This window comes from Pseudacidovorax sp. DMC4 (assembly GCF_056314265.1).
The window spans coordinates 1-115,343 of record NZ_JBQUYR010000006.1 but is presented as its reverse complement, the minus strand read 5'-3'; the positions used below and the strand labels follow the sequence as shown (position 1 = coordinate 115,343).

Here is a 115,343-nt window from a genome sequence, read left to right as displayed (position 1 = left end):
GCCGTCGAGCAGGCGCGAGGCGCTGCGTTCGGGGGCGGGCTGCTGCGCGATCAGTTCGGGCGGCAGCGCGAAGTCGAAATCCGAGAGCGTGAAGTCGGTGCGGGACATGCTTGAGGGCCGGACGGGCCCGTTCCAAGAAAGAAGCGGAAGCCCTCCGTGCAGGCCATCGCGGGGCGGCAGCGTTCCGCACGGGGCGGAGGAGGGCGGGGAGGCAGAATTGTCCCATGTCCGCGCGCCCCCTCGCTTCGCCTGCCCCTGCGCCCAGCGCCCCCCGCGCGCCCGGCAGCGGCGAAAGCCAGGTGCAGCGCGCGCTGAAAAAACTGGGTCTGGTGCGCGACATCGACTTTGCGCTCTACCTGCCGCTGCGCTACGAGGACGAGACCCGCATCGTGCAACTGGCCCATGTGCGCGACGGCGAGCATGCGCAGGTCGAGGGCACGATCGTGGACAGCGAAATCGTGTTCCGCCCCCGCCGCCAGCTCATCGTCACGCTGGACGACGGCAGCGACACCTGCCAGCTGCGCTTCTTCAACTTCTACCCCTCGCAGCAGAAGCAACTCGCGCCCGGCAGCCGGGTGCGGGCGCGTGGCGAGGTGCGCGGCGGATTCGTGGGCCGCACCATGCTGCACCCGGTCATCAAGGCGGCCGGCACGGCGCTGCCGCTGGCGCTGACGCCCGTCTATGCCACGACTGCGGGCCTCGCTCAGCCCGTGCTCCGCCGCGCCGTGCAGGCCGGTCTGGCGCGGGCGCCGTTGGAGGAGTTGATCCCCCCCGAGTTGCTGCCCCACAACGCCTGGACGCTGCGCGCCGCGCTCGAATTCCTGCACCACCCGACGCCCGACGTGGCCCTGGCCGCGCTGGAGGACCGCAGCCATCCCGCCTGGCAGCGGCTGAAGGCGGACGAGTTGCTGGCCCAGCAGCTCTCTCAGCTGGAGGCCCGCCGCGCCCGCGAGGCCCAGCGCGCGCCCGTGCTGCGCGCGGGCACCGGCGAAGGCAGTCTGCATGCCCGCCTGCTGGCGGCGCTGCCCTTCTCGCCCACCGGCGCCCAGGCGCGCGCCGACCGCGAGATCGCCGCCGACCTGGCCCACCGCCAGCCCATGCACCGGCTGCTGCAGGGCGACGTGGGCTCGGGCAAGACGCTGGTCGCCGCATTGGCCGCGGCCCGCTGCATCGACGCCGGCTTCCAGTGCGCCCTGATGGCGCCCACCGAGATCCTGGCCTCGCAGCATTTCGGCAAGCTGGTCGGCTGGCTCGATCCGCTGCTGGCCGCCCAGGGCCGCCGCGTGGCCTGGCTGACCGGCAGCCAGAAGAAGCGCGAGCGCGACGCCATGGCGGCGGCGGTCGAAAGCGGCGAGGCCGCGCTGGTGGTGGGCACGCATGCGGTCATCTCGGAGAAGGTGCGCTTCCAGCGGCTGGCGCTGGCCATCGTGGACGAGCAGCACCGCTTCGGCGTGGCCCAGCGCCTGGCGCTGCGCGGCAAGGCTTCGGAAGGCAACGACGGCATGCAGGCGCTGGAGCCCCACCTGCTGATGATGAGCGCCACGCCCATCCCGCGCACCCTGGCCATGAGCTACTACGCCGACCTGGACGTCTCCACGCTCGACGAGCTGCCGCCGGGCCGCACGCCGGTCGTCACCAAGCTGCTGGCCGAGCACCGGCGCGACGAGGTCATCGCCCGCATCCACGGCCAGATCCAGCAGGGCCGGCAGGTCTACTGGGTCTGCCCGCTGATCGAGGAAAGCGAGGCGGTGGACCTGCGCAACGCCACCGCCACCCGCGACGAACTGGCCGACGCCCTGGGCGAGACGGTGCGCGTCGGCCTGCTGCATTCGCGCATGCCCACCGCCGAGAAGCAGGCCGTGATGGCCGACTTCAGCGCCGGCACGCTGCAGGTGCTGGTCAGCACCACGGTCATCGAGGTGGGCGTGGACGTGCCCAACGCCTCGCTGATGGTGATCGAGCATTCCGAGCGCTTCGGGCTGTCGCAGCTGCACCAGCTGCGCGGCCGCGTGGGGCGCGGCGCGGCGGCCTCGGCCTGCGTGCTGCTCTACGCGCCCGGCGACAGCGGCCGCGTGGGGCAGGCGGCCAAGGCCCGGCTCACCGCCATGGTCGAGACGGCGGACGGCTTCGAGATCGCTCGGCGCGACCTGGAGATCCGCGGCCCCGGCGAATTCCTGGGTGCGCGCCAGTCCGGCGCGCCGCTGCTGCGCTTCGCCGACCTGGGCACGGACCAGCGCCTGCTCGAATGGGCGCGCGACCTGGCGCCCCAACTGCTGGACCGCCATCCGGACCAGGCCCACCGGCATGTGGACCGGTGGCTGGGGACGAGGGCGGAGTTCCTGAAGGCCTGAAGGGCTGCCTGTCGGCAGGGCTTCGCCCGCCCGGGACCGGCGCGCATAATTGACGCAAGCTATGACCCTGACCGAACTCAAATACATCGTCGCGGTGGCGCGCGAGCGGCATTTCGGCAAGGCGGCCGAGGCCTGTTACGTCTCCCAGCCCACCCTGTCGGTGGCGATCAAGAAGCTGGAGGACGAACTCGAAGTCAAGCTCTTCGAGCGCAGCGCCGGCGAGGTGACGGTCACGCCGCTGGGCGAGCAGATCGTGCAGCAGGCCCAGTCGGTGCTCGACCAGGCCGCCACCATCAAGGAAATCGCCAAGCGCGGCAAGGATCCGCTGGCCGGCCCACTGAACCTGGGCGTCATCTACACCATCGGCCCCTACCTGCTGCCCGACCTGGTGCGCCAGAACATCGCGCGCACGCCGCAGATGCCGCTGATGCTGCAGGAAAACTTCACCGCCAAGCTGCTGGAGATGCTGCGCGCCGGCGAGATCGACTGCGCCATCATGGCCGAGCCCTTTCCCGACTCCGGCCTGGCCATGGCCCAGCTCTACGACGAGCCTTTCCTGGCCGCCGTGCCGGCCCAGCACCCGCTGGCCAGCCGCGAATGGGTCAGCTCCGACGAGCTCAAGAACGAGACCATGCTGCTGCTGGGCACTGGCCACTGCTTCCGCGACCATGTGCTGGAGGTCTGCCCGGAGTTCGCCCGCTTCTCCAGCAACGCCGAGGGCATTCGCAAGAGCTTCGAAGGCTCCTCGCTGGAGACCATCAAGCACATGGTGGCCGCAGGCATGGGCGTCACATTGGTGCCGCGCCTGTCGGTGCCGCCCGAGGCGCTCAAGCCCCGCAGCAAGGCGCGCAAGGATCTGGAGCCCATCGTTCGCTATGTGCCCGTGCGCGATGGCGAAGGCGGTGCGCCGCCCTCGCGCCGGGTGGTGCTGGCGTGGCGGCGCAGCTTCACCCGCTACGAAGCGATCGCGGCGCTGCGCAACGCGATCTATGCCTGCGAGTTGCCGGGCGTCAAACGTTTGTCCTGACGCGGTGCCGGCCTGCATCGCGGCCGGCTATGTCTTCGATAGAGTGCGGGGTGTTGCCTCCGGCAGGCCCCGGCGCCTAAGGTAGAGGCCTCGCCGCCTCGCTCTCCGAGGTTCACCTCGTTCCCGACCTCCCTCCAAAGGAAACCAGCATGGCCAAGATCCCCAAGTCGCCCAAGAAGGACAAGAACCCCATCGTGGCTGCTGCGCCCGCGGCATCTGCCGGTGCCGTGCCCGACAAGGGCGGTGACCGCGTGGCCCCCGAATCCGGTGGCCGCAACGCGCCCATCATCAACATCGGCATCGACCGCCAGGACCGCGCCGCCATCGCCGAAGGCCTTTCTCGCGTACTGGCCGACACGTACACGCTCTATCTCACGACCCACAACTTCCACTGGAACGTGACCGGGCCGCATTTCAACTCGCTGCATGCCATGTTCATGGCCCAGTACACCGAGTTGTGGAACGCCACCGACGTGATCGCCGAGCGCATCCGTGCCCTGGGCCACTATGCGCCGGGCTCGTATGCCGAGTTCAGCAAGATCGCCACCGTGCCGGATGTGCCGCTGCAGCCGCCGCGTGCCATGGAGATGGTGCGCATCCTGGTCAAGGGCCACGAGACGGTGTCGCGCATCGCGCGCGAGTTCATCCCTGTGGCCGAAGAGGCGGGCGACGATCCGACCGCCGACATGCTCACGGCGCGCTGCACCGTGCACGACCAGACCGCCTGGATGCTGCGTTCGCTCCTGGAAGAGTGAGCGCCAGGGCCACCCAGCCGCCCGCCCGCCGCGGGCGGCTTTCTCTTTATCTGGACCTGATCCGCTGGGACCGGCCCGCGGGCTGGCTGCTGCTTCTCTGGCCGACGCTGGGCGCGCTGTGGTTCGCCGCAGACGGTTTCCCGGGCTGGCACCTCCTGGCCGTCTTCGTGCTCGGCACGATCCTCATGCGCAGCGCCGGCTGCTGCGTCAATGACGTCGCCGACCGCGACTTCGACCGCCACGTCAAGCGCACCGCCCAACGGCCCGTCACCAGCGGCGCCGTGTCGGTCAAGGAGGCGCTGGCCCTTGGCGCTGCCCTGGCGCTGGTCGCCTTCGCCCTGGTGCTGACGACCAACGGGCCGACGGTCGCCTGGTCCTTTGGCGCGTTGGCCATCACGCTGGCCTATCCCTTCGCCAAGCGTTTCGTCTCGCTGCCGCAGGCGGTGCTCGGTGTGGCTTTCAGTGTCGGCATTCCGATGGCCTTCAGCGCGGTGCGCGACGGCGCCGTGTCGGCGACGGCCGCCTGGCTGCTCCTGGGCAACCTGGGCTGGGTCCTGGCCTACGACACCGAGTACGCAATGGTCGACCGTGACGACGATCTGCGCATCGGCATCAAGACTTCCGCGATCACCTTCGGCCGCTTCGATGTGGCGGCGGTGATGGCTTCGTATGCGCTGTTCCTGGCGATCTGGGGCGTGCTGGGCCTGCGTGCCGGGCTGGGCGGAGCATTCGCTCTGGGGATGGCAGCGGCGCTAGGCCAGGCGTTCTGGCATTGGCGACTGATCCGCGACCGCACCCGGGACGGATGCTTCCGGGCCTTCCGCCACAACCACTGGCTGGGCTTCGCCGTCTTCGCCGGCATCGTCGCCGGCTATGCCCTTCGTCCGTGATCCCGCAACACGGGCGTAAGGACGGCGTCAAACCAAGCGCTTGACAGCAATCCGCCTGCAACGCACAATAGCCGGCTTCGCCCTAAAAAGCGAACTCTTTCCGCCCAGACGGACGCGTGCAATCAGCAGAAGCGCCTTACGGCTTTTTTGTGTGCGCCGACGACGGGCCCAAGACTGACCGAACAGGTTTTTCGCGCCGGTGCATTGCCGGACGTCTGGCCTCAACGGTACAAGTTGGGAACTACTAGCAATGATCCAGACTGAATCCCGGCTCGAAGTGGCCGACAACACGGGTGCGAAGTCCGTCCTGTGCATCAAGGTGCTCGGCGGCTCCAAGCGTCGCTACGCCAGCGTCGGCGACGTCATCAAGGTGAGCGTCAAGGAAGCTGCGCCGCGTGGTCGCGTCAAGAAGGGCGAGATCTACAACGCCGTCGTGGTGCGCACCGCCAAGGGCATCCGTCGTGGCGACGGTTCGCTCGTCAAGTTCGACGGCAACGCCGCCGTCCTGCTTAATGCCAAGCTGGAGCCGATCGGCACCCGCATCTTCGGACCCGTGACGCGCGAGCTGCGTACCGAGAAGTTCATGAAGATCGTCTCGCTGGCCCCCGAAGTTCTGTAAGAAGGACAACGCCATGAACAAGATTCGCAAGGGCGACAAGATCATCGTGATCGCCGGCCGCGACAAGGGCAAGCAAGGCACTGTCAGCCTGCGCGCCGGTGAAGAACACGTGGTCGTCGAGGGCGTGAACCTCGTCAAGAAGCACGCCAAGCCGAACCCCATGAAGGGCACGACCGGCGGCATCGTCGAGAAGGCCATGCCCATCCATCAATCCAACGTGGCCATCTTCAATGCCGCGACCGGCAAGGCCGATCGCGTCGGCATCAAGCTGGTGGACGGCAAGCGCGTGCGCGTCTTCAAGTCCAGCGGCGAAGAAATCAAGGCTGCCTGAGGTACACCATGGCCCGTCTGCAACAACACTACCGCGAAAAGATCGCGAAAGAACTGACCGAGAAGTTCGGCTACAAGTCGCCGATGCAGGTCCCCCGCCTGACCAAGATCACGCTGAACATGGGCGTGAGCGAAGCCGTGGCGGACAAGAAGGTCATGGACCACGCCGTTGCCGATCTGACCAAGATCGCCGGCCAGAAGCCCGTCGTGACCAAGGCCAAGAAGGCCATCGCCGGCTTCAAGATCCGCGAAGGCCAGGCCATCGGCTGCATGGTCACCCTGCGCGGCGTGAAGATGTACGAGTTCCTGGACCGTTTCGTCACCGTGGCCCTGCCCCGCGTGCGTGACTTCCGCGGTATCTCCGGCCGGGCCTTCGACGGCCGCGGCAACTACAACATCGGCGTCAAGGAACAGATCATCTTCCCCGAGATCGAGTACGACAAGGTGGATGCGCTGCGTGGTCTGAACATCAGCATCACGACGACCGCCAAGACCGACGAAGAAGCCAAGGCGCTGCTGCAGGGCTTCCGCTTCCCCTTCAAGAACTAAAGGTGACCCTGTGGCAAAAGTTGCTTTGATCCAGCGCGAACTGAAGCGCGACAAGCTGGCCGCCAAGTACGCCAAGAAGTACGATGAACTGAAGGCGACCGCCAACGACGCGAAGAAGAGCGACGAAGAGCGTGCCGCCGCCCGCCTGGCGCTGCAGAAGCTGCCGCGCAACGCGAACCCCACCCGCCAGCGCAACCGTTGCGAAATCACTGGCCGCCCCCGTGGCACCTTCCGCCAGTTCGGTCTGGCCCGTGCCAAGGTCCGCGAACTCGCCTTCGACGGCGAGATCCCCGGCGTCACCAAGGCCAGCTGGTAAGCCAGGCAGGAGCAAGAAACATGAGCATGAGTGATCCCATCGCCGACCTGCTGACGCGCATCCGCAATGCGCAGATGGTCGCGAAGCCCACCGTGTCGGTCCCGTCTTCCAAGGTGAAGATCGCGATCGCACAGGTGCTGAAGGACGAGGGCTATATCGACGGCTTCCAGGTCAAGACGGAAGACGGCAAGACGAACCTCGAGATTTCGCTGAAGTACTACGCCGGTCGTCCGGTGATCGAGCGCATCGAGCGTGTGAGCCGCCCTGGCCTGCGCGTCTATAAGGGTGCCGGCGCGATCCCCAAGGTCCAGAATGGTCTGGGCGTGGCCATCGTCACTACCCCGCAAGGCGTGATGACCGACCGCAAGGCCCGTGCAAACGGCGTCGGCGGCGAAGTGCTGTGCTACGTGGCCTAAGACGGAGGAGCTGAACAATGTCCCGAGTCGGAAAAATGCCGATCACCGTCCCCGCAGGCGTGGACGTGCAGATCAAGGGCGACCAGATCAGCGTCAAGGGCGCTGGTGGCCAACTGTCCATCCCGGCCAACGCGCTGGTGAAGGTGTCGGCCAATGATGGCAAGCTGACCTTCGTGCCCGCCGACGAGTCGCGTGAATCGAACGCGATGAGCGGCACGGTGCGCCAGTTGGTCAACAACATGGTGCTGGGTGTGAGCAAGGGCTTCGAGAAGAAGCTGACGCTTGTGGGCGTGGGCTACAAGGCTGCTGCCCAAGGCACCAAGCTCAACTTGGCCGTGGGCTACTCGCACCCGGTCAACATCGAGATGCCTGCCGGCATCACCGTCGCCACCCCGACCCCCACGGAAATCGTGATCAAGGGTGCCGATCGCCAACGCGTCGGCCAGGTGGCTGCCGAGATCCGCGCGGTCCGCTCTCCCGAGCCCTACAAGGGCAAGGGCATCCGCTATGCGGACGAGAAGATCGTGATCAAGGAAACGAAGAAGAAGTAAGAGGCCGCATGATGTTGACCAAAAAGGAACAGCGCCTGCGCCGCGCCCGCCAGACCCGCATCCGCATTGCCACGCAGGGCGTCGCGCGTCTGATGGTGAACCGCACCAACCTGCACATCTACGCCACCGTCATCTCTGGCGACGGCGCCAAGGTGCTGGCCACGGCCTCCACGGCCGAAGCCGAAGTGCGCGCCTCGCTGGGTGGTGCTGGCAAGGGTGGCAATGCCGCCGCCGCCACCATCATTGGCAAGCGCATCGCCGAGAAGGCCAAGGCCGCCGGCGTCGAGAAGGTGGCCTTCGACCGTGCAGGCTTCGCCTACCACGGCCGTGTCAAGGCTCTCGCCGAAGCCGCCCGCGAGGCCGGCCTGCAGTTCTAAGCGCCCGCGCAGAACAGGAATTCAAGATGGCAAAGATTCAGGCAAGAACGCAGAACGAAGGTCCCGAGGACGGTCTGCGCGAGAAGATGATCGCGATCAACCGCGTCACCAAGGTGGTGAAGGGTGGTCGTATCCTGGGTTTCGCGGCACTCACCGTGGTGGGTGACGGCGACGGTCGCGTCGGCATGGGTAAGGGCAAGTCGAAGGAAGTGCCCGCCGCCGTGCAGAAGGCGATGGAAGAAGCCCGCCGCAACCTCATGAAGGTGTCGATCAAGAATGGCACCCTGCACCATGAAGTGACCGGCCACCATGGCGCCTCCACCGTGATGATGTCCCCGGCTCCCAAGGGTACCGGCATCATCGCCGGCGGCCCGATGCGTGCCGTGTTCGAAGTCATGGGCATCACCGACGTCGTGGCCAAGAGCCATGGCTCGTCGAACCCCTACAACATGGTTCGCGCCACGCTCGACGCGCTGAAGAACTCGACCACCGCCTCGGAAGTCGCTGCCAAGCGCGGCCTGACGGTCGAAGAGATCTTCGCCTGAGCAGGAGAGACGCAATGACGACGCAACAACAGACCGTGAAGGTCCAGCTGGTTCGCAGCCCCATCGGCACGAAGCAGTCGCACCGCGCCACCGTGCGCGGCCTGGGCCTGCGCAAGCTCAACAGCGTGAGCGAGCTGCAGGACACGCCCGCCGTGCGCGGCATGATCAACAAGATCGCCTACCTGGTGAAGGTGCTCTGACATGGAACTCAACAGCATCAAGCCCGCAGCGGGCGCGAAGCACGCCAAGCGCCGTGTGGGCCGTGGCATCGGCTCTGGCCTTGGCAAGACCGCAGGTCGTGGCCACAAGGGCCAGAAGTCGCGTGCCGGTGGCTTCCACAAGGTCGGTTTCGAAGGCGGCCAGATGCCGCTGCAGCGCCGCCTGCCCAAGCGTGGCTTCAAGTCGGCTTCGCTGAAGTTCAACGCCGAGGTCACCCTCGCCGCGCTGGAGCAGCTGGGCCTGGCCGAAGTCGATGTCCTGGCACTGAAGCAAGCCGGCCTGGTGGGTCAGCTGGCCAAGGTGGTGAAGGTCATCAAGGCTGGTGAACTGACGAAGGCCGTCAAGCTGACGGGTGTCGGTGCGACCGCGGGTGCCAAGGCCGCCATCGAGGCTGCCGGCGGCTCCGTCGCCTGATCCAGACGCGAAAGCAAGGCAGCACAGTGGCAACCAACGCGGCAACGCTCGCGAAGACCGGCAAGTTCGGCGACCTGCGTCGCCGGCTGGTCTTTCTGCTGCTCGCCCTCGTGGTGTACCGTATCGGCGCGCACATCCCCGTTCCCGGCATCAACCCGGACCAGCTGGCTCAGCTGTTCCAGGGTCAGCAGGGCGGCATCCTGAGCCTGTTCAACATGTTCTCGGGTGGTGCGCTGTCGCGCTTCACGGTCTTCGCGCTGGGGATCATGCCGTACATCTCGGCATCGATCATCATGCAGCTGATGACCTATGTCCTTCCCTCCTTCGAGCAATTGAAGAAGGAAGGCGAGGCCGGCCGCCGCAAGATCACGCAGTACACCCGTTATGGCGCGCTGGGTTTGGCTCTTTTCCAGTCTTTCAGCATCGCTGTGGCGCTGGAGGCGTCTCCCGGCCTGGTGGTGGCACCTGGTTTCGGCTTCCGGTTCACCGCGATGGTGAGCCTGACGGCCGGTTCCATGTTCCTCATGTGGCTGGGTGAGCAGATCACGGAGCGGGGCCTGGGCAACGGCATCTCGATCATCATCTTCGCCGGTATCGCTGCGGGCTTGCCCAATGCGATCGGCGGGTTGCTGGAGCTGGTGCGTACCGGCGCCATGAGCGTGATCGTGGCCCTGTTCATCGTGGCGTTGGTCGTGCTGGTCACCTACTTCGTGGTGTTCGTCGAACGCGGACAGCGCAAGATCCTGGTGAACTATGCGCGCCGTCAGGTGGGCAACAAGGTCTATGGTGGACAGGCTTCGCACCTGCCGCTGAAGCTGAATATGGCTGGCGTGATCCCCCCGATCTTCGCCTCGTCCATCATCCTGCTGCCCGCAACGGTGGTGGGTTGGTTCAGCACTGGCGACAGCATGCGCTGGCTCAAGGACATCGCTTCTGCGCTGGCCCCGGGACAGCCGATCTACACGCTGCTGTACGCAGCAGCGATCGTGTTCTTCTGCTTCTTCTACACGGCGCTCGTGTTCAACAGCCGCGAGACCGCCGACAACCTGAAGAAGAGCGGTGCGTTCATCCCCGGGATCCGTCCTGGTGACCAGACCGCCCGCTACATCGACAAGATCTTGCTGCGTCTGACGCTGGCTGGCGCGGTGTACATCACCTTCGTCTGCCTGCTGCCGGAGTTCCTGATCCTGAAGTACAACGTGCCGTTCTATTTCGGCGGTACCTCGTTGCTGATCCTGGTGGTCGTGACGATGGACTTCATGGCCCAGGTGCAGAACTACCTGATGTCGCAGCAGTACGAATCGCTGCTCAAGAAGGCCAACTTCAAGACGACGTTGGGTGGTTGAACGCAAGGTCGAGTGAACGCCCTGCCGCGACGAGCCGGGCACGCACATCGTGTTTCGGGCGTCCTAGGGTCGCCACAGTAAGAGTTAGGAGAAATGAAATGAGAGTTTCGGCATCGGTCAAGCCCATCTGCCGCAATTGCAAGGTCATCCGCCGCAAGGGTGTGGTGCGCGTGATCTGCACCGACCCGCGCCACAAGCAGCGCCAGGGTTGATTCGAGAGTTCTAGAGGACGCACATGGCACGTATTGCTGGCATCAACATCCCGCCGCACAAGCACGCCGAGATCGGCCTGACGGCAATCTTCGGCATCGGCCGTACCCGCGCTCGCAAGATCTGCGAAGCCTGCGGCATCGACTACGCCAAGAAGATCAAGGACCTGACGGACGCCGATCTCGAAAAGATCCGCGACCAGATCGCCCAATTCACGATCGAGGGTGACCTGCGTCGTGAAACCACGATGAACATCAAGCGCCTGATGGACATCGGCTGCTACCGCGGCTTCCGCCATCGTCGCGGTCTGCCGATGCGTGGTCAGCGCACGCGCACCAACGCCCGTACCCGCAAGGGTCCGCGCAAGGCTGCCCAGGCCCTGAAGAAGTAAAGAGAGAACAGCATGGCTAAAGCTCCTGCCAACAACGCCGCACAGCGTGTGCGCAAGAAGGTCCGCAAGAACGTTGCGGACGGCATTGCGCACGTGCATGCGTCGTTCAACAACACGATCATCACCATTACCGACCGCCAGGGCAACGCGCTGTCCTGGGCTTCCTCGGGTGGCCAAGGCTTCAAGGGTTCGCGCAAGTCGACGCCCTTCGCTGCCCAGGTGGCTTCCGAAGTGGCCGGCCGCGCCGCTGTCGAGCAAGGCATCAAGAACCTGGACGTCGAGATCAAGGGCCCCGGCCCGGGTCGCGAATCCTCGGTGCGCGCACTGGCTGCGTTGGGCATCCGCATCACGTCGATCTCCGACGTGACCCCGGTGCCCCACAACGGCTGCCGTCCCCAGAAGCGTCGTCGCATCTGAGGTGAGGCCGCCTGCGCAGTCCGCCTCCGGGCGGTCTGCGCGTTTTTGCGTTCTCGCTTTTCACAAGCCCACCGCCATCGACCGAAACGACTGATGGCTCCCGCGGCAGCAATGCTCGCGGCAGAAACCACAAGGAAAATACCGTGGCACGTTACCTCGGCCCCAAGGCCAAACTCTCCCGCCGTGAAGGCACCGACCTGTTCCTGAAGAGTGCCCGCCGCTCCATCGCGGACAAGGCCAAGTTCGACTCCAAGCCCGGCCAGCACGGCCGTACCTCGGGTCAGCGCACCTCCGACTTCGGTCTGCAACTGCGCGAGAAACAGAAGGTCAAGCGCATGTATGGCGTGCTGGAAAAGCAATTCCGCCGCTACTTCGCCGAAGCCGATCGCCGCAAGGGCAACACCGGCGCCAACTTGCTGTCGCTGCTCGAGTGCCGTCTGGACAACGTCGTCTATCGCATGGGCTTCGGTTCGACCCGTGCCGAAGCGCGCCAGTTGGTGTCGCACAAGGCGATCACGGTGAACGGCCAGTCGGTCAACATCCCGTCCTACCTGGTGAAGGCCGGTGACGTCGTGGCCGTTCGCGAGAAGTCCAAGAAGCAGGCCCGCATCATCGAGGCGCTGCAACTGGCCCAGCAGGTCGGCATTCCGGGCTGGGTCGAAGTGAGCATCGACAAGGCCGAAGGCACCTTCAAGAAGGCCCCGGACCGTGACGAATTCGGCGCTGACATCAACGAATCGCTGATCGTCGAACTCTACTCGCGTTAAAGCGAGACCCAGAGGCGACCGGTGGCGCTGCCGCGCAGCGCCACCCTTGAATGTTTTTGTACCCCCTCGAAGGCATTCGAGGCGGGCACTTCACCAGCCTTACCGGTGTAACGAGCCGGGGGTATTGAGAGGAAGTCCGCATGCAAACCACCCTGCTGAAACCCAAGACCATCCAGGTCGAGCAACTGGCTGCCAACAAGGCGAAGGTCACGCTCGAGCCTTTCGAGCGCGGCTATGGCCACACGCTCGGCAACGCGCTGCGCCGCGTTCTGCTGTCGTCGATGGTGGGGTATGCAGCCACGGAAGTGACGATCGCCGGCGTGCTGCACGAGTACTCGTCGATCGACGGCGTCCAGGAAGACGTCGTGAACATCCTGCTCAACCTCAAGGGCGTGGTGTTCAAGCTGCACAACCGCGACGAGGTCACGCTGAGCCTGCGTAAGGAAGGCGAAGGTCCGGTCACGGCCGCCGACATCCAGACGCCGCACGACGTCGAGATCATCAATCCCGAGCATGTCATCGCCCACCTGTCGCAAGGCGGCAAGCTGGACATGCAGATCAAGGTCGAGAAGGGCCGCGGCTACGTGCCCGGCACCATGCGCCGTTATGCGGACGAGCCGACCAAGTCGATCGGCCGCATCGTGCTCGACGCGTCGTTCTCGCCCGTCAAGCGGGTGAGCTACACCGTCGAGAGCGCCCGCGTCGAGCAGCGCACCGACCTGGACAAGCTGCTGGTCGAGATCGAGACCAACGGTGCGATCACCGCCGAAGATGCCGTGCGCGCCTCGGCCAAGATCCTGGTCGAGCAACTGGCCGTCTTCGCGCAGCTGGAAGGCGGCGAGCTGACCGGCATGTTCGAGCAGCCTGCCCAGCGCAGTGCTCAGCAGTTCGACCCGATCCTGCTGCGCCCTGTCGATGAGCTGGAACTGACCGTGCGCTCGGCCAACTGCCTGAAGGCCGAGAACATCTACTACATCGGCGATCTGATCCAGCGCACCGAGAACGAGCTGCTCAAGACCCCGAACCTGGGTCGAAAGTCGCTCAACGAAATCAAGGAAGTCCTCGCTTCGCGCGGTCTGACCCTTGGCATGAAGCTCGAAAGCTGGCCACCGGCCGGCCTCGACAAGCGCTGAGAAGTCCTCGGGCTTCTCGCTCCACGGGGCAGTACCTGATCCGGCTGCCCCGATCAACTAAAGTCAAAAGGAAATCACCATGCGTCACGGCCTCGGTCTTCGCAAACTCAACCGCACCAGCTCGCACCGCCTCGCGATGCTGCGCAACATGTCCAACTCGCTGATCGAGCACGAAGCCATCAAGACGACCGTGCCCAAGGCGAAGGAACTGCGCCGCGTCGTGGAGCCGCTGATCACGCTGGCCAAGAACCCCACCGTCGCCAACAAGCGCCTGGCGTTCGACCGCCTGCGCAACCGCGACAACGTCGTCAAGCTCTTCAACGAACTGGGCCCGCGCTACCAGGCTCGCCCGGGTGGCTACACGCGCATCCTGAAGATGGGCTTCCGTGTTGGCGACAACGCACCCATGGCGCTGGTCGAGCTCGTCGATCGTCCGGAAATTTCTGACGAACAAGACGTGCAAACTTCGCAAGACTGACATATAATCTATTCTTCGACGCGCGATGGAGCAGTCTGGTAGCTCGTTGGGCTCATAACCCAAAGGTCGGAGGTTCAAATCCTCCTCGCGCAACCAAATTCAAGGGCCTTCTTCGGAAGGCCCTTTTTTTGTCCGTTTGCAGCCGAGAGCGCGCGGGGCGCGTGCGCGTCTGCACAATTCGGAAACTTTCTGCACAATGGCTCGCCATGCAGAGCCTGGTTCAGAAGATCGAGTCTCAACTCGTTTCTCTCCCCATTCCTGTATCGCTGCGCTTGCCCGACGGCCACCGCATCGACACCCCTGGCGCCAAGGTGCGGCTGGGTTTCTCGAGCTGGACCGGATTGGCCAAGCTCGCTGCGCGGCAGATCGGCAGTGTGGGCGAGGACTATGTCGAAGGCCGCGTGGAGATCGAAGGCTCCATGCGCGATCTGATGGCCGCTGCCGCCGCGCTCATGCCCGACAACCCGGTGGAAAGCGACACCGGCTGGTGGACGCGCCTGCTGCGCAACGCCAAGTCCCGTGGCTCGCACACGCTGCGACGCGACGCCGAGCAGATCCAGTTTCACTACGACGTTTCCGACGACTTCTACGCCCTCTGGCTCGATCCGCGCCGCGTGTATTCGTGCGCGTACTTCCGCGACGAGGCGATGACGCTGGCCCAGGCGCAGGAGGCCAAGCTCGACCACATCTGCCGCAAGCTGCGCCTGAAGCCGGGCGAGCGCTACCTCGACATCGGCTCGGGCTGGGGCGGACTGCTGCTGTGGGCGGCGGAGCACTACGGCGTGGATGCCACCGGCATCACCCTGTCGAAGAACCAGCATGCGCATGTGGAGAAGCTGATTGCGCTGCGGGGCCTGGAGAGCCGGGTGCGCGTCCGCCTCATGGACTATCGTGAACTCTCAGCCGAGCAGCCTTTCGACAAGATCTCGTCCGTGGGAATGTTCGAGCATGTGGGCAGTGCCAACATGGGAACCTATTTCCAGGATGTGCGTAAGCTGCTCGCGCCTGGAGGCCTGACGCTGCAGCATGGCATCACCTCGGGCCAGCTCGACTACCGTCAACTGGGCGCGGGCATGGGGGACTTCATCGAAAAGTACATCTTCCCGGGCGGAGAGTTGTTGCACGTGACGACCGTGCTGCGCGAGACGGCGCACGCAGGTCTGGAGATGGTCGATACCGAGAATCTGCGGCCGCATTACGCCCGCACGCTTTGGGCCTGGTCCGACGCCCTTGAGGCTCAACTCGACAAGGCGCGCGAAGTGCTTGAAGTCACCGCAGGTGCCGAGCGTGGCGGGCGCATCCTGCGGGCCTATCGCCTCTACCTTGCGGGTTGCGCGATGAGCTTCGAACAGGGATGGATCGCCTTGCATCAAATGCTGTCGGCCCGACCCGACGGCAAGATTTCGTCCCACGCCATGCGCGGCGCCCAGTCGCTATACCCTTTCTCGCGCGATTACATGTACGCGCCGCGGTAGCAACGGCGTAAATGCGTGGCCCGGGAACCGCGGCCATGGGCGCAGGTCACAACAACAAACAAGTGCGAAAAGGAGTACCCGCATGCTGTACCGCTTCAAGTCCCAGGCTTCGGCCGACGTGGTGATGCTCGAACCGAGCGCCCGCCATCTTCTCGAGATCATCGGCAAGACGCCCGGCGCGCCCGGCGTCATCACGGTGGACCAGATGCCCGCCGCCATTTCGGCGCTGGAGGCCGCGGTTGCCAATGAAGCCAAGATGGCCAGTCATGGCAACCACGACGCCCATGCCGTCGAGGACCACGACGCACGTGCCGAGCAGGAACATGTGTCGCTGCATCAGCGGGTCACGCCGCTGCTGCACATGCTCAAGGAATCGCACGGCGAGGGCAAGGACATCGTCTGGGGCGCTTGAGCCCGTTCGATCCCTCACCCCGAAGAAATCAGGCCGCATGCATCGCATGCGGCCTTTTTCATGGCGGCGCGGTCAGTCGACCTTGGCGCCCGAGGCCTTCACCACCTGGGCCCACTTCACATGCTCGCGCTCGATGTGCTGCGCGAAGGCCGCAGGCGTGTTGCCGCCAGGGATGGCACCCTGGGCCAGCATCTTCTCCTTGACGGCAGCGGTGGCCAGCGACTTGGCCACTTCCTGCTGGATGCGCTGCACGATCTCAGGCGAAGTGCCGGCCGGCGCCAGCAGGCCGAACCAGGAGCTGGCTTCATAGCCCTTGAGCGAGGGTCCGCCAGCCTCCTCCACGGTCGGCACGTCGGGCAGGGCGGCCGAGCGCTGGCTGCTGGTCACGGCCAGCGCCTTGAGCTTGCCGGCCTTGATCTGCTGCATGGACGAAGGCAGGTTGTCGAACATCACGTCCGCATTGCCCGCCACCATGTCGAGCAGCGCGGGCCCGGAGCCCTTGTACGGGATGTGCGTTATGACGGCGCTTGACAGCTTTTCAAACTGCAAACTTAGTTCGCAATCGAATTGCAGCAAGCAAGTACGCCGCCCAACGCGCCAAAAAGGTCGTAAGGCACCTCAACCAGCGGACAACCTCGGGCAAAGCCGCACAGTTGACCCCACGTAGATCTCCTCTCGCCGATCCACCGATGACACTCTAGCCGCTGCAGCGAATGGGTGTCAAACGGTGCAGCGTACTACTGCCGGCCGTCGGCGTCCCAGAGGAGCATCGATGGTGCTTCCGACCCCCGCCATCCGCCGGGAGCGGCAGTCCCGGCATCACAAGCTTCCCCGGCGTACCGCGTGACGAACCTAACCCTAGCCAGCGACTTGAGGCGCCAGAGCGCATCCTGGGTTTGGCTTTCCCGAGCGAGGGGTCAGAAGGGCTTGAATGGATGCACGCGGATGCACGCGGATACGGGCGGGGCCTGAGCTCAGCTCGTCTGGGCGGGGTCACCGGTGATTGAATTCACATAACGCTGCAAGGTCCTGGGATGCACGCCCATGCGCTGCGCGACCTGCTCCAGGGGCTGGTGCTGCAGCTCGAGCAGCAGTTCGTCGAGCTGATCGTCGGAGAGGGCGCGAGGCCGGCCGACATGGCTGCCGCGGCTCTTGGCGGAGGCCATGCCGGCCTTGGTGCGTTCGCTGATGAGGGAGCGTTCGAACTCGGCGAGGGCGCCCATCATGTGAAAGACGAGCATGCCGCCCGGGGTGCCGGTGTCGATGCACTCGGACAGGGAGGCGAACTGCACGCGTCGGCGGCCGAGGGCGGCCACGATCTGCACGAGGGACTTGAGGGAGCGGCCGAGGCGGTCGAGCTTCCAGACGACGAGGGTGTCGCCGGGCTTGAGGCGGCGCAGGGCGCGGGAGAGGCCTGGGCGGTCGAAGACGGCGCCGGAGACGCCGTGGTCGGTATACAGAATGTCACAGCCTGCGCTGTGCAGGGCCCGGACCTGGGGGTCGAGGTTCTGCTCATCGGTGGAGACGCGGGCGTAGCCAACTTTCATGGTTTCCAGAGGGAGAAGGTGGCCGCGCGATGGAGTGTGCGGGGCGTCTTCTGTGCCAAGTAATTAACAAGGCTGGAGTCTAGGCATTGACAAAAGGGTTCCTTTTTGTCCGCGTCATTTACATCCATCACGTTTGTGTGCTCCACGAGTAACAACGGTCGCCCTGAGAAAGTTGGTAGCTATTAGGATTTAAAGGAACCTTTTTGTCCAAGGCAGGTTCCTGCGGGCGGCGCGCGTGGGGCCCGTGCAGGGGTGGACGGGGCGCAGGCTGGGGTCAGTCGGCCCGTAGGCGGGGTGACGGCGGACGGCCTGTACGGGGGTATGGGTGCTCCATTGGCGCGGCACCTGGAGCAACTGGAACGGGAGCTGCGGGCCGTGCTGGAGACGGTGCAGGCCTGCCGCGAGGTTCTGGGTGCGTCGCAAGAGGCTGAAGGGGCTGAGCGGGCTGTGTCTGCGGCCTCCAGCGCGTCGACGGCGGCCTGTGGGCGGGTCACGTCCTTTGCGGCGTCGGCGCCGCTTCCGTCCGCACCCTTTTCGTCCTCGGCCCTTTCGTCCCCGACTCTCTCCTCCCCGCTGTCGTGCCTGCTGGCTGCGCCGGCGGCTGCGAACGACCGCGGCGCGTGCGCTTCGAGCGCGTCCGACTACCTCTCCTCGGCGAGCGCCGCCTCCGGCAGCGGTGGTGCTGGCGCGGTGCTGCCGCGCATCGACGGGGCGCTGGGCGAGACCGGATGGTCGCTGCTGCGCGACGGGTGGGTGCTGGTGGCGCCGGACGGATTCCGGCTGAGGCTGAACCTGTGCGAGCGGGCGATCCTGAGCGCGATGGTGTGCGCGCCGCAGCATGCGCTGTCGCTGGGTGGGCTGATCGAGCTGCTGACGCAGACGCGCGCGAACTTCGGGCAGAAGCCGCTGGCCACCAGCAGCATGCGCATGATCCTGATGCGGCTGATGAAGAAGCTCGAGCGCTCGGGCGCGCCGTGTCCGATCCTGTCGGTGCATGGCTGGGGCTACCGGCTGAGGGTGGGTGACGAGCCGGCGGGCGGGCGTGGGCAGATGGTGCAGGTGGGCCGGATGGCCGGTACTGCTGCTGCTGACGCTGCTGGCATGCCCATGGCGGCGGCCCTTGCGCCGTCCGTGCTGGGCTCCATTGCACTGACGCCGGCCTCGTCCTTTGGCGAGCCCATCACCTCGTCCACCCCACCTTCCATCGCGCCGTCCTTTGCGGACGCCTTCGCTGTCCCGGCTGTCACCGCCGCCACTGCTGCTGCCGCTGCCTCGCGCACGCCGGTGCAGCGGACCTCCCCGATGCCTGTTCCCGCTGCCCGACACGGCACGTCGTCCGTGCGTGCGGGCGTTGCCGAGCGGGCTTCCGGAGCGCTTGGCGGATGACGCGCCGATGCGTGCCTGTGCCTGTGTGCCGCGTGCTGCGGCCGCCCCTGCCTTCGAGCGGCGCCCCTGTGAGGGCGCCCGCGTGTTTGACCCTGTCCTGTAGCAGCCCTGAAGACCTGAAAGAGGTGAAGACCATGAAACGCCGCCTGATGAATCCCTTGATGAACGTGCGCCTGATCGCGCCGGCCTTGCTGAGCGTGGTGCTGGCCGTGCCGGCGTTTGCGCAGCTCGCGCCGTCTGCGTCCGCCGCTGCCTCCGCGAAGGTCGAGCAGAAAGCCGAGCAGAAGCCCATCACGGTGGAGCTGACGCAGAAGAAGGTGGTCAAGGACGAGCGGGGCCGCGAGAAGCTGGAGGAGGTCGACGGGGTGCGCCCTGGGGACGTGCTCGAGTACCGGGCGGTCTACAGGAACGTAGGCAAGCAGGCGATGAAGGGGGTGGCGGCGAACCTGCCGTTGCCCGAGGGCCTGGAGTACGTGGCGCGCTCGGCGCAGCCGGCCCGTGGCGCGCAGTTCGCGCTCAAGGCCGACGGGGCCGACGGGGCCTACGAGGCGGAGCCGCTGATGCGCAAGGGGGCGGACGGGCGCATGCAGCCGGTGCCCTTGAACGAATACCGGCAGATCCGCTGGCGCCTGGATGAGCTCGCGCCCGGGGCCGAGGCCGTGGTGAGTGCGCGCGCCAAGGTGGAGACGACGCCGCCTCCGAGCGCGGCAGCGGCGCGCAGCGGCACCAGCACCGCGGCCGCGCCGGCCGCAGCGGCAGCCAAGCCGTGATGAAGCCGCCGCTGCAGCGGCGCATGAACCAACAGCACTTGAAACACAGCGCTTGAAACCGAGAGAGGGGGGCGTGCGCGCCGAGCGCGTGCGCGCCCCGCTCCGACCCTGTGTGGGTTGCTGCGAGATCCGAGGGCCGAGAGGCGGGAGGGGTCGTGGCGGCCGCACTGCCCTGCTGTGCGGGAGGCGGCGCATGAAGCCGTGTCGCAAGGCAGATCTTTGAAGTCCTTTTGTGAACGTCGGCATTCCTTTGAGAGGAGAAAACACGTGAAAAACCATATCCCCCTGACTCGCGACGGCGCCAAGCCGTTGGCGACGTGGGCGGGCACGGCGGCCTTGGCTGCGGTCTTCCTGGGTGGAAGTCCGTCGGCCATGGCGACTGCGCCTGCCGCCGGAGCCAAGATCGGCAACGTCGCTTCGGCGAGCTACTACGACAACGACAACAAGCAGCAGAGCTCCAGCTCCAACCCGGTGGAGACCATAGTGCTGCAGGTGGGCTCGTTCTCGCTGGACAGCAAGATCACCACAGCCAGCCCGTTGGACGTGATCAACACCAAGGCGGGCTCGGCCGGTGCCACGATCTATGCGTCGCACGTGCTGACCAACACGGGCAACGGCCAGGACGCGTTCACGATCAAGGTGGACCCGTCGGGCACGCCCAAGTTCAAGACCATCGCGATCTATGCGGACACCAATGGCGATGGCCTGCCCGATGGGGACCCGCTGTGCACGGACAGCACCAGTTCGGGCTCGATCGGGTGCACCGTGGCCGCGTCCACGTCGGTGGCGGGCAATGTCAGCGGTGCGAACAACAAGTACAACTTCGTGGTGGCCTACACGCTGCCGCCGACGGCCACGGGCACGGGGGCGTACGACTTCGGCAAGGTGACGGTGGCGCCGGTGGCCTCGAGCGTGACGGCCTACGGCTATGCGGCGAGCAACCAGAGCGTGCAGGTGCAGGACAGTGTGAACCTGACCACCTCGGCGGCGTTCTCTGTCAGCAAGAGCATCGGTGCGCCGAATGCGGGCATCTACCCGCCCGGGGCGCTGTCGGGGACATGGCCGAGTGCCATCGGCAACAACCCCAGCTCGGGCAACAAGAGTGTGGTGGGTGCAAGCTGCGCGACCACATGGTCGACGAGCCTGGCCTCGACGGCCTCGTGCACGTACATCACGTACACCATCACCTACACGAACAACGGCGCGGCAGCCGGCCGGTTCAACCTGCAGGACGTGATCGGAAGCGGCACCACGGCGGGCTTCACCTACGTGACGGGTTCGGCCAAGTGGAGTGGCAACGCGAACGTCTCCACGGCCCTGAGCGAGAGCAGCAACTCCGGGTTCACGGGTGCGGATTTCAACGTGACGACGAGTACCAATCCCAGCACCGGCACCAGCATCAGCACGCTGACCTTCGTGGACGGCGCGGTGTCTGCGGGCGGCAGCGGCAGCCTGAGCTTCGTGGTGCTGGTCAACAGCGGCGCGACCAAGGGCAATGGCAGCACCACCAACGTCGCGACGTTCAACGCGCTGGATGCCGTCGGCGCCACCGCGGGCGCGCCGGTGTTGGGCAGCAGCCCGTCGACGTCCAACTACTCGTCCTTCCTGGTGGCGGGCTCGTATGGTGTTGCGGTGGGTGCCGCCTCGTCGTCGGTCTCCAGCGACGCGAAGGACACGACGGCGGGCACGCCCAATGCCACGAGCACGGACTCGCAATCGAACCCCAAGGCGACGGCGGGGTCGTCCACGAGCTTCACGCACAAGGTCTACAACCTGGGCGATGACGACATCGTGAACGTGTCGGTGGCCTCCAACAACTTCCCCTCGGGCACGACGTTCCGCTTCTACAAGGCGGACGGCACGACGGAGCTGTCGGACCACAACAACGACGGCATCCCGGACACCGACACGATCAAGGGCGGCGACGTCGCCGTGATCGTCGTGAAGGCGTTCATTCCTGCGACGGCGACGCCCAATGCGAATGCCGACTACACGTTGACGCTGCTGGGCACCTCGGTGACCGACGCCACCAAGAAGGACGCGGCCAAGGACACCCTGGTGGCCGTGGTGGGTGCAGCGGTGGACCTGACCAACAGCCAGACGGGCATCAGCAACAGCGGCGCCAATGCGGACGTGGGCCAGGGCCCGAGCGCGCAGCCGACGTTGATCAACACCAATGTGCCGGCGGGTTCGTGGACCACCCTGGACCTGTGGATCACCAACAACGACACCCAGAACAACACCTACACCTTGGTGTCCAGCGGCAACTCCAGCCTCTCGGGCAGCCTGCCGGTGGGCTGGACGGTCAAGTACGTCTCGGGTGCGGTCACGAAGACGGCGTGCGCGACGGCGACCGGCATCGACCCCAGTTCGATCCCGGTCAACGCCGGCCAGCAGCAAGAGCTGACGGCCTGTATCTCGATCCCTGCCACGCAGGCGCTGACGAACCAGGCGGTGTACTTCCGGGTGCGTGCGACGGGCCCGGGCTCGGACGGCACCGTGCCGGTGGACACGCTGTATGACCAGATCAACGTGATCGCTGCGGCGCTGACGTACTCGGCGACCATCGATCCGGCCGGCAGCGAGAGCCAGGTGGTGCCCACCGGCTCGGTGACCTATGCCAAGACCATCTCGGCCGGCGGTACGGGCATCTGCCAGGCGGGCCAGGTCACGGTCGAGCTGGGCACGGGCAACGCCGATGCGGCGGCGGGCTGGTCGTATGCGTTGTACGCCAACACCACCGGCACGCTCAATGCGGCGACGGACCTGGTGACCAACGCCACGGTTCCCGGTCCCAAGCCGGGCCAACCGGTGTACGTCTGGCTGAAGGTGTTCGCACCGGGCAACGCGGCGGTCGGCGCCTATGACGACGCCACGGTGACGGTGACCTTCCCCGAAAGCACGGTCGGCGCGGGCGACAGCTGCGGCACGGTGGTGGGCACGGCCCGCTCCAAGGTGGTGCTCTCGCAGATCGTCGTGAGCAAGCTCCAGGCGCTGAACGCCACCTGCGACGCTACCGGGCTGAACGCAGCCTTGCTGAATCTGAGCAATGCCGCGATCACGGCCAAGCCGGGTCAATGCGTGGTGTACCAGGTGACGGCCAGCAACAACAGCACGGCCACGGTGACCAACCTGTCGGTGAGCGACACGGTGCCGACCTACACGACGTGGACGGCCTCGGTGCAGCCGTCGACGGGGTGCACCTCCACCAACATCGTTCCGACGCTGGGCAACAGCGGCGCTGCGACCTACGACTCGGCCACCAAGAAGGTCAGCTGCGACAGCGGCTCGACCAACAACACGGTCTCGCCCACGGCCACGGCCACGCTGACCTTCCAGGTCCAGCTGGACCAGTAAGCCTTCCGAGGCGCTGAGGCTGCGAGTGCCGTGACCTTCCTGCCCACCCCCACTGCGGGGGTGGGGAGCGAGGCGGCACCCGCACCCCCGAAGGCAAAGCCTGCCTGCCCTGTGTGGGCACGGCTTTGCCCTTTTCTGCGCGCTTTGCCGCGCTGCGCCAGAGCGCGCAGAAAAGACCCGAGAGAGATCACCGAGAGAGAAGACGACGACAGCGACGAAGGAGGGGCGGGCGCCCAAACAAGGAGCCTGCCGCCACGCTGCCGATCCTGCCCACAACAACGCACAAGCCAGCCCAGCCGTGACCGCCATCCAACTGCACCCGATCCCGATCCTGCTGCGACGCCTTAGCCGGTGGCTCGGCGCATGGCAGCCGATGCTGCTGCCAGTGATGCTTGCCTTGCTGCTGCTGCTGGGCCTGTGCGGCATGGCCTCGGCCAGGCCCGCGCCGGGCGGCACCGTGCTGCGGGTGGTGGCCACGGCCACCTACACGCCGGCGGGCTACACGCAAAGCGAGACCGTCTCCTCCAATGGCGTGACGCTGATGGTGCAGTCGGTGGAGTCGCTCACGCTCACGCAGGGCCAGACGCTCACCCGGCCGCCGGGCATACCGGTGGCCGTGAGCCACCTGCTGACCAACACGGGCAATGTGCGCACGAGCTACAAGCTCGGCTGGGCCAACGGGGGAGCGGGCTGCCCGAGCTCGGCGGCGCTCAGTTGGGGTGCGTTGCAGCTGGTGCGCGATACCAACAGCAACGGCGTGGCGGATGCGGGCGAGCTGCCGCTGTCGCTGAACACGCCCAATGCCTTGACGCTCGATCCGGGCGAGACGGCCACGCTGCTGGCGATGGGCACCATGCCCACGGCGGCTGCGGGCGCGGTATGCGCCACGCTCAGTGCCACGACGGCGCTGCAGGGCCAGTCGGCGAGCAACCGGGACGTGATCGAGATCGGCAACGTGGCGGTGCTGAGCCTGACCAAGTCCGCCAGCTACAGCGCGCCGCTGCAGCCCGGCATCTCGCGCATCGACTACACCGTCAACGGCACCAACGTGGGCAACCAGGCGGCCCAGACGGCGGGTGTGGCCATGCCGGGCAACACGCCCATCGTGGTCAACGGCAGCCCGGTCAATGCGCTGCTGCTGCGCGATGTGATCCCCACGGGCACGCAGTACGTCGCCGGCAGCCTGCAGACGCCCATTCCCGGCATGCTGAAGCTGTTCCGGCTGCCGGGCGACGCGCCCTTCAACTACCGCACGGGCGCCGCCGACGACGCCTCGGCCGTCGAAGTGGCGGTGGCGCTGCCCGCGCCGGCCACCATTGCGCCCAACGCGTCCTTCCAGATGCGCCTGTCGGTCACGGTCGGTGCCGGCGCTGCCTCGGGCAACCTGCTCAACACCGCGCAGGCGTTCTACAACGACGGCACGCAGGCCACCTCCAGCGCCTCCAACACCGTGCCCGTCTCGCTGAACCCGGCGCGCATCGGCGTGGCCGAAGCCGCAGGCCTGCCGCGGGCCAACGGCGACGGCACGGCCGACGTCACCGTCTCCGTGCGCGTCAAGAACTACGGCGCGTCCTGGCTGTACGACGCGCAGCTGCTCAATGTGCTCGAAGGCGCGGGCGCCACGCAGTTCGGCAGCTACAGCGCGGCGGCCTCGCCCGCGGCGGGCCAGTACACCATCGTGCCCGGCTCCCTCAAGACCGTGCAGACCGCCGGCAGCGTCGGCGGCCTGGTGGCCTCCGTCAACAGCGCCTTCGACGGCACGGCCGCGCACGCCTCGCTGCTCGCACCGGGCGCCGTGCTGCCCATCGGGGGCGACCTCACGGTGCAGTTCGTGGTGCGCTTCAACACCTCGGGCCGTGCGGCCACGCTCTACAACAGCACCCGCGCCCAGGCGGCCACCGTCGCGGGCAACACCGCCAGCATCACCGACGACTCCGTCAATGGCGCCGACCCCGACCCCGATGCCGACGGCAACCCGGGCAACAACACCTCGCCCACGCCCATCGGCACCCAGCCGCCACTGCTGACGCTCAGCAAGAGCGCCTCGGCCCCGCGCTACGTCTCGGCCGGCGTGTACGACGTGGACTTCAGCTTCAAGGTCAGCAACACCGGCAGCGGCATCGCGCCCAACCTGCGCGTGATCGACAACCTCAACTGCGCCTTCTCGATGGACCAGGCCGACGGCGCCGTGGCGCAGTGGGAGCTGCGCGGCCCGGTGCGCAGCGGCGCAGGCATCCTCGTGCCCTCGGCCAACTTCACCGGCGCGGCGCCGTGCGACCGCACATCCTGGAACGCCGCCGACGCGAGCAACTTCCCCACCGGCATCGCGCTGAGCCTGACCGACGGCAGCCGGGCGCTGGGCGCCGGCCAGAGCGAGCAGTTGGGCTTCACCGTGCGCGTCACCCTCAAGGCCAACCGCACCGGTGGGCGGGTGACCTACACCAACAAGGCCTGGGTGGCCGCGCTGTCCCAGAACACCATCAACTTCGATCCGTCGCTGGTGGCCGGCGCCAGTGCCGCCTCGGCCGTGGGCCTGCTGGTGGACCCGCAGGGCACCGTCTACGACGCCGTCAGCCGCAACCCCATCGCGGGGGCCGTGGTCACCATCCGGCGCCAGTCCTGCGACGGCGGCACCGCGGGCAGCATCACCGCCGACCAGGTGCTCGGCGGCAGCTCGGGCCTGTACACCTTCAATGCCGACGGCAGCATGTCCATGACCACGGGCGCCGACGGCAACTGGCAGTTCTACTGGCTCGCGCCACCGGTCTCGGGCAAGTGCAGCTACAGCCTCTCGGTCACCCCGCCGGCCAACAGCGGCTACCTGTACCCCTCGCAGCGCATCCCCGCGCAGGGCGGCACCTTTGCCAGCTGCGGCGCCGTCGCGCCCAACCCCCTGTCGCCCAAGGAAGGCGAGGCCACCACCTGGTACACCAGCCTGGCCTCCGGCTTCAACGCCGACGGCAGCGCCTGCGACGTGGTGCACAACCACATCCCGCTGGACCCGGGCCGCATCAATGGCCTGCTGCTGAGCAAGGCGGCCAGCAAACAGCAGGTGGACTTCGGCGACTTCCTGGACTACGCCCTGACGGTCACCAACAAGACCGGCTTCGCCTTGAAGGGCATCGCCTTCAGCGACACCCTGCCGGCGGGCTTCGCCTACGTGCCCAATAGCAGCAAGTTCAACGGCAACGTGATCGCCAACCCGAATGGCGGCGTGGGCCCGGTGCTCAGCTGGCAGATCCCCGATGCGGAACTGGCGGTCGACCAGAGCGTGATGGTGCGCTACCGGGTGCGCGTGGGCGTGGGCGCCCGCATCTCGGGCAACGCCACCAACCGGGCGCAGGCCAGCACCAAGGGCTACACGTCCAACACGGCCGAGAACACCGTGCGGGTCAACGGCGGGGTGTTCTCCGACGAGGCCTTTGCCTTCGGCAAGGTGTACATGGACTGCCGCGCAGACCGCCAGCAGGAAGGCGAGGACGAGCCGGGCGTGCCGGGCGTGCGCCTGTGGCTGGAGGACGGCACCAACGTGGTCACCGACGGCGAGGGCCGCTGGAGCCTGTATGGCCTGAAGCCCCTGACGCACGTGCTGCGCCTGGACGAGACCACGCTGCCGGTGGGTGCGACGGTGGCGATCCAGGGCAACCGCAATGCCGGCACGCCCGGCAGCCGCTTCGTGGACCTCAAGAAGGGCGAGTTCCACAAGGCCAACTTCCCGCTGCAGGGCTGCGACAACGAGGCCACCCAGAAGGACGTGCAGGCGCGCCGTGCGGCCGCCGCCAAGAACCTCGACGCGGAGCTGGCCGGGCAACTGCGCAACCGCCTGGACCCCAAGGGCCAGGTGGTGGTGGCCAGCGACACGCGCGGCATGCCGGCCGCGGGCCAGATCAACGGCAGCGGCGGCGGCGCGGGCGCCTCGCTCACGGCCACCACGGGCCCGCTGATCGCGCTGCCCGGTGCGCCGCAGCGCGTGGCTGGCGCGGGCGCGGCCGGTGGCGGTGTAGGCGGGGGTGGCAGCTTCCTGGACGGCACCGGCAGCGTGGGCGGCACCGGCACGCTGGCGGCCGCGCAGCAGGTCAAGGCGCTGCCGGCCACGGGCCAGGTGCCGAGCGCTGGCGTCGGCAGCCAGGCCGCCGGCCAGCCCGGCAGCGTCACCGCGGGCCTGGTGCCCCAGCCGGTGGTCCCGAGCAGCATCGAGCTGGAGAAACTCCTGCCCGAGCTGGACAACAAGCCCGGCTTCGTGGAGCTGCGCGACGGCGACACCCTGCCCGGGCAGGCCATCAACGTGCGCGTGAAGGGCCCCGCGGGCGCCGTGCTGCAGCTGAGCGTCAACGGCGAGGCAATCGACGGCCGCCGCGTCGGCAAGAAGGCCACCTTGCCCAAGACCGGGACCAGCGCCTGGGAGTACATCGGCGTGGCCTTCAAGCCCGGCCTGAACCGCCTGCGCCTGCAGGTGATGGACGAGATGGGCAACGCCCGCGGCGAGCCGGTGGAGATCGGCGTGACGGCCCCCGACAAGCTGGGCCTCGTGCGCATCGTGGTGCCCACCGACGCGCGTGCCGACGCGCGCACCCCCGTGCCCGTGCAGATCGTGCTGACCGACGCGGCCGGCGTGCCCGTCACCGCGCGCACCCAGATCACCCTGGAGAGCGACGCCGGCCGCTGGCAGGAGGAGGACCTCAACGACAAGGAGCCCGGCCTGCAGGCCTTCATCGAAGGCGGGCGTGCCACCTATCACCTGATCCCGCCGGGCACCCCGGGGGACGTGCGCGTGCGCGCCACCGTCAACGCCATCGTGCAGGAGGCGCGCCTGGCCCTGCTGCCGGACCTGCGCCCCATGATCGCCGTGGGCATCGTGGAGGGCACGCTGGACCTCACCAAGCGCGGCAAGCTGGGCATCGACCAGCTGCCCGCGGGCGCCGCCTTCGAGCAGGAGCTGTCCTCATTGGGCAGCAACGGCGATAGCGGCAACAGCCGCGCCGGGGGCCGCGCCGCGTTCTTCCTGAAGGGCGCCATCAAGGGCGAGTACCTGCTCACCGCTTCTCTGGATACCGCCAAGTCCAGCAAGGACCGGCTGTTCCGCGACATCCGCCCCGACGAGTTCTACCCCGTCTATGGCGACGCCTCCGAGCGCGGCTACGACGCGCAGAGCTCGCAGAAGCTCTACGTGCGCATCGACAAGAACCGCTCGTACCTGCTCTACGGCGACTTCCAGACCGCCAGCAGCACCGAGGTGCGCAAACTCAGCCAGACCAGCCGAACGTTGACCGGCATGAAGGGCGTGTACGAGGAGGGCGGCATGCGCGTGACCGCCTATGGCTCGCGCACCTCGCAGACCCAGCAGATCGAGGAATTCGCGGGCAAGGGCATCTCCGGCCCGTACTACCTCGCCGGCAACCTGGGCGACATGGTGGAGAACAGCGAAACGGTGGAGATCGTCTCGCGCGACCGCAACCAGGCCAACGTGATCCTGAAGGCGACCACGCTCACGCGCTTCGTGGACTACACGCTGGAGCCGAGCACGCGCCGGCTGATGTTCGTGAGCCCGGTCTCGGCGGTGGATGCGGACCTGAACCCGCAGTCCGTGCGCGTGACGTATGAAGTGGACGCGGGCGGGCCGAAGTACACCGTGGCAGGCGTGGATGCGCAGTTCAAGCTGGGCGAGCGCGTGCAGGCCGGCGTGGTGGCCCATGTGGACGACGACCCCAAGAACCCGCGCCGGCTGGCCGCGGTGACGGGCCTGGCCCGCCTGGGCGAGAACACCAGCATGGCCACCGAGGCCGTGCGCACGCACAGCGACGACAAGGGCTCCGGCTCGGCCGGCCGCGTCGAGCTGCGCCACCAGACGGAGAACCTGGGCGTCTCCGCGCAGGTCGCGCGCGCCTCCAGCAGCTTCGACAACCCCGCGGCCGGCTTCGGCGCGGGCAACACCGAGGCCAGCGTGCGCGCCGAGTACCGCATCGACTCCACGATGGCCGCGCGTGCCGAGGCGCTCTACAGCAAGAGCGAGGGCACCAGTGCCAGCCTGACCACCGGCGCCGACGGCACGAGCCTGACCACCGCCACCGCGGCCACGCCGGCCGCGCGCGGGCAGAGCGTGTCGCTGCTCAAGCGCTTCAACGACTACTTCAGCGCCGAGGTGGGCCTGCGCCACGGGGCCACGGCCAACAGCAGCTCGGCCTCGATGTTCAGCTACGACCAGGTCTCCAGCTACAGCGGCGCAGCAGGCTCCTCGGTGACGGCCCTGGGCAGCGCGGCCAACAGCAGCAGCTCCCTCGCGAGCGACCAGAACGGCCTGACCACCGTGCGTGCGCGCCTGACGGCCACGCTGCCCGGCGCCCCGCAGGCGCAGGTCTTTGTGGAGGGCGAGCAGGACACCAAGGACAGCGGCCGCCACATGGCCGCCGTCGGCGGCAACTACGCCATCACCAGCAAGACCCGCATCTACGGCCGCTACGAGCTCAGCTCCAGCCTCTACGAGGACGCGGACAGCACCACCGGCACCAGCACCAGCAGCACCAGCCGCAACGTGGGCATCCTGGGCGTGGAGAGCGCCTACATGGAAGGCGGGCGCGTCTACAACGAGTACCGCCTGGCCGATGCCGACAGCAGCCGCACCGCGCAGATTGCCAACGGCATCCGCAACACCGTCAAGCTCGGCGAGCACTGGCAACTGACCGGCGGCATCGAGCGCACCCGCGCCCTGGGCACCGTCTCCAGCACCAGCCTGGCCTCGGGCCTGGGCAGCTCCACCGCCGTGACCAGCGGTGTGGAGTACACCCACGGCGCCTTCCGCGCGAGCGGCATCCTGGAGAAGCGCACCGGCTCGGACGCCGACACGGTGCTCAATAGCCTGGGCGTGGGCTACCGGCTGAACGACGAGTGGACGCTGCTGGCACGCAGCATCTACAACAGCAGCAAGGGCGTGGGCGACCAGCAGGGCAACGAGCGCACCCAGTCGCGCCAGCAGATCGGCGCGGCCTACCGCCCGAAGGACGACGACCGCTTCAACGCCCTGGCCCGCTACGAGCACCGCAGCGAGACCATCCGCGGGGACACGGCCACGGCCGGCAGCATCAGCGGCAACGCCTTTGGCTCGGACGCGAGCCTGCCGGGCAGCTACCGCTCGGACATCGCCTCGGTGCACCTGAACTACAGCCCCGATGCGGACAACACGGTGAGCGGGCGCCTGGCGTTCAAGCGCTCCAGCTACGACGACGGCAGCCTGAAGAGCAGCTACACGGCGCAGCTGCTGTACGGCCGCTGGACGCGCGACCTCAACGCCAAGTGGGACCTGAGCGTGCAGGGCGGGCTGCTGCACGGCTCGGGCGGGGCGCTGCAGAAGTCGCTCGGCCTGGAGCTGGGCTACCAGGTGATGAAGGACCTGTGGTTCTCCGTGGGCTACAACGCCATCGGGCTGTCGGACCGGGACCTGACGGCCGGCGAATACACGAGCCGCGGCGCCTACATGCGGCTGCGCTTCAAGTTCGACGAGACGGGGCTGGGCTTCGAGCGCAGTGGCGCGGGCAAGGACGGCAGCCCTGTGGGGGCGGCGAGCCTCACCAGCAATGCGCCGGGCAAGCCCATCGAGGCGCCGCCTCGCATCGCGGCGCCCGATGCGCAGGAGCCGCAGCAGCAGCAATCGCAACCGGCGCAACAGCCGCAGCAACCGCAACCGCAACAGCAGACCGGCACCGCCGGGGGAGGGCAGTGACATGAGCGCACTCGTGATTGGCGCCTGGTTCGGTGGCGTCCTGGTGGGCGCCGCCTTTGGGGCCCTGGTGATGGGCCTGTGCGTGGCCGCGGGGCGCGCCGATGAGGCGCTGGACCGGGAAGCCGAAGCCCGCTCCATGCGGGGGCATGAGGCCTGAGCAAGCAGCGGGCGGCCGCTCGGCCGCCCCTTATGAATCTACTGACGACACAACAAGAATGAACTCGATCCTGATGACCTGGTGGATGGCTGCGCTTGGGGGCTGGCGGCGATGGGGGGTGGGCGCTTGGCGGCGCATGAGTGGCCAGTGCAGTGCCGTGGGCTGGCGGGCGCCGGTGGGCGCGGTGTTGGCGGCGGGGATGGCGCTGGGCGCGGCTGGGGCACGCGCACAAACGGTGCTCTTCAACACCAGCAATGTAGGCGGCTGGGCCTACCAAGTCCCGAGCAACGTTCACTGGGTCATCGTGGGCTTGGCAGGCGGTGGCGGCGGCGGCGGCGGTGCAGACAGCGCTCCTGGAGGCAAGGGGGGCGATGGTGCACTCGTCTATGCGAAGGTCAACGTAGGCCCTGGCACGACCATTGGCGGAGTGATCGGCGGTGGCGGCAGTGGCGGTGCCAGCGTTGCTTGCAGTGTTGCGTCCCCTGCTGGAGGTTCAGGTGCGGCCGCGGGTGGCTTGGGTGGAAAAACCGGCTGTACGGGCGCGAGCGGTTCGGGGGGCGGTGGCGGTGGGAGCAGCACCCTTGTCTACGGAGGTGTGACGCTTCTGCAGGCCGGCGGTGGCGGCGGCGGCGGCGGCGGCTCCTATGGGACCTCAAGCGGGACTGCGAGTGTTGGCGGCTCTGGCTCAGCGATCCCACTTGTCTCGGGTGCATGCGCAACGACCGTTCAGGGCGGTAGCGGCGCACAGCCAAGCGGTGATGGCGGCGGCGGCGGCGGCGGCGGTGGCGGTTACGGAGGCGGCGCCGGAGGAAGCGGTGGGAATGACACTGGTCAGCTAGGCATAGGCATAGCCGCTGCCGATGCCAAAGGTGGTGTCGCAGGAACCAGTTGCTATACCTCTACGGGATCTAACCTTGCAGCGGGCAGCGTAAGCGCCAGCACCAGCCCCAATAACGGTGGAGCTGCAGGTACTACGTCGAATGGTTGGGCGGGCTCTGCCGGCGGAGCTGGCTCAGTCACGATTTATGCCACTGGCAACTATTGGGATGGAACCCAGACCTCTGCGAACGGCGTAGTGGATGGTGGTGCTGGCACTTGGAACTCAACCGCCCTGAATTGGACGACTGACTCTGGCAATGCTAATGGTCCTTGGGCAGGCGGCTCCGTGTGGGCCAACTTTGGAGGTGCGACTGGGGGGGCGGTGACTGTGAGCGGATCACAGGATATTGGTGGATTGAACTTTATTACTGATGGGTACACGCTCAGCGGCAGTCCGCTCAATTTGACACAGAGTAGTGCCGGGATACAGGTTGCTTCGGGCATTACTGGCACCGTGAATTCTGTAATTACGGGTCCCTACGGTTTCTACAAAATAGGCGCCGGCACGTTGATGCTTTCGGGCACAAATACATATACGGGCTCAACTTCAGTCAATGAAGGGACATTGACTCTGCAAAACACAAACTCATCCCCTTCTTACAGCATCGCCGGTGGCGCAACACTGGAGTGGAACGTAGCGTCCGGTTCCACCACTCTTGATCCTGGCGTTAACGCCAGCTTCACGGGCTCGGGCACCATGAAGAAAACCGGCGCCGGGACGCTTCGATGGGGTACGGCTGCAGCCACTTTTAGTCTGCTCGATGGATCGCTGATTGATGTTCAGGCCGGAACATTTGTCGGCGGCAGTGATGCCAATGAGGTTTGGACCAACAACCACTCTGACTTGAATATAGCGTCGGGTGCGACTTTTCAAGGTGTAGAGGCAAACATACGTGTCAACAAACTTACAGGCTCCGGATCGCTAACTACGGGATACAGTGGCTATAGCCCAACCTTTACAGTGGGGGCCTATGGAAGCGCGTCGTATAGCGGTACAGCTTCATTTGCTGGGGTAATTGCCGATACTACGTCAACGGATATCGGCACCCTGACCAAAGTAGGGACAGGAACGCAAACCCTGACTGGTGCTAACACGTATACAGGTAGCACAACCATCAGCGGGGGAACATTGCAAATCGGCGGCAGCGGAACGCTTGGCGGCGGCAGCTACGCCGCAAATATCGTGGACAACGCCACGCTGCAGTATTCGAGCAGCGCCAACCAGACGCTCTCAGGCGTTATCAGTGGTACGGGCTCGCTGAAAAAGGACACCAGCAGCAGCTCGACTCTTACGCTGACGGCCGCCAACACGTACTCCGGCGGAACGGTCGTCAATGCTGGCACGCTGGCGGCCGTCGACAACGTACAGAACGCCTTTGGTACCGGCACCATCAATGTCGGCCCCAGCGGCACCCTGCTGCTGTCGACCACCGGCGCCAATCAGCCCCTGTGGACTAACACGGTGACTGGCTCCGGCCCCGTCAACTACTCGGGTAGCTCGGGCAACCAACTGCTTGCGCTCGGCGACTGGAGCGCCTACGCGGGCACGGTCACGATCACGGGTTCGGGGTCGGGATGGTGGTTCGCCAATGCGGGTAGCACCTCGATGACAGTCGTCAACAACGGCAATTTCATCGGCATCAACAATGGAGGGGACGTAAACACGCCGATCACCGTCAACATCGGCGCGCTGTCGGGCTCGGGCTACTTCTTCAGCAGCAACGGGACGGCCACCAACACGGTGTCGGTGGGCGCCCTGAACACCAGCACCACCTACAGCGGCGTCATCAAGGACAGCTACCAGGCCAACGGCAACAAGCTCGCCCTGACCAAGGTGGGTAGCGGCACGTTCACGCTGACCGGCGCCAACACCTACACGGGCGCGACGCTGGTCAGTGGCGGTACGGTGGCGGCGGGCGCCAATAACGCGCTCTCCAGCGCCAGCGCGGTCACCGTTAACAACGGCGGCACGCTCAGCCTGGGCACCTTCAGCCAGACGCTGTCGGCTGGCCTCACGGTCAACATGGGCGGCACGGTCAACCTGGGCAGCGGCGGGACGCTGGTACTTACCGGCGGCACCAGCAGCGTGTCGGCCATCAGCGGCACGGGGACCATCAAGGTGAGCAGCGGCGCCACGCTGACGCTCACGGCGGCCATCAGCAACAGCAACGTCGCCATACAGATGGACGGCGGCACGCTCAACCTGGGCGGCTTCACCCACAGCCTCGGCGTCCTGACCCAGACAGCGGCCAGCACCATCGACTTCAGCAGCGCCGGCCAGCTCACCGTGGCCAACATCGGCAGCACCTTCACGGGCACCCTCACGGCGGCGGGCTGGACGAGCAGCAACGGGCACTTCTATGCCACCGCCGTCAATGGCGGCCCGGCGCGCAACACGCTGGGCCTGGCGCCGCTGAACCAGATCAAGCTGGGCACCTCCGGTGACGCGACGCTGACCTACTGGGCGGCTGGTTCCCCCGGCGAACTGCTGGTCGGCGCAGCGGCTGGCAGCTATACCTTCTGGGACACCCGAGCGGACCTCGCCGGTATCAACGGCGGCGACGGCACCTGGGACGGCACGCTCACGAACTGGACGACCAGCAGTGCCACACCCAATGGCACATGGCTCGCCGGGGGTGTGGCAACGTTCCAGGGCACGGCGGGCACGGTCACGATCAAGGATGGCTACAACGCCAGCATCGGCGGGCTGACCTTCGGTACGGCGGGGTACACCATTGCACCGAATGGCACCAGCGGCACGGGCACGCTGGCCCTGGCCAGCAATGCCACCGTGACGCTGCCAGGCAGCGGCACCACGACGATCAACGCGCCGATCACTGGAGGGTACGGCGTCACCATGGCCGGCTCCGGAACGGTGACGCTGGGCAGCTCCAACACCTTCACTGGCGGCCTCACTGTTCCGAACGGCGTGACCGTCATCAGCGCCAAAGTCTTGATGGACGTGAATAGTCCGTTGACCGTGGACGCTGGTGGGGCTGTGACGATCAACAGCCTTACCGGCTTCAACAGCAGCAGCGTGGCGTGGTCCACACCGTGGTCCATTGCGGGAACTTTGAGCTATAGAGCGGTCACCGGGTCGGCCCTGTCGACTTGGGCTGCATACATCACCAAAGTCAATTTCAACAACGCCACGGTCAACGTCGATGGTGCGGGAGCGGCCCCGGCGGCAGGCTCCGCAAATTACGGCAACCGTCTGGTCTTGAAGGGCACGGTCTCGGGAACAGGCAATGCCTACGTCACCAATTACGGCACCCTCTGGCTGGAAAACAACACGACCGGGAACAAGCTTGCTGTCGATGTCGACAGCAATAGCCGCCTGTCCTTCTATGGAAGCGGCAACATGTACATGGGGAGCCTGTCCGGTTCGGGTTCCGTGGGGGTAGGGGATACGGGGGCCGGCACGCCCAACGTCTCCTTCGGCAACGACAACGGGACGACCACGTTCTCTGGCGTGCTGACCAATACCGCATGGCTCAGCAACAACACCAGCAATTGGGGCCTGACGAAGGCCGGGACGGGAACGTTCACGCTGACGGGCAGCAACACCTACACGGGTGCCACTGTCGTCAGCGCCGGCACGCTGCAGATCGGTGGCGCCGGCACCCTGGGCTGGAACGGCACCAACGGTGCTTATGCGGGCGCGATCACCAACAACGCCAGCTTCAAGTACTCCAGCACGGCCAACCAGACGCTGTCGGGCGCCATCACTGGCGCCGGCTCGCTGACCAAGGACACGGGCAGCAGCTCGACCCTGACGCTGTCCTCCACGGGCAACCTCTACAGCGGCGGCACCACGGTGAGCGCCGGCACCCTGGCCCTGGGGGCCAACGGCGCCCTGCCTGCGGCCGGGGCCGTCTCGGTCAGCGGCGGCGTGCTGGACCTGGGCACCTTCAGCCAGACGCTCAACGGCGTGCTGACGGTCAACGGCGGCACGCTGAAGCTGGGCACGGGCAGCAACCTCACCCTCACGAGCGGCAGCGGCAACGTGACCAGCAGCATCGGTGCCATCGACAGCAGCAGCACGGGCACCATCACGGTGGGCACGGGCGCGACGCTCAACCTCACGGCGGCGATCAGCGCGCCCAACCTGAGCATCGTGATGGCCGGCGGCACGCTCAAGCTCAACGGCTACGCGCACAGCCTCGGCACCCTCACGCAAACGGCGGCCAGCACCATCGACTTCGCAGGCGGCAGCAGCAAGCTGACGGTGGCCATGCTGGGCAGCCTCGGCAGCGCGAGTACCGTGCTGACTGCCAGCAACTGGACGGCAGGCACCACCAACTTCTATGCCACCAACGTGACCGGCTCGCCGGCGCCTGCGCGCAACACGCTGGGCCTGGCGCCGCTGAACCAGGTCAAGCTGGGCACCGCCGGCGACGCGACGCTGACCTACTGGGCGTCCGGCTCGCCCGGCGAACTGCTGGCCGGGGCGGCGACCGGCAGCTACACCTACTGGGACACACGGGCAGACCTGGCCGGCATCAACGGCGGCGACGGCACCTGGGACGGCACGACAGCCAACTGGACGACCAGCACCGGCGCGCCCAACGGCACCTGGGCGGCCGGCGGGGTGGCGATCTTCCAGGGCACGGCCGGCGCCGTCACCGTCTCCGGGACGCAAAGCATCGAGGGGCTGACCTTCAACGTGGACGGCTACGTCCTGAGCGGTGGCACGCTGAGCGGTGCTGCCAGTGCGGGCAACACCTTGACGGTCACCAATGGGAGTGACACCGCCACCGTGGGCAGCACGCTGGGGGGAAGCAACGGCTTCATCAAGGCCGGTGCCGGCACATTGATCCTCAAGAGCAGCGCGAACACCTATTCCGGCAACACCGACATCAACGCGGGCAAGCTGCGCCTGGACCGAACGGTCAATGGATGCGATGCACCGGGCTCGTCTTCCCTGGGCACGGGCATCGTCACCATCGCCGCGAATGCGATCCTGGACGTCGGCCCGTCCGGTACGACCTCCATCGGCGACAACGGCCTTGGCTGCTACAGCACGGCGCCGAGCAAGACGCCCTCGCTGATCAAGGTATTCGGTACGCTCCAGCAGAGTGCGGCGCAGACCTCGCACCTACCGCCATTGGAACTCGCGGGGGCAGTGCTGTCGTCTTACAACGCGGTGGGCGGTAACGCCATCAACCTGGGCGTGTTCATGTTCGATGGACCGGTGACGGTGTCCGCGAACAGCACGATCAGCGCCTTGGCCCTGACGAACTCCCAATCGGGGGGGACAAAGTACACCCTCGGCAGTGGCGTGCAACTGACCGTCTCGGGTTATTTCGGCGCCGCCAACACATCGGTCGACAAGGGCCTGGTCCTGCAGGGAAGCGGAACCATGGTTCTGCAAGGCAACAACACGTACACGAGCCCGACCACCATCAGCGGCGGCACGCTGCAGGTCGGCGGGGCCGGCACACTGGGCTGGAACGGCACCAACGGTGCCTATGCAGGCACGATCACCAACAACGCCAGCCTCAAATACTCCAGCACGGCCAACCAGACGCTGTCGGGCGCCATCACCGGCAACGGTTCGCTGACCAAGGACACGGGCAGCAGCTCGACGCTGACGCTGTCCTCCACGGGCAACCTCTACAGCGGCGGCACCACGGTGAGCGCCGGCACGCTGGCGGTCGGTGCCGTCAACGCCCTGCCGCAGGCGGGTGCCGTCACGGTCGACGCCGGCGGCAAGCTGAATGTGGGCACGTTCGCCCAGACGCTGAACGGAGCGTTGACGGTCAATACCAGCGGCTCGCTGGTTGTGGGCACGGGCGGCAACCTGACGCTGTCGAACAGCAGCAGCACGGTGACCAGCAACGTGGCGGCCATCGACAGCAGCAGCACCGGCACCATCACCGTGGGTGTGGGCGCCACGCTCAACCTCACGGGCGCGATCACCGCACCCAACCTCAAGATCGTGATGACCGGCGGCACGCTCAACCTGGGCAGCAACCTGTCGCACACCATCGGCTCGCTGACCCAGAACACGGCCAGCAGCACCATCACCTTCGGCACCAGCAGCAACCTCACGGTGGGCACGCTGGGTGACCTGGGCAGCAACCTGACCCTGACGGCCAGCGGCTGGACGGCCGGTAGCACCCACTTCTATGCCAGCGCCATCGCCAGCGGTGCGGCCCAGAACCAGGTCGGCCTGGCGCCCCTGAACCAGATCCAGCTGGGCAGCAATGCCGCCACGGCCACCTACTGGTCCAGCACCGGCAACGAGCTCCTGCCCATGACCACCGGCACCTACACCTACTGGGACACCAACGCCACCAACAGCACCGTCGACGGTGGCAGCGGCAACTGGGACGGCAGTACGCTCAACTGGACCACCAGCAGCGGCACTCCCCGCGGCACCTGGGCCGGCGGCACCGAGACGGCCTACTTCAATGGCTCGGCTGGCTCCGTCACCCTCGCCAACAGCTACGCGGCCAACATCGGCGGCCTGAACTTCGGCACCTACGGCTACACCATCAATGCGAATGCCGGGGGGCTGTTGATGCTGACCAAGGACGCCACGATCACCATCAACTCGTCAAGAGGCCAGGCCGTGGCGATCAACGCGCCCATCCAGGGCAACTTCGGCATCACGGTGAATGGCGGCGGCACCTTGCAGCTGTCCTCGCCGAACAACAGCTACACCGGAGGAACCACGCTCAGCAATGCAGGCATCGACCTCGTGGGTCCGGCGATCACCTGTTCGAGCAGCAGCACGAGCACGCCCCTGGGCAAAGGCACGCTCTCGATCGGATCGAATTCCGGCATCTGGCTCGGCACCGACAACCAGCTCGGCTGCCCTGCCTCCGCGGGCACGGGGGTCACGGGTGTTGTCATCCAGTCAGGTGGTGGCGTCAACACGACGGCTGCAGCTTCCACAGAAATGCCGGCCTTGACGTTGAACGGCGGCTCGCTCATGTCGCTGAATTCCGTTTCCGGCACGGGCATCACGAACGGCGTCTACCGGATGTCGGGCGACGTGCAGGTGACGGCCGACAGCGCGATCAGCGCCGCCAACGTCAACAACGTCAAGGCCGGCGGCACGACCTACAACGTTCTCTCGGGCACCAAGCTGACCATCGGCAGCACGGGCTACTTCGGATACGGCACCGGTCCCGGCCAGGCCGACACCGGCTTCATCCTGACCGGCGGCGGCACCATGGTGTTCTCCGGCGCGAGCAACACGGCCACCGGCCCCATCCAGGTGAGCAACGGCACGCTGCAGGTCGGCGACAGCGGCAGCACGGGCGACATCGCCTCGCACGCCAGCGTGAGCCTGGGCACCAGCGGCACCCTGAGCTTCAAGCGCAGCAACGCCTACGCCTTGGCCACCGCGATCGGCGGCAGCGGCAAGGTGAGCCAGGACGGGGGCGGCACCACCACCCTGAGCGGCGCCAACACCTACACCGGCACCACCAGCGTCAACAGCGGCACGCTGCTGGTGACCGGCAGCACGGCCAGCACCAGCGCCGTCACCGTGGCGGCCGGCGCCACCCTGGGTGGCAGCGCCAGCGCCGCGGCGGGCAGCGGCACGGTGGCGGGCCCCGTGAACGTGCTGGGCTTCCTCAGCCCCGGCCTCGGCGCGGGCACCGTGGGCACCCTGAACACGGGCGCCCTCACGCTGGGCAACACGGGCACACTGACCCTGGACCTGGGCACGTCGGGCACCACCGGCGGTACGGCCAACGACTACGTCAACGTGACAGGCAACGTCAACCTGGGCGGCAACCTGGTCATCAACAAGCTCACCGGCTTCAGCACCACGGGCACCTACACGCTGCTCAGCTACAGCGGCACGCGCACGGGCACCTTCGCGTCCACCAACCTGAGCACCATCGGCTACCAGGGCGTGATCCAGTACGACGACGCCAACAAGAAGGTGCTGCTGGTGGCGATGCCGCGGCTGAGGATCACCCAGGTGAGCAACGGCGGCACCGGCACCTTCAGCTTCGTCATGACGGGGCTGGACTCCGGCAGCGTCAGCCTGAGCACCCAGACGGCCGGCACGGGCGTGACCAGCGCCACCTTCAACGGCACCGTCGGCACCGCGGTCAAGATCGACCAGACCATCCCGAACGGCTGGCCCGCCACACCCGGCAGCATCAGCTGCGTGGACGCCAACGGTGCCAGCACCGGCAACGGCTCGGGCGCCCTGGGCACCGTCTCGGGCGTCGAGGTCAACCTGCCGGGCACGAAGCTGGTCGCCGGGGCGGACATCACCTGCACCTTCACCAACACCCGCAACGGCATCGCCGGGGTGGTGTTCAACGACGGCGGTGCACCCAGCAGCGGCGCCAACACCGGCACGCCCAACGACGGCGTGCAGAACGGCGCAGAAGCGGGCGTGGGCGGGCTCACCGTCAACCTGACCAACTGCGCCGGCACCACCTATGCCAGCACCACCACGGACGGCAACGGCGCCTACGGCCTGAGCATCCCGACGGCGCAGATCGGCCAGGCGGTGTGCGTGCAGCCGGTGCTGGCGGCCAACACGCTGGCCACCGGTGCCAACTCGGCGGGCACGGTCCTGCCGAATGGCAGCGCCACCACCGTGGGCGGCGTGGGCTACACCTACACCCGGGCCAGCCAGCAGGCGAGCTTCACCGCTCCGGCCTCGGGCACGGTGACGCTGAACTTTGGCCAGGTGCCGGCCAGCACGCTGAGCCCGACGACCAGCAGCCAGCAGACACAGCCGGGTGGGCGAGCCATCCATCCGCACACTTTCACGGCCGGCACCGGCGGGACGCTGAAGCTGCAACTGGGCACGGCCACGGCGACCCCCAGCACCGTCACGGGCTGGTCGGAGATGGTGTACCTGGACGCGAACTGCACGGGCAAGCTGGACCTGACCGCCCAGCAACTGGCACCGACGGCAGCGACGCTGACGGTGGTGCAGGGCCAGCAGGTGTGCGTGCTGGTGCATGAGCTGGTGCCGGCCACGGCTTCCGACGGCAACAGCAACACGGTGCCGGTGATCGCCGCGCTGACCTTCACCAACGCGGCGCCCAGCCTGAGCGCGAGCTATACGGCCACGGACACCACGAACGTGGGCAACTCGGCGCTGCAGCTGACCAAGGAAGTGCGCAACGTGACGCAGGGGGTGACGACCTTCGGCATCAACAACCAGGCGAAGTCGGGGGAGGTGCTGGAGTACCGGATCACGTACAAGAACACGGCCCCCTCGCCGATCACCAGCCTGGTGATCAACGACGCAACGCCGACGTACACGAGCTTCGTGAGCGCGAAGACGGACACGACCCCGTCGAGCCTGACGGCGTGCACGAAGGTGACACCGGCGAACGTGGCGCCGGCGCCGGTGGTGGGTTGCGACGTGGCGCAGACCGCGGGTGGCACGGGCCCACTCAGCTGGACCTTCACGGGCATGCTCAATGGCGGCGGCACGGGGGCTGTGTTGTTCCAGGTGAAGGTGGATTGAGGGCCGAAGAGGCCGGCTCGCATGCCGGCTTTGGCAATCAGCCGCCGAACGGTCTTGGGCCGGTCGGCGGCTTTTTTGTGGCCGTGACCCCGATGGCAATGTAGGTGTTACGCATTAAGCTCTGATGGCAACCTTTGACCAGCCGTGGGAGGCCGGTGCGCTGCGGCGCGAGGCTGATGCGAGAGAAAACAACCGAATCGATGAACAAGAACGTCAACGCCTGGCGATATGCGGCCAGGGTGGTGCCTGCACGCGTCATTGGGCACCTGATCCTTTGCATGATCGTGGGATGCATGGGCCTGCTGGGCGCCACGGACGCCAGCGCGACGTGGTGTTCGACCGTCGACGCCACCGTTTCCGATTCGACCAAGATCGTGTGGACGGGCTCCGTTGCGCCGGGGACGGAGATCGGCACCCGCACCATCACCTACAGCACTTCCTGCGACGGCAACAACACCCGGACGGGCTGGCCCCAGCTCTGGACGGAGATCGACTACAGCACCAACAACCAGACAGGCATCCCGGGCATCTATGTCCGTTCCACTGGCTCCGCGAGCACCAGTTATCAACGATCTGATAACACTTGCCAAGAAATCAACAGCACCTGGTTCGAGCAGTCCGACCCGGGCTACATCGGCTGGAACTTCAACAACCCGGGCACCGGCACCTGTCGCTACGCGATCCAGAAGCAGGTGAAGTTCTATCTGGCCGGCGGTGCGTTCAATACCGGCAACGTGTGGGCGTGGAACAACTCGCCCATCTACGGCGTCTCCAGTTGGCAGGGCAGCGACGGCGGCATCCGGATGGCGACCGGAAAGATGAACAGCCTGACGCTGATGGTGGAGTACAAGCCCTACACCTACTGGTCGGTGACGCCTGGTGTCATGGGTGGCACGGGCGCCTGGGACCTGGTCGCCAACAACTGGACCTACGCGGATGGCTCCAGCAATGGCATCTGGTCGGACGCGGGCACGAATGTCGCAATCTTCCAGGGCACGCCGGGCACCGTGTCGGTGTCGGGCACGCAGAGCATCGGCGGCCTGACTTTCAATGTGGGCGGCTACAGCCTGACGGGCGGGTCGCTCAAGGGTGCGGCCACCAGCAATGCGCTGACCGTGGCCAACACCGGCCAGACGGCGACGGTGGGCAGCGCGCTGACTGGCGGCAATGTCTTCACCAAGGAGGGCGGTGGCCGGCTCGTCCTCACCGGTGCCAACACCTACACCGGCAACACGACGCTGAGTGCAGGCACGCTGCAGATCGGCGGCGCCGGCAGCCTGGGCTGGAACGGCACGAGCGGTGCCTACGCAGGTGCCATCAACAACATCAACGGCACGCTGCAGTATTCGAGCAGCGTCAACCAGACGCTGTCGGGCACCATCAGCGGATCGGGCTCGCTGGTGAAGGACACGAGCAGCAGCGCCAGGCTGACGCTGACCGGTGCTGCCAGCTATGCCGGAAGCACCACCATCGACGCCGGCACGCTGCAGATCGGCGGCGCGGGCACCCTGGGCTCGGGCGGCAACTACAGCGCCGGCATCGTCAACAACGGCACCTTGCAGTATTCGAGCAGTGCGTCGCTGTCGCTGGCTGGGGTGATCAGCGGCACCGGCTCGCTGGTGAAGGACACGAGCAGCACGTCTACGCTCACGCTGCGCGGCCTGAACAGCTACGGTGGAACGACGACAGTGAACGCGGGCACGCTGGCCCTCGGCGTGAACAACACGCTGCCGGTGGGCACGGTGGTGAGCGTGGCTGCCAACGGCACGCTCAGCCTGGCCAACATGGCGCAGACGTTGTCGAAGGGCCTGACCATCGCTGCGGGTGGCAAGCTGGACCTCGGCAACAACGGCAGCCTGGAGTTGACGGGCGGCAGCAGCACCGTCGGCGCGATCACCGGCACCGGCACCATCACCATCGGCAAGGACGCGAGCCTCACGCTCACGAGTGCGATCAGCAATACCGGGCTTAACTTCGTGATGAATGGCGGCACGCTGTACCTGGGCGATCTGACGCACAGCTTCGGCACGCTCACGCAGTCGCAGGCGAGCACGATGGTCTTCACCAGCAAGACCAACGTCACCTTCAACACCATCGGCAGCAACTTCGCGGGGCGGCTGAGCGTGAGCGGCTGGACGAGCGGCAGCCACCTGTACGCGAGCAGTTTTGCCAACTCGCCCATCCGCAATGCCACGGGACTGGCGCCCTTGAACCTGATCGCGCTGGGTGGCTACGAGCCCCGCTACACCTATTGGGCCAGCGGCTCGCCCGGCGAACTGTTGCCGGCCACGGGCAGCTATATCTACTGGGACCTCATCCCGGCCAACGGCGCGGTCAACGGTGGCTCGGGCGACTGGGACGACGTCTCGGGCAACTGGACCACGAGCGGCGGCACTCTCAACGGGCCCTGGGCCGGGGGCAGCAACATCGCCGTCTTCGATGCCACTGCGGGCGGCGTTCGGGTGCTCGGCACGCAGAGCATCGGTGGGCTCACCTTCAAGGTCCAGAGCTATGCGATCAATGGCGGGGTGCTCAGCGGGGCGGCGGGCACCAACGTCATCAGCACGACGGCGGCGAGCGTCAATCCCACGATCTCCAGCGAACTGGCGGGCGCCAATGCCTTCCAGTTCTCAGGGCCGGGGACGGTGACGCTCACGGGCAACAGTTCGTACACGGGCAGCACGACGATCACCACGGGTGCCACGCTGCAGATAGGCAGTGCGGGCACGCTGGGCGGCGGCAGCTACGGCGGCGACATCACCGTGACCGGAACGCTGCGCTACGCCAGCAGCGCGGCGCAGACCCTCGGCGGCGTGATCGGCGGCGGCGGCGCGCTCATCAAGGAGGGGAGCTCAGGTGCCGTGCTCACGCTGACGGGCGCCAATCTCTTCAGCGGCTCCATCGCGGTCAATGCGGGCACGCTCCAGGTCGCCGGCACGGCGGGCAGCCTGGGCAGCAGCGCCGCGGTGTCGGTGAGCAGCGGAGCCACGCTCAGCTTTGCGCGCAGCAATGCCCACATGATCACCCAGCAGGTCAGCGGGCAGGGCGGCATCCTGCAGGAAGGCACGGGGAGCACCACCCTTGCCAATCCCAGCAGCTATACCGGACCGACACGCGTGACGCAGGGGGCGCTGGTGCTGGGCGGCAACAACGTGCTGCCCAGCGCCAGCGTGGTCACCGTGGCCGGCGGCCCGTCGGGCGGCACCCTGGACCTGAACGGCAAGCTCCAGACCCTGTCGGCCGGGCTGGCCTGCGACGGGACGCTCGTCCTGGGCAGCGGCGGCCAACTGACGCTGAACGGTGCCGGTACCGCCAGCAGCATTGCGGCCATCACGGGCAGCGGCCGCATCACGGTGGGCAACGGCGTGGTATTGACGCTGACCGGCCCGATCGACAACAGCGCCGTCGACATCGTGCTCGCCGGAGGCACGCTCAACCTGGGCAACTTCACGCACAGCCTGGGCACGCTCACGCAGTCGGCGGCCAGCACCATCGGCTTCACGGCGTCGAGCAGCCTGCGGGTGGCCAATATCGGCAGCCTCACCGGCCAACTCAAGGCCAGCGGCTGGACGGCTGGCAGCCACTTCTTCGCCACGGCCATCGCCGCCGGACCGAACCGCAATGCGACGGGCCAGCCGACGCTCAAGCAGATCGCCCTGGGCACCAATGCCGCGGCGCTGACCTACTGGGCGAGCAGCAGCGACGAACTGCTGGCTGGCACCGGCCCCTTCACCTATTGGGATGCGACGGCTGGCAACACCAGCATCGATGGTGGCGACGGCAACTGGACCGGCACCAGCAACACCTGGAGCCTGCCAGGCGGCGGGCTCAACGGCGTCTGGGCCGGGGGCACCAATACGGCCATCTTCGGCGCGGCACCGGGCCGCGTACAGGTGGCCGAAGGCTACCAGCCGAGCGTGGGCGGGCTGACCTTCAGCACGAGCGGCTACGTCATCTCCGGCCTGGGCACCGGCGCCTTGAGTCTGGCGCAGAACGCGACGATCAGCACGCCGTCGTCCGGTGTGATCACCATTTCTGCACCCCTTGCCGGGTCGGGAGTGGGCATCACCGTGACCGGGGGCGGCACGCTGGCATTGACCGGCACCAGCACCTACACCGGCACCACGGCCGTGGGTACAGGCACGGTGCTGGACATCGGTGCCGGGACGGCCTATGGCGACATCGGCACGAGCAGCGGAGCGAGCGTGGCCAGCGGTGCCACGCTGGCCTTGAGACGCAGCGACACCTACACCCTGGGTATTCCCATCGCTGGTGCGGGCGGTGTGCGGGCGGACGGCTCCGGGTCGTCGGTGATCCGGCTCAGCCATGCCAATGCCTACACCGGTCCGACGACCGTGAGCACGGGAAGGCTGGTGGCGGGGGTGGCGGATACCGCCTTTGGCGACAACTCCGCAATGACGGTCGCCAATGGTGCGGTGCTGGATCTGGGCGGCTTCAGCCAGACGCTCGGTTCGCTGGCCGGAGGCGGTGCGGTTGGCAGCAGCACATCGGGAAGTCCCATCCTCACGGTGGGCGGCGACGGTACCAGCACCAGCTATGGTGGCGTGATCGGCAACGGCAGCGCCACCGTGGCCCTGACCAAGACCGGGGGCGGCAGCTTCACGTTGACGGGCGCGAATACCTACACGGGCCCGACCACGATCGCGGCCGGCGCACTGCTGGTGACCGGCAGTACGGCCAACGGCAGCGCGGTGAGCGTGATGCCCGGTGCCACCCTGGGGGGCACCGGCATCGTGGCCGGTCCCGTCGCCCTCGGCGGCATCCTTCAGCCCGGTGCCACGGCGTCCGCCGGCAGCGTCGGTACCCTCACCACCGGTGCGCTGACGCTCAGCAGCAGCGCCCGCCTGAACCTGGATCTGGACGCGCCCGTCGGTGCGGGCAACGACCTCGTGAAGGTCAACGGCGACCTCGTCCTGGATGGCAGCCTCTTCATCGCCAGTGGCACGGCCTTCGACCCGACCGGCAAGTACACGCTCATCACTTACACAGGGACGCGCAGTGGCCGCTTCGCTGCCGACAACCTGGCGGCCATCGGCTACAAGGGCGTCGTTCAGTACGACGACGTCAACAGGCAGGTGAACCTCGTGGCGGTGCCGCGGATTTCGGGCGTGGTATTCAATGACGGCGGCGCGCCCGCTGGCAGCAGCAACACGGGCACGCCCAACGATGGGCGACAGAACGGGGCCGAAGCCGGACTCGCTGGCGTCACCGTCAACCTCGGCAATTGCACGGGGGTCACCTACGCCAGCACCACGACGGACGCGAGCGGTGCCTATGCGCTGAGCGTGCCGCCGGCGCAACTCGGGCAGGATATCTGCGTGCAGCCCGCGCTACCCACGGGCTTGTTGCCCACCGGCGCCAACGCCGCGGGTACGCCGCTCGTGGATGGCGCCACCGTGTCCGTCGGCGGCGTGGCCTATGGCTATGGGCGTGCGGACCAGCGCGTGAGATTCACGGCTGCCGCGTCAGGCGATAGCACGTTGAACTTCGGGCAGGTACCGGCGAGCACGCTCACGCCGACGGCGAGCGCCCAGCAGGCCCGGCCCGGCATGCGCGCGCTGCATCCGCACACGTTCACGGCCGGGACAGGCGGCACGCTGAAGTTGCAGCTCGGTGCTGCCACGGCTCTCCCGAACACCGTCACGGGCTGGAGCGAGGCGGCCTACCTGGACGCGAACTGCACGGGTGCGCTGGATCTGTCGGTGCCGCCATTGACTGCCGCGACGACGCTGACGGTGGTGCAGGGGCAGCAGCTGTGCTTTCTGGTGCACGAGCAGGTGCCGGCCACGGCGCCCGAGGGCAGCAGCAACGCGGTGCCGGTGACAGCGACGCTGGCGTTCACCAACGCGACGCCCAGCCTGAGCGCGAGCTATACGGCCACGGACACCACGAACGTGGGCAACTCGGCGCTGCAGCTGACCAAGGAGGTGCGCAACGTGACACAGGGCGGCAGCTTCGGCATCAACAACCAGGCGAAGTCGGGGGAGGTGTTGGAGTACCGGATCACGTATGCGAACACGGCCCCCTCGCCAATCACGAGCCTGGTGATCAACGACGCGACGCCGACGTACACGACGTTCGTGAGCGCGAAGACGGACACGACCCCGTCGGGCCTGACAGCGTGCACGAAGGTGACACCGGCGAACGTGGCGCCGGCACCGGTGGTGGGTTGCGACGTGGCACAGACCGCGGGCGGCACGGGCCCACTCAGCTGGACCTTCACGGGCACGCTCAATGGCGGCGGCACGGGGGCCGTGCTGTTCCAGGTGAAGGTGGATTGATGCGCGGCGCCAACCGTCTATGCGCTGGGAGCCGGCCGGAGGTTTCTCTTCGGTGCGCCTCCGCCTCAGAGGCGGGTAGGGCGGATCCGTGCCACGACCGTGATGCATTCGCGAGGCGGTCTGCACGAGTACGGCCTTCGCCCTCAGCGTTCCAGCCGGATCTGCTGACGGAGTTGGATGGGCGTCAATGCACGGTACTTGTTGATCACCTTTTGATAGATCGGCTCGCCCTTCTCACTTGCAATCGTCGCCACCAGTACATAGGGCAGCGCACGCGCATCGTTGTTGACCACTGAATGGCCGTGTTCGCGCACTCCATGGCTGACATCAAAGCAGGCGTCGAGCAACTCGTCGGCGCCAAAGCTGCGAGTGCGGTGTAGCACGGTTTCCCACTTGTGCGCGTCGCGCCGGAGTTCTTGCTCTGTACCGCCGCCTGATGAAGAAAAGAAGGCATCCGTGCTGCCGGCGCCACGAGGCCGGAACACCACAGTCAGCCCATGCCGGGTGTAATTCACGGGGTCGGCGGCATCAATGGAAGAGGCAAAGCAGAAGGTGGCGGTGATACGCAGTCTGACGCCTAGTGGGACGGCTGGAACGGGTAACCCAATCCGTAACGTCCCGCCCGCAGAGATATAGCCTTGATACAGGATTCGAACCTCGCTTTCCTCACATGTAAGGAGGTCCTCCGGCGCTTGCGGGAAACGGCCCCATCCCACGTCAACGAGCTCGTGCGCGTCAGTGCGCTCCGCGCGGTGGATCAGTAGAGCTCTCAGCGCGGTAGCACTCAGCGAGGTCTTGCAAAGAGCCCGCGCTGCTGCGGCGGTGCGCAGCACCAGAGGAGCAGCGAAACTAGTGCCTTGCACACCACTGAGCCCCCCGGAGAGCGGATTGAGCAGCACGAGGGGCCGCGAGTGCGTGCCGCCGAATGCAATCCCATCAGGTTTGACCAAGCCGGGCGAGCGTCCTGGGCCGAAACAGCTATAGGCTGCGCGTCCCCACATGAACTCATCTGAATCGGCCGCACCTACCGAAAGAGCGTTCACCGCGTCCGCTGGAGGCTGAATGCGTCCCATCGGCCCTTGCACATCTCCATCGTTGCCAACAGCCACGGTCATGAGTGTCTCGCCCGCGGCCAGATGTGCATCGAGCATGGCTGTCCACGCATGGGGGTGTCCGTCATCCATCGCCAATCGCGGACCCAGCGAAAGGTTTGCGAAGTCAATATTGCCAACGCGCAGCACTGCATCAATGCGTTTCATGCAGTCGTAGAGGTCTGGATCCGCTTCGTCATCGTGCCCCAGCACTCGGTGGTGCACGATATTGAAGTAGGGACGCGGCAATTCCGTCGCATCCTCGCGTACAGCGCCAAATAGAAGCGCTGAAGTCACTTCCGTGCCATGCGACAGGTAGTCGCCAAGCGTGTCTGCAAGCGCAGAGGGCACGATCTCGGTACTCCAGCGAGCAAAGTCCTTTATCCCGATACCGCCGTCGAATACAGCAACACGCAGGGTCGGATCGAGTGCATCGGCTGTTGGGATCTCAGGCGCCCGTATGGTGAGCTTTTGCCGCACAACTGGCCGGTTTAGCCGCAGCACCGGTAGCCGTCGAATCGCGCGCAACGCAGTGAATTGAGCAAAGCGTTCGAGTTGCGCGCGCGGAACATCGCCCGGCATGAAAACCAGGCCTGGCACTGCAAGATGCTTGGCCAGATGCACGTGCGCTCCGCAGCTCTTCGCGTACCGCTCAAAGGTGTCCAGAAGGACTTGGTCGGAGCCGTCAGCGTGGAGCACCACCTCAATGTCTACGGAGTCTTCCTGGCCTTCCAGCCGCAGCAATCGTTCCTGCGCCGTAAGCGACCTGAACGCCTCGAGCTTGCAGAACTCCCTTTGCACGCCTTTGCCAGTAAGGCCCGAAAGCAACAGGCTTTCCAATGATAAAAAATCGTCGACAGTGCCCGTGAGGTAAACCTCAACGGTAGGCTGCTCGCCCTTCGGCGCACTCTTGCGGTGGTCGTTGGTCGGCACCACTTTGGCTGGTTTGCTGCCCACCGCGCGTAGACCAGCGCGGTGGAACACCTCGGCTGGCATGCCAGTCTTGGCCTGGAAAGCAGGATGGATTGTCGCCACAGCGGTCGCTTGGCCTCGCGGTTTGGCACCTTCCGGGAGCGACTTCACGTTGGTGATGATCTGGCGCAAAGCTGGCCCCAGTCGCTCGCGCGCTTGTTGAATCGAGTACGGCAACGTCGTGGTACTGGTGGTGACGGCGCGCCTTGAGCCGTCTCCCGGCAACAACGCGCGCCGCGGCGCAGTGCGCCTCAGGCCATCGTTCCCTCCTCAGGTTTCGAGGCGCAGGGCGAGGTTTGGCGGCGGCACTGGCATCACGAAGCGTGCAGGGTCGACGAGCACCACGGCGGCGAGCCTGGCCACGGAAGCCCCGCCGCGCCCAACGACGGCGTACTGAACGATGTTCTTTCCCGCTGGGCCCATCAGGTGCCAGCCAGCTTTCGTGACCTCACGCTGCACCTGAATAGCATAGTCCCCGACTTCGTCATCTCGCCGCATGGTCGCGGCGAAGAGCTTGAAGATCAGCGGCGACACGAGGGCCATGCCCTCGGCCACGAAGTGCACTGCGGCACCAGTCTCATTGAAACGCATCTCGCCCGTGGCCAGGCCGCGCTGCAACCAGGTGAGGAAGGCGATCGCCTGCTCTGAGGGCTCTGGCGCAGGCTTGGCATGAGCCGATGAGATCTCGGGAAGCGTCGGCGTGAGCACGACCGGGCCGGGTTGTGCGACCGGCTGCTGCGCCGCGGCGCGACCCACAAAATCTGCCTCAGCCTCCTGCAACAACATCGGCCGCTCTCCGCTGATCGGCATCGCCAGCCGCTGCTTCACAGACAGCGTCGGCGCCGCCGGGGCCCCGCCCCGCAGCAACGGCGGCGGGCGGCGAGCTGCATCAATCGTCCCACTCGATCCGGCCGGCAGAAGCGGCCGCTTGCCACGGCCGCTTAGCCTCTTCGGAGCACCAGCGTTCGCTGGGCCGTTCGCATGGCCCTCCTCGGGTATGGCCGCTCCAGGGTGGACCGGCATCGCAGGCGCATCCGCCTCGGCACGCGCGACGACTGAGGTACGGGTCCCAGCTGCCGTGTGGACCAGATCCGCAATGTCCTCCGCATCATCAAGCAGGTACGCGGCCTCTGAAGACATGGGGCCGGCGGCGTTCCGGTCTGCCCTTGTGGCTGTTCGCTTCGGATCCGACTGCTGCGCAGCCGATGCGGCAGGAGCATCTGCAGGGGCCCGCTGCTTGGCGCTGCCATCCGCTTTCCCGCCACCCGCCTTGGCCGACTCCTTGGGCGGTCGATTGAACGATGGCGCACGGATCGTGGGCCCAGCAACTGGCGCACGACTCGGGCGCACCTTGCCCGCACCCTCTGGGCCGGTAGTACTGGCTGCACCATGCGCAGGCTGCGTTACCGCTGTCGCAGCGTCTCGCGCATCCTCGCCTGAAGGTGCAGCAGCAGACTTGCTGGTCGACGCAACGGATGGTTGCGGCAGGCTTGCCTCCTCGTTGGACAGCACTGGTTCGACGCCCTCGGGGATGGCTGCTTCCGCGTCGGCCTGCGCAGCTCCGTCGCCAGCTGCCTTGCGCTTGTCCAGCACCTCGATGCGCCCGTGCATTGCCGCAGGATATTCCGCGGGACTCTGGTACAGCTTTTCGAGCGGGAACCGCAGCATCGTGAGCGAATGCGAATACGTGCTTTCTGCTGGCTCAGCTTCGCCCTGCTGCCCGTCAGCATCCGCTGCAGCAGCACCATGCACCACCACGTACCAGATGGCCTGCCCAGTGCTTGGATTCGGGGTGATGCACGCGTAGTCCTGCCAGGTGTCGAACAAGCGGTCATTCTTCGTGTCGCCTGGCACAGCTTCATCCGGGGCGTGCTTCTTGATCCAGTCTCGGGTGGCATCCGCGACACGCTTGGCTACGAACCAAAGGCTGCCGTCGTACACCCAGCCCGCTGCGCCAGAGCGATTGATGGGCAGCACGGTGCCCGTGCGCAGCATGGCCTGCAGGCTGCGCATCATCAGGTCGATCAGCGGCGTGGCCTGCGCGGTGGCAAAGCGCGCACGGCTGCCGTTCGTCAGCGCATGACGGGCCGACGCCTGGTCTGCATTCATCACGATCTTGGCCACCAGGCTCTCCCGGTCTTCGCCGGCGAGATACCGGCTCAGTGCCTCATACGCCTGCGGCTGCCGGGCCAGCATGGCCAGGGCCTCTGGCGAAGCGATGCGCTGCAGCAGCATCACCGCGCTGCGGCTGTGCGCGCCATAGTTGCGCTCCACCTTCGGCGCAAACTGCACCAGGTACTCAGGCGACTTCCTCCCTCGGGTCAGCTCGGGCAACGATCCGGCCATCGGTGGCCACCGCACGCCATCGGCGGTGTCCTTGCACCGCCAGCTGATGCGCAGATCCGTCAACGGCTTGCCGATGTCGTGCAGCAATGCGGCGTAGAAGACCACCATGGTCCACTCGTCCCGCTGGGCGTCGATCGCCTCGATGGGGGCGCCTGCGGGCAGCATGCTCCCGTTGCGCCAGGTCATCGCGGCCAGCAGCATCTCGATCGTGTGGGTCAGCAGCCCCCCCACATGGGCATGATGGTGGGCCTCCGACGCCGGCATCAACTGCACGAACTCTGCGTACCTACGCAGCGGGGCCAGGCAATCTCGCTCGAACACGGCCTTGGCCAGGCGGGACTTGCGCTCGATCTCGTCCAGGGGCTTCTGCGCGCGGACGAGCTGCAGAAGCTGGTCACCCGAAAGCACCCTGAGCCAGTTCGGCTGGCTACCCGCGACCTCGATCACCTCCGGCGGGCTGGATGGCGTCGGCGATGCCGGCTGTACAGCCGCCGCCAAGCGGCCGCCCAGCAGTGAACGCACGCGGCCCAGGATGCCCTGCAGGGCCTTTTTGGGCTCAGGCACTGCCATTGGGCGCCGCAGCTGCGCCAGATTCCCCCATCGGGGCTTCCTCCAGCAGGATGTGCCGGATCATTGCCTCATGGCGTGGGTCGTCCAGGCTCTTGGTCCAGACCTGCAGCGCGTCGAGCTTGTCGCTCTCGCATGCGTTACGGAGCTGTCTGGAGTCAGGGCCCAGCGCCAGGAAGGCCAGGAAATCCATGGCGAGTGGGTCCCAGATCACCTTCTTCACGCCCCAGGGGCCCCAGTGGGCCCGGACCCGAAGAAAAGTCAGCTGCAGCAGCTGGTGGGTGATCGCCTCGATCAGCAACCGGCGCTCCTGGGCCGACAGCGGCTGGGTCGCCTCGCGGCGCGGCATGCCGACGCAAAGCTGCGTCAGGACGTCTCGCACGTTGCGCGCCGGATCGTATTCGCGGTGCAGGTGTTGCTCCAGGCCGTCGTACCGGCCCAGCCAGTGCATCAGGGTCGTCGCCCAGTCGGACAGCCCGAGGTGGGCCAGGCAACGCAGGATCACGAACGGCGCATTGCCATGGTCGCCGACCTCGCGGCCGAAGAAGGGGTAGTCGTCGTCTGGGTAGTCGTCGTCCATGTGTGCCTGCCCTTTTCCAGGGCAGCTGCAAGCCACCCACTGGAACGCGTTGTCTGGGCATCCTCTGTTCGTGTCGCGCGCCAATTTATTCCGGCTTTCATGAGATGTCCTGCCTAATCCGCGCTCACGTGAGCGCGATAAACACTGGCGCTCGACCTGGAAATCTGGTAGCGCGATGGCTCCCTTTTGGTTCACCCGCTCACGACGTCCGGCTGTCGCGCGAGTGGGCTGTGCCAGGCCGTTTTGCGCCGGGCGGCCCCGCCGCCAGCAAGGCGCGCCCGTCTCTCCCGTAGTTCGCCCGTCGGTCTTCCCACTACCTGTAAGCCCTTTGCGCCGGCTGCGTCGCGGAGCAGCAGTCGGCGCGCCCTTTGGATAGGCCCAGTAGCCCGTAGCTGGCCCTTTGCCCGTATGCCGGCCGCCCTGGCCGGCATTGCCCTGTCTCCCTCCAAACGGCTTGCCAAAGGGGCTCGGGGAGCGCTGCCACATCCACCTGTTGGCGTCAAGCCGATATCCGCTTTCACGTGAACGCGATTGTTTGTGGAGAGAAATCGGAGCGCTCGGAACACTTCATTGCGTCACTGGTGGCGCTCAGCGCCTTGAGCCTGGAGGCTGGTCCTCCGGGCGCTTTCTGGGCTTTGCCGCGCCGCGCACCACACCGCCATCTGGAGCATTCCTTGAGCCACAGACAGTCCTTTCACGCGTTCATCCTGGCCGCAGCGCTGGCGGTGCTCCACACCGTCGCCGGCGCCGCGGTGACCTGTTCGCCGAGCGCCGCCGCGCCTTCCCCCGACGCCAGCTCAGAGCCCGAGGCCATCGTCGCAGGCGTGCCGGGCACCATCCACTGTCCCAAGGGCACACGGCCCGTCCGAGCACAGCCCGCGGCCAGGAAGAAAGAGTCCGCTCCTGATGGTGCGCCCGAAGCCCCGTTGGAAGCCCTCCCAGTGGCTGCCGTCTCCGCGCCTGCGGCGGCGGCGCCGCAACGCACCGGCGCCGAACCCGTGGCAACCGCGCAGAGCCAACAGTGGACCGTGGATGTCCGCGACGTCTACCTGGCCAACACCTTCCAGCGCTGGGCCAAGCAGGCCGGCTGGCGGGTGCGCTGGGACGCTGCCAAGCACGTGATGGTCGAGGCGCCCGACACCTTCACCGGCAGCTTCGAAGAGGCGGTAGCGGCCCAGATCGAATCCCCCGGGATCGCCAATAGCAGCTACCCGCTGGAGGTCTGCATCTATCCGAACAACCCACCGCTGGTTCGCATCACCCGCAAGGGCGACCAAGACAAGGAGTGCCGCTGACATGAATCGCCGTCCTGCCAACTGGGGCGCCGCGCTGGGCGCCGCCGTGCTGCTTTCCGCCTGCGGCACACCTCGCATCAACGCCGACGGCGCCGCGGTGCGCGAACAGGCCGTCGACAACGTGACCAAGACGCGCCAGGGTCACCTGGAGGCCACGAGCACCACACCCGGAACCAACGCCTACGCGGATGCACGAGCGTCCGACGCGCGCAACAGCGTCGTCGTTCGCCGTGCGTCTCGTCCATGGATCGGCGCCAAGATGACCGCGGTGCAGTCCGACGAGGTGCTTCCGCCGATCTTCTCCGAAACCTTCAATCTGCAATTCGATGACCGGGCCACGGCCGGGCGGGTGAAGCTCGAGGTGGTGGGCGAGCGGCTCAGTCGGCTCACGAAGGTGCCGGTGCGGATCAAGCAGGACGTCTACGAGCCGCTGCGCAAGGGCACCGGCTCGAGCGGGTCGGGAAGCAGTGCAGCGGGCACCTCCGGCGGCCGAACGGCCACCAACCAGGTCGCCCGTCCTCTGCCTCTGCCGACGCCCGGCGCGCTGCAGAGCATTCCGGCGGGGTTCGTGCCGGACGCCGACAACGTGGCGGCCGCCGTCATGAGCACGCAGGCCGCGCAGGCGCCCGAGCCCTACAGCCAGCCGGTCACCGACCTGGCCAGCGTCGAGATGCGCTGGAGCGGCACCCTCTCGGGTTTCCTGGACAACCTGACGGCCCGGTTGAACCTGTCGTGGGCCTACCGTGACGGCTCGATCGTGATCGAGCGGTATCAGACCGAGAGCTTCGAGCTGGCGGCCTTCGTCGACGCGATGGACTACCGCATGACGCTGGGCGGCTCGAGTTCCGGCAGTTCCGGTGCGTCCGGTGGCTCCGGCGGCGCGAGCGGCTCGGCCAGCTCCAACATCAACGTGGCCGAGTCGGGCAAGGTCGCGGCGCTGGAGTCGCTGCGCAAGTCGATCGACGCCATGGTCGCACCGAGCGGCGGCACCGTCGTGCTGTCGGAAGGCACGGGCCGCCTGACGGTCACGGCGCCCCGCGACGTCATGAGCCGGGTGCGGGACGTCGTGCGCTACGAGGACGCGGTCATGTCGCGCCAGGCCCAGATCCAGTTCGACATCTACAGCGTCACGACGTCCGACAACGACGAGAAGGGCGTGGACTGGAGCCTGGTGATCCAGAACGCCGCCAAGACCTGGGGTGCGACCGTGACCGCGCCGACTTCCCTTGCCAGCGCACAGGCGGGTGGCGTGGCCTATTCGATCCTCTCGGCAGCGTCAGGCACCACCGCCACGAACACGCAGGCACGGTTCGGCGGCTCCAGCGTGATGCTCAAGCTCCTGACGGAGATCAGCGACTCGGCCACCTACCGGCCCGTGTCCCTCATCGCCATGAATCGCCAGTGGGCGCGGCAGACCAGCCTGCAGTCCACGGGCTACCTCTCCGAGACCACGCCTGCTTCATCCAGCCTGACGGGCACGAGCGTGCCCGGGCTGAAGACCTCCACGGTGGTGACGGGTGACCGCTTCATGGTGCAGCCTGCGATCCTGGACAACGGCGTCATCATGCTCAAGTTCGGCGTGTCCTTGACCGAACTGCTGGGCCTGTTCAACGTGACCTCGGGCAGCGGCAGCAGCCAGCAGACGGTCCAGACGCCGGAAACCGCCGGCAACGACAGCCAGTCCAACATCCGGCTGCGCCCGGGCGAGGTGATGGTGGTGTCGGGCCTGTCCCGTCGGGTCGCTTCATCGGACACGCGGACGCTTGGCAACGGCGTGCCGATCGCGGCCGGTGGCAGCGCGACCAAGGGCTACAAGCGCCAGGAGTTCCTGATCCTGGTGCGCGCGGTGCAGATCTGAGCGGCATGACCACCGTCGTCGTTCACAAAGGCCCCAAGCTCACGCTGTGGGGTGCGCTGCAGTGGCGCCTGGTGCCGCCGAACGAGAAGCCGGTCAAGGCGCTGCGGCGCTTTGCCAAGGAAGGCGCGCATTCCGCCGCCCTTCTGCTGAGAGGGCAGGCAGTCGAGGGCTCAGGCAGCAGGCCCCGGACCCTGGCAGGCCTGTTCGTCTCCTTCGACGGCTCGAAGCCGCCCAGGCATTCGCATTCGCTGGCCGCTGCCTTCTGCGCCTGGACGGCGCAGCATCCGGCGGCTCTGCTGTTCGTCTCGCTCCCGGGGAACAAGGTCGCCGTCGTGGCCGCGGTCGGGGGCTTGCCCGTGCTCGACATCGTGGACGAGGCGCCGGCCAATGCGTACAACCGTGCCCGCACCTGGCTGGGCGAGAACCCCGAGGCCAGCGTCTTCGCGGACGACGAGCGGCTGTTTCCGAATGCCCACCAGTACGAAGGGCTGCTGGAGAGCATTTCCGCGGCCGCGAATGCCACCTCCGCGATCCGCTCGATCCCGGTCAACTATGCCCAGCTGCTGTTGGTCCTCTCCCTGGGGGCTTCGGCGATCGGCGGCTATCTGTACGTCCACCAGCGGCATGCGGAGGCCCAGCGGCAGGAGGCATTGCGAAAGGCCCAGGCCGACGACCCATCACCGCGCTACCTCGAAGCCCTTGCGGCAGCGAAGCGCAACGTCGGCGTCGAGCGGCAGGCGCTGGTCGCTGCCCATGCCGCGGCCGACGCGCTGCGGCTCGACCTGCCCGGTTGGCAGATGCGCCGCATTGAGTGCGGCTTGGCCGATCCTGGTGCCGGTGCTGGAAAGAGCACCACCTCGGGCTGCCACGTCGAACTGAGCCGAGGCACCGGCACCTACGCGGATCTGGAGCGCGCGCTGCCGGGCCTGAAGCTGACGCGCCGGCCCACCATCGCCCTGAACGAGGCCCAGCTCTCCTGGACGCAGGCACTGCCCACGATCGGGCTCGCGCCGTCCGCGCTGCCGCGGCTGGCCGAGTTCGCCACCGGCCCGGAGGCTTCCCTGATGCAGGACTGGGCTGTCGCAGGCCTGGGTATCCAACTTTCCGCGCCCATGCTGTGGCCGCGCGTAGCGGGCCTGCCGCCGACGTTCAACCACCCCGCGGCGCTGCAGCAGGGAGACATCGTCGTCTCCTCCATTGCCTTGCCTCAGCTCGATGAGGTGATCCGCAATGCCCCATCCAACATTGCCTGGCGCAGCTGGTCGATCTCCGTGGGAGATGCCCGCCAACCTGCCCTGGAGCGCGCACGCGCGACCCTGAAAGGAGTCTTCTATGTCCGCCCGAACTAAGGCTGCATGGCAGCTTGCTCTGCTCATCCTGGCCGCCTCCGGTGCAGCGGGCGGCGTGCACGCTCAGACGCTTGCCGACCTGGCCGCGGCCCAGCGCACGAAGCAGGAGGCCGACATGGCCAAGGCGAAGGCGGACCTGGAGGCAGCACAGGTGGCCGCCACAGCCAAGACCGCGGCGCCCGCGCCGGCCCAGGCCGTCGCGGCCCCGCCCCGCCCGGCAAAGCCTCCCAAGCCGCCGGCAGTCGTGCATTCGCTCTACGCCCTGAACGGCGAATGGGTCGCGGAGGTGGTGGACGGCAACTTCCTGATGCGTGCCCGTCCTGGCGCGCAGATCAACGGCTTCGTGGTCGAGAGGGCGACCGGCGACGGCCTGGTGCTGCGCGTGCCTTGCAAGGGAGCACCCAAGACCTGCGGCACCAAGGTCGTCCACCTCGGCCAGACCATCTGAGGCACCAGGTGAGCTTGAGCAACCTCTTCGGACGCCGTGCGCCCGCGGCACCGCCGACTCGTCCGGCTGCACCTGCACAACGTGCCCTGTTCACGCCGACCCAACAACCCGCCGCCGCCCCAGCCCTGGCACCGTTGAAAAGAGGGGACGCTACTCCGGGGGTGGTGCAAGCGGCAGCACCTGCGATCGACCACTTCCGAACGTTCCAGGACGTCCCGCGCTTCAACCGTGTGATCTCCAACGGTGAAGGGCCGCTGAGCATTGCGCTCGCGGACGAGGAGAAGGCCACGCTCGTGGCCATCCTGCTCAGCGGCACGAACGCGCTGGTCGTGCATGCGGCGGCAGAGCCGATCGTCATTGCTGCGGTTCGCGGACGCCTGAGCGAACTCGGCTTCATGAGCAAGGTCGCCACAGCCGAGGCTGCAGTGATCGCAGCCATCTACTCGGCCGGCCAGACCTCCATGGCGAGTGTGAGCGGGCAGACGAGGGCGAAGAACACCTACATGGAGCAGTTCGACCGGTGGGTGCGGTATGCGCTGGAGCAGAACGCGACCGACATCCACATCGAGACGCACGGCACCTCGGGCCAGGTCCGCTTTCGGATCGACGGAACCATGGAGCGCATGCGCGCCGAGGATGGCGGACAGTACCCGGCGGCGTTCCTCATCAGCGCCATGCACGCCATCTACAACAACGAACAGCAGAGCGGGACGGGGAGCGACAGCCTTTTCATGGAGGGCCAGATCTATGCGCTGATCCCCTACGACCGCGTACCAGGCCGGCAGCTGAACCTGCGCTTCCAGAGCATGAAGGGCGCCGCTGGACCGAAGGTCGTGCTTCGGCTGCTGCACATCGGCGAGGACCGTCCCCCGATGACGTTTGAGCAGATGGGCTATGCGCAATCGCAGGTGCGGTTGATCGAGCGGGCCCAGGAGGCACCTTGCGGCGCTGTGGCAGTGGCCGGCGCCACGGGCTCCGGGAAGTCGACCTTCCTGCGCTCGTTCGTGGAGCTGAATCCGGATCTTCCCAGCCTGGCGGTCTATTCCGTGGAGGACCCCGTGGAGTACCCGATGAGCATCCATCAGTTCCCGCTCCAACGGGATCTGGCGGACCCGGAGGGATCGGCACGCAGCTACACCAAGGTGATCACCGCGCTGCTGCGCCTGGACCCCGATGTGGTCTACCTGGGCGAGGTGCGCGACCAGGTGTCTGCCAGCGCGATGCAGGAGTTCGCGTTGACTGGACACCCCACGCTCTTCACGGTCCACGCGAACTTTCTGTCGGGCATCGTGCCGCGGCTGGTGGACGAGAACATGCAGCTCAAGCGCACCGTGCTCACCGCGCCGAACGTGCTCAACGCCTTGATCTTCCAGGCCCTGGTGCCCGTCCTTTGCCCGCACTGCTGCGCCGACAGCGAGGAGGCTGCCCGCGAGTCGGTCACGGTCCACCGCATCCTGGAGCATGTGCGCGACCTCGGCCTGGACAGCCGTGCCATGCGCTGGAAGCGCGCCGAGGGTTGTCCCAAATGCCGGCACCGCGGAACGCAGGGCCTGACGGTGGTGGCGGAGATCTACCAGCCCGACGAGCACTGGCTCGACCTCGTCCGGGAAGGTAACGACGCCGAGGCGCTGGAGTGGTACCGGTCCCACTCGGATGGGGATCTGCACAGCCCGAACATGGACGGCAAGACGGTGTTCGAACACACGCTCTTCAAGGCCTTGAACGGCCAGGTCGACGCACGGCAGTGCGCCCGCTTCGAAGCCTGGCACACCTTCGCGCAGCGCACGCAGCGGCGCCGCCGCAACCAATCTGCTCACTAGAGGCCATGGCGATGTTCAGAAGCAGCCTTGCAAACGCCCTCATGCTCAAGCTGTCCAGGCTGATCTGGGCCACGCGTCGCGCGGATTTCTATCGGGACCTGGCCGATGCGTTGGAGCGCAAGGTGGCGATCCGCGACCACCTGCTGCGCATGCTGTCCAACGCGCGCATGCTCAAGGACCAGGCCACGGAGCACGTGGTCCGCGCCATCCTGCAGCGCCTGGCCGCCGGCGAGAGCGGATCGCTGAGTGACCTGTTCTCCGGCATCGCGCCGCGCTCGGACCACCTGCCGCTGGCGGCGGTCGATCGGGCGGAGGACAAGCCATTCGCGCTGCGCATGACGGCCGCGGCCGTGGAGTTCCAGATCAGGTCCCTGCGTACGCTGGCCAAGGAGCTGGCGGTGCCGATCGTGGCCGTGGTGCTGACGGTGCTGGTGGTGGCGATGACGTCCTCACTGATCCTGAAGATCGCCGCCGAAGCGCCGCCGGTGATCTGGACCGGCTTCAACGGATTCGTGCGGGATGTGGCCACCTTCGTCCTGGACTACGGGCTGTTCTTGCTCCTCGGGCTGGCCGTGGCCCTGAGCGTGCTCATCATGAGTCTTCCGCGGTGGATCGGCGTTGCCCGTCTCAAGGTCGAGGCCTGGCCCTTCTACTCGCTCTGGCGCTCCTACAACGCCGCCATCGTGCTGTCGAGCATCGCCATGATGGTGTCGGCGGGCCTGGCCTTGCGCGAGGCCCTGGAGACGATCCGGCAGACCAGCGGGCCGTGGCTGCGCTGGCATGTGAGCCGGATCATCCTGTCGCTGGAGGAGGAGCCCGAGGACTACCTAGCCGCCTTTGGCCGAGGGCTCATGCCGCCCACCGTGCGGGCCCGGCTCGCCAGCCTGATGGATTCCGCCCGCAGCTTCGGAGATGTACTCGTCACGCTGGGCGACAAGGAAGTCGCCGCCCTCGGTGCGCGCGTGACCTTCGCTGCCAGCGCGCTCAGCTGGGGCATCACCGTCAGCGCACTCAGCCTCGCCGTGCTCATGTCGGTGGGCCAGATGACCATCGCCAGCGCCATGGCCAACGCCACCACGGCGGACCGGATTCTCGAAGGCGGCTAGGCGCTGCAGCCTGCCGCCCGCTTCGCTCATCCGAGCTTTTCATCCAACCAGGGAGAAACCATGCAGCATCCGCAAGTCCGTCAGCGTCTCATCCGCCGCAACCTCCGCCGCCGCTCGGGGCGGCGACATGAAGGTGGCTTCATTGTCGGCCTGTTGCTGGGCGTGATGGTGGCCAGCGTCATCGCCATCGTGGCGTATGACCAGTACTCGATCTCCTCGCGCAAGACGCGCATCGAGACGGCCGTGAGCCAGATCACCACGATCACCTCCAGCGCACAGAAGGTGTTCGGCCCCGACAACCAGTTCGGCGATGTCACCACGGCGATCGCCGTGCAGGCCAACGTCGTGCCGGCCAGTCTGCGCACTGCCGGCGCCGACACGGCCCAGAACACCTACGACGGCGCGATCACGTTCACGCCCGACTCCATCACCGCCACCAACGACTCCCTGGCCATGGGCTACGCGCATGTCAGGAGGGCGGACTGCTACGAGGTGGTGGGCCAGGTGCAGCGCCTGTACCGCCGGATCGTGGTGGGCGCCACCACGGTCAAACCCAACGACGGCGTGCTCGATGTCACCGCCCTGGCCACGGCCTGCGATTCGAGCGCTACCTCCGACCTGACTTTCGTGTTCGGCCGGTCGCAGTGATTGCCCGGGGCCGGCGGGCGATCTGCCGGCCCTTCTGAGCCTCCGGAGCACACCCCATGAACATTTCATCGCGCCCCTGCCCGGGGGCAGCCCGCCGCGTGCGCAGCATCCGTTTGCAGCGCGGGTTCTCCATCCTGCAGGTGATGCTCGCGTTGGCGATCAGCTCGGTCATTGCCGTTACCCAGCTCGAAGGCGAGCGGACACGCAGCCAGCTCTCCAGCGGCAAGCTGCAGGGGGACGTTCTGCGCTTGATGGGCGACGCCGTGAACACCTACATCCAGGAGCAGGGCGCGGCTCTGCAGGCCGACAAGGCCGTGAGCAAGAACGGCGCGACCGTCCCGGCGGGCACGAGCCCTGGCACGACGATGGCGCCTACGGTGCAGCAGTTGGTTGCGATGGGCTACCTGGCCCCCGGCACCTCGTCCACGGCCACCATCAATTCCGGCACCTACCGCATCGTGCTGTCGAAGATTCCGGCCGGATGCTCGGGCTCCACCTGCAACATCACCGGCCAGGTGTATCTGGATAGCCCTGTGCGGCGGCCAGGCACCAGCGAGATGAACGGCGTGGCCGTCGGCGCGCTGCTGGACCGTCTTGGCGGCGACAGCTTGGTCGCGCTCAACAGCAGCCCGGGCGTGCTGCGCAGCCCGAGTGGCGCCACGGTGTCCAACCCGATTTCCGGCGCGCCCGCGGGCGTGGTGGGCGTGCGTGTGGGCTATGGCACCTCGGGCTATGGGAACTACCTGGTGGTGGGGGACAGCCGGGACCCGAACTTCCAGGGAAATTTCACGGTCGCTGGCAACAGCACTTTCAATGGGCCGGTCACCACCAACAGCACCTTCACGGCGGCTGGCGGGGTCACCACCAACAACATCTCCTCGGCGGATGGTGCCAACGTCTCCGTCAACAACTGCTTCAAGATCACCGCCGATGGCCGGGTTGCTACCCAGTGCTTCGATCCCAACGATGTGCCGCCCGGCTGGGGAGGAGGGGTCCGGACGTGGGACATCGCGGCTGGAGGGTCTGTTCTCATCGCGGAAAACCCAGGGAAAAGCACACCGTTCCCGTGGAATAGCAACGAGGCCTCAACTGTCATCACCAAAGATAACGCGGCCGAAGGCCTGGTAGCCACCAACGGCCGGGTCCTAACCAAGAAGCTCGCGTTTGAGTATGGGAGCTTCTCTATCGGTTCGCCGTGCACTGGCGTTACGCCTGGAACGATGGGGCGGTCAAACGATCGCGGCTCGGGCGAAACTCTTGTTTACTGCCGCCACGATACCCAGACCTGGGCACCGTTTATCACGTCAGCTCAGGATGGATACTGGTGCTCGAACAACGGCATGCTTGGCATCGACCCCAGTGGCGTTGCCATGAACTGTGTGGGGCAGCGGTGGATGCCACTCAACAGCAGGATGGGCAAATGGTCGCTCACGGCCACCTATATGGCTGGTAACGCCTGGACGATTCCGAAGCCGTCGTGCCGTAGTGGTGGCACGCCCAGAATCGTTGCAACCCCACAGTCCATCGATCAGCGAAATTCCGCGTCGAATTTCTCAGCGCGGGATTACGGCTGGGCGTGGGGCATCGTGATCGAGGATAACTCGGGCATGGGGGTGGCAACTCAAGCGCAGGTGGACACCGGCTGCTGGTATGAATAAAGACTTGGGACTCTGAAAAATGCGAATTAAAGAATTTCTTCTGACCATCTCGGTTGCAGCCGCATCGACTCAAGTGTTGGCCGTCACTTGCGGGATCGGTATGGACGACAGCACCTGTGCCACTCCATTAAGGTTTCCAGGGTGCCGGGTTTTCGATGCGAACGGCAAGTTCGCCTACTATCAGCCCGACCCGGCGCTCTGCGCCAGTAACGGCGGCGAAAGCAGCGATACCGGGCAGCCGCAACAAAACGGGACCGATGGGAATACCGATGGCATCGGCGGCGGTTCTGCTGCTGGTGCTCCTAGTGCGGACGGTCCGGGCGGCGTCGGTGGTGGCGTCGGCGGCACTGGCGCCGGGTCCGCCGGGGGGAACGACGGGGATGGCGATGGGGACGGGGACGGGGACGGCTAAATTCACCAGATTAGTTTGCGACGATGCGCATCTCTGGCCTCAGAATCGACGTAGTCCAACGTCCGTCCTGCCAGAGTTGCTCACGAGCGCCGGAACCATCGAGCTTCACACGCCACCTAAATTTTTGACATGTCTCCATTGTCGGCTGAGGTGTAATGATTAACTCCTTAGGTGTACGCTCTAAAACAACTCCTAGGATTCCCTTAACGCAGGCGCCGGTTTGGTTGTAGCCATAGCGAAGCCGTGGCGCCGACTTCACATCAGTTATTTTGAGATAGGTGCCCCATTGAGGATCTCCGATGGCGACGGTTAATTCATCGGCACCATCGATTTCGGCGATTGGTCGCGTGGGCAATTTCCCGGGGCTTGCGCACCCTGCTAGAGTAATTGCCAGAAGAACAGCGGCGAAAACAGCTCGCGTGCCAGATTTCATGTGGAAATTTATCATTGGATTCTTGGCGATTTAAACTCATTGTGAGCTTAATGGCTTAGCCACAAGAATAGGTATTGGAATCCGTGCAGCCGAAATGAGGCCAAGCTCAGCGTGCCTCGCTAAGCTACGAAGTCAGCGCACGGATCACAGCGCTTGTGAGAGAGGTTTTTGGAACGAGTAATTTTTTGCGCTCCCCGAGTTTAGGTGAGCACATGCTACTTCACCGTCCAGCATCTACGCCAGTCTTAAAAACACGCTGCTGGGGTGCTTTTAGCATTCTTATTATTTGTGCTTCAAATAAAAGAATCTTGATTCATTCTAGCAACTGCTAGCCGGAGCGGTCTGACAGGTTGTGTTGTTTGGCCGCATCAACTCCGCCCGCTGCCGTAACAGGTGGGTGAACTCGGCGATTTACTCCTGGAACAGTCCTTCGTCTCTCTGTCAAGCCGATATCGCGTTTCACGTAAAGCCGATTGATTGTGGCGCCCGGGCGTGCGCCTCGGAAAACTTGCCTCATCACCAGACGATGAGGCTCGACAGATGAACACCGCCACCCGAGGTCGCAGCGCACTTCGCGCAGGGACGCTGACCCAGGCCGCCTTACTGCTCACGTGCGGGTGCGCCGCGACGGCCGGATGGGCGCAGACGGGGGCGGCGCGCAGGACCCAGGCACCGTCGTGCTCAACCGGTACAGCACTGCATCGACCGAGCCGCCTGCCGAACTGCTGGAGCCGCTGGACGTGGTCGCAGCCCTCAGCTTTCCCCGTCAGAACGTCAGCACGATCGGTGAAGCGCTCGGGTATGCGCTGCTGCGCACCGGCTACCGGTTGATCGCGGCGGCTTCAATCCCCCAGGAGGCGCGGGACTACCTGGCGCTGCCGCTGCCCGAGTCGCAGCGGCAGATCGGTCCGTACAAGGTCCGGCTGATCCTTGGCGCACTCATGGGGACCGCCTGGCAGCTGAGGACCGACCCGCTGACGCGTGTCGTCTGGATCGAGCCGGCGGGTGCATATGCCCATCGCATCGCCGGCAGAGCGGGTAGCGCCCCAGGCGCTTCTGCACAGGATGGCGCCTCTGCTCCTCCCGTGCCGCCGACCCCGATTCCAGCTCCGGCATCGACTCCGCCTGTGGCAACCGCGGTGCCGGTGCCTGTTCCCGCGCCGGCTCCAAGCTCGGCGTCCCCCGCCGCACCGCCGGCCGCGGTCGCGTCGCTGCCACCGCTGCCGCCACCCGCCTCGATCGCCGCGCCCCCGCGGCCCACGCGGCCGGGGGCAGCGAGCCGCGAATGGCCCACCGCAGGACAGAAGACCCTGCAGGGCGTTCTGCGTCAGTGGAGCGACGCTGCTGGCCTGGCACTGGCATGGGACAGTGTGAACGACTACCCACTTCCTGCCCCGGCCGCCAAGTTCACCGCCACCGGCACGCTCAACCAGGCGCTCGCACAGCTGGCACAACGAATGGGCACGCTGTCGCGCCCCATGGCCATGGTGGTGTCGGACGGCACCCTCCGTGTCTTCGAAATCGAGTGAGGCGGACATGCAGGTAGATGGTCCGAAGCCGACGCACTCGCACGAGCCAGCCTTCGAGGCAGATCCTCGGCTGTTCGACGCCGCGTCAGAGATGGCGCCGCCTGCAGCTGCCGAGGCGGCTCAGGGCGAATTCCCAGCCGCTGCCCTCAGCGCAGCGCCAGGTGAGCAGCCGAGGACCTCGGCGCGTCGCAACCTGCTGAGGGTGATCTCCGCCTTCGCTGCTATGGGGATTGCAGTGCTTGGCTACCAACTTCTCACGCCCAAGCCCAAGCCGCTGGCGGGCATGGAGCCGGCCGGCGAGATTGCCGCAATGCCGATGGAGCCACTGCATACGGCCACCGCGGCTGTGGCACCGGGACAGGTGCCCGACGCGCTGCAGGAGCCAGCGCCTCCGCCGGCACGGGCGCCGGGGCAGGAAGTGCTCACGGAGCGGTCCTCGGGTGAAGGCATTCCTGCGGCCAGCCCGAATGCGATTGGATCGCCTGCTGCCTCGTCGTCGACGCCGGCCCTGGAGCAGCGCCTCGCAGCCCTGGAGGCCCAGGTCGCGGATCTAAGGAGCCGGGCTTCAACGCCGTCCACGCCTGCAGCACCAGGCAATGCGACCACGCCCGTCGCCGAGCGACGCGGAGCCGCTGCACCGACACATGCACAGCCGCATGACATTGGCCGAAAGCCCACGAGCCGTTCCGCTCGACCCGCCGCCCCTGAGCCAGTCGTAGTGCCGCCGGCGCCGACCATCGGTGGGCAACTTCTCTCGGTCGACCTATGGGGCGGCCAGGTGTCGGTGGTGGTGACCACCGGCTTGCCGGGCGACACGCGGACCCGCACCCTGAAGCCCGGCGACACCCTCAACGGCGTCACCCTGCAGAGCGCCGACCCATCCTCGCAAACGGCAACGTTCTCCGCCGGCGGCCGGAGCTTCACGCTATCGAGCCGCCAAGGGGGCTGACCCATGAAATCCCTCCCGACTGCCGCACTGTTGGCCCTTGCCCTCGGCGCGCCCATGGCTGTCCCTGCCCAGACCCAGACCGGCACCTCGACAACCCAGCTCGACCGCACCCAGGTCACTGGCACTCAAGCGAGGGACAGCGCCCGGCAATCGACAGGCCTGGACGCACACGACCGCCTTCTTGCCGAGATCTGGGGCCTCACGGACGAAGAGATGACCCGCGCCAAGGTGCTCCTGCAGGGGCCCCGCGCTGCCTTCTCGGTGCCGAACCTGTCGCCCATCGAAGCCCTGGGCATCCACGCGCGAACCGATGCCGAGCGGCGCCGCTACGCCGAGATGATGGCGAAGGCCGTCTACGCCGATGTGCAGCGCAGCCTGGCATGGGACGCTGCCTACCAGCAGGCGATCACCCGCCTTGTGGGCAGCAGCCCGATCGTGAGCTTCGACGGTCTTCCCAAGGTGTTTGCACCCACAGGGTCGGCGGACGCCGCGGGCGTCCCGCGAACCCTGGTCATGGAGCCGAGCACGCCGGCCGCTCGGGGACCTTCGTCGCGGGCAATGGGACTGCGATGACTCTGCTTGGCGCCGAGGAACCGCTGACGCGACGCGCGGCACTCGCCAGCGGCCTTGGCGCGGCCGCGTGCGGGCTCGTGCCCGCCTGGGCTTTGGCCTCCGATCCGCGGGACCTCATGCCCTACGACCGCTCCGAGGTCACCGTGATCCTGCCTGATGTGGGCTCCGATGCTCGGCGCCCAGCGGAGGAGTTCGGCCGTGCAGCGAGCCGTGAGGCGGAGCGGCCGCGGGCCGACGTCGCCGCTGGCGGAGCACAGGGACGAGCTGGAGGGCCAGGGGCTCGCAGCACGGTGCGCCTGACAGTGCCCCCGACCGCCTACATCCTGACAGCCCATTACACAGGGCTGCCGGCCTGGCTGCTCTACGGCATTGCACTGCAGGAGAGCAAGATGAGCTTCGGGCCGCTGGCGTTGCCGTTCCCATGGACGCTCTGCGTCGCGGGCAGGCCCGAGCGCTACGGCAGCTACATGGAGACCGTGGCAGCGATGCAGCGGCACCTGCGCGCCGGCATCACCAACATCGACAGCGGCGTCATGCAGGTGAACTGGGGCTATCACCAGGACAAGCTGCGCAGCCCGGAGCGCGCACTCGACCCGTATCCCAACCTGGCGGTGGGCGCGCTGATCCTTCGCCAGCAGTTCGCCGCGACGGGCGACTGGGCGCAGGCGGTCGCCCGGTACCACACCGGCGGCCTGGACACCTCCGAGCGTCGGGAGCGCGGTGCACGCTATGCCGCCTCGGTGGCCCGCCAGATCGCCGCACATGGTCTGACCTTCGCGCAGGCCGCCACCACCAGGTTCACCTGGAGCGCCAATGGATAGCCCAGAACGTGTGCACCGCCTATGGCACGCCGCTGGAAAAGGAGCGGGCCGGCGCGTCGCCGCGGCCCTGCTGTGCGCAGCGCTGGTGATGGCTGGTCCATCGAGCCGCGGCCAGGGCGTGGTGGCCACGCCCGCTGCGTCGTTGGAAGTGGTCCACGACAGTGGCCGCGGAGTGCCGCTCGCCCCTTACCTGTCTGCCATCACCAGCTCCGATCCAGCCGCCCGGGGCAGTGTGATGCCAGGCTTGCGGTTTCCCATCAGCACCGAGCTCTCGACCGGCGTGCTGCCCCATGAGCGAAGGGTGTTCGACGCCACCTGGCAGGTGCAGCCGATCTTCATCGTCGGCGCGGATGTGCGATCCATGCGGTGGCTCGCCTTCAACCGGGAGCGGCTGCTGCAGGAACAGGCCTGGGGCGTGGTGGTCCAGGCCCGCACCGAGGCAGAGTTCCGCGCCATTCAAGCAGTCGCCCCTCAACTGGCGTACGCGCCCTCGATGGGCTCATGGATGGACGATCAGCTGCTGGCCAGCGGGATTGTCTATCCCGTGTTCATCGATGCGGCGGGGCACGCTCGACAGATCCTGATCGGCTCAGGTGAGTCGAACGGCCTTGAAGGGCAAACGGAGCAGCCCCCGGAGGTGCGCCCATGAGCAGCGGCGTTGTCATGGAAGGGCAACTCCGCCCCCCGGTCGAGCTTTGGAGCACGGCGGTCTCTTGGAGCATTGCCGCGGTCGCCCTTGCAGCGCCCTGGGCACTCATGATGCCGCCGCTGCTTGGGCTCGTCGCCGCCGTGGGCGCGATCGCATTCGGGTGGCGGCGCTGCAGCCAGGCGTTGACGGTCGTTCAGTACCAGCGGGGGCTGAAGCTCAACAAGATCACCCGCGTCGCTCCCTCGAAGCTGCCCGTCGACCTGAGCAAGCAGCTCTACCTGGGGGAAGGCTTCGCCTGGGGGCAGCAGCACGCGCAAAGAAAGCTGGATGCGACACGGCGGGATGCAGAGCCCTACGTCAAGCTCACCCCGCTGGAGCAGCGCTTGGCAGCGTTCGGTGCATCGCTGACCGCCGGCGTAGCCGGGGAGCTGTCAGCGGCTGAGAACACGGGCGCACCGCTGTCGCGCCGAGCCCAGGCCGTGCGCGCCGCCACCAGCGTCGGCGGGCCGCTCAACCCGCTGTACCCCAACATGGACCTCGGCGGATCGTCGATCCTCCACGGCGTGGGCGCGCAGGAAGAATGCCCCGTCGCCCTGCGGCAGACCGCTCGCGCCGGCCATCTGCTGGTGATGGGGACCACGCGGGTGGGCAAGACGCGGTTGCTGGAACTGCTCGCTACCCAGGACATCCATGCGGGCCATGTCGTGGTGGTGATCGACCCGAAGGGCGATGCGGACCTCATGCTGCGCATGTACGCCGAAGCCCGGCGCGCCGGCCGGGACAAGCAGTTCTACCTGTTCCACCTGGGCTACCCGGAGATCTCGGCGCGCTACAACGGAATCGGCAACTTCAGCCGCATCACCGAGGTGGCCGCCCGTGCCACGAATGCCCTGCCGTCGAGCGGCAACTCCGCGGCGTTCAAGGAATTCTCCTGGCGGTTCACGAACATCGTGGCCCAGGCCCAGGTCGCGCTCGGGCGCATCCCGACCTACGACACGCTTCTGCGCGACGTCACCGGCATCGAGCCGCTGTTCATGGAGTACGCGCACTTCTTCTGGGCTCGCGAGGCACAGCAGGGCCGGCACGCCAAATACCAGGAGAAGCTCGATTCGCTGCAGGAGCGGATCGAAACCAAGAAGGTCGCGGTGGACCGCTCCCTCTCCACTCGCGCCCCGGATGTGATCGCCATGATCTTGTGGATCAAGGAAAGCCGCGTCACGGACAACGTGCTCCTCGGGCTGGTCGGCGCCGTGAGCTACGACCGCAGCTTCTACGAGAAGATCATCGCCAGCCTGGGCCCCTTCCTGGAGAAGCTCACGTCCGGTGCCGTGGGCAAGCTCATCAGCCCGGACTACTTCGACGCCGACGACACGCGGCCGATCTTCGACTGGATGAGCGTGATGCGCCAGGGCGGCATCGTGTACGTGGGCCTCGATGCGCTGTCCGATTCGGTGGTGTCCTCGGCCGTGGGCAACTCGATGCTGGCCGACCTGGTGAGCGTTGGCGGCAAGCTCTACAAGACCGGGCTCGATCCGCACCGGGAGGACGGCAAGCTCGTACTGCCGACCGTCTGCTGCCACTTCGACGAGGTGAACGAAATCGCTGGCCCGGAGTTCGTGCCCATGGTCAACAAGCTCGGTGGCTCCGGCTTCCGGATCACGGCCTACACGCAGTCAATGTTCGACATCGAGGCCAAGGTCGGCGACAAGGCCAAGGCTGGCCAGATCATGGACAACTTCAACCACCTGGTCATGCTGCGCGTGCGCTCGGTGGCCACCGCGGATCTGCTGGCCAAGCAGGTGCCTGAGGTGAATGTCGTGCACCTGACGCCCATGTCCGGTGTGACCGACACGGCGGCCCAGGGCACCGGGGTCGACTTCACCAGCCGTAACGACGACATCATCACCAGCACCAAGGTGCCCCTGATCCAGGCCAACGATCTTCTGAGCTTGCCGCAGGGTCAGGCATTCGCACTGCTGGAGGGCAATCGGCCCTTCAAGATCCGCATCCCGCTGGCGGACGCCGCGAACGATCCGTTCGTGCCGGAGAGCCTGAAGAAGGTCGCGGTCGACATGAAGCGTCGCTATCGCACAAGCGAGCGTTGGGCGAGCGAGACGGATTGGCTGGCGGGCCAACCGATTGGCGCCGCGGCTGCCGACCTGATCGCCACCAACCTTGCTGCCGAGCCCCAGGAAGCCCAGCACGCCGAGCCTGCCGATGTGGGCGACCTGGACCCGCAAGGCAACGTGCTGGATCAGCGGGCAGTACTTGGCACTGTCTGGAGGGATGCTGCATGAGCACGGCGACTCTGGCGGCGCCCACGCGCGGCCCGATCCTCTGGGTGTTCGAGATCTGCATGAGTCTGGTGTTCGTGTCACTGAGCGCCTGGCTATTGGGCGTCGCCATCGAGATCGTCGGCAGCTACTTGGTGTGGCCCGACGAGGCCGAGCTGCACGCGCGCCGGATGGTTGAACAGGACCTGGGATACATCGAGGCGGCGCCGCGCAGCGTCTTGGTGGGCGACACGGTCGCGCTGAGCAACGAGCTGCTGCGATGGGTGCAGAAGCCCTACGCGTCGCTGGGCATCGTGGCGCTCTACATGCGTCTGCATCACCCCGATGGCTCGGAGCCGGGGAGCGTGCCCGTCGTCAGTCCTGGCTCAGGCCTGAGCGGCTTCAGAGGCCTGGGCGACCTGCTTCAGATCGTCGTGCGCGAAGGGGCACGCTGTGCCGTCATCAGCATGTACGTGGCGATGGACGTGGTGCTGCGCCTGGCTATCGCGGTATTCGCCATTCCTGCGTTCGTGCTGGCGTGTCTGCTCGGGGCGGTGGATGGCCTCGTGCGCCGGGACCTTCGGCGTTGGCGAGGCGGCCGAGAAAGCTCCTTCATCTATCACCACGCCAAGCGCTACACGCGCTGGTCCTTGACCGGAGGCTTCGGCCTTTATCTCGCCTGGCCGTTCGGCGGCTTCAACCCCGCCTACATGGTCCTGGTCTTCACCGTCCTCGTCGCCATGAGCCTGTCCACCACGCTCGCCGCCTTCAAGAAGTACCTGTAGGAGCCTCTCATGCCTATCCATTCCTTCACCACCTGGCCGCGCCGGCTGCTGCGAGCCGCGCTCGCACTGGGCCTCGCAACGTGCGCCGGGCTTGCGCTTGCAGACGACGACCAGGAGCGGGAGCAGCTCGCCCGGATCTCCAGCGAACTCGCGCGTGTGCAGGCCATGGTGAGCGACGCCGCGCAGGCCGCCCCCACCGGCCAGCGCGTCAAGTTCCGCTATGACTGGCTGCAGCGCGACCTGGAAATGATGCGCCAGGCCATCGACCAGCACGTCGACGCGCCGCGGCAGCCGCGGCCTGTCGCACCGCTGCGCGGCGACTACCGCCAATAGTGCGAGCTGTCGATGAACCAAATGCTCGTCGACGCGTTCAAGGCGGCCTCCGGCGTCGACCCATCGGCGCTGCGGACCAACGTCGTCACGTTGGTGATCGTCGCCGCGCTACTGCTGGCCGCCTGGCTGGCCGGCCTGCTCATCCAAGCCTACTCGGACGACGCCGTCTCGAAGGCCGAGGTGGTGCGCGTGCTGGTGCTGCTGCTGATCGTGGTGCTTTCGCTCATCACGTTCCTTCTGCAATGGCGCTGACCCGATCCCTTCAACCCCCGATCACGAGGAATCCACATGTACATCCCCCCCACATCCGCCCGGCGCTCCTGCTTCTTCGGGCACATCGGTCAGAGATTCGCTCTGCAAGGCCTCGTCGCCCTCGCGCTCATCTGGCTGTCGCTGCACTGCGTGCCGGCCATGGCGGAGCTTCCACAGATGACCGTTCCCACCGAGGGCCTCAACGGGCAATCGGTCAAGGACGGGGACTACCTGAGCCAGATGGGCGCCTACTTCAAGTTGGGCCTGACCATCCTCGGGACCATCGTTGCGGCGGTCGCTGGCATCTACGTCGCCAGCGGTGGTTTGACCAAATGGAAGGAGTACACGTCCGGGCGCGCGCCCTTCGGTGACCTGAAGGAGTACTTCATCATGGGTGGCCTGCTGATGATCTTCGTCCTCATGATGATCACCCTCGTGGTCAAGGTGCTCGGATGACCTTGCCTTCCCATCCGGCAGCGCCGGGCCAGACGATCGCCCGCAGCCACGCACCGGTAACGGCGAGGGTCAACGTCGAGCCTCCCGTGCTCAATGGGATGGCGGCGACGGAGGCAACCTGGATCGCCGTGCTCTCGGTCGCCGGCTACGGGTTCGTGGGCCTCCTCGTGATCCTGACGACCGGTGTCTGGCAGATCGGGCTGGCACTGCCGACCTTCGGCACAGCATTCACCCTCTGGAGTGCCTCCTTACGGTTGGCCAAGCTCAAGCGAGGTCGGCCCGATTACTACTACGAGCACGCGATTCAGCGGTGGATGGCCACGCGCGGGCTGTCCCGTGAGCGCTTCCTGACGCGAACCGGCTTCTGGAGCGTGGGGTGCGTGCTGCCCTTCGGGTTCGCAAGCCCGTTCAGGTACCGGGACCCGGGAGCCACAGCCGACATGCCACAGCCCACCGATGAGTCCACCAGCACGCCACCCATGATGGCGCGGCTGGCGGCTCTTGGTGCGCACCTGGCCCGTTCGCATGCAGGGGCGGCACGATGAGTTCCTCGCAGTACCTGGACGCACTGGCGTCGGAGCGGCGGACGAATCGGTTGCTGCGTCGTGTCCTCTATGGGGCCATGGCGTTCGGCGCCTTCACGACGTGGATGGCCTGGCTCACCCCCAAGAACCTGAACGTCCACCTGGCGCCCAACATCGCCGCCGGCGCCTCGGTCGCGCTGCGCAGCGGTGAGTCCGACGTGCCGCCCGCGAACGTCTATGCCTTCGGCTACTACATCTGGCAGCAGATCAACCGGTGGTCGGAAGACGGGGCCCGCGACTACGGCATGCAGATCTACCGGATGCAGAACTTCGTCACGCCGCAATGCGTGGCCCAGCTCACCGCAGACATGGAGCGCCGCGGCCGGGAAGGCGAGCTTCGCAACCGCACGCGGCAAGTCACCGAGATCGCCGGCTTCGGTTACGCGAGCAACCGGGTGGTCGCGGACGCCAGCAAGAGCAGTTGGACGGTCTTCCTGGACACCCAGGTCCAGGAGACCTTCCGTGGCCAGCCGGTCAAGGACATCTACATCCGCTTCCCAATCCGGGTGGTGCGCTTCGACGTCGACCGGGAGCGCAACCCCTGGCAGCTCGCCATCGACTGCTACGGCACCAACGTGCCAGCGCGGCTGAACGAGGCGGACTTGAAGCTGGAGCGTCCCGCTGCCAACCCGCCGTCGCAGCTCAAGGTGCCGGCGCTGCCGGGCCAGGTCGCGCCTTCGACGCTTCCGGAAGCGTCGCCTCTGGAGTCCAACCGATGAATTCGCCTATCACCCGAATCCGACGGCGCCTGCTCGTGCGTCGCCCCGGCTTGGCAGCGGTGCCGGCCTGCGCCGTCTTCGCTGCGCTGCTCGCCGCGGCCTGCCCGATGCATGCCCAGGAGGTGAAGGACCTCACGCTCAAGGGCGTGCCCCCAGACCTGATCCAAGCCAACACCGCACCTTCGGCACCGTTCACGGCGTCGGGCGCGGCACCGGCGACCGTGGACCTGGGCCAGAACATGGGCACACCCGGCGCAGCAGGCGCGCCTGGCGTGGCGGGCTCCGCCTCGATGCCGGCAGATGGTCCTGGCGCGGCCGCGCGGGCTGCGGCCGCCGCCGTCAAGGCAGCCCAGGCACCGTCATCCGCGTCGGGCCGACGCGTCGGCGCAGTACGTCGTGCATCCCGCGGCGGTGGAGACATCGAGCGAGCGGTCTTCGACCGCGCACCGATCCAGGTTCCCCTTGCGCTCAATGTGGAGCGCCTGGTGACGCTGCCGGCTCCGGTGGCACTGCACGTGCCCCGCGACATCGAGACCGTGGCGCGCATCGAGAGCATCGACCGCACCCTCTACATCACGGCGCTGGTGCCCTTCGCGCCGATCCGCATCGTGGCCGAGCTGATCGACAGCGGCCAGCAGGTGCCGCTGGACATCGTCGCGGGCAAGGACACCGCCCCAAGCACCGCTGAGCTGGAGATCTCCACCGTGGACGGGAAGGGGACGGGCAGCTCCGCATCTGCGGCCGCGTCGTCGGTCGCAAAGAGGGCCGGCGACGAGCCAGGCGCCGCAGAAGCGGGCGCCGACATGGTCATGCTCACCCGGCACGCGGCGCGGCAGCTGTACGCGCCGCGCCGGCTCGCCGTGGCCACGCCGGGTGTCGTCCAGGTCGGTGTCAGCGACAAGCCCGTGGTGGGGCTGTTGCGAGGTGCGAATGCCGAGGCGGTCCCGCTGGGACAGTGGAAGTCGGGCCAGCTCTATGTGACAGCGGTGCGCGTGACGAACCTCTCCCGCTACCCGCTCGAAATCCCCCTGGAGCAGTTGCGCGGTCGCTGGATTTCCGCCACGGCCCAGCACGGCCGCATCGGCCCGGCCGGCTCGGAGACGGACACCACCGCCATCTACCTCGTCTGCGATCGCAGCTTCGAGGCCTGTCTGTGACCAGGAAACACACGTAGGAGCGCCGCATGGCCGCCAGCCGAAACAAGCTCATCCCCGTATTCGCCATCGTGGCAGTGGGCACCGTGGTGACCATCATCGTGATGCAGCTGCGCGGAGATCCGCGGCCGCAGGCCGCCGCGCCGATGAAGGCGCCCCCGAGTGCCCTCCCGGCGACCAAGGGCGCGGACCAGGACACGCCCACCGAAACGCTCAAGACCGTGGTTGCGGCCAACAAGGAGCTACGGGACGCGGTACAGAAGGTGCTGACCGAGAACGAGAACCTGCGCCGGCAGCTGAAGCCCGGAAACGCAGGCGACGGTGCGGCATCGACAGGAGGTCTCTCTGGGGGAGTGGCGGGCGGCACCATCGCAGACACCTTTGCGGGCGCAGTTGCGACGGTGGGCAAGACCATGCAGGGTGCGGCCGCCACCTCGTCCGGGTTGGGGCAGCAGGTAATCGGCAGCGGCAAGCCGGCCGGAGCCCCGGGCGCGGCAGCGATCGACTTCGGCTCGGCAGGTCCCGGGGCAGCGGCCCCCGACGGCGCCGTGAGCTACAAGGTGGTGCCGCCCATGGGCTATGCGGCGGCGACTGCCGAGGCTCGCGGCCGCGGCGTGCCGCCGACGACCACGTATGTCCGCACGTCCAGCGCCGGCAACGGCGATGGCCAAGCCGGCGCCGGCCCAGCGGCGCGCGCAGCGGCCGAGGCCCTGGCCCAGGAAGGCGACCCGGCCCCCAAGCCAATCCCGTACTTCACGATTCCAGAGAACGCGACGCTCGCCGGCGTGACCTCGATGTCCACCATCATCGGGCGGGTGCCCGTGGACGGCCAGGTGCGCGACCCGATGCAGTGGAAGGCCGTGGTGGGGCGAGACAACCTGGCGGCCAACGGCTTCGAGCTGCCGGACGACCTGGCGGGGATGATCATCAGCGGCGTTGCAATCGGCGACATGGCCCTGTCCTGCTCGGAAGGAAAGGTGCGCTCGGTCACCTTCGTCTTCAACGATGGTGCGATCCAGACGGTTTCCAGCCGAGGCGGCTCCAGCGCCGGCGCCGGCGGCGGCAGCCCTGGCGCTGGCCAGGACCTGGGTTATGTGAGCGACGCGGTCGGCAATCCGTGCATCCCCGGGCAGTTCGTCACGAACGCGCCGGCCTACATCACGGACGTGGTCGGCGCCAAGGCGCTCGATGCCGCAGGACAGGCGTTCTCCGACGCGCAGAAGACGATCGTGCAAAGCGCGTCCGGCGGCAGCCTCGGCGTGACGTCGACGGTCACCGGTTCGGTCGGACGCTACGCCCTTGGCCAGGCCGTTGCCGGCTCCGGCGACGAGTTGTCCAAGTGGCTGTTGCAGCGGCTGAAGAACTCCTTCGACGCAGTGGTGACGCCAGCTGGCCAACGGCTCGTTGTCCACGTGAACCAGGAACTACGGATCGACAAGAACCCGCAGGGCCGTCGCCTGGTGCACCGCAGGCAGGAGGCCGTCGACCAGACGGCACGCGGCGCCCGATACGGTTTGGAGTGATGCCCGACGAGAGCGCGCCATCAGCACCGCGAGCCCATTGGACCGTAGCCGCGCCACGCCGCACATGCCCCTGCCCAGGTTCCCTCATCCGCTCGCAGCGCACGCAACGCGCTGCAGCCTGATTCATCCCCATGTCCGGTCATCCGGAGTCACCCCATGCTGCATTCGTTCCCCTCGCTGCCCATGACTGGCCTGCTCGGCGCATGCGCCGTCGCAATGATGCTCGGCGCCTGCTCGGTCAGCGGGCCCCGCCATTCCCCCATCCAGGACGCCACCCAGGGAAGCCCGACCGTTGTCGACATCTATCGGGGCCAGGCGAACGCGTCGGGCCAGGGCTCCGCCGGGGGCGTGGAAGCACGTGCACGGCTGCGCGACGCCGCACCTGCCCGGCCCGTGGCCGCCGGCGATGGCGACACGCAGCGCTACTGGTCGGCGCTGGAGCCGATGCGTCAGCGGTTCGCACGGGTGCCGAATCCGGACCTGGTGATGGTGGTGTTTCCCCACCTCGCCAAGGGGCAGTACCCGGTACCGGGCTATGTGACGGTCTTCCCAATGTACGAGTCCACCCAGTACGCGCTGCCTGGCGAGGTGGAAGGCGACTTGCTGCAGGGCCGGTCCCGGAACGCCCAGGCCGGCCAGTCGCCGGCGCGAGAGCAGGGGCGCTGACATGCAGGCATTGACTCAGCACTTGCTGGCCGCGCTGCGGGCCGTCCCGGGTCTGCAGGCGATCCTTCCCGCGCTCGCGGTGCCATCCGGCGAGGTTCCGGCACCGGAGCCGGCCGAGTACGTGGGCTCCAAGCTCACGGTGGAGGACCGCAGACGCATGGCGCTGCGTCCACCCTCGTTTTCCGACCTGCTTCCCTACGTTGCCTACCGGCCCGACGAGCGCGTCTTCGTGCTCCACGACGGCACCACGCTGGGCGTGCTCTTCGAGCTGGGCGGCGTGCCCACCGAAGCGCAACCTGCGTCGGTGCTCGCCGAGAAGGCCCACAAGGTCAAGGAAGCCCTGCAGGCCATCCCCGAGGTGGATGGCTCCCCATGGATCGTGCAGTTCTTCGTCAGCGACGACTACGACCTGTCGGGGATGGTGGAGCAGCTGCGGCGTTACATCGCGGAGCAGCACAAGGACGAGCCGCTGCGTGCGCAGCAGATCCTGCAATCGCCGATGACCCAGGCGGTACTTGAACAGTTCCGCCGGCACCTGGCCCAGGTCTCCAAGCCGGAAGGTCTGTTCGAAGACACGGAAGTGACCTTCCAGCCCTGGCGGGGCCAGCAGCGCCGTGTGCGCTGCTGCATCTACCGCAGGCTCGACCAGGATGCCGCCGAGCGAGTGACGAGCGCACACGACGAGATGGAAGCAATGGCCTCGACCGTCCAGGCCACGCTGTCGGAGGCCGGTGTCACGGTGCGCCGGTGTACAGGCGCCGATCTCTACGCCTGGCTGTTGCCTTTCTTCAATCCCAAGGTCCCCGGCGCCGCCAGGGCGGCCGAATTGATGCGCATGGCGCCGTACCCGGGCGACTTCTCAAGCACGGCGTCGGCGGGCGCCGCGCCTCTCTTTGGCAACTCCATGGCCGAGTCGCTCAACCTGAGCGAGCCGTACTCCGACCTGGAGCGGGGCCTGTTCTCGTTTGGCGGCGTCCCGGTGAAAGCACTGACCCTGGAGAGCATCAAGGCAGCGCCGGAAGTCGGCCACTTCTCCGCAGAGTTGCGGCACGACAAGGAGAGCTTCGCCCGCTTCGATCGTCTTCCGCCTGGCTCGATGCTCTCGATCACCGTCGTCATCCGGCCGCAGTACAAGGTGGAGCAGCACATCAGCCGGATGCGAGATGCCTCCCGGGCGGCCAACGCGCTGGCCCAGGAGACCTTCGCCGAGTGCGAACGGGTGCTGAGCCACATGGCGACCGGCGACAAGCTGCTGCCGATGTTCACGGTGCTCTACCTGGCGGGCAAGACCGTGGATGAGGTCGATGCAGCCGTGGCGAAGGCCAACGCGCTGCTGGTGCCGACGGGGCTGCGGTTCATTGCTCCCCAACAGGACCTGGTGCCCCTGGACGCCTTCGTGCGCGGCTTGCCGTTCACCTTCGACCCCGCATTCGACGAGCGGCACCTCAAGCGCTCACGGCTGACCTTCGCCAGCCACATCGCCGCGCTCCTGCCGGTCTATGGCCGCGCCCGCGGCACGCCGCACCCCGGCATGTGGTTCTGGAACCGTGGTGGCGAGCCGCTCTGGATCGACCCGCTCAACCGCCACGATCGCAAGAAGAACGCCCACATGCTGGTCCTGGGCCCGACCGGTGCCGGCAAGTCGGCGACTCTCAACTACCTGGCCATGATGACCATGGCTGTCCACCGACCTCGCCTGGTGATCGTGGACGCCGGCAACAGCTTCGGCCTGCTGGTCGAGTTCTTCAAGGGCCAAGGGCTGAGCACGCACTGCGTCACGCTCACGACGGCCGCCGATGTGTCGCTGCCGCCCTTCGTGCACGCGCTCAAGCTGCTGGACGACGCCGACATCATGAGCAGCTTCTACGCGGCCGAGGCCCGCGCCGCTGGCGACGCCGAGGGGCTTCCTGATGCCGAGGCGATGGACGCGCTGCTCCAGAAGGCCGGCGCCTTCGAGCAGCAACCCGTGTCGGCTGCCATGCCGGCCTCGGACCATGGGGCGGAGCCCGCGGCAGCGGAGGATGACGACGAGCGCCGCGACTACCTTGGCGAGATGCTCATCGCCGCGATCATGATGATCACCGGCGGCGAGGCCCGGGAGGAGGCGCGCATGTCCCGCTCGGACCGCTACCTCATCACCCGGGCCGTGATCCGCGCCGCGATCAGGACGCGCAGCGATGGGCGCCCACACCCGTTGGTGCACGACGTGGCCAACGAGCTGATGGCCATGCAGGGCGACCTGTCGCTGTCCCAGGGGCGGCGTGAGCGGGCAGAGGACATGGGGCAGTCCATGATGTCCTTCTGCCAGGGGCTGCGCGGCACCCTCTTCAACCGGGAAGGGCGCGACTGGCCGGATGTGGACGTCACGCTGGTCGAGATGGGCACGCTCACCAAGGACGGGTATGCGGACGCGCTGGCCGTGGCCTACACCTCGCTGATAGACGCGGTGCAGGGCCGCGGCGAGGCGCACCAGGCCGAGGGCCGTCCGCTGATCTTCCTCACCGACGAGGGCCACCTGATCACGACCAACGACCTGCTGGGCCCGAAGATCGCCAAGGGCACCAAGATGTGGCGCAAGCTGAACATGTGGTTCTGGCTCGCCACCCAGAACCTGCAGGACTTCCCGGACTCGATGGAGCGCGTGCTTTCCATGTGCGAGTTCTGGATGCTGCTGACGATGGACAAGAGCGAGATCGAGCAAGTCGCCCGGTTCCGCTCGCTGACGCCGGAGCAGCGCATGCTCATGGAGTCGGCCCGCAAGGCCCCAGGCAAGTACACGGAGGGCGTCCTGATCAGCGCCTCGGGGCAGACGCTCTTCCGCAACGTTCCGCCGGCGCTGCCGATCGCCCTGGCCCAGACCGAAGGGTACGAGAAGGCCCATCGCCGCCGGCTCATGGAGCAGCACGGCTGCAGCGAGCTGCGCGCGGCGATGCTCGTGGCCGAGGAAATCGAGGCCCGCCGGGGATGAGGCGCCGCCACCTCCTTTGTTGGCTTGCGCGCGGCGGCGCGGCCGCACTCTGCGCATCCTCCGTGATCGAGACAGCGGCGGCGCCGCAGGCCGCGCCGGCCGCCCGCGGCGTCATGACCGTCGAGGTCTTCGCCAACTCGGCGATGCTGGTCACACCCGCCCAGACGGAACAGTACCGTCTCGTGGTCCATCGGATGGATCGGCTGCAGCAGATCAAGCAGTACATCAACCAGCAGATCCCGCGCGGCGGCGAGTCGGTGGCCCGCCGCTGGATGATGGCCAACCAGGCTCGGATCAAGCGAGAGATCACGCCTGCGGCCGTGGCGGCGGCCAACGCCATCAACCTGGCCCGCTACTACCGCATCGACCACCTCCCGGCCATCGTCATCAACCGCCAGGCCGTCGTCTACGGCGTGACCGACGCCGACCAGGCCGTCCAACTGTTCCTTGCCCGCCAGCAGCGGGCCGGCCGGCGATGACCCGGTGCAGCGACTGGGCGGGGCCACGCAGGCTGGCCGCCGATCTGGTGACCGCAGTGGTCATCGGGTCGGTCTCGCTGACCGGCGCGGGCAACGCACTGGCCGCGCAAGGGAGTGACGCCTCAGGCAGCACCAGCGGCAGTAACACGATGGCGATCGCCACCGCGACAGTCCAGGGGCTTTCGAGCTGCCTGGCCTACCAGGTGACTGGCGTGTGCTTCTTCCTGAGGTGCTACCTGTTCTATTGCGAGATCGAGACCTCGATCCGCGTGCAGCACTACGTGCCGGACGTGGTTGTCAGCACCTACAACTCGCCGACCCAGCATCCCTGGGCCGATCTGGCCAAGCCCATCTCCACCGCCATGGACAAGGCCGGCTCTTCGCTGATGGGCAGCACGCTCGACAGCCAGGCGACGACAGCGCGTGAGGCGAGGGAGGTGGTCACCATGAAGTCCGCGGATGCGATCGGGAACCCGATCGGCGCCGTGATGGGTGGCAACTGGACGTGGGAGTACCCGGACACCAACGAGATCCAGGCCTTCCCCGACAAGGAGTTGCCCAAGATCCAGCAGCAGTGGTCGCAGGTGCCGTCGGACCTGTCCAACGGTGTGTTGGAGGGCGCGCGGGCCCAGGCCTTCAATCCCAGCCAGATGCTGAACCAGCTCGGGTCCCTGCCGGGCCAGTACAGCTCGATGTTCTCGGGGGTCTCGGGTTTGGGCTCCTTCGGTGCAAGCAACCCGATGACGAGTGGCGGCGGGGGCACGAGCACGACGCCGACCACGACGACGGAGACGACATCCACGGGCTCCTCCGGGTCCTCGACATCGAGCGGCCAGCCCCAGAGCTACAGCCAACTCCTGGACCAGATGTACCAGACGCTGGGCACCCAGTCGGGCAGCTCCAGTTCCGGGAGTGGCAACAGCGGCAACGCCGGCCTCACGGCCTACCTGTGCCCGGGCGGCTCCGGCATGCTTTCGATCCAGTACGACTCCGACCTCGACGCCCTGTTCTGGCGGGGCAAGGTGCCGCTGGAGCTTCTGTACCCGGGCTCCTGGGTGCCAGGCGTCGGCGAAGTCGGCCATGGACTCGTCAATACCTGGGGCGGCACCTACCCGCGGACCGGCGAGCTGGTGCAGTCCCACCCCGTCAAGTCTTCCGCGGTGCTGGCCGCGCGGGTGGCCAGCATCATCCGGCAGGAAGCGCAGCCCCACATCTACAAGAAGCTCTACGCCAAGGGCGAGCAGAAGTACGTGTACTTCAAGCGTGGCGACGAGCCGCGCTGGCAAGCCGTCCATCCGGTGGCAAGCACCGACTGCATCACCTTTGGCGACAACGACAGCCTGAGCGTGGGCAGCTACGGCGACCACAAGACTTCGGACAACGAGGGCTACATCTGGAACCTGTGGCAGCGCTACGAGTGCTGCGAGCGCAAGACGCCGATCTTTCTCTTTGCCGTGCCCTGACCCTATGACCACTCCTTCAACCATCGTCTCCGGTCTGCAACGTGGCTTGACGGCCGTCTTGATCGGCGCTGTGTTGGTGCTGCACCTACCGCCGGCAAAGGCGCAGCCCGTGACCAATTCGTCCCTCTACTACCGATTGGGTGGCAGCTCACCCACCGGTGGGCCCATCAACGGCAAGTCGACCGGGCTGAAGCTCGGCTTGAAGGTCCGACTGAACTACAGCTGTGGCAAATTCGACGTGGGGTTGTCCTGGGCCAACACCATGGAAGGCTTCAAGAACCTGGGCACCACGATCTCCAATGCGGTGAAGGTCGGCATCTCGTCACTGCCGCTCTACATGCTGCAGCGGGCCCAGCCAGGCCTCTACCAACTGTTCCAGAACTTCAGCCAGAAGGCCGACGTGCTGGTGGCTGCGTCGCTCAAGACCTGCGAGGAGATGGAAGCCATGATCCGCAATGGCCAGGACCCTTACGAGGACTACGTGAAGATGGCCAAAGGCGATGTATGGAAGGCGAAGGCGGACGCCTCGGGCGACGTGGTGCAGGCGAAGCTGGACATCAACAAGAACGAGGAGGCGCAGAACCGCGGCGTGGAGTGGGTGTTCGGCACCTATGCCGGCGGCGCCGGAACAAAGGCCATCGAGCCTGTGCGAGACCTGTCCATCGCGGGCTACAACACCTTGCTGAACCAGGCGCCTGCCGCCTCGTCCTCGACGAATTGGGCGGCATCGAGCTCGGCGAACACGCGCCTGGTGCGGGCCTTCTCCAGCCCCGACGCCATGGCGTCGTGGACGACACAGGTGCTGGGCGACAAGCAGGTGTTCCTGTGTTCCCAGACCACGTGCCCACAGCCCACCACGACGGTCACGGCCACAGGGCTGGGCCCGCGCCTGGAGGAGGAACTGAGCACCGTGCGACCCGTCATGCAACGGGTCGTGGCCGACCCTGGCCAGGTCGCCCAGCTCAAGGACATCTCCGCCTCCGGCTTCGCGGTCAGCCCCCAACTGGTGGAAGCGGTGCGACAGCTGCCAGCGGAGAGCCGGACCCTGGCCACCGGCCGCCTGGTGGAAGAGCTGGCCATGCAGCGGGTGATCGACAAGGCGCTGGTTGCGAGATCCGCGCTCATCGCAGGCCTGTCGCTGCCCCAGGCGACCAAGGCCACGGAGATGCAGCGCGACGTGCAGGCCCAGGTCGACCGGCTGACCCAGTACATCAACGACCTGATGTTCGAGTACCGCATCCGCAAGGAGATGACCTCGGAGACCGCCCTTGCCATCATGGGCGAGCAGTTCCACAAGGACAGCCAGGCCCAGCGCGTACCGGCCGCCACCGCGGTCGATCCGCGGCCGCTGGAGAACGGCCGGGTCAGGGCCAACTGAGGGCAAGACCGTGACCGAACGCTCCGCTGTTCATCCAACGGCTCAGGATGCCTCCCCGAAGCCGGACCGCGCCGGCGGCCGCTGGGCTCGTCGCCTTCGCTGGTTTGGTGTCTGCCTGGTGTACCTGGTGATCGCCGGCCTGGTGACGGCCGTGCTGGTGCAGCAGCCGGTGTCCCGCCTTGAAGGCATCGCGGCTTCCGCGCATCGCGCGAGGTACGTGGGCCTGGCCGTGCAGGCGGTGGCCCTCGGGTTGCTCGTTGCGTTCTGGCCCGGCGTGGTCCGGTGGGCGGCGACCCGGGGCATCGTGGCGCCGACCGAGGTGCACCAGGTGCTTGCATGGCGCTGGAAGCTGGCGGGGTGGTTCACCGTGTTCATCCTCTTCGTGGGCATCGGGGTCGGTGACCTCGTGCACTTCGGCTCGGCGGTGCTGCAGGCCGCGCGGGGCCTCGTCCGTTGACCGCCCGGAGGCGACATGCAGCTCGACAGCTACCTCGAAATCTTCCTGACCCTCTACGGCTGGGCCTTCGCCAACATCATTGGTGAGGTGTTGGCCGGGACCGGCCTGATCGCGCTGCCCTTCGGCCTCATCGTGTTCAACGCCTGGCGGGAGGCCAAGGAGTCCGCCGCCGGCGGCGCCGGTGTGGTCGCGGTGATCGAGGCGGTCCAGGTCCGCCTGCTCGTGGCCCTGTTCGTCTTCTCCTTCTGCTTCGCGACCACGCCGCTCAGCTCCCTGAGCACCATCACGCTGAGCTATACGCCGCCGGCGACGACCACCGAGCCGGCTCCCCAGGCGGCGACGCAGGCCGGAAGTGGCTCGACCTATGACGCGGCCATGGCCGACGCCGTCAACGGCAGCATGAGCACGGCCGGAGGCCTGACGCAGGTGCCGATGTGGTGGATGGCGGTGATGGGCTACAGCTCGGGCCTCAACAGCGCGGTGCGCGCCGCTTTGGGCAACAGCACACGGGACCTGCGGATGCTGGAAGACATGGCGCGCAACGCAGCGATCCAGGACCCCCGGCTGCTCGCCGACATCCAGCGCTTTCATAGCGAGTGCTTCATCCCGGCACGTAGCCGCTATCTGCGCATGGACAAGGATCAGGTGAGCAGCACCGGGCAGGGCATCCTCGCCGCCGGCAACTCGGACTACGGCCCGACCGACGTCGACTGGGCGGGCAGCCAGTTCTTCCGGACCGAGCCAGGCTTCTACAGCACGATGCGGGCCTACTCGCCCGTACCCGGCTTCGCGGTGGATGCAAGCCGAGATACGGATTACATCGCCACCGGCGGATCAGCCGACGGCAACGCAGACGCGGCATTGGTCAATCCCGAATGGGGCAGGCCCACCTGCAACGAATGGTGGCTGGATGGCACACGCGGGATCCGCAAGCAGATCGTGGCGCAGAGCGAGGGGTGGCAGAACATCTACACCGCCGCCAAGAACATGCTCACCTGGCCGAGCGACGACGCCGCGCTGGACGCCGTCGCCAAGCTGGGCGCATCACGCGCCAGACCGCAGTTCGTGGATTCGGCCCGGATCATGGGCAACGACTACGACGTCGGGACCTCGCTCGCACACGCGATCGGTCAGGGTGTGAGCACCTTCACGGTGGGCAAGCGGCTGCTCGACATGACCATCGAGTTCGTTCCGCTGGTCACCGCGCTGCCGATGGTGCAGGCGGCCCTCCTGATGGGCATCTACATGTTCCTGCCGCTGGTCGTGGTGTTCAGCGGCTACGACTTGAAACTCATGCTCTACGGTGCGTTGGGCATCTTCACCGTCAAGTTCTGGGCGTCCATGTGGTACATCGCCCGCTGGCTCGACGCCCACCTGATCGCAGCCATGTACCCGGGGCTGGATGGCAATGCGTTCCTGTCGGAGCTGAGGGACATGGTGACCCACCAGGACTCCTCCAGCTACAAGCGCATGATCCTCAACATCGTGCTGATGTCGATGTTCGTGGGGCTGCCGTTGCTCTGGTCGGGGATGATGGGCTGGATCGGCGCACGCATCGGCGGGCAGCTTAGCCAGGCGATGGAGCGCTACTCGGCGACCGGCAAGGGCATTCCCAAGCCTCCCTCCCTCGGTGGGAAAGGCAAGTGAAAGCCGGCTCAGCGTCGCTCGCGGGTGTGCCAGAGGCGCAGGATGTAGATCGTGTCCTCCACGACCTCATAGCGCAGTTCGTAGTTCAGGGCCAGGATCCTGCGGACCTCGCGGCCAGCGAAGCCCTCGACCTTCTCGCCGAGGCGAGGGTGTTGGTGCAGCACCTCGGGAGCCCGCACCAGCGCCTGGACGGCCTTGGCGGCTGCGGTCGGGTTCCGGGGTGCGAGGAAGTCGTGCAGCCGTGCCAGATCGGAGAGCGCCCGGCTCGTCCACTGCAGACGCATCATCGTCTGGCGGGCTTGCGCCGAGGTGTGGGAAGCGCCCCCGGCATCTGCGATCCCAGGCTGTCTGCCCAGGCCAGCACGTCGGCGTGGTCAACGATGCGCGCCTGGTCGACCTCGGCAAGCGCCTCAAGCGTCATTCGATGGTGCATCTCCTCCTCATCCAGCCAGGCCGAGAGCGCTTGCTTGACGATCCACCCCCGAGAACGTTCCAGGCGCTCAGCGACGCCATCGACCTTCTCAGCCAAGTCGGCTGGCACGTGCGCAGTGAGGACGCGGGTGGGCATTCCATGCTCCAATTGATTGCGGATGATTGAATTTTAATCATCCGAGGGAGAGAACAACGAAATGCTTTGTATTGCGCAATCCAAACCGGATGCGGCAACGTCGCTCGTGCCCCGGGCGGCGCCGACGCAGGAGACCTACGAAGAGCTGCAGCATGCCTACAGCCACTTCAATCGGACCCTGTTCGACGGGGCGCTGCCCGCATGCCTCATCACGCTGCAGCGAGAGAAGGCCACCTGCGGCTACTTCTCTGGTGCACGCTTCGCGAGCGTCGACGGCGCGGTGACCGATGAGATCGCCCTGAACCCGGCGTACTTCGCCGTGGTACCGCTGGTGGAGACGCTGCAGACCCTGGTGCACGAGATGACGCACCTCTGGCAGTCGCACTTCGGGCAACCCGGGAGGGGGAGGTACCACAACCGGGAATGGGCGGACAAGATGGAGAGCATCGGCCTGATGCCTTCGTCGACGGGCCAGCCAGGCGGTAGCCGCACGGGTGACTGCATGGCCGACTACGCCATCGAGGGCGGCTCGTTCCTGGCCGCCTGCGAGGCGCTGCTCACCGACAGCTTCAAGTTGACCTGGTATGACCGATTTCCGGCGAAGGAACACGTCGCGTTCGGAGCCAGCAGCCTGGCGCAGCATCTGCCTGCGGCCGCCGGCGGCGGTGCGGCGCCGATAGCGCAGTTGCCAAACCTCGCCACGGTGGTGCACCCGCCGACCGCCGGCGGCGACGCTGAGGTCCCCGCGCCGCCGAACAGATCGAATAGGCGCAAATACCGCTGCAGCTGCGGAATCCAGGTGTGGGGGAAACCAGGGCTGCAGATTCACTGCGGTGCCTGCAGGTCAGCCTTCGCTGAGTCCGACTGAGCGCAGGCACCGCCAGGCGCTACTCAATGCCCCCCGTTGCCGCCTGCGAGCGGGTGAGCCGCTTCATAAGCCCCGGAAAGATGAGCGAAGTCCAAGTGCGTATAGACCTGAGTGGATTCAAGGGACTCATGGCCGAGTAGCACCTGGACCGCCCGCAGATCCGCTGAGGACTGCAGAAGATGGCTGGCAAAGGAGTGCCGCAGCATATGCGGATGAACGGGCACGCCAACGCCGGCACGTTCCGCCCGGCTGGTCACCATCGACCGGATTGCAGAGCGCCTCATGCGCGATCCTGATTGCGTGACAAACACTGCCTCTTGCTCTTGCCGGAAGTCGGGACGTAGCCTGATCCACGCCCGCAGCGCGCGCTCAGACATCTCGTGTATCGGAACGCTGCGCCATGTGCGACCCTTGCCAAGGACGATCACCATTCCGGCCTCCAGGTCGATCCAGCCCTTGCCGTTTTTCGTTTGGCGAAGGTCGAGTCCTGACAGCTCACTTGCTCTCAAGCCGCAGCCATAGAGCAGCTCCACGATGGCCACGTCTCGCGCCTCCATCCAGCTGACAACTTCCACTCGGCGGTAGTCTGCAAATGCCGTCGCTTGTTCAACGCTCAGTGCCTTTGGTAGCCGCCTGGGTACCTTGGGCCTCCTCACGGCAAGCGCTGGATTTGTCTCGATGAGCCCGCGCTTTATGAGCCAACTGAAGAATCCACGCCATACGGTGAGTCGTAGCGCGACCGTTCTGGGGGCGGCTCCTTCCTGGAGATCCTGCTTTGACCACCGATCAATGGTGGTCGCCTCCAGGTTGGTCACCGGCAGGCGCAATAGCGCCGCGCGATGGAGCAAAACCTTCAGCTGCTGCCGATAGCAGTCGAGCGTCAAATCCGCCAGGCCGCGCTCAGCTTTCAGGTAAAGAAGAAAAGCGGCAACGAGGTCTGCATCGGCCGAGCCACTTGTGGCCTGCGTCGGTCGTTGCAGGAGGGAACGGACGTCGTGATTCATCATCGCTCTGTCCTCGCTTCACCGGCTCCATCCAGCCGGGCCCCCTGCTGCTGAACCGCCTTGGGCCACACTGCGCGCCTTCGCCGCTCAGGGTCGTGGTGCGCCCGGGGATGGTGGGTGAACACCAGGTCGCGTAGCGCCGGTGTGTCGGTGTGGGAATAGATGGCGGTCGTCGAGATGGAGACATGTCCAAGCAGCATCTGGATGACCCGAAGGTCCGCGCCACCTGCTTTCAGGTGAGTGGCGAATGCGTGACGGAAGGTGTGGGGCGTCAGCAGGCCCAGTCCCTGTTGGGCCGCGTAGCTTCGCACCATCAGGTAGAGCCGCTGGTAGGTGAACTCGGGATCGTCCCCAGGGTGAACGAACAACTTCGGATGAGCGCGCGGGTGTTTGCCTGGCTGCGTAAGTAGCTGACGCCTAGCCGATAACCGGTATGCATCCAGCCAGGCGGCTGCCGAAGGGCCATACGGCACCAGGCGTTCGACCTGTCCCTTCCCGATGAACCGGATCGCTCGGTGCCGGAAGTCGAAATGCGATTCCTCAAGCTGACGCAGCTCGAAGGCCCGCAGCCCTGCGCCGTATAGGAGCTCCATGGCGGCGCGGTCGCGCACTCCTATCGGTGTTGTCGTGTCGGGGGCATCGAGAACGCGTACAACCTGGTTGAAAGTTGGCACCCAACGGATGGTCCTTCGCTGTCTTGCCATCGGTGCGAGGTCTTGCGTGGGATCGTGCGTGATCACGTTCTGGAACGCCGCCCACTCATAGAGCCGTTGAACTGCCCACCTGGTGTTGTGCATCGTGCCGTGGGCAAGGCCCCTGTCCTGCATCGCGAACAGGAACGACGAGATCACGTTCCTGTCGGCCAACGCCCACGTGTAGCCGTGGTGTGAGAGCCAGCGCAGATAGACGCGCAGGGCCTCTTGAAGCCGTTTGACCGTGGAAGGGGAGAGGATGCAGGCGGCGTCTTCGACACACCGCTGCACCATGTCGTCGAACTCCACCGGCCAGGATGAGGGGCGACGAGAAAGTGAGCTGGATTTCATATTCCCTGAATTCAGGCTTGTCAAGCCGATATCGATTTCACGTCACCGCCGATATCCGGCTGCGTGACGAACGAGTGCCCCATACAGTGCCTCGCCAGGGATCCACAACTCACTTGGTAGCCAGATCATCACAAAGTGTTGAGGGTTTGTATAGATCGCCCAGGTGAACACTGCTGCAGCGCAGCGTAATGGTCACGCCGGCCGCCATTTCCCCTTGTCCCCCGACCTCGTCCCAACGTCCGATTGCCGTCGCTGCAGGTACGCCTGCCCTCCATCACCTTGATCGCTCCGAAGACTCCCATGCGACTCTCCGCCGCTTCGCTCGCTTGTTCTCTTCTGCTGACCCTGTGCTTCGCTGCCGTGGCACAACAGTCTTTGCCGACTGAGAAGGAGCGCAAGCTTCGCGAGGCCATCACCGCTCGCACCCATGGAACGGTCGCCGTTGACGCCATCACGACGACGCCTGTACCCGGCCTCTACGCCGTGGCGTCCGACGGTGAAGTCTTCTACACCGACGAGAGCGGGCGCTACAGCTTCGTGAACGGTGCCTTGATCGACATGCAGGACCAGCGTGACCTGACCACTCCGCTCATCGACAAGATGCACGCCATCCCCTTCTCGGCGTTGCCCCTGAAGCTGGCCATGAAGGAGGTGCATGGCAAGGGGACACGGACCATGGCCATCTTCGAGGACCCCAACTGCCCCATCTGCCGCGTGTTCACCAAGTTCCTGGACCAGGTTGATGACGTGACCATCTACCGCTTCATGTACCCGGTGATCGATCCGAAGTCTGAAGCGCTCGCTCGCAACGCCTGGTGCGCGGCGGACCGCCCTAAGGCGTGGAAGGACATCATGAATGGCTTCCGACCGAGCCAGGACGGCACGTGCGATGTGTCCGGGCTGAGTGCCATCCTGCGCTTCGGCGAAAAGTACCGCATCCAGAACACGCCGACCGTGGTGCTGGCCAACGGCAAGCGCCTCGTCGGCGCGACACCGCCTGAGCAGTTCCTCGCCGACCTCGACGCCGGCGGACGGTGACAGGCAGCCGCCGGGGAGCGTCACGCATGTACCGTTCGAGCAAACGTAGCCTTTCCAAGATGTTGGTGACCACCATGCTGGTGCTGGCCGCGATCGGTTCGGCGCGCGCCCAGCGGGCCGAGCCCACTCCGCAAGGCGACGCCGTTTGGCAGCCAGTGCGCGAGGTGGTATTCAACTCGACGACCTTCGCGTCCACGGGCACAAGCGACGATCGCGCACTCATGGCCAAGCTGTGGGCGAAGGAACTTTCCGGGTCCCAGCGCACGCCTGTCGGCGCTGCACTTCCAGGATTTGCGCTCGTGGCCACGGTAAGCCGCAACGGTGTCGACTACGTCCTTACGATGTTCAACCGGGCGGGACCTGACACCGGGTGCGACATGCCTGGCAACGGTGGGCAGGATCTGCATGCGACGTGCCCGCTGCGTGTGGTGCAGATGCAAGGCGGCGATGTGCTTGCAGGTCAATCCTTCCCGGGCTACTGCATGCTGGCCGGCCTGTTCGACTCCGGCGAGACGGCGCGGCGGCTCAATCGCATGGAGTACGCCTACGACGAGCGCGTCGGCGCGGTGCGCCTGCGCACGATCGAGCACGGCCGCATCGTTCCAGCGTGTTCGCGTTCGATCCGGCTGCCGTGACCCTTCCCTTGGAGAGGCATGCGCACTCAGCGGCCGTTAGGCGCCGCCGCTTCCGAACCATGTTGCTCGGCTCAGTGTTGTTGCTGCCCGCGCTTGTTCTTGCGGCCGTGTTCACCGCCGCCCAGATCGCGGACGCGGTGCGCGCCTCGTCGCGAGCGAGTGCCTGGCTGCGGGCAAACGCCGACGCCATTGGGGCCTTGGCGGTGCGCGTCGAAAGCGGCGGCTCCACGACCGCCTACAACGGTTCCTGCTGCTACGGCGTGCTGCAGATGAACGCTGCCAATGTCGCCTACTACACCGGCAAGTCGCCGTCGCAGTACCTGGCGATGTCCCTCCAGGACCAGGTCGACGCCTGGTCGGCGCTCACCAGCGACGCGTTGTCGTCCTCGACGGTCACGCGGCTCACGTCGATGTCCAGCTTCGATGGCCGGACGGTGGATGCCTACCTGGTCTTGGCCTGCGTGCAGCTCGGCACCGGCAACTGCAACAAGATGCTCAACTCAGGCTCTTGCAGCGGCTTCGCGGACAGTAACGGCACCACCATCTGCCGGATGGCGGACCAGATGGCCGGAACCTCCAACGGCAGTGGCAGCAGCAGCGCCGGCACTGGATCCTCCGACGACTCGGCATCCGGCCTCGCGCCTGCTGTCGGGTGTAGCGTGGGCGCGGACGGGGCCTGTCTACCCATCGCCGAAGCGATGCAGCAGGGATTCGCTGCCGGTGCGGGGGGCATCTCGATGCCGTTGCTCAAGGCATCCCTCCTGGTGGCTGTTGGCGCGGCTGTGGTGCTGATCGCGGCGGGTCTTGCCGCCGGCACCTGGGGGCAGTACCAGGGCGGCGGGATCACCGCACATGAGTTCGTCCGGACCATGGTGAAGATCGCGCTCATCGTGATGATCGCCCTGACGATCACTGCAGGCATCTGAATGCCTGAGCCACGAAGCCGAAGGCGGAGGATCGGCAGCCACGCACCCTAGCATTCAAAAAAAACGCAAACGGAGGAAACCTTCGTTTGCGTTACTCCGCATTCATTCTGCTTTCCTGGGAAAATTCCCATGAGTGCGGACAGCTATGAGAATACACGGTTCTCAGCCGCAGGCCAAGCTCAGACAACGATGGGAATTTACCGACGACTTCACGAGACACAGCGCGTCCCGTCTTTGTCTGCATTGCGTGAAATTTTTCACTACTGCGCGGCGGTGACCACGTTATATTGCGCTCGTCCAGACGATCTCCAGTTCCCTCAACTCCCTTATGTCTGGAACTTCAACCGGCCCAAGCGGCCGGTTTTTTACATTCGGATTGCAGCTGTGCGCTTGCAATGGTAGTTGGCCGCGCTAAATTTCTTGGCCATCCGCGTGTAGCGGGCACGGGTCAGGAAGCGGTACTTTTGTATAGAAAGACAGCACCGATGACGGTGCCTGGCTGTCCGCCGCCAGCACTACCGCCGGTTAGCTAGCGACCTGCGTGTGAAGCGCCATCTCCGACCCACCCATCTCGGCAGGGGGCCTCAGCCTGTGGAACTGGATGAATGCCCACATCCGATTGCCGTATGTCCCCGCGGTGCGCAGGTTCCTGCGTCATCCGCAGGCGTTTTTGCAACTGGTCCAGCACCCCCGCGGCGCGCAATGCCGCTAAGTACAGATTGGGCGGCGCTTGCAGGTACTTCCGCGAGGCCGTAACGGTCGGCACAACTGGCGTTGTGATGCTCCCCAAGGCGGCCAACGTAGAGTGCCTCGAGTGGGAGCTGAGCATCGAACGCTTGATGAGGGCGGCCATGCGGTGCGCCCCAGGCATCGAGATATGCGCAGGCATCTGCACGCGAAGCTACACCTGGCGCTGATGTTCGTAGCCCAGGTCGTTCAAGGCCCGGTCAGCGGCCGAGCTATCCGCGCACATCCGGGAGCCGGGCGGCACGTTAGCGTGGACGAAGGGGATGATCCGCGCGCTAGAGACGTTGGCCAAGCGCTGCATTACCAGCCCGCTGAACCCCTCGGGCTCCAGCAACTCCACGGGGGATCAACTCCGGCCGCGGCCGGCGTGGTAAGGCGGACTTATGCGCCTCACCGCGTGCAGACGAAACCGTCAGTCCACCGCCGGGCTTCGAGATGGCCTAGGCAGACTTGCTTGGAGCCGAAGCGCTAGAGGAATTTGCTTCAAGTACGGGCATGGTACCGGCCCCCTCTCAGGATATTGTATGGACATCCATCCAGTTTCTGTGCAAGCGCGGGAGCCAACGAGATACCCCATTTCAGAGTACTCTCAAACGAGAGCATCTGATGCTGCGTCCACGGTTTGCGGTGATGCAAGCCTGTCGATCGAGGGCGCGGGGTCTCTACCGAGGCGGCGTTGTCTGTCTCGCCTGAGCACGTTAGGCCACAAAAATCTACAACGTCGCCAGACCACAAGGGGTTGCAGATTAAGTTAAGTTGATTTAACATCGATGCATGTTCAACTTACACACATGGAGCGTATGACATGGGGCGGAAGAACCACATCCTAGACGCGCTGAAGTCGATTGCAGCGGCTCAGGAAGAGCTGCAGAGGACAGTAGAGACCCATAGCAAAATCATCGATAGTCAAGGGCGTGATATCGCCAATCTTGAGAAAAAGGTGATGGAGCTTCGCAACAATGCAATTCAGGCGGAGGTTGCCAGTGGCGTACCCTCAAAAGAGGTCGCATGGAAGTACGGCCTGACTCCTGCCCGAGTTGCTCAAATCGCCCCAAGAAAGTTCAGCTAGGCTGAAAATCCCATTTGTAATCGAAGTGAGGAAAACATGGCTCAGTACGCGATTGCTTTCGATCTTGATACTCGTGCAATGACTGCCCAAGGCATCACACCGGCGCAGCGCACACAGATCTACCAGACCGAGATCCCAGACGCCTTGCGGTCTTGTGGATTCACCGCACATCCCCAAGGATCTTTATACCACACTGAATCAGAACAAAATCCTATCAACGCAATTATGCAATTGCAATCCGCACTTACAAGAAATGCGCCCCGCTTCTGTCAGTTTGTTAGGCGCGTTCATGTATTCCGAATGGAGGAGTGGAGCGACGTTACTGACCTGATTGCAAATCGGCCCGCCGCTCAAGGACCCGATGCTGACGAAGAGATTGCGGAGCAGGAGGATATTATTGCTGCAGAGAGTACGTGATGTCTGCAGCCTAACTATCGATTTAACGCGGACGCCGACACAGGATATGCCTTCCGCATTTTATTGGCATGTGCTGGTACCTTTCGCGCTATCGGTCTTCGGCGCCGAGTAACTGGGCTGTAGGCATCGCAACAACGTTCTCAACTGATCGGATTGCAGTGAAAAACTTGATCGCCCCCGATCGCGATGCATTTGCTGCTGACCCCATCGGCTACAGCAGCCTCGCCTGGCACAAGTGGCAAACAGCTCTTCTACTCGGCGGCGCCGTCTCGGAGCCGTCTGAACAACCCTCGAAGGAGGATCTGAAGTCTCCCGTTCTCTGGCTAACGCAAGCGAATGCATTGAGTACAGCAGCAAAGGTGTTGGTTGACTCGAAGCCTTCCTGGGAGTCTATGCCGCCGATGGTTCGAGGAATGTGCGACTGCCAGTACTGCGCTGTCGCGCTCATGCTTGTTGGCTATAGCTTAGAAACCTGTCTCAAGGCGATGCACATTCTTGCGCACGGGGTAGATGCGTTCCTGAAGAAAGAGAAGGACTATTTTCACCACAACTTGGTCGAGCTTGCAGAGTTCCTGCCCGGCTTGAGCCAGAAGGACAGGGCCATTCTCCAGGGCTTGACACACTTCGTCGTCTGGGCTGGTCGCTACCCCGACCCCGGCTCACGTCGCCTCAACCACGCAGAAGAGGTCTTCCTTCTATCAGAGCAGCATCAGATTGCTGGAGGCGATGTATTCGGCTTGGCGGCTCGCGTGATGAAGCATGTCCAGTCGATGGCATGATTCTGGCCATGCCGCGAAGACAATCGCCTAAGCAATCCCTCAAGCGTGCCTGCCGACGGGAGGCTGCTTAAGTCACACGGCCTTCTTATGCCACGACTATTCACCTATACGATTCCCGTCGACGATGGAGCGGCCCCTAATCCGTTCAACGGCATGTGTTCATTGGCAATATGTAAGCCAAGTATTCGTCGAGTAGCAAAGCCAAATGACTGGGTCGCCGGCCTCGGTTCAAAGAATGCGCCCAGCGGAGATTTAAGCGGCCGTTTGGTGTATGCCATGCGCGTAGAGGAAGTTTTGTCGCTGAAAGATTATGATCGCCAAGCCAGCGCTCGCTGGCCTGAGCGCATACCAAATATTAAAAGTTCTGCCCTTCAAGATCGCCTCGGTGACTGCATTTACGACTTCTCCAACGGCTCAAGACCTATCCAACGATCAGGCGTCCATGGGCCAGAAAACGTTGCGACTGACCTTTGGGGTGAAAACGTTTTGCTCTCGAAAGATTTCTACTACTTCGGTAGCCGAGCGAAAGTGCTGCCGGATTATCTACGCCCGATCTGCCATCAAACCCAAGGGCACCGAAGCAACTTGAATGCTCCTTACTTCGATCAATTTGTCGCTTGGGTTCGGTCCCTTGTCTCCACTCCGGGGCAGCTCTACGGGTGGCCTGATCACATCGTGAATTGGGAATCTGTTTCGGTATGCGGTGGTTGCATCTCTAGAACGCTCGAAGATGACTTCGATCAAGATTGCTAACAATTCCGTCGATCGGGCACGCTAAGGCTGCGCTTGTGTGTGCCCTTAGCGGCTTCACCGCTACTTCACCCTTTTAGTTGAACGCTGGGCATCTCAGGCACAGGCTATGGACATTTTATATTTCTTCAATCGCCGACTGGACTTCATTCGGCAGTTCTATGAGACCGCGTCTGCGCCATATGTGGAGCGCAAACGAAGGATCCAGGCCGAGGAGGAGCCATTTGTTCCGCCATACAGCGAGGACATCGAGCCCGCCTTCCTGAGCGAATGGATAGAGGCCAATGAATCTCTTCACGTACTCGCCTACTCGTGCATTTCCATGCTCGCTGCGGCCTTGCATCTCTACCTTGAGTCATGGGTCAGAGAGAGTAGCGTCCCGGTTGACGAAGAACTTAAGAATTCATTTAAGAAAACTGGCTGGTTTCGGGGCTACAGAACTCATTACTCTCAGCGTTTTGCAATCAAGTTTGAAGCTTGCCCGGCAGACCTCCGGCTTCTCGAAGAGGTCGTTCTTGCGCGAAATCGTTTCGAGCACCCGCCATCGATAGCGAGCATTAGGCCAAGCTATGTCGGTGCAGACCTAAAGAAATTGTCGCATCCGTTCTTCGTTGATGAACGAGAGGCAGCTCTTTTTGCGGACGCGGAGGAAGGTGAAAAAGCCTGGTTCATCCCGCCAACACTGCATGTTACCGAACAGCAGCTTCTGGCCGCAATCGCGGAAGTCGAGGGATTTGGTAACTGGTTTGGCGCAGAAATTGAAAACCGAGTCAATGGGTAATAGATCCCGAATCCGTCATTCGAGCGAACCCGCGCGATCAGCCGTGCAGGTCGCTCACTTCAAAGTTGCGCCACCACAGGCAAGTGGGACCGCGCTCAATCAGCCGCCACGATGTTGCAGTTCGCGCCACTTCGATCCAAAGATGCCAGGCAGTGAATCCCCGGCCTCACGTTCTCCGATGCGCAGACTCGGCAAGCGCCTCCGCCGCGCAACTGCTTGTCGCGCGGCGGATGGCGGCTCCATCACAGCTGTGCCATCAGCTCCCGAGCTAATGCCACCTCCAGGCTGTCTCCCTGGGTTTCATTGAGTACATCCAGCCCTGATTCAGGCATCTCGCCCGAAGTGGACTGCGACACCGCGATCTTCCTGCCCATCAGCTTGAGGCAGTCCATCTGCGTGGATTCTGCGTAGCCGAGGAAATGAACCAGCACCGGCTTGTTCTGCCCGATCCGCCAGCTGCGCCTTGCGGCCTGCTGGACGGTGTAGACGTTGAAGCCGGTCTGCAGAAAGACGATGGTCGGAAACTCCAGCAGATCGAGACCGGTCTTCACCAGCTCCGGGTTGCAGATGATGCCGTCCACGCCCCGATCAACCTGCTCTGTGACCCAGTCCTCGCGTTTGGCAGCGTCCACCGTCGACCGCAGCACGGCGACCTTGAAGCCTTCCACCTCCAGCAGTGAGCGCACCCTCGCCGTGGTGTCCCGGGTGCCCGAGTAGATGGTGTAGATCAGCACGCGCCGACCCTGCAGCTTCTCCTGCCGGCAGATCTCCAGCAGGCGCTGCTCCTTGGGCATGGCAGTGGTCTCGTTGAAGATTGCCGGCTGCAGATGCAGTACGGCCTTGGTTCTCGGGTGCTTCACCGTCTCGCTGCGAAAGCAGCAGTCCGGCCAAGCCAGCAGCACGTTCATCACCACGCCCAGGAGGGTGCTGTCGCCCAGCGCAAGGGCGCGCTTCAGGATCTGGACAAGGCTGAGGGCCATGCGGCGATAGGCGTCGGCCTGGGCCTCCAGCATTTTGATGGGCTCGAAGACCTCCTCGTAGGCCGGCAAAGCCTTCGCGTCGATCTCCTTGAGCTTGAGGAACACGGTGATCGGGAGGACGTACCGCAGGATGCCCAACGGGCTGAAGCCAGGTGCCTTGCTCGTGCGCACGGTGAGGCTCTTGCCCTTGGCCGTCCGGTGAGAGCCGCTGCTGGTCTCCTTGTAGACGTCCTTCAGCACGCCATGCTCGCGCATGAACGCCATCGTGGCCGCGCCGAAGGAGCCCCTCGCATTCGGCCTGAAGCCGTCCTGCACCATGACCGCCGGGTTGATCCGCCAGAGCAGGTGAAAGAGATCGTCCGCGTAGCCGCCCATGAGCGTTCCGGTCAGCAAAAGCGTCTTGCGACACTGGCTGGCCAGCACACCCATGGCCTGCCCCTGGGCCGAGCCCTCGTTCTTGTACTCGTGGCCCTCATCGACGACCAGCAGGCCGAAGTAGTGCTTCGGCAGGTAGCGCTTCACGAACTCGGTGGCCTGGTAGCCGCCTTGCCCGATCGAGAACTCGAAGCTGGCCAGCGACCGTTCCATACGGCGGGCCTGGCGGTCGTTGAACACCAGGTCGCCGTTCTCGTCCATCAGGTTCAAGAACTCGTAGACGTTGTCTTCGAGCATGCCGCCGAGCAGCTCCTCACCGAAGGTGTTGAGCAGCCGCTTCGCGGCCACCGGACCAATGGTCGGTAGCTGCTGCAGCGCAGCCCCGACGATCTCGCGCATGGACTGCCTGGCAGTGCCAGGGCGGATCAGCGTCCAGAGGGCGCTCCCGCAGCCCTTCGACGTGCACTGCATGCGCCGGTCACTCAGCGCGGCCTCGGCAAACTCGGCAGAGAGCCAGAGGCGGTTGCCATCGGCGTCCTCGCGCTCCAGCGGTTGCATGCAGTCCGGGCAGCACGCGGTCGCCCAGGTCTGACCCTGATCGCGGAGCTTGCGCACCACGAATGACGGGCGCCAGTGGAATCCCATGCGCATGCGCACGCGGCCCAGAACGAAGAACTCGGGCTGACGGGTCTGCAGCCCCAGGGCCGCACGGATCGACAGGAGCTTGCGCAGGGTATCCGGGCCGTTGAGCACCCAGACTTTGGCACCAGGCACGGTCTCCAGGATCTCGCGTCGCCACTTGTAGACCAGGTGCGGCGGGCTCACGATCAGGGTTCGCGGCGCTTCCTGCTGGACGACCGCGGCCGCACAGATGGCCATCATCGTCTTGCCCGAGCCCATCTCGGCGTTCAGGACGGCGGCAGGTTCGCCGCGGTCGAGCAGAAGCTTGCAGATCGCCTGCACTGTCTCGGCCTGGGCAGCGAACGGCTTGCGCCGCAACCCCTGCATGACAGCGGCCCGATGGTGCCAGGTCGCCAGTTGGCGGTCCAGGGCAGGAAGGTAGACGGGCGGATTGCTGGCCTTCACCTGCTCCAGCATGTCGCTACCAAAGGCGCGCATGAAGTCGCCAAGGGCGATGGTCTCGCCGTACAGGTCGGTCCCGCCGGCGCCGGCCTCGCTCGGACTATCGGCGGCGGGTGCGGAGTGCAGGGCCACGTTGGGCGTGTCGTGTGTGGTCATCGGGATTCCTATCGAGGTCGGGAACCCCAGCCCCAGGGGCCGGAGTCCCCAGGGGGTTGAGAAAAAGTCGTCCGCCGGCGGCCAAGGCCGCTGGCGGTGGGTTCAGAGCACGAGGTGCCCCTGTTTCACCTGCTCGCTGATGAAGCGAACGAAGTGATCCGTGATGCTCACCCGCAGCGCGTCGACGGGGCCGAGCGGGGGATAGAGCGGATCGTTCAGGCGCTCGAAGGCGCGCGTCTCAAGGCACCAGGCCTGCAGCGCGGGTCGCCAGGCGTCCAGCAGTGCAACCGGAGAGAGCCGGCGGGTGAGGTCCCAGGCCTTGTCCAGCAGGTCGTTCCCGTCGGGGCCATCCGCCAGCAGGGATTGGCGTCGGCTCAACGCCCAGCCGATCCGGTTCGGGCGATCGAGCTGGACGAGCGCGCGGTCGTAGATCCACACCTGTGACAGCGGGCCGAAGACGTTTTGGCGAGGCAGCCGTCCGGCGAACTTCACAAGGTGGTCGACGCTGCCGACCTCCACCAGGTGACGGCGGCCATCGGCCTCGTCGACCAGGTGAATGCGAGAGACGCCCCCATCCTTCTGCCCCAGCTGCATGGCGGCGTGAAGCTGCATCAGCGAGCCATCCCTGCCATACAACGAGATGAAGCGCAGCGTGCCGGTGGAGTCGCGCAGACATGCGTCCGCGAACACCTCCGGAAACTCGGCGATGGGATACACGGTCCTAGCCATTCAGATTCCCGTTCACATCTGCGGTGGGGATGAGAAGCCAGGCACTGACCCAGACGCCGTCGTCACTTTCGCTGAGAGCGGCGCCATCGTCGACCTGGATGCCGGTGTGTGCACTTCGAGGCGAGTCATACCGGTCCTGGGCCAGTTCGACTGCTCTCGGGTACTTGACCTGCAGGTCCCGCTGACGCTGAAGCTGCGTTCCCAGGTCACGAACAGCTGCGGCTAAATCGCCGCCTTCCCACGACTCCACCACTCGACGGGCCGCTATCTGCAGCTCAAGCATGGACGTGCTCCGGACGAGCGGTGGCGGCTGTCAAGGCTTCGCCTGCGCTTCGCCTGATGGTGCTTCCTGCATGCCCGCGGGCATGGGCTATGGACATGTGCATTCGCATGGTTCACTCCTTGGAATGATGCGCAGGACGCCCCCGGCGGGGACGCACCCCGCGCGGGTTGAGGGATGGCGCGCAAGGCGCCGCATGCCCGACCTGATGGCCGCCGCGCTTTCAGGGCTGAGCGCGATTGAAGACCTGCGCACTGTCGGAGGCTTCCCCCTACGGCCGCTGATCAGCCGCACGGGGAAGCCTTCGCTTCCCAGGTTGGACGCGCTATGCGTCGATGGGCCGCAGCGGCGTGCGAACCAGCCGATGCAGCACGAGGGAGTGTTCCTCTCCCCGGATGTCGATGAATCGCCCCGTGCTGGCGTCTTCACCGTGCGTCAGCAGCAGCTGCTGATCGTTCATTTCCACGATGGACCCGGATGCCGTTGTGAGGAATGGCTGAGGGTCCCGCAACGACGGGGTGAGCACGACCTTGTCCGTCTCGTAGCCATCGACCACGATTTCATCGGCATCCAGCAATGCCGCGAAGAGCGACCGCAACTGAGTGGGCTCGGCCGCTCGCGCGACGCCGTAGACCTTCTCCCACCGATCCAGGACCTCCTGCGCTGCGGCAACCCACGCCGCGCCGCTGAACATCGGGCGTTCGAAGCGCTCGGCCGGGGTGGCGGCCACCAGGCGTGCCTGCTTGAGGAGCGCGTCGATGACGAACACCTGCGTGAGCGGACCCGCGCGGCTGAAGGTCATCAGCTCAGTGATGAACTCGACATTGTTCATGGCGTGTCCTCTCGATCACGCCGGCAGCGCCGAGGCGGCGCCAGGTGCAGGTGCGTTCGCATGGGCAGCGAGCAAACCGTTCAGGAGTGCCTGCTGCACATAGTGGTCCTCCACAGCCGCTAGGAGGGCTTCCACGCTCTCCAACGCCTTCTGGTGGGCCTCCACCACCGTCCGCTCCGTCACACGCCTGCAGGGGGTGGTCAGGACGAGGCGCGAGAAGTCACCGCGGCCCGAGCCGAAGCCGAAGGTGTGGCTGCGATAGGCGCCTTCGATGCGATGGACCGTCGCGCGTGCGGTGATGTTGCCGCGGCTGTCCTTCGACGTGGTGATATCCAGCTCACGCTGGGTGCCCTCCAGGGCAATCGTGGTGCATGCGCGCCACTGTCCGTCTCGCTTGGTGACGGTGGTCTCGTACTTGCTGCTCATGTGCGTTTCCTTGAACAAGGTCGCGGGACCACCCGCGAGGGGTGGTCCCGCGCGGGTGGTGGAGATGACGCCTCGCGGCGCCGCTATGCCCGGCCACTGTCGTGGTCGGCGCGCTCGAAGGGCTGAGCGCGCCTGGAAGCCATGTCTTCATGTCGACGGCTTCCCTGTGCGGCCGCGAGGCAGCCGCACAGGGAAGCGGTCGCTTCCCGAGGACCTCTCGATGGTCCTCAATACTCCGATGGCAGCAGCAGCGTCGTGACGCTGCGGTCCCATTCGGTGATGACCCACACGGTGCTGACGCCGTCCATCTCGTACGAGGAATGGACGCGCCCTTCATCGCCTGGGCGCAGTGCGCTGTCGTTCAAGCGCTTGTCGCTGTCGCACAGGTCGCCCCAGTCGCCCAGGCCATGACGCCTGAGCAACTCGGCGGGATTCACGAGGCCTTGCAGCACCAGCTGGTGGACACCCTGTGTCAGGACGACCTCCCCTAGCGCGAATTTGTGGCCCTCCAGGGGGACCATGACTGTGGTGGTGAACACGACTGACTCCTTCAGCGAAGTGATGGGGAGCCCGTCCCGTCTGAGGGCCGAGCCCCCAAGGGTTGGTGGAACAACAGGTCAGGCGACCTGATCAGGCGATCTTCACGATCTGGCCCAGACGGTGATCGGGCGTGAACTCGATCGCGTTGATGACCGGCACGAAGCGGTCCAGGAGGGTGATGACCTGGCTGGCCTCGCCCTTGTCATTGAACTCCGTGACCACGGTGCGCTGCTTCTGCTTGAAGGTGTCTCCCTTGAGCAGGAACTCGCGTCCGTCGGCCGACCGGAACCTGCCGCTGACCTGGCCAGCGGCCAGGGACAGTGCAAGGTGCCAGGGCGTGAGTTCGCGCAAGGGAGGCCGGCAGGCGCCGGCGGTCTGGCGAAAGTGGTTCTCCAGGCCTTCCCAAAGCAGTGCGCTTCGATACCGGTCCAGTTCGTGGGCGAGCTGGTCGGCGTCGATGCGCACCGCGTGGAAGTCGCAGTCAGCCTCTTCCGCGGCAGGAACCACGTACGGTGCGTCCACGAAGTCGGTGCTGAGCACGGGCGCTTGGGCCTCGGAGGCCTGGGCCTGTGCGAGCAGCTCCTGCACTGCGCGGGTGGCGTTGCCGGCCTTGCGGCGGCGGCCGATGACCACGCACTGCCTGAACCTGCGCTCCGGGGCCATGAACACGCGGACGTCGTCGTAGTTGCGGGCCAGGTGGGCCCGGATCTCGTCGTCGAGCGCGTAGTGCGGAACGATGTAGACCAGGATGCCGCCATAGGCGACGTAGGGTGTGCACTTGCGAAGGAAGGTCCGCTCCAGCCGTTCGGCCTTCCCGGCTTCCGCGTCCGCCGCACTGCGGTTCGCGTTGTCCGAGACTCCGTAGCCGTAGGGCGGATTGAGGAACATCAACCCGATCGAGCGGGGCTTCACGATCACGTCGTGCATGTCTGCATGGATGACCCGGTCGAGGCATTGCTTCGCATGCCAGGCACGCTCGCGGTCGAACTCGATGCCCAAGGCCTCGATGGCCGGCGCCTCCTGCGCGGCGGAATGCTGCTGCAGTCCGTGTCGCACGTCGGCCAGGGCGCTGCCTTCACCGCAGCAGGGGTCCAGGAGCCTGCAAGGCCCAGGTCCCGGCCGCAGCATGGCAATGATGCCCTCCAGCGTCGCCTCGTCCGTCGGGAAGTAGCCGTTCTTGATGAAGTTGCGCGCGTTGCGCGCGAACATGAGTGCCATGTCAGGCTCCGGCGTGGGCAGGGACAGGCTCGCCGGCGGGCACCAGCTCGATCTCTGACCCGAACGCCAGGCCGGCGCGTTCCGGCGCAGGTGCGCCGTTTTGATCGGTCCACCATGCGGGTGGAGCGTAGGGCATCACCATCAGCCCCAGATACCCGCAGTAGGCGGCGTAGCTGACGACGCGGCCGAGGCCGATTCCGTTCATCTTGATGCGGACTTCGGCGCCGATTTGCGGGATCGGCTCGGGCCCGCTCCACTTCAACGTGCTCGTCTGGGCTTGACGGTCCGTGGTGTAGTGGGGCAGCGTGTCGAAGCGCTGCAGGGTTTCGTCTTCTTGGGGCATGTGGACTCCATGGGAAGTGCCGGGCATGCCCCGTGTCGGGCGTGTCCCGACGGGGTTGCTGAATTGCCTCGACCGCATTCGCGGCCGGTCACGCTTCCAAGGCTGAGCGTGGCTGTACCAGATCCGATGTCCAAACAAGGTCCTTGGCATCAGGTGGCTTCCCACAGTACCGGCGCGCGATGCTGTGGGAACCCCACCTTGGGTTCCCGGCGCAGTGGTCGGCTGCGCCGTGTTACATGAGGCCCTTCTCGGCCATGCTCAGTGTTTCGTCGCGGCCAACGATCAGGTGGTCGATCAGCCTGACGTCGACCAGCTGCAGGGCGGTCCGCAGCGCCGCTGTGACGTGCTCGTCCGCCGGCGAAGGGTTCGTGCAGCCGCTCGGATGGTTGTGCACGGCGATCAGGCATCCGGCGTTGGCACGCAGGGCCTCTTTGACGACTTCGCGCGGATGCATCGAAGTGTGGGTCAAGGTCCCCCTGAACATCTCGACGTACTCGATCACCCGCAGCTGGGACGTGAGGAGCACGACGCCGAAGACCTCATGGGCCAGACCCGCGAGCTTGCAGGCGAGGTAGCCACGCACGGTGGCGGGACTGTCCAGGTAGGACGAGTCGGGCACCTGCTTGGCGAGCAGTGCCTGGGCGGCGGCGATCACTTCCGTCGGTTGAGGCCGGCGGTAGACGCCTGGCGCTTCCATCACCATGAGTTGGCCGGGGCTGCCGCGACCCTCCCGGGTCGAAAGTGCCGCGCGAAGGCGCGATGCGAGTTGGATCATGGAGTTCTCCCTTCTTGGTGGCGGGAGACCCCTGCGGGCCGTCTCCCGCAGGTTGAGAAGAGCCCCAGCGGAACGCTGGGGCGGGTTGGCTTTACAGGTAGGCCCTCTGGTTCCAGGTGCCCTGGTCCAAAGCGGCTTCCGCGCGAGAGCGGGTCAGGAAGTACTCCTGGCTCTCTCGCGTGTAGGGGCCGTTTTCAGAGAAGGTGCCGATGTAGAAGCCGGCAGTGCTTTCCAGCACCTGCAGCTCCAGGTCCGGCCTGCCGGCCTGGCTGGCCAGCATCCCGGGGTTCTTCGCGCGTTGAGCGGTGGTCATGGAAGCCTTTCATGGAAACCTGCACCGCGGGCGGTGCGCGTGGATGGGACGCCGCAGCAAAGGCTGCGACACTGGCGGGATGACTCGCGAGCGGTTCACCCTGATCAATGGCGGCGCGGCCGAGGCTGAGGCCAGGCGCGACGCCGAGTTCGCCTTCCTGCTGGAGGAAGTCGATGCTCGTGACGCGCTTCCTCAGCTCAGGCGCCTTGCACGGCAGATGAGGCCGGCAGCAAACGGCGTTCTTGAAGAAGTCCAACCAGCGCAGCAGGCAGCTGGTCCCGAAGGTCCGGCTGCCTGAAGCCAGCGCGCACCAGGCGCACCATCGAGCAGACCTCGCCGGGAGCGACCTGCTCTCGCAGTTGCTCCAGCTTGTCGAACTCGTCGGAACTCGCCTGGCTGCACCAGTTGCGGAAGCAGATGTGGAAGACGGCCCGCTCTTCGGGGGACCAGTTCGGAAGTTCGACGACCGTCGCGATCGACGTGTGGGCATGCATGGGAAGCTCCGTTCTCGTTCGATGGAGACGGCATCCCTCGCTGGGGTGCAGTCCCCAGAGGGTTGAAAGGCGAGGGCCCAGGCTTGCGCCCGCGCCCTCGTGGGCAGCGCTCAGATCAGCTTGATCGTGGCGATGACGGTCAGTAGCGGAACCACGATGCTCGTGGCCACGGTCCAGACCATGTGACGCATCAGCTGCTTGCGCAGAATGTCGTCGGATTCGAAGGCGTCCAGCCAGAGCCGGTCGAGTCGCAGGTCAAGGAACTCCTCCAGCTCGGCCTTGGTCATGGGCCGCTGCGGCTGCGGGTTCAGTTTCTCCAGCAGCGCGTCGATCTCCGAGGGCGGTAGCGCTGGAGGTTCGGCCGGGTGAGGAGTTTGGGGATCGATGAAGCGAACGTTGTCCATGGGAAATCCTTGGAAGTGCGCGGCCACGATCCCCGGCGGGGAGTCGTAGTCCCACGCGGGTTGATGAAGAGGTGTGCCTGGCCGTTGAAGGCCGGCGCGCCTTCGAGGCTGAGCGCGCCTGAAACCATCGTGGTTGATGGGATGGTTTCCCGAAGCGCCCCGGTCACGGGACGCTTTGGGAACCCCATCCGGGGTAGCTTGAAACTGGGTTTCTGGAAAGTACGTTGCCCCTGGCTGTGCCGGTGGCACATGCCGATCGCCGTCGCGGGGCCGGGCGATCAAGGAAAGGCGCGAGAGCTGCAGGCAAGCTTGGCTTTCGCCCGGCTGCACTCGTTCGCAAAGCCGCGGCCGCATTGGGTCGGCCGCCACCCCGTTGGTAGCGATGCGCGGCCTCAGGCTGGGCTGTCGCGTGGCCACACCCTGCGGCCACGCGACAGCCCGCATGGGCGCGCTGTCGATTCCGGTTCAGGCCGGATAGAAGGTCTGCTCCGTCGCCCTGAACGTGTAGCCCAGGTTCTGACGCAACTGTCGCGTTTGCTCGCGGTAATTCACGCGGTCAATCGTCGGATCGAGCTTCACTGGCTTGCGCTCACGGATGAGCACGGCCAGGTCCTCGCTGAATGCTGAAAGGTCCGGGCCCTCGGCACCAGGTGGTTCAACCGGCGCCGCGCTCGCGGGGGCGGCAGCCGCGGGGCTCGCAGTCGGTGGCTGTATCCAGCCTCGTGTCGTCGGCCGGGCAGTCGGGGCGGGCGCTGGCGAAGGCGTCGCTCCAGCGGGAGGCAGGCGCGCAGGTATCGCAGGGCGCCGCGGCGCCGGTGGAGGTTCGTCCAGAGGATCGGGCTCAGCCACCTCCTCGGAGTCCTGCGGGCTCGCCGCTTCTGAGCGTACCTGCAGGTCCTGCAGCCGCGCCCGGATCTCGGTGATGGAGGTGCCGGTTCCAGTGGTGTACTGACCGAGGAAGACTTCGGCGATCCAGGCCGTGACCTGGTACTCGCCCTCGTCGAATGCATCGAGCAGTTGGTCCTTGACCTTGAACGTGCCGATGGCAGTGCTCAGCGTGCCGACCGCGAAGGGGCCATTGCGGCTTTGAAGGATCTTCTTGACGCGAAGAACGCCGTCGAGGCGGATCATGAAAACTCCAGGAGTGATGCCGGGAGAACGCACGTCCGCTCGGGAACAGGGTCCCGACGGGTTGAAGAAGATGGAAGCGAGAGGGGCAATCGAGCGATGTACGTCTACATCGCGCGATTGAGGCTTAGAGCTGCTGCAGGGATTCCGTCCCCGCAGAGATTGGGCACGTCGGGGCTTGCGATTGTGGATCAGCGAGAGGAACGGCCACCGATTGATGTCCTGACCCGAAGGTGTGCATCTTTCAAGGACTGAGATGCTTCAGCCAGCAAGCTGGCATTCCGGCTTGGTACGTGACGCCGGGAACACGCGGAAAGCGGCGGAAGAGTAGCACAGGCCTGCGCGCTACGGAAGAGCGTAGGCCTGGCCGGCTCAAGTCCTGGCCGGACTGAATCAACCCATTGAGGCCGCTTTCCAGTGCGCAGTGATGATCGTCCCCCGGTACCGCAACCGCACCTTCCACTGAGCCGTGCCGCTGCACGGCGATCGCGACGAACTAGCCAGCTTTAGGGTCGCTTGCGCGGTCCTGATGTTTTTCCTGGAGCAGCACCCTTGCTGTACTGAACTGCCCGTGCAGGCGCGGCATCGTCAGCCCTCGTTCTCGTCTAGTTCGCGATCAGTTTCGCGCTGGACGCTGTGCTCTAGCTGCTCCCTGTGCTCAACGAGCCAGCCCCTGACGTTCTCATTAGTTTCGACGTCCAAATGAGCTTGCACGGCCTGCAGCTTGCGCTGGTAGTGCTGGCTGGCCGGCCCGCCCCACGCTTCCGTGAAGTTGTTGGCATGCAGGCCGCCGCGCACGGATTTCAGCGTGCCGTAGCGCTCCAGCATCTGTCTTGCGAAGGTTGGCGGCTCGTCCGGCCTGGAGACCATGGGCGGACAGTTCTGCGCTATCAACGGCGCGCGCTCGTCGACATTTCCATCGATCCAGTCGAACACCAGCGCGGGGGGCAAGGCATTCATGCCGTTGGCGATGCCACTGTGCCTGGCCCGCCCGCCACGCAGCCAGTTCAGCATACGCCAAGTGCTCGCCTCGCGTGGATGGTCCGTGAGCCGATTTGCGATAGCGGGCCAGACGATGCCGGGGCGCTCGCGGGTGACTCGACTGAGGAATTTCAGAGGCTCGCCGAAGTAGCCTGAGGTGATGCTGTCTTCCTTACCGAAGTGCTCGATGCACCTAGCCGCCAGCCGCGCGGCCGCATCCGCGTCGAGCTCCAGCAGTCGCATTGCCGCCTCGTTCCAGTTGTACTGGAGCCTGTTAGTCTTCGCACCCACGGTGCCCTCGACGAATGCTGCGGCGTCGAGCACTCGTTCCAGCAACCGGGCCAGCGCCGCGCGGTCGTCGGCGTGGGCGCGCATGCGGCTGTTGATGACATCCAGCGCGGCGTCGGCACCCAAAGAGTCCGTGCCGTCTGCCATCATCAACTCGATGGCCTTGCAGACGACCGGCAAAGGCATTTGGTTGATCACGCCGCCATAGACGAACAGCCTGAAGTTCCGCGGATCCAGGTGTCCAGATTCGGCCATGGCTATGAGCCTGTTGGCCATGGAATCGGTCATGCCAGATCGCCATACAACGCCCATGACCGAGGACCGGACGGCGGGATCGTCTAACAGCCCCGCGAGAATTTGCTCCCACGCGTCGGCGTCGCGCTCGTACAGCGCTGACAGATAGCCGCCGATGAAGAAGTCCGAGCGCTGATCGCCTGCCTGGACCCAAGCGCCGTGAATGGCAGTCCAAAGAGCCAAGCGGGCATCGACTTGGCCCAATAGTTGTCCGAACTGAAAACCGTTCCTGGCTTCTTCGGTAACCAACCAGGCGAGTTCGGGCGTGAGCAGGCGAGGGTCGGCGTTGGCATCTGCAACCAACTTGACAAGTACCGGGGAGGCCTCGTCGGAATAGTTTCCGTCGACATCAAAGTGATCCTCGACTAGCTTCATGCCCGCATGCCTGCGCAGCTTGTTCGCGAACGACGAATCCGCGAGATCGGCGTGCAGCGCTTCGAGGGCGGACCTGACGTTGTCGGGTAGCGCCTTGCCTTCGTAATGGAGGGCGGCCACCAGCGCCTCGATGCACTCATCGCGCAGCGCCGGAATTTCAGAGACGCGTCGAAGGAACTCGATGATCTTAGGCGCCATCGGCCCGAGGATCAGGCTGCGTACGTTGCGAACGACGCCGCGTGCCGCCTCCAGGGCCTCCTGCGGCGGGAGGAAGCCCAGCGCCTTGTCGAGCAGGTCCACATGGGCGGCGTAGCTGTCATACAACTCGTCCCACGTTTTCGGCATCCATCGATCGGGCAGGCGGCGCAGGCCGATCGTCTCCTCGATCGCGGTACGGCTGATGAAGGGCTCCAGGCTCTCGCTCAGAGCCCGGACCGCGATCTGGCGAAAGAACTCGGTGTCGCTGTGCAGCAGATCGTCCACGTAGCGAAGCTTGTCGCGGGGGGCCACCTCCGAGGCAGCCAGCTTGTCGTGGCCCAGGCCGAACAGCGACACGAAGACGCCGGTCGAGTTGTTGGACCAGTGCTCGTTCTCGGCCTCGGCCAGCAGCAGCAAGCAGTTGGCGGCTTCAAAGAAAGTCTCGCGCGGGACCGCCAACTGCTCCAGGCGATGCACCGCAGTGCGGCGGCCTTCGCCCTGGAACAGCTTGCGCGCTTCTACGGATTCGCGACCCAAGGCGTCGGCGAAACGGCGCAGGGCTGCCTTGGGATTAGCCTGCGCTACCGCGAAAAAAAGGCTGGCGCCGCCGGCGGCTGCGAAGCCTGCCAAGAACGCGAATGGCCCATCCTTGCCCAGCAGGCGCTCCGCCAGCGCCGTCGCGGCGCGCGACTCTCTGGCATAGCTCAGCATGGCATCGAAATGACCCTGGGCCCGGCCGCTCAGACCAGCCCGGAGCTTGATGACGTCCACCATCCTCTCGTAGCGGTCGAACCAGCCCTTCCACATCGAGACGTGCAGCAACTGCGGCGTGATGATAAGAGTGCGCTGCCCTTGCAGGATCCGGTGTCTTCGCATCGCCTCGACAGCATCGGACAGACGCATCGGCGAGAAGCCGCTGTCAAGTTGCTGCAGCGCCCACAGCACGGCGGCCTGAACGTCCTCGCCTTCGGCGTTGTCCCAGGCGATATGACGGAACAGCGCCAGCGTGCGCAGCACCGTCAGCTTGTCCCGCCCTTCGGCCGACTCCACCTTGTTTGGGGCGCACACGATACGGTCCCAGTACATTTCGAGATGGGCTAAGTGCTGGGTCGGCTGCTCCTCGGGATGCGCGTTCATGTACTGGCCGAGCTTGTGCGCCGCCCGTGGCGAGCCTTCGCACAGTGCCGCCAACCATTCCGCGTTTTCGGCGGGGACACCATAGGACTTGAAGATCTCGGCGACAACGGGCGGAGCCAGCCGCGGCATGTCGATGAGTTCGACGTTGACATGAGCGTTGCTCGGCTCCGAGACCTTGTCGGCCGTGATAAGCAACATCTTGGTGGCCCGGCGCCTGAAAAACGCCACCAACTCCTCTGCGACTTCGAGGGTGCAGTCGTCGGCAAACAGGATCACCGTGGTCTTGCCCGACATCCTGATCAGCTCGGTCAACGGCCCGCTGCCTACCGCATCCTCAGGGTCCGGGCAATACAGGGCGCAGCTGCCGAACTTGGATGCGATCAGCGCGCGGTAGATCAGATGGGTCTTGCCCGCACCGGCGTCTCCCAGCACGCGCACGTGCCGGAAATCGCCGACGGTATTCACGGCCTGTGTGATCTGCTGGGTCAGCTTGTCCAGTTCCTTCGTCACCTGGTAGTCGTCGACTTCCAGTTCACAGCTCTCGCCCAGGAATTCCAGGTCGTGGAAGAACGTGTTGTCGTGGCCGCCGATGCGGTTCAGCCTCAGCGCGATGCCCGGAGCAATGACCTTAATGGCCGAGCACAGCTGGTTGGCCCTGAAGATCTTTACCGGGACGCTGGCGTACGCCGGATCGACGGCCGTCATGAAGTCGCTGATCTGCTGTACGCCGTGGTTTTCCTCGGTGCCGACCACTTCGGCGCCGAACACCACCACGACGAAGGTGCCGCCGTTGTCGAAACAGGCGCGCACGCGAGGCTGCAACTGCTCCTTCGTCGGCACAGCATTGCCGGTGGCATGTTTGGGCTGCACCAGCAGCGAGCGGATCTCGCTGGAGCTTGAGGCAGAGAACTTGCCCGTCTTGATCTGGTAGTAGCTCAGCCCGTTGAAGATCAGGCCTGCAGGCAGTGCTCGGCCGGCAAGGTCAGAAACGTCGGCATCGACGCCGCCGTCAGCGGTGGTGATGTCCGCCGGCACGTTGACGGCAGTGATGGGCGCGCCCACCTTGGCCGCCTCGATGACCAGGAGTTGGCGGAACAGATCAACGGCCTGACCGGGGTCGATGTTCTTCAGATCCTCGGTTCTGACGTCAAACGGTCCAGCGGTATCAGCTGACATGCTCATTGCGGCCTCACTGGTGAGCCGACAAGTTTCCCATACAGGCAGCGACGAGCAGAATGAGACTGCCGCTTCGCCAGTCCGTTACTCGTCGTGCCCATCGCCCCCAAACTCACCACGACGTCCTCAAAAGTCGGCAGCCAGTCACCGCCAAGTGGCAAGACGCAGAGAGAACGCTTCTTGGCCTGCCGGAGCCTCTAGAGAGCCTTAGGTGGCATGCCGGGCGAACAGGGGCGGCGATCCAGGGCTAGGAATACCAAGACTGGACATGAGCTCAGCAGAAGTCCTACCAAGACGCCGTCGACGCCCTAGGTGCATCGTCGCGCCCCGAAAAAAAAGCCCCCGAAGGCTTTCGCGCTTCGGGGGCTGGTTGCGGTCGACCGCACTCATGCTGGCATCTGCTGCCGCACGCTTTGGCGCGCCGCTTGTCGCGGTGTGCCTTGCTGCGGCGCACGAGGCTGCTGCGTGGGCACGGGCCTGCGCTGCTGCACACCGACCGGCGCCGGTGCGTCCGCCTGGGCTTCGAGCGGCTCCGAGGGCATGCCCACGTCGTCACCGTCTGCACCATGGTGCGCTTCGACACCCGCTGCGGCATTGCCTTCTGCTTCGGCATCGTCCGTCCGAGGACGGCGATACACCACCACGCCATCCACCGAGACGGCGTAGATGATGAGCAAGCGGCCCTTGATGAGGGCTGCGTGCTCTTTGTGGTTCAGCAGGTTGCCTTGCCGGTCGCGCGCCTGCCTTTCATACAGGTGGGGATAGATGTCCCCGCCCCTGAACGTCACGAGCACCTTGCGTCGTGCATCCACGTCGGCCTGGAGGTTGGAGATGATCTCCACGGCCTCGGTGCCGGACACCTTCAGGTCGAAGTACGTGAAGTTCGGGTCGTCTGCTTTGCCATGCAGAGCGTTGATCGCGCACGAGAGAAACGGGGCAGCCTTGCGGCCACCACGGTTCGTGTCCACCCAGCGCACGCGGTTGAGGTAACCGATGCCCGAGAAGTGGAGGTTGAAGTAGGTCGAGGCGTTGTCGGATTGAGCGTTCATGATGATCTCCGGTGATGACAGGAGATCGGCACGCCCATGCCTGGCCTATGGCCTGGACGGGATGTCGATCATCCCGTCCGGGTTGAGGAAGAAAAATGCTCTGGAGCTGGCCTTGGGAGCCTGCTTGCCCGTCTCTCAAGAGCTGAGACGGATCGTGTGCCTCGCGGCGGTCACGGCTGAAATCTAGCCCGACAGAGGCCCTCTGTCAAACACCCAGCTTGGCGGCAAAGTTGGCCGCCTTGGCTGATGAACGAACGGCGTAGCGGGCCCCAGAGGAGTTGGACACATGGACGGGAGCTGCAGTGAGGCAAGTTTGCTCGGTCCGAGCCCTACGGTCGCCGCAGCATTGCGAAGTGAGCATCAGGTGTCCATGGCTTAGCACCGGTGCCGCTGTAACAGCTATTGGGTGGGAGGGCATCGCCTAACTGGGGGGTGTGGTCGAACCTACGGGCTAGTTACTGTTGTCTTCCCAACTTCCTGAGGAGAAACGCTATGCCATCGTGCCGTGCCTGCGCCGCGGTCCTTACTGCGGTAACTACTGCTTGCCTTTCAGGCTGCGGTCTGTTCTCCACAAAGCCTGACGTCGACGCGGCGGATCTTCAGGATCTTGCGCCTATCGTCAATGCCCTAAAGGCTGAATTGAGGGCTTATGGGAGTTGGGCTGCAATCTATCCGGATAGAGTGCCCTCAGGGCGGCGAGAATGTCAAACCGCCTTAGACCCGCAAAATGATTTGCGCATTAAATCAGCCAAAGTCGTCCTGAACACCAAGACAGATGTAATGCTCGCCGGCGGGGTGGATCTCCCTGCCATAGCGGCGATAACGTTCACTGGCCCCAACGGCAGCAAGCAAGTAGTCAACGAGCAGACATTCACGTTCGACGTCGGGATTTCGGAAGCGGGTGATTCCGCAAGTCGCCAGCCGCCAAGCGAAAAGGATCAGCAGACCTATCTCCTCGCTACAGTAATATGGAAATTGAGGCAGCAGGTGCTTAGCATCAATCACCGCACCCCGTGCATCGAATTCAGAGACGAAAAGAACACCGCGCGGGTAATGCCACTAACCGTTGGCTTCACCGCAGCTAAGACAAGTTCCGGGGGTATTAAGATCGTGCCGGGACCTTTGCCGGTGGGACTTAACGCGACCGTGTCGGCGAAAAGCACACATAGTCAAACCATAATTTTGAATATGGAGGTGACTGGCGCACCTCAAGCGGCAATGCCACCTCAATGAGCTGGGCATTACCTGATGCACACAGTGGGTGCGCCCGCGGATTTTCGACATGAGCAGCGAACCGAGAAACTCCGCAGCCAATCCGATGCTCGGCGTGGGCGCGGCCGATTGCCTCGCCTCATGGAGGGCCGGGTCGAGCAGCGAGATGTCTCCCCTCGGGAGCAGGCACGACCACCCAGGGCGAAGGAGCCGCAGTGCCCCATGTTCGACTGCCGTGGCGCACGCTGCTAGATCACTTGGACCTTATGATTGGCTTGAGTCTGGAAGCTCATTCCACTTTCGACGTGACGGGAAGAGGCGCATTGGTTAAATGCGGGACCCTTTTGGATTTTATAACGACTTGCTGCGCACGGAGTTGCTATGTCTCTCAAGAGAGATTTTCAGAACCTAGGTGGTGAACCAGAGGCGCTTGCTGCGTTCCAGTGCATTCTGGACAGCTTTGGTGAGGGTTACCTAACCGCGCAAGATCCGAAGAAGCCACTGGCTGTACTTTGGGGTCGAGTTGATCGCCTTTCTACCGTTGAACTTTTTATCTTTGGTAGATGCCTGCAAAAGGTGCTCATATTAAATAAAGATTGGGTTAAAAGTATAATTAGAGAGATCAAGAAGAGTGATGTAAAGGCTCGGGGTCTATGCACGGAAATAATCTATATTGGATACTTCGGGTCCGAGAGTTGGAAGATTGAGCCGGCGAAGAAAAGCAATGCGGGTTACGATTTCTCGTTAGTCGGTAATCAGGGAAAACGCCAATACATTTCGGTAAAAAACATTGACATCTCAGATGCCTACAAGGAATTTCAGACTCGCTCGCGCAGGCTCCGAAGCAAATGGAGGGAAAGGCTACGCCTTACGGGAAATAATTTGGGGCTGAGAGTGCAGTCTCAAATTCCCCTAGGAAATGAGCATTTCGAAGCGATCATTAGCTCTTTTCAGAGAGCGGACATTCATCTTTCGCCGACACTGACGCCGGTGGAAGGCATAGTGGTAACTATGCATCCTTTGCAAACAAGTGCCAAAATATCTACCGACTACGTTTCGGACTCCGTGCTGATTCATTGCCCGTCGCCCTCAACTGAGACCGCGCGCTATGGGGCAAGAATTAAATCGGCTGCTCAAAACATCTATAAACACACGGCGGCTGATAGCAATGCCATTCGAGTGCTGTTTATCAGGATGCATGTCAATGCAAACTCTGAAGAGGTAAAAGCTCAGGCGGAACTGATCGTCAATGAGCCCGATAGCAAAGCAGATTGCGTCATTGTCTATCAGCCGAGTTATGTGCGAGATGAACATGGTAATTCTCTAATTAATCACTATCTACTCCTAGTCGCAAATCTTAAATTTGCGACGAATTCAGTTAACTTTGGTGTAGGGTCGGTACGCATACCTTTGGGATCTATCTCTTTCGAACCATCGAAATTTGTAATTACGAATTTTCAAACAGGTGAGGCTACACCCTTGGCCTCTAGCGATTATTTTTTCCAGCAATCTGATGTATTTCAGGTGTCCGCGGGGCGCGGCGAGTATATGGAAATGGGATCTCCAGGCCCGGGATTCCGCCTCCACACGGTATTCTCAGAGGCGGGCCAAAGCTTAAGGGTTAGTTCAAGAATCAATGCTGAACAGGACGATCTGTTGTTGATCTAACAGGCTGCTGAAATACTCATCCGCTTGCGGCGTCCGACCCTCTGTCGAATGAGACGGCAGAGGGTCTCTTTTCGCATAGCAGGTTCTACGGTATCTGCATCACGCCTTTTGGCTGCCCACACGTACTGCGCGGCCCGTTTTCACCGACCTACGCGCGCTGCGCGCGCACCTGCCCCAGCGTTCGCATGCGCGTGAGGTTGTAGGCGCTCATCGTCAACACGAACATCTGGTCCACCCGCTCAAGGCCTCCCACCGCCACCTGGCGCATGCGCCCCACCGTCTTGGCCCAGCCGAAGCCCTGTTCGATGAGCTTGCGCCTTTGCTGGGAGATCGCATAGCCCGGACTGCCTGCAATGACATCGGATACCGCAGAGCGCCTGCCCGAGGTGTTCTGTGCCACATGCGGCGTCACCCCCATGTCCAGGCACTCCTTGACGAACTCCCTGGCGTCGTAGCCCTTGTC

98 protein-coding genes, 1 tRNA gene and 2 pseudogenes (1 of these 101 running past the window's edge) are annotated in these 115,343 nt (G+C 65.7%); 73 read left to right on the top strand and 28 right to left on the bottom strand.

Features of this window, described 5'->3' with window-relative positions; all coding sequences use genetic code 11:
• Positions 1 to 108, bottom strand: partial view of a tRNA preQ1(34) S-adenosylmethionine ribosyltransferase-isomerase QueA gene (gene queA / locus ACT54X_RS12920; protein WP_294368151.1) — the beginning only. The gene continues 975 nt to the left of window position 1, outside the view; the window shows 108 of its 1,083 coding nt (coding positions 1-108); it begins with the start codon at positions 106 to 108; its stop codon lies beyond the left edge, outside the window.
• A 116-nt stretch (positions 109 to 224) separates the two neighbouring features.
• On the opposite strand from queA, the gene recG reads away from it, so the two are divergent.
• From recG to ACT54X_RS12800, 24 genes are all read left to right on the top strand, one after another.
• Positions 225 to 2,351 (top strand): ATP-dependent DNA helicase RecG, encoded by a 2,127-nt coding sequence (recG, locus tag ACT54X_RS12915; RefSeq protein ID WP_294368153.1) that lies wholly within the window; start codon positions 225 to 227, stop codon positions 2,349 to 2,351.
• 61 nt (positions 2,352 to 2,412) lie between these two features.
• Positions 2,413 to 3,378 (top strand): LysR substrate-binding domain-containing protein, encoded by a 966-nt coding sequence (locus tag ACT54X_RS12910; protein WP_114801399.1) that lies wholly within the window; start codon positions 2,413 to 2,415, stop codon positions 3,376 to 3,378.
• Between the two features lie 149 nt (positions 3,379 to 3,527).
• Positions 3,528 to 4,133 (top strand): Dps family protein, encoded by a 606-nt coding sequence (locus ACT54X_RS12905; RefSeq protein WP_255697234.1) that lies wholly within the window; start codon positions 3,528 to 3,530, stop codon positions 4,131 to 4,133.
• Positions 4,130 to 5,023, top strand: a complete 894-nt coding sequence (ubiA, locus tag ACT54X_RS12900) for a 4-hydroxybenzoate octaprenyltransferase (protein ID WP_476346899.1) — start codon at positions 4,130 to 4,132, stop codon at positions 5,021 to 5,023. The genes ACT54X_RS12905 and ubiA overlap by 4 nt, the downstream gene beginning before the upstream one ends.
• Before the next feature lie 250 nt (positions 5,024 to 5,273).
• Complete coding sequence (rplN, locus tag ACT54X_RS12895) at positions 5,274 to 5,642, top strand: 50S ribosomal protein L14 (protein WP_017760917.1); 369 nt, start codon at positions 5,274 to 5,276, stop codon at positions 5,640 to 5,642.
• A gap of 13 nt (positions 5,643 to 5,655) precedes the next feature.
• A complete protein-coding gene (gene rplX, locus ACT54X_RS12890) occupies positions 5,656 to 5,973 on the top strand; it encodes a 50S ribosomal protein L24 (protein WP_017760916.1) in 318 nt (105 codons plus the stop codon).
• Positions 5,974 to 5,981: 8 nt separating this feature from the next.
• Complete coding sequence (gene rplE / locus ACT54X_RS12885) at positions 5,982 to 6,521, top strand: 50S ribosomal protein L5 (protein WP_234193092.1); 540 nt, start codon at positions 5,982 to 5,984, stop codon at positions 6,519 to 6,521.
• A 10-nt stretch (positions 6,522 to 6,531) separates the two neighbouring features.
• Entirely contained in the window at positions 6,532 to 6,837 is a 306-nt protein-coding gene (gene rpsN / locus ACT54X_RS12880; RefSeq protein ID WP_043117682.1) for a 30S ribosomal protein S14, read from the top strand.
• 20 nt (positions 6,838 to 6,857) lie between these two features.
• Positions 6,858 to 7,253, top strand: a complete 396-nt coding sequence (rpsH, locus tag ACT54X_RS12875) for a 30S ribosomal protein S8 (RefSeq protein ID WP_017760913.1) — start codon at positions 6,858 to 6,860, stop codon at positions 7,251 to 7,253.
• 17 nt (positions 7,254 to 7,270) lie between these two features.
• Positions 7,271 to 7,804 (top strand): 50S ribosomal protein L6, encoded by a 534-nt coding sequence (gene rplF, locus ACT54X_RS12870; RefSeq protein ID WP_234193091.1) that lies wholly within the window; start codon positions 7,271 to 7,273, stop codon positions 7,802 to 7,804.
• Positions 7,805 to 7,815: 11 nt separating this feature from the next.
• Positions 7,816 to 8,181 (top strand): 50S ribosomal protein L18, encoded by a 366-nt coding sequence (gene rplR, locus ACT54X_RS12865; protein ID WP_043117689.1) that lies wholly within the window; start codon positions 7,816 to 7,818, stop codon positions 8,179 to 8,181.
• A 26-nt stretch (positions 8,182 to 8,207) separates the two neighbouring features.
• Entirely contained in the window at positions 8,208 to 8,726 is a 519-nt protein-coding gene (gene rpsE, locus ACT54X_RS12860; protein WP_017760910.1) for a 30S ribosomal protein S5, read from the top strand.
• 14 nt (positions 8,727 to 8,740) lie between these two features.
• Positions 8,741 to 8,926, top strand: a complete 186-nt coding sequence (rpmD, locus tag ACT54X_RS12855) for a 50S ribosomal protein L30 (protein WP_017760909.1) — start codon at positions 8,741 to 8,743, stop codon at positions 8,924 to 8,926.
• Position 8,927: 1 nt separating this feature from the next.
• On the top strand, positions 8,928 to 9,359 hold the full coding sequence (gene rplO / locus ACT54X_RS12850; protein ID WP_017760908.1) for a 50S ribosomal protein L15: 432 nt from the start codon (positions 8,928 to 8,930) through the stop codon (positions 9,357 to 9,359).
• Between the two features lie 26 nt (positions 9,360 to 9,385).
• Positions 9,386 to 10,705, top strand: a complete 1,320-nt coding sequence (gene secY, locus ACT54X_RS12845; protein WP_017760907.1) for a preprotein translocase subunit SecY — start codon at positions 9,386 to 9,388, stop codon at positions 10,703 to 10,705.
• Positions 10,706 to 10,803: 98 nt separating this feature from the next.
• A complete protein-coding gene (rpmJ, locus tag ACT54X_RS12840; protein WP_017760906.1) occupies positions 10,804 to 10,917 on the top strand; it encodes a 50S ribosomal protein L36 in 114 nt (37 codons plus the stop codon).
• A 23-nt stretch (positions 10,918 to 10,940) separates the two neighbouring features.
• Positions 10,941 to 11,306: a 30S ribosomal protein S13 gene (gene rpsM / locus ACT54X_RS12835; RefSeq protein ID WP_017760905.1), complete on the top strand. Its 366-nt coding sequence runs from the start codon at positions 10,941 to 10,943 to the stop codon at positions 11,304 to 11,306.
• A 12-nt stretch (positions 11,307 to 11,318) separates the two neighbouring features.
• Positions 11,319 to 11,723 carry a 30S ribosomal protein S11 gene (gene rpsK / locus ACT54X_RS12830; RefSeq protein ID WP_017760904.1) on the top strand — a complete coding sequence of 135 codons (405 nt, stop codon included), beginning with the start codon at positions 11,319 to 11,321 and terminating at the stop codon, positions 11,721 to 11,723.
• A 143-nt stretch (positions 11,724 to 11,866) separates the two neighbouring features.
• Positions 11,867 to 12,490 (top strand): 30S ribosomal protein S4, encoded by a 624-nt coding sequence (rpsD, locus tag ACT54X_RS12825; protein ID WP_017758444.1) that lies wholly within the window; start codon positions 11,867 to 11,869, stop codon positions 12,488 to 12,490.
• Between the two features lie 140 nt (positions 12,491 to 12,630).
• Positions 12,631 to 13,623 carry a DNA-directed RNA polymerase subunit alpha gene (locus ACT54X_RS12820; RefSeq protein ID WP_017758445.1) on the top strand — a complete coding sequence of 331 codons (993 nt, stop codon included), beginning with the start codon at positions 12,631 to 12,633 and terminating at the stop codon, positions 13,621 to 13,623.
• 79 nt (positions 13,624 to 13,702) lie between these two features.
• On the top strand, positions 13,703 to 14,101 hold the full coding sequence (rplQ, locus tag ACT54X_RS12815; protein WP_294368205.1) for a 50S ribosomal protein L17: 399 nt from the start codon (positions 13,703 to 13,705) through the stop codon (positions 14,099 to 14,101).
• 19 nt (positions 14,102 to 14,120) lie between these two features.
• Positions 14,121 to 14,197: transfer RNA gene (locus ACT54X_RS12810), tRNA-Met, on the top strand.
• Positions 14,198 to 14,307: 110 nt separating this feature from the next.
• The gene (locus tag ACT54X_RS12805) at positions 14,308 to 15,576 is read left to right on the top strand and encodes a class I SAM-dependent methyltransferase (RefSeq protein WP_354320394.1); all 1,269 of its coding nucleotides are present in this window, start codon (positions 14,308 to 14,310) and stop codon (positions 15,574 to 15,576) included.
• A gap of 82 nt (positions 15,577 to 15,658) precedes the next feature.
• Positions 15,659 to 15,988 (top strand): DUF1840 domain-containing protein, encoded by a 330-nt coding sequence (locus ACT54X_RS12800; protein ID WP_294368346.1) that lies wholly within the window; start codon positions 15,659 to 15,661, stop codon positions 15,986 to 15,988.
• Positions 15,989 to 16,060: 72 nt separating this feature from the next.
• On the opposite strand, the pseudogene ACT54X_RS12795 reads toward ACT54X_RS12800, so the two are convergent.
• Both ACT54X_RS12795 and ACT54X_RS12790 read right to left on the bottom strand, forming a co-directional pair.
• Positions 16,061 to 16,501, bottom strand: a pseudogene (locus tag ACT54X_RS12795) (Bug family tripartite tricarboxylate transporter substrate binding protein); the annotation flags it as partial.
• A gap of 461 nt (positions 16,502 to 16,962) precedes the next feature.
• A complete protein-coding gene (locus ACT54X_RS12790) occupies positions 16,963 to 17,535 on the bottom strand; it encodes a recombinase family protein (RefSeq protein WP_476346895.1) in 573 nt (190 codons plus the stop codon).
• 333 nt (positions 17,536 to 17,868) lie between these two features.
• On the opposite strand from ACT54X_RS12790, the gene ACT54X_RS12785 reads away from it, so the two are divergent.
• The 7 genes and pseudogenes from ACT54X_RS12785 (at position 17,869) to ACT54X_RS12755 (ending at position 41,258) form a co-directional block, all read left to right on the top strand.
• The gene (locus ACT54X_RS12785; protein WP_476346893.1) at positions 17,869 to 18,921 is read left to right on the top strand and encodes a helix-turn-helix domain-containing protein; all 1,053 of its coding nucleotides are present in this window, start codon (positions 17,869 to 17,871) and stop codon (positions 18,919 to 18,921) included.
• A gap of 134 nt (positions 18,922 to 19,055) precedes the next feature.
• Positions 19,056 to 19,691, top strand: a complete 636-nt coding sequence (locus ACT54X_RS12780; protein WP_476346891.1) for a hypothetical protein — start codon at positions 19,056 to 19,058, stop codon at positions 19,689 to 19,691.
• A 267-nt stretch (positions 19,692 to 19,958) separates the two neighbouring features.
• The gene (locus ACT54X_RS12775) at positions 19,959 to 23,048 is read left to right on the top strand and encodes a beta strand repeat-containing protein (protein ID WP_476346889.1); all 3,090 of its coding nucleotides are present in this window, start codon (positions 19,959 to 19,961) and stop codon (positions 23,046 to 23,048) included.
• A 298-nt stretch (positions 23,049 to 23,346) separates the two neighbouring features.
• Positions 23,347 to 30,762, top strand: coding sequence for a hypothetical protein (locus ACT54X_RS12770; RefSeq protein ID WP_476346887.1), 7,416 nt, complete (start codon positions 23,347 to 23,349; stop codon positions 30,760 to 30,762).
• A gap of 1 nt (position 30,763) precedes the next feature.
• Positions 30,764 to 30,919, top strand: a complete 156-nt coding sequence (locus ACT54X_RS12765; protein WP_476346885.1) for a hypothetical protein — start codon at positions 30,764 to 30,766, stop codon at positions 30,917 to 30,919.
• Positions 30,864 to 32,927, top strand: a pseudogene (locus ACT54X_RS12760) (beta strand repeat-containing protein); the annotation flags it as partial. The gene ACT54X_RS12765 and the pseudogene ACT54X_RS12760, both read left to right, overlap by 56 nt.
• A 54-nt stretch (positions 32,928 to 32,981) precedes the next feature.
• Positions 32,982 to 41,258 (top strand): beta strand repeat-containing protein, encoded by an 8,277-nt coding sequence (locus ACT54X_RS12755; protein WP_476347105.1) that lies wholly within the window; start codon positions 32,982 to 32,984, stop codon positions 41,256 to 41,258.
• A 37-nt stretch (positions 41,259 to 41,295) separates the two neighbouring features.
• Here the strand turns inward: ACT54X_RS12755 and ACT54X_RS12750 are convergent, their stop codons facing one another.
• Positions 41,296 to 41,517 carry a hypothetical protein gene (locus tag ACT54X_RS12750; protein WP_476346883.1) on the bottom strand — a complete coding sequence of 74 codons (222 nt, stop codon included), beginning with the start codon at positions 41,515 to 41,517 and terminating at the stop codon, positions 41,296 to 41,298.
• A 19-nt stretch (positions 41,518 to 41,536) separates the two neighbouring features.
• Between ACT54X_RS12750 and ACT54X_RS12745 the strand changes: the two genes are divergently transcribed.
• On the top strand, positions 41,537 to 47,560 hold the full coding sequence (locus tag ACT54X_RS12745) for an autotransporter-associated beta strand repeat-containing protein (RefSeq protein ID WP_476346881.1): 6,024 nt from the start codon (positions 41,537 to 41,539) through the stop codon (positions 47,558 to 47,560).
• Between the two features lie 143 nt (positions 47,561 to 47,703).
• On the opposite strand, the gene ACT54X_RS12740 is transcribed toward ACT54X_RS12745, so the two are convergent.
• The 3 genes from ACT54X_RS12740 to ACT54X_RS12730 all read right to left on the bottom strand — a co-directional run bounded on the left by ACT54X_RS12740 (position 47,704) and on the right by ACT54X_RS12730 (position 53,116).
• A complete protein-coding gene (locus ACT54X_RS12740) occupies positions 47,704 to 49,800 on the bottom strand; it encodes a S8 family peptidase (protein ID WP_476346879.1) in 2,097 nt (698 codons plus the stop codon).
• A gap of 93 nt (positions 49,801 to 49,893) precedes the next feature.
• Positions 49,894 to 52,539 (bottom strand): MobH family relaxase, encoded by a 2,646-nt coding sequence (mobH, locus tag ACT54X_RS12735; RefSeq protein WP_476346877.1) that lies wholly within the window; start codon positions 52,537 to 52,539, stop codon positions 49,894 to 49,896.
• Positions 52,526 to 53,116 carry a hypothetical protein gene (locus tag ACT54X_RS12730; protein WP_476346875.1) on the bottom strand — a complete coding sequence of 197 codons (591 nt, stop codon included), beginning with the start codon at positions 53,114 to 53,116 and terminating at the stop codon, positions 52,526 to 52,528. The genes mobH and ACT54X_RS12730 overlap by 14 nt, the downstream gene beginning before the upstream one ends.
• 521 nt (positions 53,117 to 53,637) lie before the next feature.
• On the opposite strand from ACT54X_RS12730, the gene ACT54X_RS12725 reads away from it, so the two are divergent.
• Genes ACT54X_RS12725 through ACT54X_RS12690 form a run of 8 tightly spaced genes read left to right on the top strand, consistent with a single transcriptional unit; the run spans position 53,638 to position 63,298 of the window.
• On the top strand, positions 53,638 to 54,411 hold the full coding sequence (locus ACT54X_RS12725) for a toxin co-regulated pilus biosynthesis Q family protein (RefSeq protein WP_476346873.1): 774 nt from the start codon (positions 53,638 to 53,640) through the stop codon (positions 54,409 to 54,411).
• A 1-nt stretch (position 54,412) separates the two neighbouring features.
• Entirely contained in the window at positions 54,413 to 56,269 is a 1,857-nt protein-coding gene (locus tag ACT54X_RS12720; RefSeq protein ID WP_476346872.1) for a type II secretion system protein GspD, read from the top strand.
• A gap of 5 nt (positions 56,270 to 56,274) precedes the next feature.
• Positions 56,275 to 57,618, top strand: a complete 1,344-nt coding sequence (locus ACT54X_RS12715; RefSeq protein WP_476346870.1) for a hypothetical protein — start codon at positions 56,275 to 56,277, stop codon at positions 57,616 to 57,618.
• Positions 57,602 to 58,066, top strand: a complete 465-nt coding sequence (locus ACT54X_RS12710; protein ID WP_476346869.1) for a hypothetical protein — start codon at positions 57,602 to 57,604, stop codon at positions 58,064 to 58,066. Before ACT54X_RS12715 ends, ACT54X_RS12710 begins: the two co-directional genes overlap by 17 nt.
• Before the next feature lie 14 nt (positions 58,067 to 58,080).
• Entirely contained in the window at positions 58,081 to 59,886 is a 1,806-nt protein-coding gene (locus ACT54X_RS12705; RefSeq protein WP_476346867.1) for a GspE/PulE family protein, read from the top strand.
• Between the two features lie 41 nt (positions 59,887 to 59,927).
• Positions 59,928 to 60,992, top strand: coding sequence for a hypothetical protein (locus ACT54X_RS12700; protein ID WP_476346865.1), 1,065 nt, complete (start codon positions 59,928 to 59,930; stop codon positions 60,990 to 60,992).
• A 60-nt stretch (positions 60,993 to 61,052) separates the two neighbouring features.
• Positions 61,053 to 61,640 carry a type 4 pilus major pilin gene (locus ACT54X_RS12695; RefSeq protein ID WP_476346864.1) on the top strand — a complete coding sequence of 196 codons (588 nt, stop codon included), beginning with the start codon at positions 61,053 to 61,055 and terminating at the stop codon, positions 61,638 to 61,640.
• A gap of 56 nt (positions 61,641 to 61,696) precedes the next feature.
• Entirely contained in the window at positions 61,697 to 63,298 is a 1,602-nt protein-coding gene (locus ACT54X_RS12690; RefSeq protein WP_476346862.1) for a type II secretion system protein, read from the top strand.
• A gap of 422 nt (positions 63,299 to 63,720) precedes the next feature.
• On the opposite strand, the gene ACT54X_RS12685 is transcribed toward ACT54X_RS12690, so the two are convergent.
• Positions 63,721 to 64,143, bottom strand: a complete 423-nt coding sequence (locus ACT54X_RS12685; protein WP_476346860.1) for a hypothetical protein — start codon at positions 64,141 to 64,143, stop codon at positions 63,721 to 63,723.
• A gap of 611 nt (positions 64,144 to 64,754) precedes the next feature.
• Here ACT54X_RS12685 and pilL2 point away from each other — a divergent pair.
• The 21 genes from pilL2 to ACT54X_RS12580 all read left to right on the top strand — a co-directional run bounded on the left by pilL2 (position 64,755) and on the right by ACT54X_RS12580 (position 85,801).
• Positions 64,755 to 65,672: a PFGI-1 class ICE element type IV pilus protein PilL2 gene (gene pilL2 / locus ACT54X_RS12680; protein ID WP_476346858.1), complete on the top strand. Its 918-nt coding sequence runs from the start codon at positions 64,755 to 64,757 to the stop codon at positions 65,670 to 65,672.
• On the top strand, positions 65,653 to 66,621 hold the full coding sequence (locus ACT54X_RS12675; protein ID WP_476346856.1) for a hypothetical protein: 969 nt from the start codon (positions 65,653 to 65,655) through the stop codon (positions 66,619 to 66,621). Before pilL2 ends, ACT54X_RS12675 begins: the two co-directional genes overlap by 20 nt.
• 3 nt (positions 66,622 to 66,624) lie before the next feature.
• The gene (locus tag ACT54X_RS12670; RefSeq protein WP_476346854.1) at positions 66,625 to 67,194 is read left to right on the top strand and encodes a hypothetical protein; all 570 of its coding nucleotides are present in this window, start codon (positions 66,625 to 66,627) and stop codon (positions 67,192 to 67,194) included.
• Positions 67,195 to 67,496: 302 nt separating this feature from the next.
• The gene (locus tag ACT54X_RS12665) at positions 67,497 to 68,015 is read left to right on the top strand and encodes a transglycosylase SLT domain-containing protein (RefSeq protein WP_476346852.1); all 519 of its coding nucleotides are present in this window, start codon (positions 67,497 to 67,499) and stop codon (positions 68,013 to 68,015) included.
• The gene (locus tag ACT54X_RS12660) at positions 68,008 to 68,664 is read left to right on the top strand and encodes a PFL_4695 family integrating conjugative element protein (RefSeq protein ID WP_476346850.1); all 657 of its coding nucleotides are present in this window, start codon (positions 68,008 to 68,010) and stop codon (positions 68,662 to 68,664) included. The genes ACT54X_RS12665 and ACT54X_RS12660 overlap by 8 nt, the downstream gene beginning before the upstream one ends.
• Entirely contained in the window at positions 68,661 to 70,961 is a 2,301-nt protein-coding gene (traD, locus tag ACT54X_RS12655) for a type IV conjugative transfer system coupling protein TraD (RefSeq protein WP_476346848.1), read from the top strand. Before ACT54X_RS12660 ends, traD begins: the two co-directional genes overlap by 4 nt.
• Complete coding sequence (locus tag ACT54X_RS12650) at positions 70,958 to 71,722, top strand: DUF4400 domain-containing protein (protein ID WP_476346846.1); 765 nt, start codon at positions 70,958 to 70,960, stop codon at positions 71,720 to 71,722. Before traD ends, ACT54X_RS12650 begins: the two co-directional genes overlap by 4 nt.
• Before the next feature lie 9 nt (positions 71,723 to 71,731).
• Positions 71,732 to 72,055, top strand: a complete 324-nt coding sequence (locus tag ACT54X_RS12645; RefSeq protein WP_476346844.1) for an integrative conjugative element protein, RAQPRD family — start codon at positions 71,732 to 71,734, stop codon at positions 72,053 to 72,055.
• A gap of 12 nt (positions 72,056 to 72,067) precedes the next feature.
• A complete protein-coding gene (locus tag ACT54X_RS12640) occupies positions 72,068 to 72,307 on the top strand; it encodes a DUF3262 family protein (protein WP_476346842.1) in 240 nt (79 codons plus the stop codon).
• Between the two features lie 36 nt (positions 72,308 to 72,343).
• Positions 72,344 to 72,763: a DUF2976 domain-containing protein gene (locus tag ACT54X_RS12635; RefSeq protein WP_476346840.1), complete on the top strand. Its 420-nt coding sequence runs from the start codon at positions 72,344 to 72,346 to the stop codon at positions 72,761 to 72,763.
• Positions 72,760 to 73,308, top strand: coding sequence for a TIGR03750 family conjugal transfer protein (locus tag ACT54X_RS12630; protein ID WP_476346838.1), 549 nt, complete (start codon positions 72,760 to 72,762; stop codon positions 73,306 to 73,308). Before ACT54X_RS12635 ends, ACT54X_RS12630 begins: the two co-directional genes overlap by 4 nt.
• Positions 73,305 to 74,066, top strand: coding sequence for a PFL_4703 family integrating conjugative element protein (locus ACT54X_RS12625; RefSeq protein ID WP_476346836.1), 762 nt, complete (start codon positions 73,305 to 73,307; stop codon positions 74,064 to 74,066). Before ACT54X_RS12630 ends, ACT54X_RS12625 begins: the two co-directional genes overlap by 4 nt.
• Positions 74,063 to 75,223: a TIGR03749 family integrating conjugative element protein gene (locus ACT54X_RS12620; protein ID WP_476346834.1), complete on the top strand. Its 1,161-nt coding sequence runs from the start codon at positions 74,063 to 74,065 to the stop codon at positions 75,221 to 75,223. Before ACT54X_RS12625 ends, ACT54X_RS12620 begins: the two co-directional genes overlap by 4 nt.
• 26 nt (positions 75,224 to 75,249) lie before the next feature.
• A complete protein-coding gene (locus ACT54X_RS12615) occupies positions 75,250 to 76,743 on the top strand; it encodes a TIGR03752 family integrating conjugative element protein (protein ID WP_476346832.1) in 1,494 nt (497 codons plus the stop codon).
• A gap of 156 nt (positions 76,744 to 76,899) precedes the next feature.
• Positions 76,900 to 77,409 (top strand): TIGR03751 family conjugal transfer lipoprotein, encoded by a 510-nt coding sequence (locus ACT54X_RS12610; RefSeq protein ID WP_476346830.1) that lies wholly within the window; start codon positions 76,900 to 76,902, stop codon positions 77,407 to 77,409.
• Between the two features lies 1 nt (position 77,410).
• Positions 77,411 to 80,377, top strand: coding sequence for a conjugative transfer ATPase (locus tag ACT54X_RS12605; RefSeq protein ID WP_476346828.1), 2,967 nt, complete (start codon positions 77,411 to 77,413; stop codon positions 80,375 to 80,377).
• Positions 80,378 to 80,439: 62 nt separating this feature from the next.
• Entirely contained in the window at positions 80,440 to 80,856 is a 417-nt protein-coding gene (locus tag ACT54X_RS12600) for a DUF1525 domain-containing protein (protein WP_295371166.1), read from the top strand.
• A 149-nt stretch (positions 80,857 to 81,005) separates the two neighbouring features.
• Positions 81,006 to 82,319, top strand: coding sequence for a TraU family protein (locus tag ACT54X_RS12595; protein WP_476346826.1), 1,314 nt, complete (start codon positions 81,006 to 81,008; stop codon positions 82,317 to 82,319).
• 109 nt (positions 82,320 to 82,428) lie between these two features.
• Positions 82,429 to 83,697: an integrating conjugative element protein gene (locus ACT54X_RS12590; protein WP_476346824.1), complete on the top strand. Its 1,269-nt coding sequence runs from the start codon at positions 82,429 to 82,431 to the stop codon at positions 83,695 to 83,697.
• Between the two features lie 10 nt (positions 83,698 to 83,707).
• Positions 83,708 to 84,154, top strand: a complete 447-nt coding sequence (locus ACT54X_RS12585) for a hypothetical protein (RefSeq protein ID WP_476346822.1) — start codon at positions 83,708 to 83,710, stop codon at positions 84,152 to 84,154.
• Between the two features lie 15 nt (positions 84,155 to 84,169).
• The gene (locus ACT54X_RS12580) at positions 84,170 to 85,801 is read left to right on the top strand and encodes a conjugal transfer protein TraG N-terminal domain-containing protein (RefSeq protein ID WP_476346820.1); all 1,632 of its coding nucleotides are present in this window, start codon (positions 84,170 to 84,172) and stop codon (positions 85,799 to 85,801) included.
• Between the two features lie 8 nt (positions 85,802 to 85,809).
• On the opposite strand, the gene ACT54X_RS12575 is transcribed toward ACT54X_RS12580, so the two are convergent.
• Positions 85,810 to 86,088: a type II toxin-antitoxin system RelE/ParE family toxin gene (locus tag ACT54X_RS12575; RefSeq protein WP_476346818.1), complete on the bottom strand. Its 279-nt coding sequence runs from the start codon at positions 86,086 to 86,088 to the stop codon at positions 85,810 to 85,812.
• On the bottom strand, positions 86,085 to 86,369 hold the full coding sequence (locus tag ACT54X_RS12570) for a CopG family ribbon-helix-helix protein (protein ID WP_476346817.1): 285 nt from the start codon (positions 86,367 to 86,369) through the stop codon (positions 86,085 to 86,087). The genes ACT54X_RS12575 and ACT54X_RS12570 overlap by 4 nt, the downstream gene beginning before the upstream one ends.
• Positions 86,370 to 86,430: 61 nt before the next feature.
• Between ACT54X_RS12570 and ACT54X_RS12565 the strand changes: the two genes are divergently transcribed.
• Positions 86,431 to 87,237 (top strand): SprT-like domain-containing protein, encoded by an 807-nt coding sequence (locus tag ACT54X_RS12565; protein ID WP_476346815.1) that lies wholly within the window; start codon positions 86,431 to 86,433, stop codon positions 87,235 to 87,237.
• A gap of 23 nt (positions 87,238 to 87,260) precedes the next feature.
• Here ACT54X_RS12565 and ACT54X_RS12560 read toward each other — a convergent pair whose 3' ends face one another.
• Both ACT54X_RS12560 and ACT54X_RS12555 read right to left on the bottom strand, forming a co-directional pair.
• Positions 87,261 to 88,244 (bottom strand): tyrosine recombinase XerC, encoded by a 984-nt coding sequence (locus ACT54X_RS12560; protein ID WP_476346813.1) that lies wholly within the window; start codon positions 88,242 to 88,244, stop codon positions 87,261 to 87,263.
• Positions 88,241 to 89,284 (bottom strand): tyrosine-type recombinase/integrase, encoded by a 1,044-nt coding sequence (locus ACT54X_RS12555; protein ID WP_476346811.1) that lies wholly within the window; start codon positions 89,282 to 89,284, stop codon positions 88,241 to 88,243. Before ACT54X_RS12555 ends, ACT54X_RS12560 begins: the two co-directional genes overlap by 4 nt.
• 300 nt (positions 89,285 to 89,584) lie before the next feature.
• Here ACT54X_RS12555 and ACT54X_RS12550 point away from each other — a divergent pair, with 300 nt between their 5' ends.
• From ACT54X_RS12550 to ACT54X_RS12515, 8 genes are all read left to right on the top strand, one after another.
• On the top strand, positions 89,585 to 90,322 hold the full coding sequence (locus ACT54X_RS12550; protein ID WP_476346809.1) for a DsbC family protein: 738 nt from the start codon (positions 89,585 to 89,587) through the stop codon (positions 90,320 to 90,322).
• Positions 90,323 to 90,348: 26 nt separating this feature from the next.
• Complete coding sequence (locus ACT54X_RS12545) at positions 90,349 to 90,957, top strand: hypothetical protein (RefSeq protein ID WP_476346807.1); 609 nt, start codon at positions 90,349 to 90,351, stop codon at positions 90,955 to 90,957.
• A gap of 59 nt (positions 90,958 to 91,016) precedes the next feature.
• A complete protein-coding gene (locus tag ACT54X_RS12540) occupies positions 91,017 to 91,883 on the top strand; it encodes a hypothetical protein (protein WP_476346805.1) in 867 nt (288 codons plus the stop codon).
• 1,552 nt (positions 91,884 to 93,435) lie between these two features.
• Positions 93,436 to 93,699, top strand: a complete 264-nt coding sequence (locus ACT54X_RS12535) for a hypothetical protein (protein WP_476346803.1) — start codon at positions 93,436 to 93,438, stop codon at positions 93,697 to 93,699.
• A gap of 36 nt (positions 93,700 to 93,735) precedes the next feature.
• Positions 93,736 to 94,116 (top strand): hypothetical protein, encoded by a 381-nt coding sequence (locus tag ACT54X_RS12530; protein ID WP_476346802.1) that lies wholly within the window; start codon positions 93,736 to 93,738, stop codon positions 94,114 to 94,116.
• A 167-nt stretch (positions 94,117 to 94,283) separates the two neighbouring features.
• Complete coding sequence (locus ACT54X_RS12525) at positions 94,284 to 94,895, top strand: hypothetical protein (protein ID WP_476346800.1); 612 nt, start codon at positions 94,284 to 94,286, stop codon at positions 94,893 to 94,895.
• Positions 94,896 to 94,982: 87 nt separating this feature from the next.
• A complete protein-coding gene (locus ACT54X_RS12520) occupies positions 94,983 to 95,648 on the top strand; it encodes an Nmad2 family putative nucleotide modification protein (protein ID WP_476347103.1) in 666 nt (221 codons plus the stop codon).
• A 106-nt stretch (positions 95,649 to 95,754) separates the two neighbouring features.
• On the top strand, positions 95,755 to 96,426 hold the full coding sequence (locus ACT54X_RS12515) for a hypothetical protein (RefSeq protein ID WP_476346799.1): 672 nt from the start codon (positions 95,755 to 95,757) through the stop codon (positions 96,424 to 96,426).
• Between the two features lie 242 nt (positions 96,427 to 96,668).
• Here the strand turns inward: ACT54X_RS12515 and ACT54X_RS12510 are convergent, their stop codons facing one another.
• The 15 genes from ACT54X_RS12510 to ACT54X_RS12440 all read right to left on the bottom strand — a co-directional run bounded on the left by ACT54X_RS12510 (position 96,669) and on the right by ACT54X_RS12440 (position 112,000).
• Positions 96,669 to 99,020, bottom strand: coding sequence for a helicase-related protein (locus tag ACT54X_RS12510; protein ID WP_476346797.1), 2,352 nt, complete (start codon positions 99,018 to 99,020; stop codon positions 96,669 to 96,671).
• A gap of 102 nt (positions 99,021 to 99,122) precedes the next feature.
• On the bottom strand, positions 99,123 to 99,737 hold the full coding sequence (locus ACT54X_RS12505; RefSeq protein ID WP_476346795.1) for a hypothetical protein: 615 nt from the start codon (positions 99,735 to 99,737) through the stop codon (positions 99,123 to 99,125).
• Between the two features lie 4 nt (positions 99,738 to 99,741).
• Positions 99,742 to 100,032, bottom strand: a complete 291-nt coding sequence (locus ACT54X_RS12500; protein ID WP_476346793.1) for a hypothetical protein — start codon at positions 100,030 to 100,032, stop codon at positions 99,742 to 99,744.
• Between the two features lie 322 nt (positions 100,033 to 100,354).
• Positions 100,355 to 100,861, bottom strand: coding sequence for a hypothetical protein (locus tag ACT54X_RS12495; protein ID WP_476346791.1), 507 nt, complete (start codon positions 100,859 to 100,861; stop codon positions 100,355 to 100,357).
• A 15-nt stretch (positions 100,862 to 100,876) separates the two neighbouring features.
• The gene (locus ACT54X_RS12490) at positions 100,877 to 101,287 is read right to left on the bottom strand and encodes a hypothetical protein (RefSeq protein WP_476346789.1); all 411 of its coding nucleotides are present in this window, start codon (positions 101,285 to 101,287) and stop codon (positions 100,877 to 100,879) included.
• Between the two features lie 227 nt (positions 101,288 to 101,514).
• Positions 101,515 to 101,808 (bottom strand): hypothetical protein, encoded by a 294-nt coding sequence (locus tag ACT54X_RS12485; protein ID WP_476347101.1) that lies wholly within the window; start codon positions 101,806 to 101,808, stop codon positions 101,515 to 101,517.
• Positions 101,809 to 101,917: 109 nt separating this feature from the next.
• Complete coding sequence (locus tag ACT54X_RS12480) at positions 101,918 to 103,045, bottom strand: DUF6094 domain-containing protein (protein ID WP_476346787.1); 1,128 nt, start codon at positions 103,043 to 103,045, stop codon at positions 101,918 to 101,920.
• Between the two features lies 1 nt (position 103,046).
• On the bottom strand, positions 103,047 to 103,388 hold the full coding sequence (locus ACT54X_RS12475) for a hypothetical protein (protein WP_476346785.1): 342 nt from the start codon (positions 103,386 to 103,388) through the stop codon (positions 103,047 to 103,049).
• A gap of 232 nt (positions 103,389 to 103,620) precedes the next feature.
• Positions 103,621 to 104,163, bottom strand: a complete 543-nt coding sequence (locus tag ACT54X_RS12470; RefSeq protein ID WP_476346784.1) for a JAB domain-containing protein — start codon at positions 104,161 to 104,163, stop codon at positions 103,621 to 103,623.
• A 91-nt stretch (positions 104,164 to 104,254) separates the two neighbouring features.
• Entirely contained in the window at positions 104,255 to 104,476 is a 222-nt protein-coding gene (locus ACT54X_RS12465) for a hypothetical protein (RefSeq protein ID WP_476346782.1), read from the bottom strand.
• A 197-nt stretch (positions 104,477 to 104,673) separates the two neighbouring features.
• Positions 104,674 to 104,970, bottom strand: coding sequence for a hypothetical protein (locus tag ACT54X_RS12460; RefSeq protein ID WP_476346780.1), 297 nt, complete (start codon positions 104,968 to 104,970; stop codon positions 104,674 to 104,676).
• A gap of 110 nt (positions 104,971 to 105,080) precedes the next feature.
• Entirely contained in the window at positions 105,081 to 105,374 is a 294-nt protein-coding gene (locus ACT54X_RS12455; protein ID WP_476346778.1) for a hypothetical protein, read from the bottom strand.
• A gap of 465 nt (positions 105,375 to 105,839) precedes the next feature.
• On the bottom strand, positions 105,840 to 106,505 hold the full coding sequence (locus ACT54X_RS12450; RefSeq protein WP_476346776.1) for a DUF3275 family protein: 666 nt from the start codon (positions 106,503 to 106,505) through the stop codon (positions 105,840 to 105,842).
• 585 nt (positions 106,506 to 107,090) lie between these two features.
• The gene (locus ACT54X_RS12445; protein WP_476346774.1) at positions 107,091 to 110,957 is read right to left on the bottom strand and encodes a hypothetical protein; all 3,867 of its coding nucleotides are present in this window, start codon (positions 110,955 to 110,957) and stop codon (positions 107,091 to 107,093) included.
• Positions 110,958 to 111,337: 380 nt separating this feature from the next.
• The gene (locus ACT54X_RS12440; RefSeq protein ID WP_476346772.1) at positions 111,338 to 112,000 is read right to left on the bottom strand and encodes a DUF3577 domain-containing protein; all 663 of its coding nucleotides are present in this window, start codon (positions 111,998 to 112,000) and stop codon (positions 111,338 to 111,340) included.
• Between ACT54X_RS12440 and ACT54X_RS12435 the strand changes: the two genes are divergently transcribed.
• The 3 genes from ACT54X_RS12435 to ACT54X_RS12425 all read left to right on the top strand — a co-directional run bounded on the left by ACT54X_RS12435 (position 111,999) and on the right by ACT54X_RS12425 (position 114,880).
• A complete protein-coding gene (locus ACT54X_RS12435; RefSeq protein ID WP_476346770.1) occupies positions 111,999 to 112,187 on the top strand; it encodes a hypothetical protein in 189 nt (62 codons plus the stop codon). The two genes, ACT54X_RS12440 and ACT54X_RS12435, sit on opposite strands and share 2 nt — an antisense overlap.
• 305 nt (positions 112,188 to 112,492) lie before the next feature.
• Positions 112,493 to 113,233: a hypothetical protein gene (locus tag ACT54X_RS12430; RefSeq protein ID WP_476346768.1), complete on the top strand. Its 741-nt coding sequence runs from the start codon at positions 112,493 to 112,495 to the stop codon at positions 113,231 to 113,233.
• 360 nt (positions 113,234 to 113,593) lie between these two features.
• Positions 113,594 to 114,880, top strand: coding sequence for a hypothetical protein (locus ACT54X_RS12425; protein ID WP_476346766.1), 1,287 nt, complete (start codon positions 113,594 to 113,596; stop codon positions 114,878 to 114,880).
• A gap of 148 nt (positions 114,881 to 115,028) precedes the next feature.
• On the opposite strand, the gene ACT54X_RS12420 is transcribed toward ACT54X_RS12425, so the two are convergent.
• On the bottom strand, positions 115,029 to 115,343 hold a 315-nt coding region (locus ACT54X_RS12420; protein ID WP_476346764.1), incomplete at its 5' end, for a transposase.

Bases quoted from the DNA above. Each gene is read 5' to 3' on its own strand.
- recG (WP_294368153.1), top strand. From the start codon at position 225: ATGTCCGCGCGCCCCCTCGCTTCGCCTGCCCCTGCGCCCAGCGCCCCC.
- ACT54X_RS12910 (WP_114801399.1), top strand. From the start codon at position 2,413: ATGACCCTGACCGAACTCAAATACATCGTCGCGGTGGCGCGCGAGCGG.
- ACT54X_RS12905 (WP_255697234.1), top strand. From the start codon at position 3,528: ATGGCCAAGATCCCCAAGTCGCCCAAGAAGGACAAGAACCCCATCGTG.
- rplN (WP_017760917.1), top strand. From the start codon at position 5,274: ATGATCCAGACTGAATCCCGGCTCGAAGTGGCCGACAACACGGGTGCG.
- rplX (WP_017760916.1), top strand. From the start codon at position 5,656: ATGAACAAGATTCGCAAGGGCGACAAGATCATCGTGATCGCCGGCCGC.
- rplE (WP_234193092.1), top strand. From the start codon at position 5,982: ATGGCCCGTCTGCAACAACACTACCGCGAAAAGATCGCGAAAGAACTG.
- rpsH (WP_017760913.1), top strand. From the start codon at position 6,858: ATGAGCATGAGTGATCCCATCGCCGACCTGCTGACGCGCATCCGCAAT.
- rplF (WP_234193091.1), top strand. From the start codon at position 7,271: ATGTCCCGAGTCGGAAAAATGCCGATCACCGTCCCCGCAGGCGTGGAC.
- rplR (WP_043117689.1), top strand. From the start codon at position 7,816: ATGTTGACCAAAAAGGAACAGCGCCTGCGCCGCGCCCGCCAGACCCGC.
- rpsE (WP_017760910.1), top strand. From the start codon at position 8,208: ATGGCAAAGATTCAGGCAAGAACGCAGAACGAAGGTCCCGAGGACGGT.
- rpmD (WP_017760909.1), top strand. From the start codon at position 8,741: ATGACGACGCAACAACAGACCGTGAAGGTCCAGCTGGTTCGCAGCCCC.
- rplO (WP_017760908.1), top strand. From the start codon at position 8,928: ATGGAACTCAACAGCATCAAGCCCGCAGCGGGCGCGAAGCACGCCAAG.
- rpmJ (WP_017760906.1), top strand. From the start codon at position 10,804: ATGAGAGTTTCGGCATCGGTCAAGCCCATCTGCCGCAATTGCAAGGTC.
- rpsM (WP_017760905.1), top strand. From the start codon at position 10,941: ATGGCACGTATTGCTGGCATCAACATCCCGCCGCACAAGCACGCCGAG.
- rpsK (WP_017760904.1), top strand. From the start codon at position 11,319: ATGGCTAAAGCTCCTGCCAACAACGCCGCACAGCGTGTGCGCAAGAAG.
- ACT54X_RS12820 (WP_017758445.1), top strand. From the start codon at position 12,631: ATGCAAACCACCCTGCTGAAACCCAAGACCATCCAGGTCGAGCAACTG.
- rplQ (WP_294368205.1), top strand. From the start codon at position 13,703: ATGCGTCACGGCCTCGGTCTTCGCAAACTCAACCGCACCAGCTCGCAC.
- ACT54X_RS12805 (WP_354320394.1), top strand. From the start codon at position 14,308: ATGCAGAGCCTGGTTCAGAAGATCGAGTCTCAACTCGTTTCTCTCCCC.
- ACT54X_RS12800 (WP_294368346.1), top strand. From the start codon at position 15,659: ATGCTGTACCGCTTCAAGTCCCAGGCTTCGGCCGACGTGGTGATGCTC.
- ACT54X_RS12790 (WP_476346895.1), bottom strand. From the start codon at position 17,535: ATGAAAGTTGGCTACGCCCGCGTCTCCACCGATGAGCAGAACCTCGAC.
- ACT54X_RS12780 (WP_476346891.1), top strand. From the start codon at position 19,056: ATGAAACGCCGCCTGATGAATCCCTTGATGAACGTGCGCCTGATCGCG.
- ACT54X_RS12765 (WP_476346885.1), top strand. From the start codon at position 30,764: ATGAGCGCACTCGTGATTGGCGCCTGGTTCGGTGGCGTCCTGGTGGGC.
- ACT54X_RS12750 (WP_476346883.1), bottom strand. From the start codon at position 41,517: ATGACGCGTGCAGGCACCACCCTGGCCGCATATCGCCAGGCGTTGACG.
- ACT54X_RS12745 (WP_476346881.1), top strand. From the start codon at position 41,537: ATGATCGTGGGATGCATGGGCCTGCTGGGCGCCACGGACGCCAGCGCG.
- mobH (WP_476346877.1), bottom strand. From the start codon at position 52,539: ATGGCAGTGCCTGAGCCCAAAAAGGCCCTGCAGGGCATCCTGGGCCGC.
- ACT54X_RS12730 (WP_476346875.1), bottom strand. From the start codon at position 53,116: ATGGACGACGACTACCCAGACGACGACTACCCCTTCTTCGGCCGCGAG.
- ACT54X_RS12720 (WP_476346872.1), top strand. From the start codon at position 54,413: ATGAATCGCCGTCCTGCCAACTGGGGCGCCGCGCTGGGCGCCGCCGTG.
- ACT54X_RS12715 (WP_476346870.1), top strand. From the start codon at position 56,275: ATGACCACCGTCGTCGTTCACAAAGGCCCCAAGCTCACGCTGTGGGGT.
- ACT54X_RS12710 (WP_476346869.1), top strand. From the start codon at position 57,602: ATGTCCGCCCGAACTAAGGCTGCATGGCAGCTTGCTCTGCTCATCCTG.
- ACT54X_RS12700 (WP_476346865.1), top strand. From the start codon at position 59,928: ATGCTCAAGCTGTCCAGGCTGATCTGGGCCACGCGTCGCGCGGATTTC.
- ACT54X_RS12695 (WP_476346864.1), top strand. From the start codon at position 61,053: ATGCAGCATCCGCAAGTCCGTCAGCGTCTCATCCGCCGCAACCTCCGC.
- ACT54X_RS12690 (WP_476346862.1), top strand. From the start codon at position 61,697: ATGAACATTTCATCGCGCCCCTGCCCGGGGGCAGCCCGCCGCGTGCGC.
- ACT54X_RS12685 (WP_476346860.1), bottom strand. From the start codon at position 64,143: ATGAAATCTGGCACGCGAGCTGTTTTCGCCGCTGTTCTTCTGGCAATT.
- ACT54X_RS12670 (WP_476346854.1), top strand. From the start codon at position 66,625: ATGAAATCCCTCCCGACTGCCGCACTGTTGGCCCTTGCCCTCGGCGCG.
- ACT54X_RS12660 (WP_476346850.1), top strand. From the start codon at position 68,008: ATGGATAGCCCAGAACGTGTGCACCGCCTATGGCACGCCGCTGGAAAA.
- traD (WP_476346848.1), top strand. From the start codon at position 68,661: ATGAGCAGCGGCGTTGTCATGGAAGGGCAACTCCGCCCCCCGGTCGAG.
- ACT54X_RS12650 (WP_476346846.1), top strand. From the start codon at position 70,958: ATGAGCACGGCGACTCTGGCGGCGCCCACGCGCGGCCCGATCCTCTGG.
- ACT54X_RS12645 (WP_476346844.1), top strand. From the start codon at position 71,732: ATGCCTATCCATTCCTTCACCACCTGGCCGCGCCGGCTGCTGCGAGCC.
- ACT54X_RS12640 (WP_476346842.1), top strand. From the start codon at position 72,068: ATGAACCAAATGCTCGTCGACGCGTTCAAGGCGGCCTCCGGCGTCGAC.
- ACT54X_RS12635 (WP_476346840.1), top strand. From the start codon at position 72,344: ATGTACATCCCCCCCACATCCGCCCGGCGCTCCTGCTTCTTCGGGCAC.
- ACT54X_RS12630 (WP_476346838.1), top strand. From the start codon at position 72,760: ATGACCTTGCCTTCCCATCCGGCAGCGCCGGGCCAGACGATCGCCCGC.
- ACT54X_RS12625 (WP_476346836.1), top strand. From the start codon at position 73,305: ATGAGTTCCTCGCAGTACCTGGACGCACTGGCGTCGGAGCGGCGGACG.
- ACT54X_RS12620 (WP_476346834.1), top strand. From the start codon at position 74,063: ATGAATTCGCCTATCACCCGAATCCGACGGCGCCTGCTCGTGCGTCGC.
- ACT54X_RS12615 (WP_476346832.1), top strand. From the start codon at position 75,250: ATGGCCGCCAGCCGAAACAAGCTCATCCCCGTATTCGCCATCGTGGCA.
- ACT54X_RS12610 (WP_476346830.1), top strand. From the start codon at position 76,900: ATGCTGCATTCGTTCCCCTCGCTGCCCATGACTGGCCTGCTCGGCGCA.
- ACT54X_RS12605 (WP_476346828.1), top strand. From the start codon at position 77,411: ATGCAGGCATTGACTCAGCACTTGCTGGCCGCGCTGCGGGCCGTCCCG.
- ACT54X_RS12595 (WP_476346826.1), top strand. From the start codon at position 81,006: ATGGCGATCGCCACCGCGACAGTCCAGGGGCTTTCGAGCTGCCTGGCC.
- ACT54X_RS12580 (WP_476346820.1), top strand. From the start codon at position 84,170: ATGCAGCTCGACAGCTACCTCGAAATCTTCCTGACCCTCTACGGCTGG.
- ACT54X_RS12575 (WP_476346818.1), bottom strand. From the start codon at position 86,088: ATGATGCGTCTGCAGTGGACGAGCCGGGCGCTCTCCGATCTGGCACGG.
- ACT54X_RS12570 (WP_476346817.1), bottom strand. From the start codon at position 86,369: ATGCCCACCCGCGTCCTCACTGCGCACGTGCCAGCCGACTTGGCTGAG.
- ACT54X_RS12565 (WP_476346815.1), top strand. From the start codon at position 86,431: ATGCTTTGTATTGCGCAATCCAAACCGGATGCGGCAACGTCGCTCGTG.
- ACT54X_RS12560 (WP_476346813.1), bottom strand. From the start codon at position 88,244: ATGATGAATCACGACGTCCGTTCCCTCCTGCAACGACCGACGCAGGCC.
- ACT54X_RS12555 (WP_476346811.1), bottom strand. From the start codon at position 89,284: ATGAAATCCAGCTCACTTTCTCGTCGCCCCTCATCCTGGCCGGTGGAG.
- ACT54X_RS12550 (WP_476346809.1), top strand. From the start codon at position 89,585: ATGCGACTCTCCGCCGCTTCGCTCGCTTGTTCTCTTCTGCTGACCCTG.
- ACT54X_RS12545 (WP_476346807.1), top strand. From the start codon at position 90,349: ATGTACCGTTCGAGCAAACGTAGCCTTTCCAAGATGTTGGTGACCACC.
- ACT54X_RS12540 (WP_476346805.1), top strand. From the start codon at position 91,017: ATGTTGCTCGGCTCAGTGTTGTTGCTGCCCGCGCTTGTTCTTGCGGCC.
- ACT54X_RS12535 (WP_476346803.1), top strand. From the start codon at position 93,436: ATGGGGCGGAAGAACCACATCCTAGACGCGCTGAAGTCGATTGCAGCG.
- ACT54X_RS12530 (WP_476346802.1), top strand. From the start codon at position 93,736: ATGGCTCAGTACGCGATTGCTTTCGATCTTGATACTCGTGCAATGACT.
- ACT54X_RS12520 (WP_476347103.1), top strand. From the start codon at position 94,983: ATGCCACGACTATTCACCTATACGATTCCCGTCGACGATGGAGCGGCC.
- ACT54X_RS12515 (WP_476346799.1), top strand. From the start codon at position 95,755: ATGGACATTTTATATTTCTTCAATCGCCGACTGGACTTCATTCGGCAG.
- ACT54X_RS12510 (WP_476346797.1), bottom strand. From the start codon at position 99,020: ATGACCACACACGACACGCCCAACGTGGCCCTGCACTCCGCACCCGCC.
- ACT54X_RS12500 (WP_476346793.1), bottom strand. From the start codon at position 100,032: ATGCTTGAGCTGCAGATAGCGGCCCGTCGAGTGGTGGAGTCGTGGGAA.
- ACT54X_RS12495 (WP_476346791.1), bottom strand. From the start codon at position 100,861: ATGAACAATGTCGAGTTCATCACTGAGCTGATGACCTTCAGCCGCGCG.
- ACT54X_RS12490 (WP_476346789.1), bottom strand. From the start codon at position 101,287: ATGAGCAGCAAGTACGAGACCACCGTCACCAAGCGAGACGGACAGTGG.
- ACT54X_RS12485 (WP_476347101.1), bottom strand. From the start codon at position 101,808: ATGGTCCCCCTGGAGGGCCACAAATTCGCGCTAGGGGAGGTCGTCCTG.
- ACT54X_RS12480 (WP_476346787.1), bottom strand. From the start codon at position 103,045: ATGGCACTCATGTTCGCGCGCAACGCGCGCAACTTCATCAAGAACGGC.
- ACT54X_RS12475 (WP_476346785.1), bottom strand. From the start codon at position 103,388: ATGCCCCAAGAAGACGAAACCCTGCAGCGCTTCGACACGCTGCCCCAC.
- ACT54X_RS12470 (WP_476346784.1), bottom strand. From the start codon at position 104,163: ATGATCCAACTCGCATCGCGCCTTCGCGCGGCACTTTCGACCCGGGAG.
- ACT54X_RS12465 (WP_476346782.1), bottom strand. From the start codon at position 104,476: ATGACCACCGCTCAACGCGCGAAGAACCCCGGGATGCTGGCCAGCCAG.
- ACT54X_RS12460 (WP_476346780.1), bottom strand. From the start codon at position 104,970: ATGCATGCCCACACGTCGATCGCGACGGTCGTCGAACTTCCGAACTGG.
- ACT54X_RS12455 (WP_476346778.1), bottom strand. From the start codon at position 105,374: ATGGACAACGTTCGCTTCATCGATCCCCAAACTCCTCACCCGGCCGAA.
- ACT54X_RS12450 (WP_476346776.1), bottom strand. From the start codon at position 106,505: ATGATCCGCCTCGACGGCGTTCTTCGCGTCAAGAAGATCCTTCAAAGC.
- ACT54X_RS12445 (WP_476346774.1), bottom strand. From the start codon at position 110,957: ATGAGCATGTCAGCTGATACCGCTGGACCGTTTGACGTCAGAACCGAG.
- ACT54X_RS12435 (WP_476346770.1), top strand. From the start codon at position 111,999: ATGATGATCTCCGGTGATGACAGGAGATCGGCACGCCCATGCCTGGCC.
- ACT54X_RS12440 (WP_476346772.1), bottom strand. From the start codon at position 112,000: ATGAACGCTCAATCCGACAACGCCTCGACCTACTTCAACCTCCACTTC.
- ACT54X_RS12430 (WP_476346768.1), top strand. From the start codon at position 112,493: ATGCCATCGTGCCGTGCCTGCGCCGCGGTCCTTACTGCGGTAACTACT.
- ACT54X_RS12425 (WP_476346766.1), top strand. From the start codon at position 113,594: ATGTCTCTCAAGAGAGATTTTCAGAACCTAGGTGGTGAACCAGAGGCG.